Source organism: Mucilaginibacter angelicae (assembly GCF_042434235.1).
In the GTDB taxonomy this organism is placed as follows: domain Bacteria; phylum Bacteroidota; class Bacteroidia; order Sphingobacteriales; family Sphingobacteriaceae; genus Mucilaginibacter; species Mucilaginibacter angelicae.
Genome location: NZ_JBHLTS010000075.1, coordinates 115,344 through 228,290, shown reverse-complemented (window position 1 = coordinate 228,290; position 112,947 = coordinate 115,344). Strand labels below are relative to the sequence as shown.

Here is a 112,947-nt window from a genome sequence, read left to right as displayed (position 1 = left end):
GCATAAAAAACAAATAACCGCGGCTGTATTCCCTACGCCCGAAGTAGCCCGCCGTAACGTAAGACAGGATTGGACAAACTGGAACATGGACGGTATTTGCCCCATGATATATCATGGTTTTTACAAGGAAGGTGTAAGCTGGATAGGTAATGCCGTGGCCGAAGGCGTCCATTTCCTGGCCGGAAGGTTTCCGTTGTATGCAGGCTTGTATTTGTCCGATTTTAAAAGTGACGATGAGATCCGTACCGGCATTCAGGTGGCGCTTAAAAACGGTGCAATGGGTGTATCCTTTTTCGGTAATGTAAGGCCGGAAGTACTGGCGATATTGAAAGAAGAAGCAGCGGCGTTTAAGGCGTAAAACTGTCTTCTGTTTCTCCATCACGTCATTGCGAGGTACGAAGCAATCCCCGATTAGCAGAGCGGCTGTTTTGGTTACTCTGTATAGTTTGGGATTGCTTCGTACCTCGCAATGACGATTTTATATATACTCTTTTTTATAATAAACAACCATGAACTACAGAAACTTTAAAGGTACCCAAATAGCCGAAGTAGGCCTGGGTACCTGGCAGTTAGGCAGTGCCGACTGGGGAAACGTGAACGAGGAAGATGCCTTTAATATATTAACTGCCTATACCAATGCAGGCGGTAATTTTATTGATACTGCCGATGTATATGGCATGGGCGTAAGCGAAACCGTTATTGGTAAGTTTTTAAAAACTATTGATAAACAGGTTTATGTAGCCACCAAACTGGGCAGGCGGGGGGACGAGCCTAACGGCTGGCCGCAAAATTTTACTTATGATGCCATGAAGCGCCATGCTGAGGATTCATTAAAGCATTTGGACATACCAACGCTTTTCCTGGAGCAGTTGCATTGTATCCCTACCGGAGAGATGCGTTCGGGTAAGGTGTTTGATAACCTGCGCAAGTTGCAGGCAGAGGGGCTGATAACTCATTTCGGCGCCAGTGTTGAAACTTCTGAAGAGGCATTGATCTGTCTTGAGCAGGAAGGTTTGGCGTCGTTACAGATCATATTTAACCTGTTCAGGCAGCATGTGGCCGACGAGGTATTTGCCAAAGCCGAAGAAAAGGGTGTTGCCTTGATTATCCGGGTGCCCTTGGCAAGCGGTTTACTAAGCGGCAGGTTTGATGAGCAAAGCACATTTGCCCAAAGCGATCATCGTAACTACAACGCCAACGGCGAAAAATTCAACACCGGCGAAACGTTTTCGGGCATCGAGTTTAAAGAAGGAGTGAGGTTGGCTAACAAAATAAAAAATATCCTGCCAGCCGGTAATATGTCCCAACAGGCCATCCGCTGGATCCTTGATCATCCGGAGGTTACTACGGTTATTCCCGGCGCATCCAAAACAACCCAGGTTTTCAGTAATGTTGAAGCATCTGCGTTAGCACCATTATCGCCGGTTGTACATGGCGAGTTAAGGGAATTATATGATGCGGAGATATTTGATAAAATAAGGGGGAGTTTTTAGTGTTTTTACTTCCCTAAGTCACCCCTCGTCATTGCGAGGAACGAAGCAATCCCCAAGATGCAGAGCGGCTATACAAGTTTCTCTGTACAGTTCGCGATTGCTTCGTACCTCGCAATGACGTGGTTGAGACGGAAATAGCAACAATGGTAAAGTAACAAACCTTTCGCCTTTAACCTTTTTCCTTTCGCCTTAAAAAAGCTTATCCCCGCATTTTGTCCAATAGATCGCTTAGGGTTGCGGCTTCGTCTTCGGTGAGGTTATTGCTGAGTACTTCTTTAGTTTTAAACTCAGCATCCATTTTTGAAAGGGTTGCAAGTCCTTCATCGCTGATCCGAATATCTACTGCCCGCCTGTCTTTATTATTGGTGCAGCGCGAAACCAGGCCTTTTTGAACAAGGCGGTCAACAATGCGTGAGGCATCCGACATTTTATCGATCATCCGCTCTTTTAACAAATTTATAGTAGCGGGTTTGGGGTATTGGCCACGCAAAATCCTTAATATATTGAACTGCTGCTGGGTAATATTATGTTTATCAAAATGGCAACGAAAATAGTTAGCCAGCCAACCTTGCGTGTAAGCCACGTTGATGACCGCTTTGTGGTAGTTGTCCTCAAAATTGGTACTTTGTATTTCGTCTTCTATCCGCATAGTAGTAATAATGAATGGATTACAAATATGTTTAAATATTTTTAATTTAACATTGAATTATTTATCGCTATCCGTCTTACCAGAGTCATTTCCGGCCAATTTAGTCTTGCCGTAACCCCAGGGACAGTGCAAACACTTGTTTTTACAACAATAGCCCCGCTTTAAGTGATAGGCTTCGGTAAAAACAAAATTGCCATCGTCGTTGATATAATAATCAATGCCCTCCTGTAACATCAGTTCAGAATTTTTACAAAGATATCATCTTTAAAATAAGCTTTCAGATGATCGCCCTTACCGTGAAGTGTCCAAACCTGTTTGGGTTTGGTGTTGGTGATGGTTTGCAGGATATCGTTCCAGTCCACATGGTCGGATATAAAGAGGGTATCCTGGTTGTTAACCTGCAGATTTTTCCATCCCGATGCAAATAAGCGCTTTACACCTGTGGCCCTGATATAGCTATCGAAAGTAAAGGGTGGTACTATGTACACAAACTCATCCTGAACCTTCATCAGCTTACGTCCATAAATCTGGTACTTGCCGGGGTGGAAGCCCATTTTTTCATAAATGGCGTTGATGGGCATTATTTTATGATGTACCAGGATCTTTTTTTGCGGCGCATGTTCCGTGATCAGGTTAATCAGCCGCTGACTTTTGCCAAGCGCATATGCCCCAAGCAAAATATTACTTTTAATATCATTGATCTTACGGATCTCAGCAACAGGATCGGGGTGAATAATGTCCGGATTAGCAAAAGTGCTTTCGGTGATCAGTACATCGGTAGTAACCCATTCAATAGGTTCGCAGGTGGCATCGGGCTGCAGCTTATAATCGCCGGTATACAAATACCTTGAGCCTTCATACTCCATCAGCACCTGGGCCGAACCAAGCATATGCCCCGCCGGGATCAGCGTTACCATAACGCCGCCTACCTCAAAAGGCTGGTTAAAAGCGGCAATATTAAAAACTTTGGCGGCGGTACGGTCATACCTCAGTTGCATAATGCTTGCTGTGGCGCGCGTGCAGTAAACGTTGTTGTTACCGCTTATGGCATGATCGGCGTGGGCATGGGATATTACAGCCGTTGTTACAGGTAGCTGTGGGTCGATATAAAAGTTGCCGTATTTACAGTAAAGCCCTTTTTCGTCAAATAAAACAAAATCGTCAAGTATCATTAATTGCGGGCAAGCGATAAGTACAGTTCATGCAGGGCTATTACCTGGGGTATAACCAGCTGCTTACCGTCGTTAATAATTACATCATTGGCCAGCTTCAGCTTTTCATCTTCCGACAGCTGGCGGGCCTCGCGGTTTTCAACATCGGCACGACTGATATCATCGCGTTCCATAACGCGGGCAATACGGGTTTCAAGGGGGGCGGTAATCATAATGGCCCTGTCGCACATTTTGTATGAGCCGCTTTCAAATAAAATAGCCGCCTCGCGGATCACATAGGGGGCACCCTTATGCTGCTGGTCGAAACTGTCAAAAGCCCTGAACACGGCAGGGTGTACCAGTGCGTTGAGCTTTTCAAGTTCGGCCTTGTTATTAAAAACTATTCCCGAAATATATTTGCGGTTAAGGCTGCCGTCATCAAAATAAGCCTGCGTGCCAAAGGTTTGTTTAATTCCTTCAATAAGTACCTGGTCGGTAACCATTACTTTTTTGGCTTCGTCATCGGCATAAAAAACAGGGATGCCAAGTAATTCAAACACCCTGGCTATAGTTGTTTTTCCGCTGCCTATATTACCGGTTAAACCTATTTTAAGCATTATTTTTTTATGAAGAAATCAATATTGGCAGGAAACATCCTTACCACTTTACAAAAGGGCGGCATGTGGATTAGCTTTACCGGCAGGGCGGTATAGCCCTTATCGCGCCAAAGGTTAAGATCGGCAACGGCTTCAAACAAGTCTTCGTCAATATCGGCATACCTGCTTAAAGATGTGGTAAAAGTTACTTTGATTTTTTGAGGAAATACTTTTACGTTGTAATAGTTGCTGTTGTTGATGAGCTTTACAGGGATCTCAAGCGTTTTCTCGGTAAATTCATCAACGGGGATGATGGCCTGTACCGACCGGGGATAAACATTCAGGTTACCCTCATTGCTGGGTTTTAAATTTACCCTCGTATTAATGGTTTCATTAACATTATCAAATTTAAGCGAATCTGTTTTCCAGGAGGTAATTTCCTTAAGGCGTTCAATAGGGCCGCTCACAGTTACATAAGCCGGCCTTACAGTAATATTACCCGATACGGCAAACTGCTTTTGATAATTGATGCCCATAGTTAGCTGAACGGGAACTTTTTTAATAAGGCGGTTACTGAAATCAAAATAAAGTGTATCCGGATCAATGGATGAAACACGGTTGGCCGGGTCTTTCCCCATATTGATCTGTTTAAGCTGCATGCTGTCTATAACTACATAATTGCGGGTTTCGAGCGAGCGGAGATCAACAACCAGTGGTTTATTATCGCTATTGATTTTGGAGAACAACATTTGCCAGCCTGTGCCATGTATGGTAGCATCAACAGTATCAGGCTGCAGCGAATGAAATGCCCGCTTTTGCGGAGCGTTTTTAAAAGTTAAAACCTTTTTTACCTTGTATGGAAGGGGATCGGACAGGGTAGTAAAAATCCAGGCAATAACTGCCAGCGACAAACAGGTAAAAAATACCGAAAGCCGCCTGCGTTCTGTTGCCGATAATTTTACTATTGCCATTTTTTAAGCTGAAGGCTTAATGCTAAAAGCTGAAAGCCGAAAAATGTTTTACTCATTTCTTAGCCTTCAGCTTTTGCTGTTTGTTATAAATATATTTTGCTTTAAGCTTTGAGCATTCCGCTTTGGGCTTAAAGCAATGTTATAGCTTTCGGCCTTAAGCCTTATGCTTTGAGCTTATAAACTAAGCTTTCTTTTCAACCGCAGGTGTATTTAATGCTCTTGAAGACTCAAGCGATATTGCCGATTTATCAAAACGGATTTTGCCGTTTTCAACCTCAACCAAAAAAGTGGTTTCGTTTAAATCAATAATACGGCCATGAATGCCGGCTGTGGTTATAACCCTGTCGCCTTTTTTCAATTCCTCAACGTATTTCTTTTGATCTTTTTGTTTTTTAACCTGCGGGCGGATCATGAAAAAATAAAACACTACGATAATTAATACCATAGGTACTAATTGAGTGTAGCTGCCGAAACCGCCTGAGGCCTGTAATAAAATAGTAGCTATCATTTGTTTAAATTAATTATTGTTTTTTTAAAACCTCGCCAATTAAATGCACCATAGTTTCAGCAGGCAGGGTATTGGCAGTAATGGTTATTTGTTTATCCTGTAAGCCGCTTTTTCCTGCGCTGTTAAAAGTAACACCAATAACACCGCTTTCGCCGGGTTTAACAGGTGCTTTTGGCCAGGTAGGGGTGGTGCAGCCGCAGGTAGCACGGGCACTGGTTATAATTAATGGCGATTTACCAGTATTGGTGAATTTGAAATCGTATGATACCTTATCGCCTTCGGTAATTTTGCCAAAATCATGGCTTTCTTTTTCAAATTTAGCTACCGGTGCGTTAGCTGCTTTTGCGGCGCTGTCGGCACTGGTTGTTGATGCTTTATCGGCCGTATTGCCGGAACTGCTGTTGCAGGCCGATAATAACATGCCCGCTGCTACTAAGCTTAAAAATAGTTTTTTCATTTTTTAATTTATTCTATCAAGCCACGGCCTATTTTTTTGATCTTGTTTTCGGCTTTAAGCTCTATTAAAATCTTGTCCAAGATACCGTTTATAAATGAATTACTCTTAGGCGTGCTAAACTCTTTTGATATTTCAAGGTACTCGTTTATGGTAACCTTAACCGGGATCGAATTAAAGTTGATAAACTCGGTTATAGCCATTTTCATTAACAAAGTATCCATCATGGCAATACGCTCCGGCTCCCAGTTTTGGGTTTTGGCGGCTATAAGCTCATGGTAAGCGTCATTATACCTGATGCTTTGCTGAAACAAGTTTACCACAAACTCACGGTCTTCAACCCAGTTACCGGTAATTTCGGCAAGCTGGTTAAGCTTGTAATCATCATTTGAAAAGTTTTTGAACGTTTTGGCAATAAGTGCCTGAAGCACATCTTTATCAACAGGCCAAAAAATAAACCTGTCTTCAAAAACCTGCTCGGCCAGTGATGATTTAAGAATAACCTTTTTGAAAATGAATTTGATGATATCCTTGTCTGTTTGCAGGGTATCGCCTGTTTTGGCAAGATACTCAGCATACTCGGGCGAGTTTTTAAGGATAATAAAAAGTGATTTTGCAAGTTCGGGCTCAAAGGTCCAGTCAACTTTGTACTTTTTCCAGGCTGTAATGTATTCCTTATTATCATTCAGGCTCAGGATAAACCTGTTGGTGAGTATTTTAAGGTTTGCATTTAAGTCTTCGGCGGTGGGGAGGTGTTTGTTGGCGCGTTCCTGTGCGTCATTAGCAGCAAAACTTACTACTTCATTAATCAATGACAGCATCCAGATGTACATTTCGTAAACCTGGTCTATGCTGTTCAGCATATTTTTTTCAAATAGCTTAACGTCTTTCGTATCCGATTGATGATACGCGTACAGTGCCTGTAATACCTTTACCCGGAGGTGCCTTCTGTTTAACATTTTTGTAAGAACGATTTGGTTTGCTTAAGCAAACGGTTTATATAAAAATTAATTGTATTAATACGATGATTTTACTTTCCTGATATCCTCAATGCGTTTTTCGGCTATTTTATTGGCCGCGTTTATAGTTGGAATATTTTCGGCCTTTGATAGCTTTAACACGTTACGCGTGGCTTCGTAAATGTTTTCGGTAAGCTGTAAAGTCCGCTTTTTATTAAAGTTCATCAACTCCGAATAACCGGTGATAATACCGCCTGCGTTGATCACGTAGTCAGGAGCAAAAAGCACGCCTTTATCAAGCAGCATTTGCCCGTGCACGTTTTCATCAAGCAACTGGTTATTTGCCGAGCCTGCTATGATACCGCACTTTAATTTAGCGATAGTTTGCGTATTCACGGTACCACCCATAGCACATGGAGCGTAAATATCGGCATCGATATCAAAAATATTATTATTTGATACCGGCTGCGCACCATATTTTTTCGAGATCTGGCTCACCCGTTCCTCGTTAATATCGCTGGCGTAAACTTTTACGTTTTCGTCCCTTAACAGGCGTACCAGGTTTTCGCCCACATGGCCAATGCCCTGTACAATAACCGATTTCCCTGTTAAGCTGTCGCTGCCATACATTTCCCTTACACAAGCCTTAATGCCCATCAAAACACCCAGTGCAGTTATTGGCGAAGGATCGCCGCTGCCGCCAATGTTTTCCGGAGCACCGGTAACATGGTTGGTTTCCATTTTAATGTACTCCATATCGCGCGGGTTGGTACCAACATCTTCGGCTGCAATAAATTCGCCGTTAAGATTTTTGATGAACCGGCCAAACTTACGCAGTAAAGCTTCGTTCTTGTCCTGGCGCGAATCGCCTATGATCACCGAATAACCGCCGCCAAGGTTAAGGCCGGCAATAGCGGCCTTATAGGTCATGCTTTTGGCTAAACGTAATACATCATTGAGGGCGTCACCTTCAGTTTTATAAGCCCACATACGTACGCCGCCAAATGCAGGGCCCAGCGTTGTATTGTGGATAGCAATAATAGCTTTCAGATTGGTGTCAGGATCTGTGCAAAAAACAACTTTCTTATGCCCAAAAGCGTCAAGCTGGCTAAATATGGATTCCGGTGGATGTTGTTCAGGCATTAGTACTGTAAGTAAATGTCTTTAAGCGCACAAAAGTAGAGGTTTTTTTTAATACTGGCAAAGATATTAAGTTACAGTATGTATGAAATAGCTATTAAATATGTATCAGCAACCCCTGGTTCGATATTAAAAGCTTTATGATTACAATTGGATTATAAAAACAAATTTTGATTTTGAGACATTTGTCCTTATATTGGTGGACATTATGGTAGGAGTAGCTAATCATCCGAAGAAGTTAAATATAGCCGATCTGAAGATTGGGGCTCCGGATGCATGGTATGTTTTTTCTTTTCTTTTTCCTGAAGATTATGTTAAAACCCACCTGAAGTGTGATATGGATAGTAATGTAATTGATTGCATCAGGGATGGGATACCGCGGTTGGCTATCGATAGCATTTTAGAGAAAACAAATGTTTCCAGGGCGCAGCTTTCCAATATACTTCATATCAGTACCAGGCAGCTTAACCGCTATAGGCAGGATGACCGTCTGTCGCCGGAGCAATCAAACTTTCTTTATGAGTTTACACGCATTTACACCCGCGGGCTTGATATTTTAGGTGACGGTGTAACGGTTGATAAGTGGCTGACGCGTCCGAATCTGGCATTAGGCGATAAGCAACCCTTAGAACTACTTGATACAAGCGAAGGTTTAAGGATGGTTAATGATTTGCTATCGCAAATTGAATATGGTTTTTATTCATGATCCTTTACCGTATTACAAGGGAAAAATATGCACATGATTTATCGGGCAGGGGCGGCCTGCTATCTTCCGCACGCTGGCATGATCATATTCCGGTTATATATTCATCCGTCAATTCATCAACAGCTATTCTGGAGGTATTAGTACACCTGCAACCCGAAGAAATTCATAATGACCTTATGATAATGAGTATTATTATACCGGATACAACCGCCAGCGAAGAATTGGATATACCTCAATTACCTGCCGGCTGGAATGATTACCCTGCGCCGGCTATATTAAGCAGAATTGGTAATGCCTGGCTTACATCAAAAAGCGCATTGCTGCTTTATATCCCAAGTGTGATAGACCCTTTGGCAAAAAATGTACTGATAAACCCTATGCACCCTGATGCTGCCCTTTTGAAAATTGGTGATGTGCAGCCTTTTACTTTTGATAAACGATTAATTAAAAAGAGTTGATCATACTGACATGATCCTGTCAGTGTTCAGTTTTTAAAAACGGGTGTTCAGCTTTTGTTTTTATGATTTTATAACTGATTGATTATTAGTATATATGTGTTCATTCTGGGTTTTAATATTCTTTGGATTATTTATAATTCGTTGATTATCAATAGTGTTTATTTTTTGAAAAATCTGCAAGTGTTCATACTTTTAAAATTGAACACCGACAAGATTGTAACAGATGGATCAATGTAACATTCTTACATCCACCCGACTTTTCCATTCAATCACTCTCCTCAAATTTTAATACTTTTGATTATTATGTCAGGGCTTTCCGACTTTCGGACTTTCCCGACTTCCGGACTATAATAAATGAAAGACCTCGCATATCTTAATAAATTCTTTTACAAATACCGCTGGCGGCTTATTCCGGGTGTGTTGTTTGTAATTATATCCAATATTTTTGGTGTGCTGCCTGCACAGGTTATCCGCGTAGCATTTGACCTGGTTACCGAAAATATAGGTGCCTACCAGCTTTTTTCGGGTTTCAACAGGCAAAGCTTTATTTATGATATTTTTGGTACAAGCCTGTTCCTGTTTGGTACACTGGTATTGGTGCTGGCGTTACTGCGGGGCTTGTTCCTGTTTTTCATGAGGCAAACCATTATCCTCATGTCGCGCCACATTGAATATGATTTAAAGAACGAGATCTATACCCACTACCAGGAGCTTTCTCTTGCTTTTTACCGCCGCCACAATACCGGCGACCTCATGAACCGTGTTACTGAAGATGTGAGCCGTGTGCGCATGTACCTTGGGCCGGGCATTATGTACTCCATTAATACGGTGGTATTATTTGTTATGGTGATATATGCAATGCTTACGGTGAACGTGCAACTGGCCATTTTTTCAGTATTGCCGCTCCCTATTCTGGCAGGCGTTATTTACTATGTAAACAATGTGATCAATCATCGCAGCGAGCAGATCCAGGAGCGCCTTTCGGGTTTATCCAGCTTTGTGCAGGAAAACTTTTCGGGCATCAGGGTGATCAAGTCATACGTACGTGAAAGCTTTGTGCGCGAAAATTTTGCAAAGGAAAGCGAAGACTATAAAGTACACTCCATGGAGCTGGCTAAAGTGCAGGCCATGTTTTTCCCTATCATGCTATTGCTGGTGGGCCTGAGCAATGTGATAACCATGTATGTTGGCGGTGTGGAAGTTATAAAAGGTAACATTACCTCAGGCAACATTGCCGAATTTATTGTTTACCTCAATATGCTGTCGTTCCCGGTAATTTCATTGGGTTGGGTAACCTCGCTGGTGCAGCGCGCCGCCGCTTCGCAAAAGCGTATCAACGAATTTTTGCACGAAAAACCTGAGATCATTTCGCCGGTTGCGGATAAGCATCATGTTGAGGGATTGATCAGGTTTGATGATGTATCGTTCATTTATCCCGATACCGGCATCCAGGCGTTAAAAAATGTTTCTTTTACTGTTGAGCCCGGGCAGATGCTGGCTATTATAGGTCGTACAGGTTCGGGTAAATCAACCATTGCCAACCTGGTAATGCGTATGTATGATACCACCGGCGGGGAAATCACGATTGATAACCGGTCGATAAAATCGCTTAGCCTTGAAAACTATCGTTCGCAGATAGGTTTTGTACCGCAGGAGGTTTTCCTGTTTTCGGATACCATAGCCAATAACATTGCTTTTAGTGCCGATGTGCTTGATTTGCCAGTTGTTGAGCAGGCTGCTAAAGATGCTGCTGTTTATAATAATATTATTGAACTGGAAAAAGGTTTCAGCACCCTCATTGGCGAACGTGGAGTTACCTTATCGGGCGGCCAAAAACAGCGTGTATCCATTGCACGTGCCATATTTAAACACCCGCAGGTTTTAATTTTTGACGATTGCCTTTCGGCAGTTGATACCCGCACGGAAGAAGAGATCCTGAATAACCTTGGCCGGGTAATGCAGGATAAAACCAGTATCATTATAGCCCACCGGATTTCCACCATAAAAAATGCCGATAAGATCCTGGTAATGGATAACGGCGAAATAGTTGAGCAGGGTAACCATGAATACCTGATGCAGCTTAAAGGTACCTACTTTGAGCTTTACGAAAAACAACTGCTGGAAGAAGAGCAGGACGCGTGATAGCGATTGATTATAAACTTTTTTAGCGCAAGTCTTGAGCGAAGGCCAGCGGGTGGCGGACTTGTGATTTCCTGGTTCGTTTGGAGAAAACACTTTTTAGCGCAAGTCTTGTGCCTTGGGCGTAAGCGTGGCTGACTTGTGCTTTCTGTTAAGTGGAAGCACAAGTCAGCCACGCGCAGTCAATCCCACAAGACTTGCGCCAGTGCAGGGCTTTTTTCACGTTAAATAATAGTCTGTAAGGAAAGCATTCGCATAATCCCATCCTTTTTATAGTTCATTCCTTAATGGTCACGAACACAAAAAAATGACACTTTTGTTTCAAAAAACTCAATAATAACGAATAAAATACTTGCACTTTGAAAATTTATTTATATTTATGCCAACCAAAACTAATTACAGGTAAATATATATGGGAGATTTTGACAATAGAGAGCGTGAAGAGGTTTATTCAAAGAAGGTGAGAGCTGGGAAGCGTACCTATTTTTTTGATGTAAAAGCAACCCGTTCAAACGATTATTATGTTACTATTACGGAGAGCAAAAAGCGTTTGGAAGATGGGGTGTTTGTAAAACACAAGATCTTTTTATATAAGGAAGACTTCGAAAAATTTGCCGAAGGTTTAAAAGATACCATCGATTATATTAAATCAAACCAGGAAGTAGTTGAAAAACGCTACGAATACAGCGAAAACCCTGAAATTGCCAGGGCATCTGCCGACGAGGATTTTTCGTTTGAGATCTAATAAAAACAGAACAACACTAAACTAAAATAATTAAAGCCCTGCTCCTTATTAAGAGGCAGGGCTTTTTGCGTAAGTTTATTAATAGTGTTATTAATGCATTGCATTACCTATAGTTGCTGCAAATGCTACTATACAAACAAGTCCTAAAACTCCAAGCGCTATGGCAACTATGGTAACAATACCCCATAGTTTAAAAAACGAATTTAGTTTCCTTAAACCGGTAGTAACATGAGTTGGATCGCTGAAGTTAATACCTGCTTTTATTTTTATTGCAAACTGATATAGATATAAAGCAAAGAAAAAATAAAGCACATCCGTTAAAACGTAAAATACGGTTATCCCGCCCCCCATACCTATCATAGCTGCAGCTGCCGGATTATAAGGCTGCATTTCGGCTACTTTAGTCATGATAGAGCCTATTGAAAGTGCAAACAATAAATATAACCCACAAAATATAAAGCCGAGGATCCCCAAAAAGGAGGCCCACTTACCGGCTGATAATAAATAGCTTTGAGCCTCCGGAGTTAAAATGAGGTTATTATCCGGTGCAAGGGGGGATTTGTTGATTTCTTCAGTAGTTTCCATTTTTAGTGTTAAGGTTTTAATTATTTTAACACTAAGATAAATATTATAACCAACAACTCAAATCAGGCGAATACCTGATACAAAACCCTGTTTTACAAAAGGATGCCCCGCATAAACAACACTGCTATGGTAAAGTAAATAATTAAGCCTGTAACGTCAACTAAAGTAGCTACAAACGGAGCTGATGAAGTAGCAGGGTCGGCGCCAAGTTTTTTCAACAGCAATGGCAACATAGAGCCTGCCAATGATCCCCATAAAACTATCCCAATAAGTGATGAGCCTACTGTTAAGCCTACCAGTAACCAGTGCGGGCCATAAATATTACTGAACATGCTCCATGCAGCTATGCGTAAAAAGCCTATCAGTCCTAAGCAAATGCCAAGCATTAAGCCCGAAAGTATTTCACGGCGCATTACCCGCCACCAATCGGTAACAGTAACCTCGCCGAGGGCCATGGCCTGGATGATGAGGGTGGAAGCCTGCGAGCCGCTGTTGCCCCCGCTTGAAATAATCAAGGGGATAAAATAAGCCAGTACCACTACTTTTGAGATCTCATCGCCAAAATAACCCATGGCGGTGGCGGTAAGCATCTCACCTAAAAATAGAATGATTAGCCAGCCAACGCGTTTCTTTACCAGTTTAAAAAGGTTAATATCAAGATATGGTTCATCCAGGGCTTCGGTACCACCTATTTTCTGGATGTCTTCGGTGTATTCTTCATTGGCTATCCAAAGGATATCATCGATGGTAACAATTCCAAGTAATACATTGTCATCGTCAACCACAGGCAGGGCGGTGCGGTTGTTCATCCTGAAAACGTTGATGGCTTCTTCCTGTGGATCGGCGGCGCTTAGCGAGATCAGGCGGCCATCCATCAGTTCGCTCACTTTGGTTTCGGGTTTTACTAATAAGATCTCGCGAATCCGGATGTCATCCAATAGTACGCCATGTTCGTCAATTACATAAATAACATCAATGGTTTCTGAGTTTTTACCGTAACGACGGATGTGCGAGAGTACCCTGCTTACATCCCATGTACGTTTAACGGCAATGTAATCGGGGGTCATTAAACGCCCAACGCTATCTTCTTCGTTTAATAGAAGTCTCAAAGCCTCGTCGCGGTTTTCACGTGAAAGCTTCTGAAGAAGTTTTTGACGGGCATCGCCATGTAACTCGCTGAAAAGCGCTGTGCGGTCATCTGGCGGCAGTTCGTTAACAAGATCTTCGAGTTTTTGGGCCGAAAGTTTCTTGATGATCCGTTCCTGTACCGGGAAGTCAAGAATACGGAATACGTGTACAGCGCGGTTAAGCGAAATAATTTCTATGAATTTGGGGCCATGTTCGGGAAGTTCGCCAATCAGTTCTTCAACATCCGATATGTTGAGGTTGTTCAAATATTCCTGTAATTGGGTGTCGTCTTGTTTTTCCAGTAACAATTCTACCTGCTCAACCATTTCTTCCATAAAAAGCCCTCTTTTTTACATCGTTTTACAATATCGTTTGGTGTTTTTCAACGAGCGCAAAAGTCGTTTATTTTTTCAAATTATAAGGCAAAATTTTCTGTTATCTTTGCGCTTTTTAAAGTGAGTGGTTTATTAGGTTAAATGGTTGATTAGTTTATCAAAATCAAAACTTAATCAACCCAATCAACCATTCACTTAATTAACTAAATAGATAAAAATGGGTTTACAATGTGGTATAGTAGGTTTGCCGAATGTGGGTAAATCGACACTTTTTAATTGCTTATCAAACGCTAAGGCACAGGCGGCTAACTTTCCGTTCTGTACTATTGAGCCAAATGTGGGTGTAATTACAGTACCGGATGAGCGCTTAACAAAGCTTACCGAAATAGTTAACCCTAAAAGCATCGTGCCAAACACTATCGAGATAGTTGATATTGCGGGTCTTGTTAAAGGCGCCAGCAAAGGCGAAGGCTTGGGTAACCAGTTTTTGGCCAATATCCGTGCTACCAATGCTATTATACACGTGTTGCGCTGCTTTGATAATGATAACGTGATCCACGTTGATGGTTCGGTTGATCCTATTCGTGATAAAGAGATCATTGATACTGAGCTACAGCTGAAAGATCTTGAATCAATTGAGAAAAAGATCCAGAAGGTTGAAAAGATGGCCAAAACCGGTGGTGATAAAGAGGCTAAAAAAACCTTTGATGTTTTAACCATTTATAAAAACCACTTGCTTGAAGGTAAATCGGCCCGTACTGCTGCCGTTGAAGAAGAGGATAAAGAATACGTAGCCGATCTTTGGCTGCTTACCGCCAAACCGGTATTATATGTTTGTAATGTTGATGAAGCTTCGGTAAATAACGGTAACGCTTACGTTGAAAAAGTGAAAGCTGCAGTTAAGGATGAAAATGCCGAAGTACTGATCATCTCAGCACAAATTGAATCTGAAATTTCACAACTGGAAACCTATGAAGAGCGCCAGATGTTTTTGGATGACCTGGGTTTAACCGAATCAGGCGTAAATAAGCTGATCAAAGCGGCCTACAGGTTACTAAATCTGGCTACCTACTTTACTGCCGGCGTCCAGGAAGTACGTGCCTGGACTATTACCCAGGGTTTCACCGCACCACAGGCGGCAGGTGTTATCCACACCGATTTTGAAAAAGGCTTTATCCGTGCCGAAGTAATTAAATACGAAGATTTTGTAAAATTCAATGGCGTTGAAGCTACTATAAAAGAAAACGGCAAGCTTGGCGTCGAAGGCAAAACCTACATTGTGCAGGATGGTGACATTATGCACTTCAGGTTTAACGTTTAAAGGAAAGAGTCAGGACAGGAAGAGCCAAGATACAAGACGAGTAGGTTAAGACTAAAAGTTGTAGGAGCCAGGAAAAGATGGGATCAAATCCCAGATCTTTTTCCTGGCTTTTTTATGTCCTGGCTCTTGGCTCTGGCTGTCTTGCCTCTTTCCCCTCTTGTTTCCTGCTTCTTGATTTCTTGCTCCTCTTCCCCCGTTACACCGCCGACGGCGCTACCCCATAAGCTTTTTTAAAGGCGAATGAAAAATGGGAGAGATCTTTAAAGCCCACATCCATATAAACATCTGATACCCTGTGGCCTTTTTCCTTGATCAGAAAGTATGCATCCTTTAATCGCTGATGCTGGATCCAACGGTTGGGTGATGTATTAAAGATGCGTTCAAAATCGCGCTTAAAAGTAGCCAGACTGCGACCTGTGAGATAGGCGAAACGGTTAAGATCGACATTGAACTTGTAGTTTTGACTCATGAAGGCCTCCAGGTCTATTTTGCCGGGCTCGCTGAAATCAAACAGGATATTTTTTAATTGGGGATTGGTTTCAAGCAATATCATAATAGCCTCCTTTACCTTATGCAGGGTAAGGGCAGGATTAATCTCATCGCCGGTTTTATCCATATACGGGCTTAATGACCTGATGTAATTGCTGAAAAGCTCATTGGGTTTCAGGAAAAGCGCGCTCTCGCCGGTGTATGGATGATCGGCATGCAGGTCAAGTTCGGCGCTCATGCTTTGCAGCGTGGCCTGATCCATGCCAATGGTGATGGTTTTAAATTCGCCGCCAGCGGGTGGGTGCTTTACAAATTTGGCCAGTTCGTTCCTTTTCAGGAAACGGTAATCACCTTCTTTAAAATAGTAATTTTTGCCGTTAACATAAAGCTCCGAATCGCCCGAGAGGATGTAGCCGAATACATGGTCGGCAATGAATTGCTCACCCGCCCGGCTCACCTGCGAATAACAGGAGTAAAGTATGCGCGGCGATGTTTTTTGGTTTGGCATGTTGATCAAATTTAATAATAACAGCAAGACTTACGAAGTTTCAAAAACTTCGTAAGTCTGATAAATTTCCTATCCCCAGCTATTTCCGGAGGGCGTGTCCCCACGACCGGAGATATATTATTTTTTACCGCTGGTTAAAGCTTTGCCATATTCGGTATTCAAAAAATCGCCTGCCTCATCATGATCAGTTGAAGTGGTAACCGGTAACCATTTTTCATACTCAGCTTTGCGGGCTTCATCTGCCAGTTTCAGTAAGGCTGCGGCTTCACTACCTAATACAAGGTGCACAGGTGGCTCGGGGTGTTCAACCAGGTCGATCATTACCTTAGCTGCTTTTTCAGGATCGCCAACCGGAACGAATTTGCCGCTCGACATATAATCAGCACGTGCATCAACAGTTTGTTCATAGCCTTTAATCTTTGGTGCATAGCTCATCGAATCGCCTGCCCAATCGGTACGGAAGCCTCCCGGCTCAACGCTGGTAACCAATATGCCAAGTGGTTTCACTTCTTTGGCTAATGCTTCGGTAAAGCCGCTAAGGCCAAATTTGGCAGCCTGGTACATACTTAAACCAGCATTACCTATGCGGCCGCCTACCGAGCTGATCTGTAAAATACGGCCCGAACGCTGTTTGCGCATGTAAGGCAATACCGCGCGGGTGATTTCGATGGGGGCATATAAATTGGTTTCAAGCTGACTGCGTACCTGTTCGTCTGTAAATGCTTCGGTGGCACCGATAATTCCGAAACCGGCATTATTTACCAATACATCAATTTTACCAAAATGGGCTACCGTATCGGCAACGGCTTTGTGTACTGCCGGGTAATCGGTAACATCTAATTTTATAGGATAAACCTGGCCGGGATATTGATCTGCCAGATCTTTTAATTGTTCGGGGTTACGTGCTGTAGCAGCAACGTTATCACCGGCTGCTAAAACTGCTTCTGTAAGGCTGCGACCTAATCCGCGGGCGCTGCCTGTTATAAACCATACTTTTTTCATTGTCTTATTTTGTTTTTGATAAGACAAAGGTAGGGTGGATATAGCTCCAGCGTTTTGTTAAAAAGCTCAAGTTGCTTTGTTAGAAAGGTCAACCTTGATTTGTTTGATTAGAGGATTTCCTGATAATTGCAATAAAGCATCAGGAAATCCTTTAATCCTATCATCATGGTTCATTTCTATCAATCAAGGTTCAAAACATACTCGCCATTTTTTCCATGTATTCCTCAATAGGCATAGTGCTGCGCATGGTCATCAGCATGTTGCCCATATTACCTATTACCGTACGGAATTTACTGCTTTTGCCGGTTGCCAGGTCATAAATGGCGTTTACGATAACCGCAGGATTATCTTTGTGGCTGTCATCGGCCGTATTAAACAAATGCTTGAGCTTGGCGGTAAGTTCATCGTATGCGGTGATCTCCGGGTTTTCGTTCCAAACTACACTGTCAACAAAATTATTATCTGTAGAGCCACCCTGTTCAATTAACCTTAGTTCAATATTTAAAGGTTTAAGCTCATAGTAAAGGCCTTCGGTTAAACCCTCTAACGCAAACTTGGACATGTTATATAATGACCCGAGAGGAGCAGCCGTAGTTACGCCCATAAACGAGCTGATATTGATAAACAGACCACCGCCGTTATGCCTGAAATGGGGCAGGAACGCACGGATAATATTAATTGGCCCGTGGGTGTTTACCGCAAACTGCCAGTCGATATCTGCCTCTTTGGCAAGTTCCAATGCTCCGTAGGTGCCCATGCCAGCATTGTTTACCACAACATCAATTTTTCCGAAAGCAGATATCGCTTGTTCGGTAGCGGTTTTTACCTGTTGAAGGTTAGTTACATCCAGCTTAAATATTTTAATATTAGGGTATTGTGTAAGTTCGGTTTCTTTTTCGGGCGAACGCATGGTTGCTGCTACATTCCAGCCTTGTTGTGCAAAATGTTTGGCGGTTAATTTGCCCAGTCCGCTGCTGGTTCCGGTTATAAAAATTGTTTTTGACATGGTATTTTATTTTGATGATGCAAAATTATAACAGAATTGGTATAATTTTGTAACCAGTTACACAGAGTATACCAGTATGGAAGCACCCGTAATATCCGACCCACGCAATCATGCCGACGAGCGGCAGGCCCTGCAAGACACCATGTATGTTATAGGCGGCAAATGGACGTTGCCCATTATCAATTCAATTTGTAATGGCAACCGGCGTTTCAGGGAAATTGAGCGCAGCATTCCGGGCATTACCACGCGGATGCTATCGCGCGAGCTAAAAACAATGGAAATGAATAAGCTTGTAAAGCGTACAGTAACCCCAACAACACCTGTTTTAATTGAGTATGAGTCCACAGAATATTGCAGGAGTTTTGGCGGTATCATTTTAGAAATGATAAAATGGGGAAAGGAACACCGCGAGATGCTCCGCAACGCCGATAAATAGTAATTGTTGATTTTAATATAAATGCCGTTGCTTCTGATATAAGTATATTGTTGCAGACATTCAATTTTTACACCGCATGACAAATATTGCCCGGGATAAAAAGATAGCCTTACTAACAGATGTGCGTATGCCCACGCCTGTTGTCAGGGAATACTACAAAAACTGGTTGATAAAAGCGTTTACACAGCAGCGTGCAGAAACAACCGGCCACATATCGCCCAACCGGCGCGATTATTATAAGGTAATGCTGGTTACCGGCGCCAAAGGTATGTTTACCATGGGCATGAACATTTACCAGGTAGACGGCCCCACTTTACTTTTTATACCACCTGCGGATATTATTTCATGGCAGGGCTTTGCCCACGGATCAGAAGCGCACTACTGTTTATTTAAACGCAAGTTTGCCGATAGTCATCCTAACCTCAAAGCTGTTATGGATAAATATGGACTTTTTACCACAGGTAAAGGTGTGATTAAAGTTGATGATAACGCCGCTGAAAGCCTGGCAGCCCTGTTTCTTAAAATGCAGGAGGAAGATAAGCCGGGCGAGGCTTTTGCTGAAGATGCGATGCAGGCCTACCTGCAATTGATAATGATAGCCGCTGCAAAGATGATGCCCTACGCAGATCCGGGCAGGTTAGCGGACGATTACAGGCATATCCACCAGTTTTTTAATCTGCTGGAAAAAGAGGCGACAGATGTTAACTACGTACAGCCAATGCGCTTAAAAACAGCTAAAGAATTTGCCGAAAGCATAGCCATCACCCCAAACTATCTTAATACTTTACTTAAAAAGTATACAGGTCAAAATGTAAGCGCGCACATTAAAAGCCGCATCCTTGATGAGGGAAAGGCCCTGCTGCTGCAAACCGACTGGACTTTGCAGGATATAGGCTATGCCCTTGGCTTTGCCGATCAGCCTAATTTTAGCAGCTTTTTTAAAAAATATGCCGGTATTACGCCTGCTGCTTTCCGCAGGCAGCAGGATAGTTGATTTTCATATAAGTGCCGTTGATACCTGTATAAAACAGGGGCATTTGGCTGATGATCTTTGTGGTATAATAAATCATTAAAGATCATGAACAAAACAATATTGATAACCGGCACATCATCAGGACTGGGCCGCGAAACAGCAAAGTTGTTTGCTGCAAAAAATTGGAACGTTATAGCCACCATGCGTTCGCCCGAAAAGGAAACCGAACTTAACCAACTGGGAAATATATTGGTAACCCGCCTTGATGTGGAAGATGGAAGTTCCATTACCCAAGCAGTGAACACCGGTTTACAGCGTTTTGGCAGCATTGATGTGTTGGTGAATAATGCCGGGTTCGGCTTGATAGGCATGTTTGAAAACTCGGGTGCCGAACAGGTACAAAAACAATTTGATGTAAATGTTTTTGGGCTAATGAATGTTACCCGCGCTGTGTTGCGGCATTTCAGGGAACGGCTATCAGGAACCATCATTAATGTATCATCAATGGGCGGACGGGTAACAATTCCGGGCGGCACATTGTACAATGCCACCAAATTTGCAGTCGAAGGTTTTTCGGAAGCGCTTGCTTATGAAATGGCTGCCATTAATGTAAAGGTGCGCATTATTGAACCGGGCAGCATCCCTACTAATTTCGCTACCACATCGGCCGTGTTTATCCCCAACAATATCCCTGTTTACGCCGAACTGATGGGCAACGTAATCCCACGCTACCGCAAAGCCACAGAGCATCTCCCCAAATCATCGGCTGCTGATGTTGCCGAAACCATTTACCAGGCGGCCACAGACAACACCGGGCGCTTGAGGTATGTAATAGGTAAGGATGCCGAATTTTATCTTGAAGGCAGAAATGTAAGTAACGACCAGGATTATATTGACCGTATGCGCGGATTTTTTATAGATTGATCAGATGTACAGAGCCGGCTGAAAAGCCGGCTTTTTTGTTTCATGATCGCCTATTGTAAAAGTTAAGTTATCTTTAGCAGCCATCTGCTATAAAAACCTATTTTCACCGGGCAATGAAACATCTAACCAAACAGATCTTTAAAAGCTTTTTCCTGTTAGCTTTTATATTTATATGCAATCAGTCATCGGCACAAAAAAAGCAATTGCCTAATATCATTTTTGTACTGGCCGATGATATGGGATATTCCGACCTGAGCTGTTATGGCAACCCGGTGATCCGTACGCCGTTTTTGGATAAGATGGCGCAAAGAGGGGTAAGGGCTACCAATTATGTGGTAAGCAGTCCAACCTGTACGCCGTCAAGGGCTTCCTTGCTTACCGGGCGTTATGCTTCAAGAATGAACCTGCCTTATCCAATCGGGCCGGGATCATCACTTGGTATCCCCGACCAGGAGGTTACCATTGCAGAAATGCTGAAACAAATTGGCTATAAAACCGCCATGATTGGTAAATGGCATCTTGGAGATCATGCGCCTTATAACCACCCGATGGCACAGGGCTTTGATTCATATTATGGTTTGCTATACAGCCATGATTATCGGTCGCCCTATGTAAAAACGGATACTACCATCAAGGTATTCCGCAACCATAAACCGGAGATTTTAAAACCGGCAGATTCCTCGTTGATTGAATTATATCAACGTGAAGCCATCCGTTATATCAAAGAACAAAAAAAGAGCGATAAACCCTTCTTCCTGTATCTCGCCCATAATATGCCGCATTTGCCGGTAGCTTTTGCATCATCAGTAAAAAATAAAAACCGCAGCGATGGCGGCCATTTGGGTGATGTGGTTGAACAATTGGATGAAAGCCTTGGCGAAGTTTGGAAAGAACTTGAAAAACAAGGCCTGGCCGATAATACGATCTTCATGTTTTCGAGCGATAACGGCCCCTGGATAGATTTTCCAGACCGGATGCTGGGCGATAATGCAACCAAACACTGGGATGCCGGTACGGCCGGAGTTTTCCGTGGCAGCAAAGGGCTATCGTACGAGGGCGGTGTTCGTGAGCCGTTCATTGTTTACTGGAAGGGCCATACCCCGGTTGGCGCAAGCATTACCAGTATGATGAGCAACCTTGATGTGTTGCCTACCCTTGCAAAATGGACAGGAGCCCCACTGCCTAAAGATCGCACACTGGATGGGCAGTCGATAGCTGATGTGTTGACAGGTCAGGCACCTAAACATCCTGAACACCGGCCTATCTATTATTACAATAACAGCGTTTGCGAAGCCGTTCGCCTTGGCGATTGGAAATACCGCGAGGTAAAAGCTAATAACAATGTTGGGGGAGTTTCAGGTTCGCCATTGCCTGCTCAAACGGAACTGTTTAACCTGGCCTATGACCCCAGCGAGCGCACCAATGTGATCAAAGAATATCCTGAAATGGCCCAAAAACTAAAAGCTCTTTTTGACCAGTATCCGGGAATGAAGGAGAATTAGGAAAAATTGAATACTCAATAAAATTATGTCATTGTGAGGAGCGAAACGGGCATGAGCTTCGGCGCGACGTGGCAATCGCATGCTATACAGAGCGGCCCTGCTTCCCTGCGATTGCCGCGCTGCGCTCGCAATGACATGGTTAATATTCTTCCCGAAAAAATATTAACTTTCCCTTATCGTCGTATTATCCTCCAAAGCCATCTTAGCAATCTCATCCTTGCGTTTAAAGCTTGCGCCTTTGTGTTGCTGTATGTATTTGATCAGGTCATTGGCGGCTTTAACCATGCAGCATCTCCGGTTTAGCTTCAGCTATCGTAATTGATTAAGTTTTCTTTTGATGCCGCTGCTCCATGTTAAGAGCTGGAGAAGATTGTAGCTTAACGGATGCTTCTTTTTGCAAAATATTTGATTTCGGCTGCCGGTAGTTTGACACTTTTTTTGTTGTACATTTATTTACACTGCCTATCAACCATGCTGACCAATAAACAATTATTCTTTGCACCTCATCCGGCACTTAGCCATGTGGTCAATAATATTATGATTGGCCGTGTAATTATCGACAATCCGAAAATTAACTTATCCTTTTCATTCCCGCCATTGCCGGAGCATGCTATTTTATTTTATCCGTACGACAAACCAACGGTACAGGATGTTAGTACAAAACAAGTTAAGACACTTTATGCCTGTACCATTACCGGCCCCCAAACAGAACGCAGCGTTCTTACACTTGGACGCGACAGTCTCATGATAAAGATCGGGTTCCAGCCTGGGGCGTTATATAGATTGATCGGCCAGCCTATGCAGGAAATGATCCAGACAGACTATGACGGTGAGGCCGTGTTCGGAAGTTGGGTGAGAAATATTGTGGATGCTTTTGCAAATAGCGCAGACTTTAACGCGATGAAAAATATCGCTGACGAATTTATGTTCAGCCATCTTTCAAAAATTAAAAGGCCAATTTCTATTGATCATGTTATACCCGAATTAATAAAATACGGCGGTACCATTAAGATTGATGAGCTTGTAAAAAAAGCAAACATGAGCAACCGCCAGTTTGAAAGAGCTTTTAAAGACCGGATGGGTGTATCACCAAAATTTTACAGCAGGCTGGTTCGATTTGGCAAGGCATGGCTGTTAAAGGAGTATAACCCCCACATTACATGGACACAGGTAGCATATGAATGCAATTATTTTGACCAGATGCACCTGATCAGGGATTTTAAAATGTTTGCAAATGCCAATCCAAAAGAGATCTCAGATGCCTTTAAAGACCACCCTTTCCCCATCATAAAAGGAATATTTCATTAAAGTAAAACGTCGTATTTGTACTATTATCCCGGTGCCGCGCCAGACTAATTTCGTAATAAAATCAATTATTATGAAACAGTCAATCTTAACTTCTTTATTTATTTTTCTGGCAACTGCGTTGTTTGCACAAAACAACACAAAGGACGAGATCGCTATTAAAAACATTATTCAGCAGCAGGAACAGGCATGGAACAGGCATGATTGGAAGGCCTTAAGCAGTTATTTTACGGACGATGCAACATTGATAAATTTTGTAGGCCAGTTTTGGCAGGGCAGGGATGATATCCTTGCGCATTTCAACCTCCTCAATGACTGTTGCCTGGCGCCTACCTCGTTAAAATTTGAATTTAAGCAGGCAAGGTTCTTAACACCTGATTTAGCAATAGTGTATACCGAAGAAACATTGTTTGCTGACAAAGACTATGAGGTACCGTTTCGCCAGTACAAAAAAGGCGATGTAGATTATAAATGGAAAATTGAAATTTTTGTAAGGAAAAACGGTGAATGGAAGGTAACTGCGACGCAGATGACACTTATCAATCAAATGTTGTTGCCTCATAACTCGCCCGGTAAAAATTGACAGTTGGGAGCACAAGCCACAATATTTATTTGCTCTTATACTGGCCGGACGTTGAAGTGATTTTGTTTTATTGCTTCCGGTTTTGAGGTTCGAACTCCGTGAAAGAACGAAGCGATAGATGTTATTTTTGCTGATTAACAGCCAATTAATTGGGTGCGAAAAAAAATGGACAAGTGATGCTCTTTTTCACTTGTCCAATAGAGTGCTCCCGACGAGATTCGAACTCATATCGATGGTACCGGAAACCATAATTCTATCCATTGAACTACGGAAGCAATATTGAGGCAAAGATATAAAATTGATTTAAACCCAAAGCATTGTTTAATACATTAACATTTGCCATAATACAGCAATCCGGTAACGGCTAAATAAACAAAAAGCCTCAAATCTTCCGACTTGAGGCTTTTATCGTTTTTAATCGTGCTGTTTAAGATTAAGCAATGTCAAACCTGTCAAGGTTCATCACTTTAACCCAGGTTGCTACAAAGTCTTTAACAAACTTATCCTTAGCGTCGGTGCTTGCGTATACTTCGGCAACGGCCCTCAGTTCTGAATTGGAACCCAGCACCAGGTCGGCACGGGTTGCTGTCCATTTTACAGCGCCGGTGGCACGGTCACTGCCTTCATAAAGTTCTTTATCAGCGCCTGTTGCTTTCCAGGCAGTGCCCATATCAAGCAGGTTCACAAAGAAATCGTTACTAAGCACTCCCTCGCGTGAGGTAAACACGCCATGTTTCGAACCGTCAAAATTGATGTTTAATACACGCAGGCCGCCTAATAATACGGTTAGTTCGGGTGCTGTTAGCGTAAGCAAATGCGCTTTATCAATCAGCAATTCTTCGGTTGATACAGCAAATTTTGTCCTGCGGTAGTTGCGGAAACCATCGGCTGCCGGCTCCAGGTAACCGAATGACTCAACATCGGTTTGTTCCTGCGAAGCATCTGTACGGCCTGCTGTAAACGGAACGGTGATGTCATGTCCGGCATCCTTAGCTGCTTTTTCAACACCTGCCGATCCGGCCAGTACGATCAGGTCGGCCAGTGAAACTTTTTTACCATCGGTCTGTGCACCGTTAAACTCCTGCTGGATCCCTTCAAGTACGTTCAGCACCTTTTGTAATTGCGCAGGGTTGTTAACCTGCCAGTACCTTTGTGGGGCCAGGCGGATGCGTGCGCCATTAGCGCCGCCACGTTTATCAGTACCGCGGAAGGTAGAAGCAGAAGCCCAGGCGGTTGAAACCAACTCAGATATACTTAAGCCTGAAGCTAAAACTTTAGCTTTTAAGACAGCAATATCGTTTTCTGCTATCGGTGCGTGGTCGGCTGCCGGAATTGGGTCCTGCCAAAGCAGTATTTCTTCGGGTACATCGGCACCAAGGTAGCGTACCCTCGGACCCATATCGCGGTGGGTTAATTTAAACCAGGCCCGTGCAAAAGCATCTGCAAATTGATCGGGGTTTTCCAGGAAGCGTCTTGAAATTTTTTCATAAGCGGGATCAAACCTTAAGGCAAGATCGGTAGTAAGCATGGTTGGTAAATGCTTTTTAGAGCCGTCGTACGCATCGGGGATGATGGCTTCTGCATTTTTAGCTACCCATTGGTGGGCGCCGGCCGGGCTTTTGGTTAATTCCCATTCAAAGCCAAACAGGTTTTCGAAAAAGTTATTGCTCCATTTGGTCGGGGTGGTGGTCCAGGTTACTTCAAGGCCGCTGGTAATGGCATCAGCACCTTTACCCGAGCCGTAACCATTGTGCCAGCCAAAGCCCTGCAGTTCAATATCTGAAGCTTCAGGCTCTTTGCCTACATTGTCTGCAGATGCAGCGCCATGGGTTTTACCAAAGGTGTGGCCGCCTGCTATCAAAGCAACGGTTTCCTCATCATCCATGGCCATGCGGCCAAATGTATCGCGGATATCTTTAGCAGACATGATCGGGTCGGGGTTACCATCAGGCCCTTCGGGATTTACATAGATCAATCCCATTTGCACGGCAGCAAGCGGTTTCTCAAGATTGCGGGAGTGAATATCACCGTTGGCACCATCGTCAGATACCAGCACGCCATGACCTTCCTGTACGCCCGGCGAACCATGTGCATAGCGCACATCGCCGCCCAGCCAGGTAGTTTCCGAACCCCAGTATACAGACTCATCTGCTTCCCAGGCATCTTCACGACCACCGGCAAAGCCGAAGGTTTTAAAGCCCATTGATTCAAGCGCGATGTTACCGGTAAGGATCATCAGATCGGCCCATGAAATTTTGCGGCCATATTTTTGCTTAATTGGCCAAAGCAGCCTGCGGGCCTTATCAAGGCTCACGTTATCGGGCCAGCTGTTAAGCGGCGCAAAACGTTGCAGCCCCGCACCGGCCCCGCCGCGGCCATCACCTACACGGTAGGTTCCGGCACTGTGCCAGGCCATGCGGATAAACAAACCGCCATAGTGGCCAAAATCTGCCGGCCACCAATCCTGCGAGTCGGTCATAAGCGCATGAAGATCTTGCTTTACCGCTTCAAGGTCGAGGCTTTTAAAAGCTTCAGCATAATTAAAACCGTCATCCATCGGGTTTGATAAGGAAGAGTGCTGACGCAGGATATTCAGCTTTAACTGGTTAGGCCACCAATTGTGGTTTCGCGTACCACCGCCGCCAACATTGTTTTTCATAGTGCCGTTGTGAAACGGGCATTTACTGATGTCATTTGATCCGTTTTCCATAATTGTGTTTATATATTGAATCTGTAGCTTAAACCCTTGGTTAGGTATTAAGTGTTATAAAATTATGATGTTAAAAGCAACAATCACAATCAATTAATTCTATGTGCTGATAGCTAAAAACTATAACACGGTTAAATGACAATCAAGCGGTAAAAAGCAACAAAAAATGCCATTTATCTTAATCGGATTGCCTTTACAGCCCGCTTATTACCCGTTGTAACTCGAATTTTACCTTAATTAATAGGTAAAAAACACTTTTTTAGATTATATCTGACCAATTTGTTGTCGATTTTTTTAGTTTTGTGCCAACCTTAATCTTATCAGCATGAAAAAAAATGTCCGATCCTGCGCAACTATAGCCCAATCAACAGCGTCTTGTTAAAACGTAAGAGCGATTACCGGATAATCCGATGTGATTGAATTGTATAAATATTTTAGTAAGCGTTAATGTTGACAACATAAAAATATAAGGCAGTTTCAGTAGCCTATAAAATATTCCCGATAGTTCTTTAATGAGTATTTTCATTGTAAAATACAGTTTTAGTTAAATAAACAATGTGTTAGCCAGGGATAGCGCATTGTTTAATTCCCTTTTCTAATTGGTTGGTTCATCTAAATTTATCTTTCTGGTCATTTTCCGGTGCTGCCTGAACAAATTTGTGATACATTTTTTAAATATTAAGTAAAGCTGTTTTTTGAACAGCTTTTTTTATTTGTAAATGTGTATTATTGTATTTCGTGTGCGTACACGTTAAGCGATATCCCAGCTAAACAGAGCCATCTGGAATTGATAATAACATAGACATAGAATTGCCATGAAGATCCATTTGCAGCGTAGCTTAATTTTAATCCTTTTAATTGCAGGCACAAGTTTTTCGGCATTGGCCATCAACGTAAAACCGGCCGATTCGGTTCAGGTAAAAGGTTTTCATTTGGATATGCGGATCCAGGTAATGAAATTGCCTGCTTTAAAGCAGTTTGTATTAAACCTGAGTAAAAACGGTATTAATACTGTAATAATGGAGTGGGAGGGCAGTTATCCATTTGTCAAAGAACCACTTATTGCCAACAGGTACGCCTATTCAAGGGCAGAGGTACGCGAATTTGTCAGTTATTGTAATTCGCTTCATATCCAGGTAATTCCGCTGCAGCAAAGTTTTGGGCATGTGGAGTACATTCTGCGTAATTATAAATATGCCGCCCTGCGTGAAGACCAGAAGGATTTTAGCCAGGTTTGCCCCAGTGAGCCCGAACTAAACAAAAAGCTGTTTACTACATTGTATACCGACCTGGTTTCTACTCATAACTCGCCATACATCCATATCGGCGGCGATGAAACTTATCTATTGGGGCATTGCGAAAAGTGCAAAAAACGGGCTGCGGAAATAGGCCTGTCGCGATTGTATTTTGATCACATTAAAATGCTGTGTGATATTGTGGTTGGGTTGGGCAAAAGACCGGTTGTATGGGCCGATATCGCCCTGAAATATCCTGATTATATTAACCTGCTGCCTAAAGAAACCATTTTTGTTGACTGGAATTATGGCTGGGACGTAAACCACTTTGGCGATCATGCCAAATTATTAAAATCGGGCTATGAGATCTGGGGATCGCCTGCTATCAGGAGTTATCCTGATAACTATTTCCTTACCGACTGGCAAAAGCATTTTAATAACATCCGGGATTTTATCCCGCTATCGCGAAAGCTGGGTTATAAAGGTATCGTTATGACATCATGGTCAACATCGGGTGTTTATTCTTCCCTGTTTGAATCGGAGGATGAGCTGATCGACTTGTATGCTATCCGGCATGTGTATCCCTTAAGTGGTTTCAATATCCTGGTAAGCTATTATTTAAACACACTGAATGCCGGACAAAAGTTAACTAATGATCAGTTTATCACAAATTATTGCAGCGTTCATTATGGTTTAAGCTCCGGGCAGGCTATGCAGTTTAAAAATGCTTTGTTTTCAACGCCCTATAATGTAGTTCATGGCAAGGTAGTGTCGCCAAAAGAGATAACCGTAAGCCAGCTGCTGGATAGCGCCACCAATGCCCTGAACGCGTTGAAATCACTACAGCCTGTAAAAGGGGCACAGGAATTTAAGCATTATGTTTTAATGGCCGGCATCAGGGTATATTACCTCACCTACATGAAAATTGAAGCTGAAGTAAACTCCCCCGGTTTTTCTGCTGATCAGGCCCCGGCGTACTTGACAAAACTCGATAAACTATTAGCTGATGAGCAAAAGCTGAACGCTGAGTTTACGACGCTTAACGGGGATTTTCTTTATAAACCGGCATTGGATGAGGAAAACCTGTTAAGGAGCCAAAAGATCCATGTAATGTATAATCGGTTGGCTAAGATAAGATGAGGGGTTGATGCTCTGTTTGAAGGATTATCTTGTGAATCTAATTGCTTAAATAAAAGAAAATGTCATTTCGAACCCTTGAAGGGAAGGAAATAGCCGGGCAAGGGTGAGAAATCGTATACGCCATATGTGCCGGTCATGCTTGATGCATAAGATTTCTCTTTCGCTCCGGCGCTTCTACCCTCGCTTGCTCTATCGTATGACAATAGGTTTTAATTTATGTGTATGATAAAAAGATACAGATCGGTATTTGGGCCTAACCATTATAAAACATATAGTTTTCCTTCGTGATAATATCGATAGGCATATAAGTTGATTTTTCAACTTCGCTTATTTTAAAGAGGTGCTTGTAAAGTGCCATAACCCCGAGATAGCCCTGCTCTTTAGGGCGCTGACAAATGAGGAAGGTGATTTGACCGGTTATAAGGTAATCGATGTTCTTTTTCAAAAAATCGTAGCCAACAAGCAAAATATCTGTTCGTTTGTGTTTCGCTAAAATTTCGGCTATAACGTTCACTCTTGAGTTAGTTACAAAAATGGCTTTAATAGCTGGTTCGGCGGTTAAAGCAGGGAGCAATGCTTTTTCCGTCGGGTCAAGTTTAGTATCGTTGATGTTGAGGGTGATAACCTCATTGGCTAAGCCGCTGTCTTCAAAAAACCTTTTAAATCCCTGTTCTTTCCGCAGCAGGTGATGATTGTTTTCCAGGCCGGTTGCTATATTTATTGTTAAAATTTTATCCGGCTTTTGAAGAGCAAAGCTTGTAAGCTGCGCCGCAAGTTTACCGCTTTGATAAAGTTCGGGCCCGATATAACTAAGGCCAGGCTGATCGGGTAAATCCGAATTAATAAATACCAGCGGCAGTTCAAGTTCCCGGATCTTTTGGGTAAACCCAATTGATTCTTCTACAAACGATGGTGCCATCAGTATGGCATCCGGTTCGTTTTGCAGCATCTCTTCGGCTGCTGTATGGAAGCTGCTTTTTGAGTCGAGGTTGTAAAAGTAGTATTGAACAATGACACCAAACTGCCTGATCTCTTCCGCCGCCTGCTTTATACCATTTAAGGGATAGCTCCAATAATCTGTTTCATCTGAAACGGCGGGGATCAGGACAGCGAAATTCAAGATCTTACGGGAGGCTAAAAGGCTGGCCATTTTATTGGGGCGAAAATCCATCTCCTCAATTATGGCATTGATCTTATTTTTGGTTTCCTCAGATACCCCCTTTCTGTTATGGATCACCCTGTCGACAGTGCCGATGGATACGTTTGCTCTCCGGGCAATTTCTTTAACGCCTGTTAATTCGGTTCCTGTTTTTTTCATGTATATACAAGCCAAATGTACTATAATTTGATAATCATTTTTTAAATCAGGGAGGGGGCGGAGATGCGTGATTTTAATTAATGCTTATATATAATTATTATTTTGGCGAAATGAAATTAGCTGTATTCAGGATTATCCTGCTTTTTATATTTATGCCTTTTGCCGGTAACGCGAGTGCTTACTGGATGGAGATTAAAGGCTCAGGGAAATTGAACGAAACCGCATATATCCAGGTTTGTTACGGCAATATCGATGAATTCAGCATTCGTCACCGGGATACAGGTACTGAGCTTACCCGCGCCGGGGATTTTGAAGTATTTGTTTTGGACGAAAGTGGTAACAAAATAGCATTGCCTATGATAAAAAAGGCAGATTGCTGGGAAGCGGCCTTTACACCCCCGCATACGGGTATTTACCGGATCCTGGGCATCAATGATACGCACCCGGTTGTTGACCGGTCTAAAACCGGAGGCAAAAACATCAGGCCTATTGATTATTTGTGTGCTGCTTACCAGGTAGGCAACGGAAATATAATTTCGACCCCGGCCCAACTATTGGATATCATCACTACAAGCAAAAACGGATTGATAACAGTTAAAGCATTTAAAGATGACCGCATTGCAGAACCTAAAACGTCCCTAAGGGTTTTTAACCCCGAAAACTGGGAGAAGGAACTGCTAACCAACGAGCAGGGCGAGGCATTTTTTAAACCCACTATGCCTGGGCTTTATGTTATCAGGGAGGATTGGGAAGACCCATCACCCGGTAATTATAATGGAGTAGCTTATTCAGCGATTCGCCATCGCTGTAATTATTGCCTGCAGATCTCTGCTTCGGAGATCACAGGTAAATAATGATCTATCCTGATAGAAAGTGAAAAGGGATGCATTCATAGCCGGAATAAACTCAGGCTATGAATACTTCCCCTTTTTGTTGAAGGAATATTGCTGCTGTTTTATTTCAACCCGTAGTTAAGATAACCACCGTCAACCACTATGTCTGTTCCATTAATATAACTTGCTGCATCAGATGCAAGGAACAATACGGTACTGGCAATCTCTTCCGCATCGCCTATACGCTGCAGCGCGGTAGCGGCAGCCAAATGTGGTTTGGCTTCTGCAGGCAGGGCATATTCTAATCCGGGTGTTTGAATGGGGCCCGGGCTTACAATATTTACGCGGATCTTTCTTTCAGCTAATTCATTCGCTGCAATTTGGGCAATTTTATTTAATGCACCTTTGGTGGCCGAATACAAGCTGGTTCCTATGTTTGAAGCTGTTGCAACTACCGAAGAAGTGAATATAACTGCCGAGCCATCTGCCAAATGGGGAATTAACTTTTGGAGTGTAAAGAAATGACCTTTAACATTGGTATTGAATTGCGCATCAAACTCAGCTTCGGTGGCTTGTTCAATTGGTGCAAATGCAGCTATACCTGCATTAAGGAAAAGTGCATCCAGTTTGTTTCCGCTTTCTGCAATCGCTTTTTCTAAAATTGAGATGCCTTCCAGATTTGAAGTGTCCGAAACCACGGTTTTTAATTGGGGACTGTTAATTTTTTCGGCCGCTTTTTGCAGGTTGCCGGCACTTCTGCTGGTGATCCATACGTTTGCGCCTGCGTTAATGAATGCCTGTGCGGTTGCAAAGCCAATTCCTGTGCTGCCACCTGTTATTACTACATTTTTGTCTTTGAAGTTCATTTTAAATTTTCATTTGTTGATGATGCAAACTTAGTGCAGATTGATTTATTTTCGTTACTTTGTAACCAAAAGTAACAGTAACTTTTGGGTAACAAGGTAACTTATGACTGACATCAACGCCTGTATTGCAGGGCACAAAAAAGAAATCATGGCCATCCATGACGCAATGGATGTATTGAGCGGTAAATGGAAAATTTCCATCATATCATCCATTTGCTATTATAACCAGAGAAGGTTTTTAGATATTCTGAATGATGTGGATGGCATATCAAACAAAATGTTAAGCAAAGAACTAAAGGAGCTGGAACAGAATAAGCTGGTGAAGCGAACTGTTTTGGATACTCAGCCTGTTACCGTTCAGTACAATTTAACTGAATATGGCTGTACATTACAAGGCATCATTCACGACCTTGCAGCCTGGGGTAAGAAACATCGTGAGGTAATTATTGGCGACAGGTAAAAATAAAAAGTAATGGCCGGAAAATTTAAATCTTCCGGCCATTATTGGGAGCTCAACGCCCCCATTATATTAAAACTTAAGACTCATGCTGCCGATAAACCTGGCAGGCGCCTGTGGCGTTAACCTTACCGACCATGCTTTTTCGCTGGTTAAGTTATCAACCTTGAAGCTGATGCGGTATTTAGGCTGATCATAAAACAGCGTTGCATCAAGCAGGGTATAAGATGGAATGATGATCTTTGTGGTTTTGGTATTGGTTTGGAACGATGCATTACCGTAATTACCGCCAAAACCGGCGCCCAAGCCTCTTAGGTTACCTGTCGGGATGCGATAGCTAACCCAAAAGTTTACAGTATGAGGCGAGCCGGATAAGCCTGGGCGCAAGCCAACTGTTGTTGAATCGCCTTTTGTTACTTTGCTGTCGTTGTAAGCGTAACCGGCCACAATGTTAAGGCCCGCGAATGGGTTGGCAGTAAGGTCAACCTCAACACCGCGGCTTCGCTGGTTACCGTCCTGTACAGAATAGTTTACCGGATCGGCCGGATCAGGCCTGATGATATCTTTCACCTCAATGTCGTAGTAACTGATAGTACCGGTAAGCCTGTGGTCAAACACATCCCCTTTTACACCAAATTCGAGCTGGTTAGCATGTTCTGGTTTAAAGCTGCTGCCATCTTTAAACACACCGCTTTTGTTAAAAAAGCCGTTCATGTAGTTACCGAATAACGATAACTTGTCTTTAAACAATTCATAAACTACACCTAATTTAGGCGAGAAAGCAGTTTGCCCGTACGGCCCTGTTTGTACGCCGTTAGCGCCAAGGCCACCAGCAGTTACACCTGTTGCAATATTATATACACCGCCATATTGATAACGATCGGCCCGTAAGCTGGCCATTACCAATAATTGATCGGTAACATTAAATACATCTGATATATACGCGGCGTAAGTATTATCGCCATTGTTTTCTTTTCTCAATGTTCCTTTGCTGGTCAGCGAGTCGATCTTAAAGCGGCTAACGCGGTAGGTTGACGGAACATTAATAAAATCAATTGCCGGAAGGTTAACAGTTACCCTGTCAAAACTATTGGAGTTGTTGTAATAATCCAACCCTGCTACCACACGGTTACGGTGATTACCGATCTTAAAATCACCAATGAAGTTTTGTTGCAGGTCGGTAGCTATAAACGATGTGTTACCTGCAATAACCTGGGGGCTCATCGTAGTTGCCGATTTACCGTTAAGCGCGGTGATGTAACCGTTAATGGTGGAGCGGGAACGGGAAATAATGGTTTGCGAGGTCCATTTTTCTGAAATCTTGTAGTTTAACTGTGCAAAGATGTTCAGCATTTGAGTTGAGTAAGCCAGATCATTACTCAGGAAGGTTTTATTGTACGGAAAACCTATATCAGCTATTGACTGTGTTGTTGGTGTTTTGTATCCAACAAAAGGGTTAAAGCGTACTACCGAAGTTCCTTTAGCCTGGCCAAATTCAACATCAAGCAATAAAGAAAGCCTGTCGGTTATCTGGTATGAGAAACTTGGGGCAAGGCTTATGGTATTGGTAAAACCCAGGTCCTGGAAACTTTTTTGAAAAGAGGTAGCTCCATTTAAACGGAACAATGCTGTTTTATCGGCATTAACCGGGGTGTTTACATCCCAGGCAATGCGGTTAAAGTTCCAGCTGCCGCCGTAGTAAGCTACTTCGCCGCCAAAACCGTTGTAAGGTTTTTTGGTAACGCGATTATATAAACCGCCGTAGCTGCTGGATATACTGGTGCCAAATAATGTTGCCGATGGCCCCTTGATGGCTTCAATACGTTCAAGATTTACCGGGTCGATAAAAGAAAATGCTGCACCTGCTACACCGTTACGGGCATTAGGCTCAGTTTCAAAGCCGCGTGAACGGAAAGTAACCCTGCCCTGGTTGGCAATCATAGGGATCCCTGCTCCTGGTACATTTTTGGAAATGCTGCCCAGATCAACTGCCACTTGCTCCTGGATCAGTTCTTTAGAAACTGAGTTGTAAACCTGCGGGTTTTCAAGATTTTTTAAAGGGAGGCGCGCAATGTAAACGCTCTCTTTTTTTGAAAATTTGTTGGTATTGGTGGTTATGGTTACCTCCTGCAAAGCCTGTACGTTCTCTTTCGGGAGTTGGTAATTAACCGTAACGGTTTGCCCTGCAGTTACTTTTACCGGGATATCCTTTTGGGCTGCTCCCAATACCTGCACCTTAATGGTATAATTACCTTCGGCAATATTATTAAAAGCATAATCGCCATGTTCGTCGGTGAGTGTGGTTTTGGCAAGTTCAATGATGGATACTGAGCCGGATGCAAGCGGCTGGCCGTCGACCAAAGTTACTTTACCGGTAATATTGCCTGTTGTTTGCGCGTATAAAGTAAATGGCGTGATAAACAAAAATGCGAGGATGATGGAAAATAAGGGTTTCATCAATAGTAAAATGAGTTAATGTGACTTAAACACGGGCAAATATATGTCTTTATTTATATTAAGTCTAAATAAAGTAAAGATTGTTATTAAATACTGATTTCGTCAACCTTAAAGAAATAATTGTATGATAAATGTTGCTAAAACGTTTTTTAATTTGTCAGCTACAGCACTTAACTTAGGGCAGTCAAACATCAGTAAAACCTATGTTCGTAAAACAAAATATAATGAATCTAAAAAAGTATCTGCCTGTGTTAATTGGTGGTTTATTGTTAAATACCGGCGTTTTTGCCAAAGTGGTAATGCCCGGTGTTTTTAGCGATAATATGGTTTTACAGCAAAAAACTATGGCCCGGGTTTGGGGCACAGCCGATGCAGGTAAAACGGTAAGCATTACTTCTTCATGGAATAATAAAACCTACACTACCGTTGCCGATGCAGACGGTAACTGGAAAACTAAAATCAAAACCCCATCGTACGGTGGCCCTTATAAGGTTACCATAACCGATGGCAGCGACCCTGTAGTTTTAAATAATGTACTGATAGGCGAGGTGTGGGTTTGCTCCGGCCAGTCGAACATGGAAATGCCCGTAGCTGGCTGGGGGCAGGTAAATAATTATAAAGAAGAGATTGCCAGTGCCGATTACCCGGAGATCCGTTTATTGCAGGTATCGCAGGCTAATAACCTTGTGCCACAAACCGGTGTCAAGGTGGCTAACAATGGCTGGATGGTATGCTCGCCCCAAACTATCGGCGAATTTTCGGCAGTGGCCTATTTTTTTGCCAGGGAGATCAGCAAACAGGCAAAAATCCCTGTCGGTTTAATCAGCTCAAACTGGGGCGGTACCATAATTGAGGCCTGGAGCGACGGGAATACCTTAAGTAATAATCCGGTTTTCAGCACCCGGATCAGGGAGCAACAGGAAGCCGCTAAAACAGAAACAGCAACAACCTTTGCGCAAAAACTGGAAAACTGGAATAAAACAGCCTCTGCAGCTGATTGGGGTTACATCAATAATAACGCGTTTAATCCGGATACCACTGGCTGGCGCAATATGTTATTGCCCCAGTTTTTTGAAAAAGGCGGTTTGAACGATTTTGATGGTGTGGTATGGTTCCGTAAAAAGATCACTATCCCTGCTGCTTGGGCAGGGAAGGATGTTAAGCTGAGCCTGGGTAAAATAGATGATAATGAAATTACCTGGCTTAACGGCGAAAAAATAGGCGCGACAGATGGTTTTCTGCAATCACGCAATTATACCATCCCCGGCGCAAAAGTAAAGGCTGGCGAAGCGGTTATTACGGTTAGGGTATTTGACAGCGGCGGGAACGGCGGTTTGTATGGAGGCGATGATATGCAGCTGGTGTCGGCATCGGGCGAGAAGATCTCTTTGGCCGGTAATTGGGATTATAAGGTAGGGGTTAATATGCGAAGCCTGCCACCAATGCCCGTAGCCAACGATCCTAATAAAATGACCGTGTTATATAATGCTATGATCAATCCGCTCACACCCATGACTATCCGTGGTGTGATCTGGTACCAGGGCGAGAGCAATGCAGTTAGGGCACGCCAGTATAACGAATTGTTTGAGGGGATGATAAACGGCTGGCGTGGCATCTGGAACGAAGGTAAATTTCCGTTTTACTTTGTACAGCTGGCCAACTGGCAAAAACGCGCTGCTGATCCAATTCCATCCGACTGGGCCGAGTTGCGGGAGGCGCAGGCAAAAGCGCTTGAACTCCCTAATACAGGAATGGCTGTGGCTGCTGACTTAGGAGAAACGGATAATATCCACCCCAAAAATAAACAGGAAGTTGGCCGCCGTTTGGCGCTGGTAGCTTTAGACAAAACGTACCATATATCGCAGCCTTATTCGGGCCCGATGTATAAATCGCAAAAGATAGCTGGTGATCAGATAGAGTTAAGCTTCAACTTTACAGATGGTGGCTTAAAGGCACAGGGCGGCGAAACTATGCAGGGCTTTGCCATAGCCGGCGATGATATGAAGTTTCATTGGGCAACTGCCGTGATAAAAGGGGACAAGGTTATCGTGAGCAGCCCAGATGTTAAAAGCCCGGTGGCGGTAAGGTATGCCTGGGCAAATAACCCGGTGATTACATTATATAATGGTGCCGGTTTGCCTGCTTCCCCGTTCCGCACGGATAATTGGGTGGATAAATAGTTATAAAAATCGCAGAGCTAAAAAAGCGTCATTGCGAGGCACGAAGCAATCCCCGATTGGCAGGTCCGCCCTGTAAGTTTGGGATTATTAATAATTATAATTTGATTTTTATAGGTATTAATGAGCTCTCTAAGGTCGGTTGGCTTCGTGCCTTGCAATGACGATTTTGTTTTGCATTATTTTTTGGCCTCAAGAATGGGCCGCGGATCAAATATCACCCTGATAGAATTTACCTTTCCATCCACCACATGGTACCATCCGCAGCTGAATATGGTTGTGCCACCCATATCTATATCGTAAAAGATGCACACATCATCGCCATCACTAAACACCCGTTTGATGTCGTATTTCAGCTTCATGCGCCGCATATCGGTAAAATAGGCTTCGGCGCCATCGCGTTCACCAAGTACGCCAATAAATTTCAGGTCATCGGCAGCATGGCCGCGCGCTGCTGCAAAATCTTCTTCATTTAAGGCTTTTATAAATTGCAGTACTACATCGTTAGCACTGCCCGGGGCTGCATTTGCTTCTGTTGCCATAGGTATTGTTTTTGGTTTACAATGTTGCCGTATACTATCAATAATTATTCCGTAATGAAAAGCTGATCATCAATTACCCAAACGGGAATTATTTTCGCGAAAAGGCGCTAAGCCGCAAAGTTTTTTGAAAATTTCAGGACGTTACATAAGTATAAAACAATAAAGCCGCCCGGTATTACACAGGCGGCTTCCTATTAAAACAATGGAAATTAAAGGCTTAATTAAGCGGTGGCTGAAGCTCGGTAGCTATACCAATGCGGTTCCATGCGTTGATGGTGATAATGGCCATAATCACCTGTGCCAGGTAGAGTTCGTCAAGTACTTCGGCTGCTTTTTTATAAGTTTCGTCGGATACGCGGCCGGTGATCAGGGTTACTTCTTCTGTAAGAGCCAGTATGGCACGCTCCTGTTCATCAAAGAAAGGGGTATCGCGCCAAACGCTGATGTTATAGATGCGGCGTTCGGTTTCGCCGGCTTTGCGGGCATCGGTGGTATGCATATCCACACAAAAGGCACAGCCATTAATTTGTGAAGCACGGATCTTGATCAGATCTTTATGACGGGTGGTTAAACCTGTACTTTCAATATATTTTTCAAGGGCTATCAAGGCCCTGTAACCGGCCGGTTCGGCGGTGTTCATTTTTAAACGGTTCATGTTGTTTTCTTTTTGTTAATACAAAGTTGGGGATAAACATGCCTTCAAAAAATGAACTGAGTTTAAGAAAATCAGATTTTTTTGGCCCTGAGCCTGCTTAAAAACTGCGGGGTGAAGCCCAGGTAAGATGCCAGCATATATTGAGGTACCCGCTGCACAAAACCCGGAAACAGACCTGTGAAATGGCGGTAGCGCTCTTCATCGTTTTGATTAAAAATATACCCAATACGCCGTTGCGATGCAATAAAAGCCTTTTGCATCATAACGCGGAAATAACTTTCCATTTGGGGCACAGTTTCAAATAATGCTATGCGGTTCTTTTCGCTAAGCAGCAGTAATTCTGAAGCTTCAATAGTTTGGATATAAGTGGTAGCCGGCTGATGGTTAAGCAGGCTGTCCTGGTCGGCTATCCACCAGTTTTCCAGTCCGAACTGGATGATCTGCTCATTAAGCTTGTTATTAACAAAATATTGCCTAACCAGTCCTTTGGTTACAAAATAATTGCCCGCGCAAAGTTTGCCCGGTTCTAAGATGAGCTCTTTCTTTTTAAATTTCTTCAGTTCAAAATACCGGCAAATAATATCCTCATCAGCCGCAGATAGCTGAATGTATCGTTTAATATGGTTGATGAGCTCGGGATACATATATCAGACATAAATATTCGGCACAAATTTCTCGAATTGGATCAAATTATACGAATTAGTATTTATAAGTATCCTTACAAATATTAATTGTTATTCACATTAAAGCTCAAATAGTTCGTTTTGAAAGGTGTTTCCATAGGGTCCAGCGTTCATTTCCTAAGTTTTGAATTTGATGCTGAGCCATTAATGTTTTTAATTCCTGATAGTTTTGGTGATAATAGGTTGATAGTTTCGCTACCTTTTCATCACCTGCAATCAGGTATAAATATTCGTTCGCATTTTTTTTGCCAGATATAGAATAGGTTAAAAATCCTGTGAGCTCATTGATTTTATAAACTTCTTTTAAGCCAAACCCAAATCTGCGGACCCTGGTTATCGTATCACCAGTAATGTTGATTTTATGTGCTTTATAATTTAATTGATGGCCTATCAAACTAAAGATGATACAGTTGAAAATTATATAAGGAAATGATAGGAAATGAAGCGGTTTGCCATAGGCAAAAAAACGATCAAAATAAATGAGAACATATGTGACTATCAGAACACCCAAAAACAGGCACATCAGCAAAAAAAACTTTGGCCAAAATTTGAATTTAGATTTCATATGTTTAAGAAATCATGATTAATAAACTTTATTAACCCCGTCAAGTTCTGCCTTTTCTTCGTAATCTAAATTCAGATCGTCTTCAATTTTTTGCCTGCTGGGGCGCAGGTAAATAAAATAGGCGACAAGGGCTCCAGATATGGCCAGGAAAATCAGTTTGCCGGTTAATAAAAAGCCTATAATATTAAACAATGAAGGCCCCTCAAGCAATGCGAGCCTGATAATAGTAGCCGATTGATAAGCAATGAGTTTGGCTTTCAGCGAGGTGTCTCTTCTGATGTTGCTTAAAAGCTTTAAAAACAGGATATGTCCGGCAATAAAACAGGTAATAGCTAAAACAGGTGCAATATAGATTAGCATATCATTGCCTGGGCCTTTTACCGGGTTTTTAGGAATTATAAAAGTGACTGCTGCAAACAGGATCTGACCTGCTGCAAGGGCCATGTGTATAATATTAAGTGTTTTTACAATTGCCGCCGGGCTTTGGTTTTGTGGTTGTTTATTGATCATGTGATATGGCTGGTATTAGCTGTACCAAGTTAAATAATAAACATGAAATCCAAAACGCGATTTTATTCTTGTTTGCCTGATCTGAATATAACAGCAATTAGTCGTAAAGCACCCTGATAATGTCATTTTTGCCCCCTTCACCCTCCTGATATAAGGGCTAACTTTATCCTAAACAAAATCAAAACTATCATGACAACTAAAGAAATTGTGTTACAGGTTATCGACGCTTTTGATAATAACGACGTTGATAAAATATTAAGCTTTTTTGCAGACGATATACAATGGACTATGAAAGGTTCAACCATCACTGTTATGAATGGCAAAGATGAAGTAGGTAAGTTTTTTGGCGGAATGAAAGAGATAAAAATGGTATCATCAACCAAGGATCATATTGTTGTTGAGGGTAATACTGCTGCTATTGACGGCCTTGTTCAATGCAAAGGAAAAAACGGAGAAGATATGGCGATGTACTACGCCGATTTTTATGAACTGGAAAACGATAAGGTAAAAACACTTAAATCATATATAGTTGATAAAAAGGAATAGTTAATTCCAATTGTATAAATGATCACGGGTTCCGGGTGAAAACCGGAGTGTTTTTAATGCTGCCTGGTTATATCATTTGTATATCATTCTTTAATTTAAATACAGGATGCTGTGATAATTGACATAGTATTACCGTTAATTAATATCACAAAACAAAATTTAAAAGAATGAATACCATACCAGAAATTGCCACTCGCCTGGCTTCATTATGTAATGAGTTTAAATTTGTTGAAGCTTATATCGAATTATATGCTGATAATGCAGTAAGCATTGATCCGAATAATAAAAATGAACCCATAACAGGGCTTCACAACTTGATTGAGTACGAAAAAAGGTTTCTTTCAAACGTAGAAATTCATGACATTAAAGTGTCTGAAGCAATTTTTGCTGGGAGTTACTTTAGTTTGGTTTTTTCCATGAACTTCACAGTTATAGGGCAAGGAAGCAAAATGGTTGAAGAGATTTGTGTTTATAAAGTTGAAAATGGGAAAATTGTTAGTCAGCAGTTTTTTATAGGTTAACTGGCCGGAGAAAAACTTAATTATACGAACGATTACGAATTTAACTAATCTGTTTTTATAAATAGAATCAGAGCTGATTTGTAATCATTCGTATAGGTATCATATAGTTGATGGTGCTACCCCAAAAGCTTTCTTGAACGAGTAAGAAAAATGCGACAGGTTCTCGAAACCAACATCAAGGTAAACATCCGATGGTTTGCGTCCTTTTTCGCTGATGAGGAAATAAGCTTCATTTAAGCGCTTTTGCTGTAACCACTGGCCCGGAGGCAGATTAAAAATCTTCTCAAAATCACGTTTAAAACCGGCAAGGCTGCGGCCGGTGAGGCGGGCAAACTGGGAGGTTGGCACATTGTACATATAGTGCCGGTTCATATAGGCTTCCAGGTCTATCTTGTGTGGCTCGCTGAAATCAAACAAAAGGTTTTTCAGTTCGGGCTTTGCTCTCAGTAATAGTTCAACTGCTTCGAGGGTTTTTAGTTCGGCCAGTTGTGCATTCAATTGCGACGCATGGTTAAAGTAAGGCAGCAACGAATCAAAATAGCCTTTTATGAACGGATCATTTGTTAGCTCAATCAATGGCTCGCCGGTGTAACGCGCAACCGGCGGGAGCTTATTTTCGGCAGCATAGCGGCGTAAAAAATTCTGCTCTAAAAATATATTGATCGATTTAAAATCGCCGCCTGATGCCGGTACTTTTATCGATTTTACTAATTGGTTGCGGCGTACCAGGCCAATCATTCCTTGTTTAAATACCTGCTTTTGGTTGTTGCTTAGTGAGTGTACCTCGCCCGATACAATGTATCCAAAGGCATGTTCATGCACAAACTGTTCATTGCCCCGTTGTTTTTGCTCGGTGCATGAGTAAAGCAGGTTATGAAACTGGATATGGCTTTTATCTTCCATGGGTTTGATTAGGCTAATATAAATCAAACTTATTTCATCTGGCTGCTAATCAAACCGTCAAAAGCGCGATCGGATAACAGCTTGCGTAAAAAAAGCAGCAGCGAAGCCATATAGCCGCCATGGTAACGGATCTTGGGTTTTTTACTGGCGATGGCTTTACGTACCAGGTTCACAATTACCATTGGGCCGGGGATTTTAGCCTCAACGGTTTGTGTTAGCATGATTGCAAATTTCTTCGCCAATGAAGCATATGCCCCGCTGCCCGAAACTTTAAGCAGGTTATCGGCCGCTATACCGCCCCATTCCGTTTTAATGCCTCCGGGCTCAATCACCACTACATTAATACCAAACTGCTTTACCTCGTTACGCAAACTATCGCTCATTGCCTCCAGCGCAAACTTGCTTGAATGGTACCAGCCACCCAGCGGTGAAGCAAACTTGCCACCGATGCTTGATACGTTGATAATAGTTCCCGAATGCTGCTTGCGCATATAGGGCAACACCAGTTGGATGAGCCTTGCCGCACCAAAAACGTTTACCTCAAGCTGGTAACGGGCATCGCTTAGCGGCACATCTTCAATTGCTCCGTATGAGCCAAAACCGGCATTGTTGATCAACACATCTATCCGGCCTTCGGCTTTAATGATGGCATCAATGCCCTGAACCATCTCGGCTTCGTTGGTTACGTCCATTGCCAGTACTTTTATGCCAAGCCTGCGGATCCCTTCCATTTTTTCAACCCTGCGGGCGGCGCCGTAAACCGTGTGTCCGTCTTTCAATAATTCTTCGGCAAATGCTTTACCCATGCCGGCAGATGCGCCGGTTACCAATATTACTTTCTTTTGCATTGTTTCAATTTTGATGTTTTGTTAAGTGTAGGCCTCATTGGCCTTACAACAAAACAAAGATCGGGTTAAAGCAAGGGCGCAGGTTTGGTGTGTGGCTCAAAGTTGCTTTGGTGTGGAGCTCAACTTTTTGAGGTGAAAGGATAAAGGTAAAAGGCGAAAGGTCTTTTTTGGGAGGAATGATTAAACTTCTTCCAGTGTAAGCAGGTTGTCCATCCCGGCCCTGTCGGTTAATGATTTGAGGTGTTTTTTGCCGCCGTTTTCGGGTTTTACTACGGTAAGGTAGGTTTTACCCCTTTCGGTACTTACATAAAAGGCCTGGCTGTTAGCTTCTATCCGGGCTATGGCTTCGGCAACGGAGATTACTACCCTTGGCTTGTCTAATGATTCATAATAACCTATATGGGTGATTTGCTCGTGTGTGCTTGATGCCTTGGGTTTATCAATACAGTTTACCTGATAGCTTGCCATAAAATATAAATGTGGTATTTGTAAAGATAGGGTTTATTGGATATGAAAGTTAAAAAAGCATGGTGGGTTAGGCCGCTGCACTTATCCATCATTGCTTGCTCGCAAAGGCGCTAAGACGCAAAGGTTTTTTCTTAGCGCCTCTGCGCCTTTGCGTGCTTATTCAATGGGACAGGCTGATCCGCTTCATGCGAGTAACAAACTATAATTTAAAAACTCTTATTTTTACCCCTCATCAATTCCCATCAATTTGTACTCAAAAGAACAGGCATCTCAATTAAAACAAGCTTTTTGGACGGCGTTTGGGCAATATCTGAAACCCCAGCTTTCGGCGGATGGTTTGCGCACCAACTGGGTTAATTATAAAACAGGCGTCAAACATCTGTACTTTAAAATGGAGGCCGATAAAAGATCGGCTTTTATAGCTATTGAAATGAGCCACCCCGATGCAGATATCCAGCAATTGATGTTTGATCAGTTCATAGAGTTAAAAAATATCCTGAACGGCCAGCTTGATGAGGAATGGGAATGGCAGCTGCATACTACCGATGAATATAACAAAACGGTAAGCCGCATCATTAAAACCCTGCCTGGCGTAAGTGTATTTAACCAGGCAGACTGGCCTGCACTCATCTCCTTTTTTAAACCGAGAATTATCGCTTTGGATGAGTTTTGGAGTATGGCGCAGTATAGTTTTGATTTGTTCAGGTAGAATAGATTTAGCTTTAAAAACCACCGTCATTGCGAGGTACGAAGCAATCGCGAACTTTACAGGTCGACCCGAAAAGGGCCTCGGTATATTGGGGATTATTAATAATTATAATTTGATTTTTATAGGTATTAATGAGCTCCCTATGGTCGGTTGTCTTCGTGCCTCGCAATGACGAGGTGGAGATGTTACAAACTCGCAATAATGATTTTACTTTACGCCATATGCGCTACATCATCACCGGTTGTTAAAAAGCAATGATTAACCGTGTCAATAACATCGCTCAGGTTAAAGGGCTTGGCAATAAACGCATCAGAACCATAGTTGCCTAATGATTCCAGCACACGCGGGTAGGCTGATACCATCACCACCGGGATGTGCGCCGTCGCCGGGGTTGTTTTCAGCATGTGGCAAAGTTCGCCACCGTTTATACCGAACAAAATGTAATCCAAAATTACAAGGTCGGCATTAGCTGATAGAGCCGCCTTGCATATGTCATCAGTATAGTTCAGTACCTCAACTTCATAGTGCTCCATTTCAAGAGCTTCTTTCATCACTTCCAAAATATCCTCGCTATCATCAAGGATCAAAATTTTTTTTGACATAATTAATAATTGGTAAAGAAGATAACGCTGGGAACGTTTCTTTTGTTTTCAAAGTTAAATCCAATTATTGTAACAATCAAGTAACAACCTGTAGCTCTTAAATATATACTATTTACAGCTTCAGGCCATCCACCATATGATGAACAGATGCCAGAACGATATCAAGATTTGCGGGTGAATCGGTCACTTTCGAGATCATAATGCCACCTTCGATCATTGCAATCATGCTCAAAGCTGTTTCGGTAGCATTAATATCCGGTTTTAGTTCACCCGCCTCAATGCCTGCTTTGATAAGGTTTTCGATGCCGGTTTTCCAGCGGGTTACTGCCCTGGCAGCTTTATCTTTTAGCAAGGGGTTGGTATCATCGGCATCAACGGCAGTATTCAGTATCGGGCAGCCGCCGGGAATAAAATCACCACGGGTAAAGCTGTGATATACCTGGGCATAAACCAATAATTTGTCATGATAACTTGTGGCCCTTTGAATCCGGTCCTGGATCTGTTTGCGTACTTTGCCCGAGTTATATTCAAATACTTCGGCAGCTACTTCTTCCTTATTTTTGAAGTTGCCGTAAATACTGCCCTTGGTAAGACCTGTGGCCTCGGTAAGGTCAGAAAGAGAAGTGCCTGCATATCCTTTTTTATTGAATATGGATGAGGTGCGCTCAATAATGAACTGGCGGGTACGCTCGGCTTTTGACAATTCGTTTTCCATAATACAAATATACCAATTGGTATTTAGTTTTTAGTGATCACTTATTATTACAATTGGTCCGGCTTGTTTTTTACGGTTAATAACCAGCAATAAAAGTGGCATCGCCAGTAAAAATACCAGGCCGGAAAACAAGTAGGCGTCCAGGTAACTCAGCAAAAATGATTGCCTGTTGATGGTATTGTCAATAACTGCCATCGCTTTATTATGTGAATCAAATGATGAAAATCCACGACTGCTGAAATAATTGGTAAGCTTGGCTATCCGTGCTGTAGTTTGATCGTTGAAGATATTGATGTTCGACAACAGGTCGCTGCGGTGCAACCCGAAACGCTTGGCTACATAGGTATTAATAACCGCAATGCCGAACGAGCCACCCAACTGCCGCATCATATTATTTAACGCGGTGCCCTGGGGGATATCTTTGGGCTCGAGACCCGATACAGCCAAAGCGGTAAGCGGAACGGTTAATAATGCAATACCCATAGCCCTGTAAATTAGGGGACCAACCAAATCGCCGGGAGCTGCTTCCAGATTCATGTGTGACATTTGCCAGGTAAAGGTGATAAAGATGATGAAACCGGCCGTGATAATAATTAATGGAGACACTCCTTTTTTTAATAGCGTGGCCGAAAACAGCAAGCCTACAATTGCCAGCGCCGCACCAGGCAATAAAATAAGCCCGGTTATGGTAGGGGGGAACAATAATACCCGCTGCGCCAGCACCGGTGTAAGGAATACCGAGGTAAACAGCCCGAAGCCCGTTACAAATGTCAATATAGCCGCTACGGCAAGTGATTTGCTTTTCAGTACCCTAAGATCAATAACCGGGGTAGGGGTTGTGAGCTCCCACCAGATGAAAGTACTAAGGCTGATAACAGCCACTATCGTAAGCACAATGATGTAACCTGCAGAAAACCAGTCGTCAGTTTCACCTCTTTCGAGCACGGTTTGTAGCGAGCCTATGCCTATAATGAGCAGGAGAATACCCCACCAGTCCACGCTTTTTGCTTTAACCTTGAGCTCTGGTTCGGTAACCAGCAACAAACTTGATACGGTTACGGCTATGCCGATAGGAATATTGATGAAGAAAATCCATGGCCAGGTATAGTGTTCGGTGATGAAACCGCCCAGGGTAGGGCCAATTGTTGGGCCTAAAAATACGCCCACGCCAAACAGAGCGCTGGCTATGCCTACACGTTCTTTTCCATAAACTTCAAATACAATAGCTTGCGATACTGATAAAAGCGCACCACCGCCAATGCCCTGTAAAAAGCGGAAGGCAACCAGTGTCCAGATATTTGAGGCAAATCCACACATGGCCGAAAAGAAGGTAAAAGCGATAATTGACCCGATATAGTAATTACGGCGACCAAGCTTGGTAGTTAAAAAGCTGGTCATGGGTATTACGATGATGTTGGCTATGGCGTACGCTGTGATCACCCAGGAAGTATCTTCGAGCGTGGCGCCCAAATTACCGCTCATGTGCGAGAGGGCTACGTTTACTATGGAGGTATCTATCAGTTCCATAATAGCGGCGGCTATAACGGTAATGATGAGGATGCTTTTTTTCATTGAAGTGTTAATTATTGTAATAATAATTACCCTAAAAAATACCGATTGGTATTTTTTAGGGTAAAAAAATTAAACCAGAGAATTATCTCTGGTGCAGGGCTTTCAATGCTTCGGCCGGGTTTGACAGAAACAGGCGGTAAAATCCTTCTGTACCACCAACGCGGATCTCGTAGTTGTCGGTTTCAAAACCGGCTACAAACTCATCAGCAACCTGTGATGCCGGGATACCATTATGACCACCAATTTCTGCCGAAAATTCGGTATCAACTAATGGAGGCATCAGCTCAAATACTTTAATGTTGGTATCTTCCAAAGCTACTCTTAATGAAATGGTGTAAGAGTGCAGGGCAGCTTTGGTTGCTGAGTAGGTAGCAGTTTGTTTGCCTGGTAAAAAGGCAACTATTGATGATACGTTTACGATAGCTGCTTCGCTTTGCTGTTGTAAAACAGGCAGCAATTTTTCGTTAAGACGCACAACAGAAATGTAGTTTGTAAACATTTCTGTTTGTGCGTTTTCAAAAACGTTAGGTGTGGTTAGCAGATCATTGATTGAGGCTGCACCGGCGTTATTGATCACCACATTCAGTTGTGGAAAGTCTTTTTTCACTTGCGCTGTTAAGGCTTCCACATCTTCGGCATTCGATATATCAGCTTTAATAGCGGTTACATTTTGCAATTGAGCAGCTGCTTTATCCAAACGCTCCTGGTTACGGCCAATGATAATTACATGGTTATTTTTAGCTGATAGTTGTTTGGCTATTTCAAAACCTATCCCGGCACTGCCGCCGGTAATAAGTACGGTATTTTGTGAAGTTTTCATGTTGTTTGTTTTTATAGTGAGTTGATGATTATTTAATTGAGTTGATAGCTTTTAAAGCTTCGTCGGGGTTTGAGAGGTATAAACGGTAAAATTGTTCGGTACCGGCCACCCTGATCTCGTAGTTGTCGGTTTCTAACGATGCAATCAGTTCGTCAGCAACCTGTGAAGCGGGGATGCCTCTTTCTGCACCACCAATTTCGGCAGAAAATTCGGTATTAACCAGCGGTGGCATCAGTTCAAACACTTTTACGCTGCTATCTTTTAATGCTAAACGCAGTGCACGGGTATAAGAGTGTAAAGCGGCTTTGGAGGCTGCATAAGTGGCCAGCCCGATGCTTGGTGCAAAGGCTACTATTGATGATACGTTCACGATGGCTGCTTCGGGTTGTTTTACCAATGATGATAAAAGTTTTTCGTTAAGCTTCACTATTGAAAGGTAATTGGTGAACATTTCGGCCTGGGCTTTATCGAAAATATTTTCATCGTTAATAAGGGTGTTATATTGGGCAGCACCGGCATTATTAATCACAACATTTAATTGAGGAAAATCGCTTTTAAGTTTGTTAACCAAAGCGTCAACGTCTGCAGCGTTTGATACATCTGCTTTAATGGCAGTTACATTTTGTAATTGAGCAGCGGCAGCATCCAAACGTTCCTGGTTACGGCCAACTATAATTACATGATTGTTTTTTGCTGATAATTGTTTGGCTATTTCAAAGCCTATACCGGCACTGCCGCCGGTAATTAATATAGTGTTTTCTGAAGTTTTCATTTTCTGTATTGCCGATCATTAATTTCGACACCACAAAAATATACCAATCGGTATATTTTTTTATCATCTTTTTGTCATTGTTGTAAAATGTTGATTTTAAGGCAGGAGGAGGATTTGGCAGACTAAAAAATATGTCATTTGCGAGGTGCGAAGCAATCGCACCATCTTGCGCTCGTTTGCAACGAGTGCTTAATATGGTTTGGCGATTGTATCGCCCGTTGCGTTGCAAACGCAAACCCACTTTACGCACTCGTTGCAAACGAGCGCGAGATTAGGTAAGAGGAGGATTTGGCAGACTAAAAAACATGTCATTGGGAGGTACGAAGCAATCGCACGGAAGCATAGCCGCCCTGTATAGCATGCGATTGCCACGTCGCGCCCCAGGGCCCGTTCTCGCCCCTCGCAATGACATAACTTTTACGGCTCTTTATTTTTAAAGTATAAACACCGACAAACTCCTTGGCCCATGCGCCCCGATAACCAGTGATTGCTCAATATCTGCCGTTTTTGAGGGGCCGGAGATAAACGAGCCGTAGCCATAATCAGTATCGCCAATAGCTATATAGGCCTGGGCCATGGTAGGTACAAAATCATCTTTACCAATTACTACCGCCAAATGCTGGGCAATAAAAGGCAGTACCCGGCTGCCCATTTGCTTTGCGGTAAGCCAAAGCGCGCCGTTTTCGGCAACTCCGAGGCTGGTGCGGAGCACGGTTAACTCTACATCGGCAAAAGTATGACCGTCTTCAAACTTTACAGTATCGGTGTAAATGTAATCGCTCAACTCATCAAGCGCAGATATGATCTTTACACCATGCTTAAATTCATTTTTAAGGATAGCTTTTATCTCATCGAAACCACTAACCTCGTAAACAAAGCTGCCGCCTGCAGTGGCTATGGTTTTATATTTCGATACCAGATCGGTTCTGACATCGGTTAATGTATTCAGCACTTCCATATCAGGCAGCTGATTAGCTGCCGGCTGATTAAATTTTACAGCGGCTAAGATCTTTTCGCGGCTCATGAATTTTTTGCTCCTTTCCTTTTGGCATACCATTCACCAAATGATTCATCGGGTGCTTTGGGCATTTCGCGCTGATTGTACCAGGGGTTAAATTTATTGTTTACTGCAAAGGGGGCATATTTAAATACCAGTCTGCCGGTTTTACCACCCATGCGGTACAGGGTTGGCGAGGCCAGCGTTATGGACATGGCCTTCATGGCAATGCTTTTTGTGGTTGGAGTATATCCTTCTTTAACAATCACCTGCCGCCATTTATATAGCTGATCATGAATATCTATCTTAACCGGGCACACATTGCTGCAGGAGCCGCAAAGGGTGGATGCAAAGGGCAGGTCGGCATATTTTTTCATGTCGAGGTTAGGGGCGAGGATAGAGCCTATCGGCCCGGCAATGGCGGTATGATAGCTGTGGCCACCGCTTTTGCGGTAAACCGGGCAGGTGTTCATACAAGCCCCGCAACGGATGCACTTTAAAGAGTTGCGGAATTCCTCGCGCCCCAGCTGAATGCTGCGGCCATTATCAACAATAACAATATGAATTTCGGTGCCATCCTGCGGTTTGCTGAAATGGCTCGAATAAGTGGTGATCGGCTGACCGGTAGCACTGCGGGTAAGCAGGCGCAAAAACACACCCAGGTGTTTCCTTTCGGGGATGATCTTTTCTATCCCCATCGAGGCAATATGGATCTCGGCCAGGTGGGCACCCATATCGGCATTACCCTCGTTGGTGCAGATCACAAATTCGCCGGTTTCGGCTACGGCAAAGTTAACCCCTGTAAGGGCTGCGCGACGGGTTAAAAACACCTCGCGCAAATGCTGGCGTGCGGTTTCGGTCAAGATCTTCGGGTCTGATTCGCCTTTGGCCGAGCCTAAATGCTCGTGGAAAATATCGCCTATCTCTTCCTTTTTTTTGTGAATACAGGGCAGTACAATATGGCTTGGCGGTTCATTGGCCAGTTGTACAATACGTTCGCCAAGGTCGGAGTCAATCACATCAACGCCCTGTTCTTTCAGGTACTCGTTCAAATGGCATTCCTCGGTAAGCATCGATTTGCTTTTAACCATTTTGTTGATGCCGCGTTGCTCAAGCAGGTTATATATGATCTGGTTATGCTCGGCGGCGTCCTGCGCCCAATGTACTATAATGCCATTTTTGATGGCGTTGGCTTCAAACTGCTCCAAATACTGGCCCAGGTTTGATAGCACGTTCAGTTTTATTTGTGATGCCGTTTCGCGCAGCAGCTCCCATTCGGGGAGTTTATGCGCGGCAATGTCCCTTTTGGCGCGTACCCACCACAGGGTTTCGTCGTGCCAGTTTACACGGGGCTCATCGCGGTTAAAGTCGGCAGCTAAATGTGGGTGGTCTTTAGTGGTAGCGGTACTCATTGCATGCTGTGGTTTAAAATTTCGGCCACGTGAATTACTTTAACATCGCTGTTTTGCCGGCGCAGGATACCTTCGAGGTGCATCAGGCATGAAAGATCGGCCGAGGTGATGTATTGCGCGCCGTGTGCTACATGATCGGCCACACGGTCTTTACCCATTTTGGCCGATACCGCTTCCTCAACCACGCAAAACGTACCGCCGAAACCACAGCAATCATCCTGACGGCTCAGGGGCACCAGCTCCAGTCCGCTTACCATATCAAGCAGTTGTGCCGGCTTGCTGAAAGGTTCGGCAACCAGTTCGCTCATTTGGGCTATGTGCAAACCACGCAAACCGTGGCAGCTTTGGTGCAGGCCAACCCGGTAGGGGAAGCTGGCTGTTAATTGTTTCACCTTCAGTATATCAACCAGAAACTCGGTAAGCTCATAAACCTTTTTGCGGATATCCTTTGCCTGTTCTTCCCGGCCATCGGCATGTAAATGCTCTTTGATATGCAGGGTACAACTCCCCGAGGGGCAAACGATATAATCATAGCCCGAAAAATTATCGACAAATAAATTATTGCAGCCGCCGGTTAAATGCTCATAGCCAGAGTTGGCCATAGGCTGCCCGCAGCAGGTTTGATTTTTAGGGTAGTGGACTTCACAGCCAAGTTTCTCCAGCAACTCCAGCGTGGCAATAGCCGCCTTGGGGTAAAACTGATCAACATAGCAAGGTACAAACAGGGCAACTCTCATCGTTTACACGTTTACTTTAAATTGGTTAAAGCAATATTAGCGTTTATAATTTGCACAACCATCCTTTGGTATCCTGCAAGGGAGACATGGCTATGCAATAAACATCGAAAGTACAGCTAAGCGCGCTAACTGTTTTCAATTTTATTTGCAAAATGTTGACGTTTATTTGCAGGAATGAAGATAAATTGTGATAATGATGTTGTACAATCAGATAACTTTGTTTTAGTAAGGATTAACGGAATGGCGATAACAAATGAGTCCAGTATCAAATTGAATCCAATACAAGTTAGCTTGTTAAGGTTGTTTAATCGTCCGATGTCTGAAAAAGAGACATTGGAGTTGAAAAAGCTATTGACCGATTATTATGCTGACAAATTAGAGGATGAAGTGAATAAGGTGGTATCAGAAAAAGGATATACCCAGCGGGATTTTGATAATATGCTTAACGCTGACAGTTAGTTAGGTTGCACCATAAGTTGAGATACTCTGGCATTATTGTTTATAATTTCAACATTTAATCAACTTATCTTATTCTAATCAAACCTATTTACCTTTATTTCAAAAAATGTCATTAATAGTCGATCAAGCGAAGAACAGTAAGATCAATGTTAAATGTGTATGTCTATTATTTTCATGTGTCTTACTGTTGATGCTCAATAGTTGTCATTCTGAGAAAAAGCGAATGATAAATGGGCTTTCGGGGAACTACGTGGTAGATTCAATAGGTGGAAATTATGATATAAAAGATAAATATCTTTATAGGGACGTAAAATTGCAACTTCTCGAAAATGGAACTTATCATTTTATGCCCGGTTTAAAAATTTTAAAAGGATATGAAGGCCAGTGGGATCTTTCTGACGACGGAGAATTTTCATATTTTATTTTTAAATGTAATAATGGAAAATATCAAATGAGAAGAGACTTAACGTTAGACGTTGAAAGTAACGGCAGTGATTATACAATTTATTTCGGTAAACAGAAGTAGTATACATGAGTAAGAGCAGGGGCCAAAATGGAAAAGCTGCTTTCCCCAAAAAAATCAACGCAATCTCCCTTTTTCTTAATCAACGGTCAATTATGAGCGTTGCCTGCGGCCCAGGCTTTCCGCTCATACGCCTGTAGAGTTTACCTCGATGCTCGTCGGGCCATTACGCACAGACCGGTATCCCAATGTCATTAAGTTAAGGGAAATCCCCCAGAGGGGGAACAGGTTTGTAGTAACATAGATTCCCCAAATAACCGTGCCAGAGGTACGGAACACCGGGGTTGTGTACCTCTGGCACACTAAAACGTTCATCCATTTTATTTCTACAAACCTTTTGCACCTCTGGTGCAACCTGTCAATTCCTTAACTTAATGACATTGGCCGGTATCCGCTGCAATCCTTAACGCAAAAGGGTTCAATTATAATTTGGAGTTTCTTATTATAAGGGTTAACCATCCCCTTTAGGGGGTCGGGGGGCTAATCCTGCACATAAGCCAGCTTCACATCCTTATAAGCCGGTTTCTGAAGCTGCTTTTTTAAACCTTTAAAACTTTCCATTGGCCCCTGGGCGGCAAACATATTGATAAGCCAGGCTGGTACAGAACCACCGGGATCAAGATGGAGGGTATAAACAATGCTTACATGGCTGCTGTCAACAGGCGTAATCACCCAGCGGCCGGTTGAGTTCTCAACCCTCACAATGCCATCCTTTGCAGGTACCATATTTGATATAACCGGCGCATCGATAGTAACAACTTTGGTTTTAGGATCTTGCGTAACTTTTAAATGCGCTACAAAATCGCGGTTATGAACCGGCCATGGTATGTTAACTTCTGAGTAATAATAAATATCTGAAGGGGAAACCTGTTTAATAATACTGGCCGATTTGGTATGGTAGACCCATTCGCCGCAGGTTTTTATATCCATCAATACGGCTACCAGCTGGGCAGGTGTAGCGTTCAGGGTGCACTCTACTTTAATGGCTTTGATCTTTGAATCGGCAACGTGGCGGGTGTAAACTTTAATGCCTTCCTTATCGCTGCTTAACGACCAGGGTTGTTCCGGGCCGGCTATGGCAAATTTTGCAGCGAATAATAAAAATGCTATAGTAAGGATCCTGTACATAATAATTGCTCGTGTAAATAAGGTGTGACAAATCTATATACAAAAACAGGCCGGGGTTGCCCCGGCCTGTCAGCATATGGTCATTTGATATGAGCAAATATTAAAATATGAAAATGCTATGGCATTTGCGGCTTTATTATTTCACCTCGAATACATAGCTGCCCGCTGCTGCTTTGTAAAAGCTGTTAACAGCAAGTGGTTTGCCACTAAGGTAAACTTTACCAGCGGGGAAGGTAATAGTTGCTGTTGAATTGGCCGGTATGGTAACTTTATAAGTTACACCAGTACCGGTACGCTGCCATGATGAAACGATATTGCCATACGGCCCTTTGTGGGTAGCCGTAAACTCATTTAAGCCCGGTACAAAATGTGGCTGCAGCAATACATTTTTAAAGCCAGGATGCTCAGGATCGGGGTGAATGCCGGCAATGCCCTTGTACAGCCATGCGCCGATTTCGCCAAACATGATGTGGTTAAGGGAGATATCTGATTTAGCGTCGATCTGCCAGTTTTCATACAAAGTGGTAGCTCCGTTCACCATCCACCAGCCCCATGATGGGAAGGTTTCCTGCGATGCTATTTTGTAAGCTACGTCTGAATAGCCATTATCGCTCAACGCGCTCAAAATGGCTTTGGCGCCGAGAATTCCAACATCTAAATGGAAATTATCGGCAGCAACACGTTTGGCAAGATTGGCGGCTACTTTGCTTTTCATATTTTCGGGTACTACACCCCAGTAAAGCGGCACACTTAATTCGGTTTGTAGGCCTTTGCCATAGATGCCGGTTGTGGTATCTAAATATTTCGCATTGATGGCATTTTTGATCTTATTGGCCAGTGCGGTGTATTTTACATAATCGGCCTGTTTGCCTAATATTTTGGCTGCTTTGGCCAGTATGCTGGCATCGGTATAATAATAAACCGAGGAGGTAAGCTCAACCGGCGAAACTGATTTTACAGGCACCCAGTCGCCCAGGCCCCAGGTGGTAAGCCCGCTTGGGTAAAGCTCATCAATGTGGTTTACGTATTTTTCAATGGCAGTGTAGCTGTCGGCCAATAATTTGCTATCGCCATAAAATAAATAAATATTGTAAGGGATAATGGCGATGGTGCTGGTCCAGTCGGGCCCGTTACCCCATTCGTAACCCCAGCCGCCGGTCGGGATAATGGATGGTAATACACCGTTAGGCTGCTGTTCGTCACGGTGATCGGCCAGCCATTTTTCGTAAACAGTAATGCCGTCAAAGTTATATAAACCTGTTTCGCTGGCAATGTGCGCGTCACCTGTCCAGCCGTTCTTTTCGCGCTGCGGGCAATCTGTAGGGTAGCCGAACAGGTTGCTGAGGTAGCTGTTGTTAGTGGCCGTCCAGATCTGGTTAATAGTTTGGTTTGATGCATTAACTGTGCCTATAGGTTCCACATCGCTGTGCATAAAAAAGGCCTTGATGTTTTCCTTGCCTATCTGAATAGGTTTGCTGCTGCTCACCTCAATGTATTGAAAACCCTTGTAATTAAAGCGCGGCGAAAATGTTTCTTCGCCTTTGCCTCCTAAAATAAAGATATCGGTTTGAAAAGGGTCTTTATCATCGGTAGGGCGGTAATGCAGATCGATGTTGGATTGATCGACATGGCCGTTCTTGTTCAATCTTTCGGCATGTTTCAGGCGGATCACCGTTCCCGAATCACCTTTAACCGTGATCTCGCTTACGCCCGAAATATTCCTGCCCATATCAAACACCCAAACATCATTATCAATTTTAGTAATGCTTTTGGTGCTGATAGTATCAACCGCACGGATAGGCTGCATGCTTTGCGATACGATGTTCATAGAAGGCGCCGAGCGGTTAATAACCGGTTTCCATTTGCTGTCATCAAAATTGGCGGTGTTCCAGCCTGCCTGTTCCAGGCGACCGTCGTAATGCTCGGCAGTGTAAATACTGTTGAAAACGATAGGGCTGAGCGATGTTTTCCAATCTGTGCCTGATTTTACAGTTTCAACTGAGCCATCGGTATAAGTAATACGCAGATCCATGCAAAACGCCGGGCGACCGCGCCATGGCGCCTGGTGAAAAAACCAAACTGCTGTACTTTGGTGGTTATACCAGCCATTGCCTAACAATACACCAACCGCGTTTTTGCCGCTTTGCAACTGCGCGGTAACATCGTAAGAAACATAAAGCGTGCGCCTGTCGAACCGGGTATACATCGGGTCAAGCCTGTGGTTGCCGATCTTTTTACCGTTTAAATAAAGCTCATATAAACCTGCTACTGCGATATAAGCCCTTGCCGAACGGATAGTTTTTTTTACGTTAAACGTGTTGCGGAAATAAGGCGCCGGGTTTACGGCGATACCTTTATTGTCGCTGATCCATGAACCTTGCCAGTTTTGCATGCCCATCATACCGGTTTCAAAGCTATTTATGGTAGACGGAGCAAGTTTTTTACCCGCCTGATCCCAAAGCTGAACCTTCCAGTAATATTTAGTAAAAGGTTTTAGTTGTTGGCCATTATAAATGGCAAGGTTGTTTGATGAAGCAATTTTAGCTGTAGTCCAGTTGCCGCCTTTACCAGTAGCGACGGCAGCAGAATCGGTGCCGACAAATAGTTGATATGCGCTTTGGGCTGCTCCCTGCGCTTTATCATCCATCATCCAGGTTAAGCGGGGATGAGCGTTGTCGATACCTATGGGGTTTACAAGGTACTCACATTTAAGGTTTGCTGCCCTGGGTGTTTGGGCATGTGTTACCGAAAAAAAGCAGCATAATAAGACAATGCAAAGCAATGGCTTACAAAAAAGGTGTTTCATGTGGTCAAGATAGCGGTTTATACGTTATTGGCAAATGCCTATGAAATGTTATCACGATACAACAATGTTAAAGGGATGGTTTGGAATTTGCATCCTGTACTGTCCTGTTTTTGTCTGAACCATGATTCTTGGGATTTAAGGATTGTTAGGATAATTATAGCACGCCGCCGCTCGGCTCTTGCCGAGTGGCAACTATCCCACGGCCTCCGGCCGACGTGGAGAATAGGCCAGAGGCCTGGAAATAATGGCCACTCGGCAGGAGCCGAGCGGCGGCGATATTAAATAATACTCAATAATGCACATAAAATACACAATTTTATACATTTGCACCATGAGCAAGCTATGGCAAAAAACTACCAACGTTAACGAACTGGTTGAAAACTTTACTGTTGGACGCGACCGCGAATTTGATGAGCAAATGGCGGCGTTTGATGTTTTAGGATCACTGGCCCATACCCGCATGCTGCAAAGCGTAGGGCTGATGGACGATGCCGATCTGGAGCTTGTTCAGCGTGAGCTGAAAGCTATTTATGCCGACATAGCCAAAGGGGGTTTCACTATTGAGGAGCACGTGGAAGATGTGCACTCGCAGGTTGAATTGCTGCTTACCCAGCGCGTTGGCGATGCCGGTAAAAAGATCCATAGTGGCCGGTCCCGTAACGACCAGGTTTTGGTCGACCTTAAACTGTTCTTCCGCCATCAGTTGCAGGAAATTGTTGAAAGCACCGAAACCCTGTTTCGCCAGTTAATTGAACTGAGCGAAAAACATAAGGATGTTTTACTGCCGGGTTATACCCATTTGCAGGTAGCCATGCCATCGTCATTTGGCCTGTGGTTTGGCGCTTATGCCGAAAGCTTGGCCGATGACCTGGAACTGGTTTTAGCTGCTTACCGAATCACTAATAAAAACCCATTGGGTTCGGCAGCTGGTTACGGCTCATCTTTTCCGCTTAACCGTACTTTAACTACACAACTTTTAGGCTTTGACGCCCTTAATTATAACGTGGTTTACGCGCAGATGGGCCGTGGCAAAACCGAGCGCATTATTGCGCAGGCCATTTCATCAATTGCTGCCACATTAGCCAAAATGGCTATGGATCAGGCATTATACCTGAGCCAGAACTTTGCTTTCGTAAGTTATCCCGACGCATTGACCACCGGCAGCAGCATTATGCCGCATAAAAAGAACCCCGATGTTTGGGAAATTATGCGCGGCAAATGTAACCGCCTGCAGGCCCTGCCTACGGATGTGGCCATGATGACTACCAACCTGCCATCGGGCTATCACCGTGAGCTTCAATTATTAAAAGAATTGCTGTTCCCCGCTTTTGCTGATCTGAAGCACTGCCTGCAAATGGCAACCTTCATGCTGCAAAACATCACCGTAAAAACCGATATTTTGGATGATGCCAAATATGCTTACCTGTTTAGCGTGGAAGAGGTTAACCGTTTAACACTGAGTGGTACCCCGTTCCGCGATGCTTATAAACAGGTTGGTTTAGCCATTGAAGCAGGTGATTTTAACCCCGATAAAACGGTGAACCATACCCACGAGGGCAGCATTGGTAATTTGGGTAATGAGCAAATTACAGCAGCGTTCGATAAGCTGATCAGTAATTTTGATTTCGGAAAGGTGGAGCAGGCAATAAAAGGATTGGTGGAATAGTTATCTTAGTATCAGGAAACCTTTAAGTTTCTGGTACTAAACCAATGAAAAAACCTTATTACCTCGTGTTGCTGATGCTTATCAGCTTATTTTCCTGCAAACGCGATAATCGTGTAATCATCAAGGGCGATATAAAAGGCCTGAAAAGCAAATGGGTTTATTATAAACCCGTTTATCCGCAGATGGGTAAGTCCACCGATTCGGCAAAAGTTACAGATGGCAAATTTGAATTTAGTTTTCAGCCCGATACTGCTTTTTTTGCCAATCTTGTTTCTATAAGTTATGTGGATGAAAAAGGGATAAGGCAACCGATAGCAGTTGCTAATCCATATGAACCCGCAAAGAACCATTCCCGCTACGCTGATTTTGTTGCAGGGCCGGGATTAACCACTATAACTGGTGATCTTACCACAAATACAGGTGCTACATTGAAAGGGGGCCCACAGACGGAGTTTTATCTCAGGAATATCACTTTGCCTTTTATCCGCATAAGTAAGGACAGTATCAGGAGAAATGAGCAGGCTGCACGCATCAAAAAAATAATTGAGCAATCACCTGATGCCTATTGGGTAGTATATGCTTTTAGTAATTTTAAATATTACTTTAACCATGAACAACTAAAAGACTTTTATACAGGCTTTAGCGATGAATCAAAATCATCCTACTATGGCAGACGGCTTAAGCAATTTATTGATGATCAGCCTGCAACAAAAAATCAATTTGCTAACAGCGTTTTCGTTGATAAAGACACAAAACCAGTTAAACTGGTTGATAGTACTAAAAAGCTGAACATGGTAATATTCTGGGCAAGCTGGTGCGGCCCGTGCCGGAGCGAAATCCCTTCATTAAAGAGAATAACAGCGCAATTCAATAAAGATGATGTAAGGTTTGTAAGTGTATCGGTAGATGCAAAAAAGGAAGATTGGCTGCTGGCAATGAAACAGGAAGATATGGCATGGCAGCAATTGATCATATCTCAACAGCAATTTGCAAAAGCCCAGGCACAATACAATTTAGGTGCTATACCAAAAGTATACCTGGTGAATAACAAAAGCATAGTTGTAAAAAAAATTGATGGCTTTGACGATGGCAATGAGGAACGTGTTAAAACTTTTATAACTGATTATCTATCGAAAAATTGATATTTGCTTTCGCTTTTGCAGCAAAGGATATATTTATCAATAACTAACAAATTTAATGGTCATCCTGCTCGATATCGACGGCGTTTTAGTAACTGAACCGTCATGGAGAAAAGTTGAATCAGAAGCAGATGGATTTATGCGGTTTAATAAACAATCCGCAACAAATCTCGCCGGGATCTTAGCGCAAACAAACGCAGCTGTAGTTTTAACTACTACACATCGGATCAGCTTTACCAATGAGCAATGGATACAAGTTTTTCGATTGAGAGGAATAATTATAAGCAGCATTTCGAAGTTAAACGATAAACAATCACTTGCCGAAATGGAAGACCGGGGAACGGAGATAGGAGATTGGGCGAATGATCAGCAGGATACAAATTTTGTTATTATAGATGATGATTTGTCAATAAACCAACTACCCGATTGGATAAAACAGCGATGGGTTGCAACAAAGCCATTTACCGGAATTGATGAAGAAGCAAAACAAAACGTACTCTCAATTCTGTTAAATAATCAATCACCAAAATCCCAAAAGGAAAATCAGCGAAATCAACGTAATCAAAAAAATCAACGGTCATGAACGGACAAAACAGAAGCGATATATACCCCGGCCTTGAGGTTGACATCATATTAAAAAAAGATCAGCGTACCGGCACCCTTACCCGCGGTATAGTAAAACGGCTGCTTACCAGTGCAGCTTATCATTCACGGGGTATCAAGGTGCAACTGGACGACGGGCAGGTAGGCCGTGTGGCCTGGATTGTTGAGGAAGAGGATTAAGTTTAGTATCTTCATCTATTCTACACTAATCATCAGCATATTTACAGTGTAGCTTAAATGATATGTCTCAAAAAAAACAAACAAAAATCAAAGTCCTTTTTAGTCTTGATGCCCATCACCGCCTCCTGATCTCGTTAGGGGCGGCAGCGATAACCTTATTTTTTTCGTGGGGACATTTTTCGGCATCGGTAGTGGCGCTGGTAACCTGGATAGCATTTGGTTTGTGCATTATTATTATGGACTGGATCATTATCCTTACCGCTCACCCGGCCGAGATCCGCAGGATAGCGAGTATAGAAGACTCCAGTCGTACACTGATATTTTTGTTTGTGTTGGTATCATCGCTGATGAGTTTGCTGGCTATTGTGTTCCTGCTGATATCTACAAAAAATCAATCGGATGCGATAGTCACAGCACGTGTTTTACTGGCCATGGCTTCGGTTATTGTTTCGTGGTGGCTGGTGCATACCATATTTACGCTGCGTTATGCCCACATGTATTACGCTACCGATCCTGATGATGATAAAAAATTAAAACACCTCGGCGGCCTCGAATTTCCGGGCGATGAAAAAGAACCCGATTATCTCGATTTTGTATACTTTTCGTTTGTTTTGGGTATGACCTTCCAGGTGTCTGATGTGGAGATCTCCTCCCGTTCCATCCGCAGGCTGGCCTGGTTGCATGGGTTAATTTCTTTCGCCTTTAACACGGCTATTGTTGCCTTAAGCATTAATGTGATATCGGGTATGATATCGAAATAAGGTCTGAAGCAGAAGAATTGCTCGCAAAGGCGCTAAGACGCAAAGCTATTACAACTTGAGCCCTTTGCGTCTTAGCGCCTTTGCGTGATATATATTCTGTTCGTGCATTGTAACATTTAACTATCTATGCCTCCACAACTTTCAAAGTAGTTAAATATTTTGTTACTTGTAATGCCTTTTATTTTAAACATTTATGCACAGACGAAATTTCCTCAAAACAGGTTCATTGGCCGGCTTAACGATCTCTACATTAGTGGCCGCTTCCTGCAACCAGCCATCTGCTGAAAATAAAGCGGGTGAAACCGCTGCTGCCGATAACAGTAAGGACGATATCTTTGAACTGAGCGAGATAACCATTACCGATCTGCAGCAAAAAATGCAGTCTAAACAGTTTACCTCGAGGCTGATCACCGAACTGTACTTAAAGCGCATTGATCAGATAGATAAAAAGGGCCTTATGCTCAATTCAGTTATCGAGCTTAATAAAGATGCGTTGAACATGGCCGATGCGATGGACAGGGAACGTGAAAAGGGTAAAGTGCGCGGCCCGCTGCATGGGATACCCGTACTGATCAAAGATAATATTAACACCGGCGATAACATGCACACCACGGCCGGTTCACTGGCATTAGCCGATAATTTTGCTAAGCAGGACGCTTTTATTGTGCATAAGCTTCGCGAAGCGGGGGCAGTAATATTGGGCAAAACCAATTTGAGCGAATGGGCAAACTTCCGCTCTACGCATTCAACAAGTGCATGGAGCAGCAGGGGAGGGCAAACCAAATGCCCTTATATTTTAGACAGGAACCCCAGCGGCTCAAGTGCAGGTACGGGAACTGCCGTGGCAGCTAATCTTTGCGTTATAGGCATCGGTACCGAAACCAATGGCTCTATAGTTTCACCGGCGTCGGTTAACGGCCTGGTAGGCATTAAACCAACAGTAGGGTTGTGGAGCCGGTCGGGTATAATCCCTATTTCTAAAACACAGGATACTGCCGGGCCTATGGCGCGTACGGTTAAGGATGCCGCTATATTGCTTGGCACCCTTACCGGCATAGATACGCTTGACCTGGCAACACTTGGCAGTAAAGGCAAAGTTGAGGCCGATTATACCAAATTTTTAGATGTTAATGGATTGCAGGGTAAGCGCCTTGGTATTGAAAAAACAGCGCTTAATGATAATCCGGCTGTTGTGGCATTATTGCAGGAGGCCATCAAAACCCTGAAAAGTAAGGGTGCTGAGGTAGTGGAAATAGAGTTGTATAAGGAACTGAAAACGATTAACAGCAATGAATTTAATGTGCTGCTTTATGAGTTTAAAGACGGCCTTAATCAATACCTGGGCAATGCCAACAGTAAAATAAAAGCGCTGACTGATGTTATTGCTTTTAACAAACAGAATGAGGCCAAAGCCATGCCTTTTTTTAAGCAGGAGATCCTGGAGCAGGCCCAGGCCAAAGGCGATTTAAACAGTAAGGAATATCTTGACGCGGTTAAGCAAACAAGCACAGGTACCCGTAAAGTTATTGATGATATGCTGGCCAAATATAAACTTGATGCCATTATAGGCACTACCAACGGCCCTGCAGTATGTATTGACCTGGTGAACGGCGACTATGATAATGGCTTCGGTTTTTCGGGCCCGGCGGCTATGGCGGGGTACCCACATATTACTGTGCCTATGGGGCTGGCGCATGGATTGCCTATTGGCTTATCGTTTTTTAGTACAGCATATAAAGAGGGTGAGATTATTAAACTGGGATATGCTTACGAGCAGGCATCTAAAAAGCGCGTAACACCACTGTTTAAGCCCGATCTGTTTGCTTAATTTTGTAATTATGGAAGCAACGCTCACTGTTCCGAAGAAGATCCTGGCCCGCCAGCATGAAATCACTGCGGACTATCTGAAGGCTATTGATAAGCACCTTGATGACTTGCTGCAACACCGCGTATTGGATATGTATGAGATCCGCGACTTTGCCGGTGAAATGCATATCCACCCAACACATTTAAGCAACACCATTAAACTTACCACAGGGCAGCACCCTTGTTTCTTTTTTGAACAAAAGATCATGGAAATTGCCAAAGCCATGCTCCAGGAAAACAATACCAGTGTAGCCGAAATAGCAGGCAGGCTTACCTTCGATCCATCCAACTTTACCAAGTTTTTTAAACGTTTTGAAGGGGTAACGCCTAAGCAATACCGGGAGCAATGGCTGATTAAAAACCTTGATTCTTAGGATTGAAAGATGCACCTGATTATTTAAACCAAGCAAGTTAAAGTCTCCCCTTCAGGGGAGATTTAGAGGGGCTGTATGATAAGGTTCTTTATCACAGGCCAAACATGATCAGCTATAACCTGATATCCCCCGGCATTGGGATGAAGCCTGTCGGGCAGGTTGAGCTGGGCTATGCCGGCAACACCCTGTAAGTAAAAAGGTACAAAGGCGATATTATTTACTTCGGCAAGTTTGCGAAAAATGGCTTTAAACTGTTCCGCAAATGTGCCGGGAATAAAAGCGGGGATCTCCATGCCCATCAGGGCAATTTTAACACCGGGATGTTTTTGTTTAACCCTGTCAATTATAGTTTGTAAATTATTGGCAGTAGTTTGGGGAGGGATACCCCTGATAATGTCATTAATACCCAATTCCAGCACAAATACAGCTATAGGGCGGTTGATCCAGTAATCGAGCCGGTAAAGTCCGCCGGAAGTGGTATCGCCGCTAAGGCCACCATTAATCACGTGGTAAGCCAAACCTGCCGTATCAATCCTTTGCTGGATCAGCGCAGGTAATGATTCGGTTTTGGCATCTTTAAGGCCATAGCCAGCCGTAAGGCTATCGCCAAAAAATAATATGTTATGCATAAAGTATCAGGCAGGTGTATTAACGCCTGCTGTTATCCCTGAAATTTTGGGTGCGAACGGCAATTTGTTCTAAAGTAAGTTCGCCGTATTTCTTAGCGCGATCGGCCCAATCAGGGGCGTTGTCAACCAGGTTATCGATAATTGATTTACCGTCGGGTCCTTTTTTGGTTACGTAATTTATGCCGTAAGCAACTGCAGCACCTATAGCAAGAGTTTTGATAAAGCCCATAATTTATTTTCTTTTCTGATTTATGACAATGATAATGCCAGTTTGTTACGCTGCTTACTAAAAGCTTCTATATTTGAGGTACTTAAACACTATAAACACAATATGTTTTTTATATTTTCAAAAGTGCTTTCGTTTTTAATGAACCTGCTTATATGGGTGCTCGCGTTTTTATTAATCGCCCTTTTTTCAAAGAACGTAAAACGTAAACGAAAATTTTTGATTACAGGTATTATTGTTCTTTATATTTTCTCTAATTCGTTGTTAATTAACTTGTTTAGCCGATGCTGGGATGTCAGGGAGACTGATGTACCTGCCGGTAAAAAGTATACTTGTGCCATAGTGCTGGGTGGTTTTAGCTCGGAGGATGGTGAGGGCGGCGGCTTTTTTAATTCAGCTGCCGACAGGTTTATCCAGGGTGTGCGGTTACAAAAAACAGGGCAAGTTAGCCATCTTTTGATAACAGGAGGCAATGGGCTTTTGATGCCGTCGGCGTTTAGGGAGGCCGATTGGGTAAGGGAACAGCTCAGGGAAATGCAGGTTCCGGATAGTTGCGTATTAAGCGAATCCAAATCGCGCAATACTATTGAAAATGCCGCTTTTTCAAAGGATTTATTACAGCAGCATAAGCTTAAAGGGCCTTATTTACTGGTTACCTCGGCGTTTCATATGCGCCGCTCCATGATGATATTTAAAAAACAGGGGGTTGACGTAGTTGCTTATCCCTGCAATTTTTCCAGCCGGAGGTTTTCAGTATCTTTCGATGACTTCCTTCCCAATGCAGGTGCTTTGGCAGGCTGGGGAACATATATAAAAGAAGTTATCGGTTATGTAGTAACCCGGTATTTTAAGTAATCAGCCCTGCTTAAGCTGTCGGGTAGTAGGACTGATGTCAGGATCCCGGTGATTATGCTTGTTCCAGTTAGCTATGTCAACCATTCCCGGAGGTGTTTGATAATGATCGGGGTTTGCACCGCACCTTACTATAAATTTGCCTTTTGCCTGCGCAATAACAGGTCTGCTGCCACAGATGATGCAGGGCTCGCAAAAAATAGACACCTGAATTTTAATTGGTTTGTTCATAATTTAAAACTAAGGTGGCATCAATTGGGTGAAAATTCAATACCAACTACTTGGTATTTTTAGTGGTCATTACCGTTTCATTTTTTTTACCGGCTGATGCATCATCAGTTGTTCAATATCTTTTGCAATAGCTTCCGGCTCCATAGCAAATTGGAGGTATAAAAACCGCTCGCCCGGTATCACTACATCGGTACCATCATCCTTTATTTCCATATTGAGTTTGCGATAGGTGAAATATGGTTTGGGCCCCCTGATGGCTGTTAGCACGGCCGTTTCATCCCAGCTGTTGCGGCCAACGGTGTTTTTATCTTTTTCGAGTGCAATCTGAAAAGCATCTTTTATCGGGCTGTTTTGTATCGAATAATTTTTGATCAGCCGGATACCGGTCAGGATTTTTTCGCCTATTTCAAAACCGCTGAGGGTAATAGGGGTAGGCCAGTTTTTAAACACTTCCTGCGCCGAGGCTGCATCCACATTTACATTGTATTCGCTAAAGGTTTTGCCATCAGTACCTATTCCGGTTGCCATGGATACCAGGTTTTTTACCTTCTTCTTTACCAGTTGCACCCCGGTTAACGCGCTGTATTTATCGGGCCCTGAACGGAGCAGATCGGCCAGGTTGGTGAAAAAGCCAACCGAAATAATAGTTACACTGCCATCGGCCTGGCTTGCCAGCACTTTGCGATAAAGTGACACCGCCTCAAATGCCTGGCTGTTTGATTTGATATTGTGCGGAAACCCGGCAATAATAGCCTGGGCCCACTTTTGCGCGCAGTCTTTATTGGGCTTATCCTTTTTTACAATACCTATCGGGATGCCGGGCCTGCCAAAATAGGTATTGATCACGCTGATGGTTGGTGCGGTAGTTTCAAAGGCATTGCATGATATGGTTGCCAGTATTTTAGCTTCGCCCTTATCTGCAAAGGTATGGAGCAGGGCCATCGCGCCTACGTCGTCATAGTCGCCGGCAATATCTGTATCAAAAATAACGGGGACCGGATTGTGTTTTTGCGCCCTGGCAAAATTTACAGTAAACAATAATAGCAGGATGGGCAGTGCTGTTTTAAAATTCATTTTATGCAATAATTAGAAGGTGGTTGGGCTTCAAATGGTGTTATTGGCAAATAAATGGTTTATGATTGATCTGGTACTAAATCTCGCATTATTTAATTACTTTGGCAAGTACAAAATTTATAACGCATTACGCTAATCAAATGACTTATTGCCTGGGAATTAAAGTTAAAGAGGGATTATTGGCTATTGCTGATACCCGTATAACTTCGGGGACGGATACCACTGTAAAAAAGAAGATCACCATAGAACAAAAAGATCATTTTTCGCTGTTTATCATGACCAGCGGCTTGCGTTCGGTGCGTGATAAGGCGGTGATCTATTTTAATGAATTATTGGAAACGGCCGAGTTTAATAAAATGTATAAAGCTGTGAATGCCTTTGGCGAACAGGTAAAACGGGCTGCCCAGGAAGATAAAGTATCGCTTGATGCAGCTGGTTTAAGGTTCGACCTGAACACTATCATTGGCGGCCAACTGCGCGATGATGATGAGCATAAGCTTTTTTTGCTATACCCCGAAGGGAACTGGGTGGAGCTGGGGCAGGGGGCGCCATATGTGGTTATCGGTAATTCGGGCCATGGTAAGGCCATCCTTAACCGCATCCTTAATGAAGATTCGAGCCTGAAGCTGGCTTTGAAAACAGGTTTTCTTTCGTTTGATTCAACAAGGGTAAGCTCAAACAATGTGGATTTTCCGATAGACGTGGCTGTTTATAAAAAGGATAGCTTTACTATTGTTGAACAGCGTTATAACAAGCAGGACCTGGAGCATATCTCAACCCAATGGGCCGAGGAGCTGAAACTTGCCCTTGAGCATATTTCAGAAGATTGGATAGATGCCACATTTAACAAATTAGAAGAAATAAAATCAGAAAGCTGATCAAAGATGAAGTTCAATGTGTTTACCCAGGTAGAGTATAGTGTACGCTCGGAAGGCACATTGATACTAAATATCCATGCTTTAGGTACTGCTAAGCAAAGTATCATTACCGAAGAGCTGCTGCTTGATCCCTATATCCGGGCTGATGAGCTCCACGCGCAACAGGGCGAAAACAGGCTGGTGAAGTTTGGCGTAAATACCGATACCCCCAATATTAAGGTAACGTACAGGGCCACAGTTAACAACAGTTATGAGATAAATGATTTTAGCAATACGCAGGAGATCCAGGTGTCAGAGCTTCCTGCTTCGGTGCTGCCATACCTTAACCCCAGCAGGTACTGCGAATCGGATAAACTGTACCGCATGGCTGATAATATGTTTGGGTATATCTCAAACCCGTTTGAGAAAGTGCTTACGCTAACCAACTGGATCAATAGAAAAGTGCAATACCTTTCCGGCTCCACCAATGCACAAACATCGGCGTTTGATACCGTTACCGAGCAGGCAGGTGTTTGCCGCGATTTTGCACATCTGGGCATAGCTTTTTGCCGTGCCTTAACCATACCAGCACGGTATTTTACAGGTTATGCCTATTTGCTTAAGCCTGCCGATTTTCATGCCTGCTTTGAAGCTTATTTAGATGGCAAATGGGTGTTGTTTGATGCAACCGGATTAGTGCCGCTTAACGGCCTGGTGAAAATAGCCACCGGTCAGGATGCTTCCGATTCGGCCGTAGCCAATATTTTTGGCGATGTAATGTTTAACAATATGCAGGTAAGCTGCGAACTTGCCGAAGATGGCTTTGAGCCATTTTACTACAGCGAAGGTGAATTTAAGGGGTTATCGTATTTGTAGTTGGCCTCACCCTAAATTCCTCTCCGAGAGAGCTACAGTGTGTACACAAATCTTATAAAAAAAGAAAATGTCATTTCGATAGAGCTGGGGGCGGGTTGAGAGGTGGAGCGAAAGAGAAACTATCTCTTGAGCGATAGCGAAAAATCTTCTACATAAGGCTTTACAATTTATACCTGTAAAAGCAGGGTGTAGAAGATTTCTCCTCACCTCCGATGCACAAACCCCACCCTTGGTTCGTCGAAATGACATTTTTTTTCTATTAATGATAAATTAAAAAGATGTGTACACACAGTAGCCTGGAGAGAGGGACTTTAAAAGTCTCCCCTATCGGGGGAGATTTAGAGGGGGCTCATCGTTTCCCTTTTTTAACCGGCACCTTCTTACTCTCCCTTACGCCATAAACCCAGTTAGCCGCCAGTACCGCTATACAAATCAGCAAACCGAAAAATTCACGTACTTCTTCAACCCAGGGCTTTTCGGCTTTCATCGTTTGTACAAGGCTTTCGGCATGGTGATATTCAAACCAGTCGATAAGGCCATTGTTGTCAAATACTTTGTAAAGGGCATAACCTGTGAAAATGATAATGCCGGCAGCATAACCAATTGGGTAAAACTCTTTTTTAGATGCCAGGTAGCAAAACCAGGCGCAATACAGGTAAATGGGCATCCAAAGGTAAGGGTCGGGATCGTTATATTGTAAACCCGCAAAAATGATAAAAAGTACAACCCATACAATGTTGAAGATCTTCATAAGTAAAAAAGCAATTGCAATAATTTATACTGGTCCTGGTGCTTAATATGCAGGTTAAGCAATGCTAAATATAAATATTTAGTTTACACTTTTTAAAGGTAAAAAATTGTTTTTGTGCGTTTTGCAGGTTAAACGGGAGGGTATATAAATGAAATTATATGGAATATAGATGTATGTTAAAAATCCATTCTTGAAATTATTTTTTTATATTTTGTAATAAAAGTTGATAAATATATTGATTTTATTAACTGTGATTTAATAAATTAATGTACCTTTGTTAAGGTTTAGTCGTAAGGCTAAATTAGTTCTTTGAGATAATGTGTATTAATCTGTAACTAAACTGCAAACACAATTCAGAGTAATGTATTTACTCACCCGTTTGGGTTTTATTCCGGTGACGCGCTTTGCCTTACGCTATATGCTAACGCGAACCTACTCACCACACCGTATTCCGTTTCGTTCTCGTACTCCGTGTTCGTACTCGTTTTCGCGCCCGTATCCATTTTTCGTATGCGTGTCCGTATTTCGTTTTCGTCCCCGTGGCCGTTTTCGTATTGTGGAGCAAGAAATAATGTTGGGATGTTGCGAACTGCGACGAAGCATTTAGTTACTCTTAGTATTTAGAATGGAGCAAGCTTATATCGAGCTAACTAAATTTAAAAAATATGTTTAATACACAAACGATTATCCGGTTGATTGATGGTATTCAGTCAATCGTTTCAGAGAGCCGCAGTTCGCTTTCTGTCAAAGATGTAGATCTCTTGAAAGATTGCATCGCTTTTCTCGAAACCGTCCGAGATGCCGATAACCCACGAAGTCCTGCCTCAAATAGGATTGTAGCAAGTGTTATTGAGATTCTTTTACGGGTTCTGTTTAGCGATGATTTTGACAAGCTAAAGGGTTTATTTTTTTGATGGACATTCCAACATTTATTTTAATATTATGGATTTAGGTAGCACAATCAAAGATATTAGAAAACAGAAAGGTATTCGACAAAATGCTCTTGCTGAACTCTGTAATATATCTCAAACTTATTTGTCGCAAATAGAAAATAATCAGAAAGAACCGAATATTTCCACATTAAAGGAAATTTCAGCCCAACTTCACATTGCATTACCCATACTATTTTTCCTTTCTTTAAATGAAGCAGACATTCCTCAATCCAAGAGAGAGGTGTTTCAAATCATAAGTCCTACAGTTAAAACTCTGATAAAAGATTTGATTGCCGATGAATGAAATAAAAACATTGGCAATCAAAAATACTAAACATCTTATGGCTGTTTTGATTTCAAATGAAGCTGAAATCAATGAGCTCATTCAAAATAAGGAGAAGTATTACTATACCATGTATAAGCCTAAAAAAGAAAAGGGGCGTGTGAAAAAGGATGTGGATGGTAAGCCTATTATGAGAGAGTTAAACCCGAGTTGTGGAAGGTTGTATGAAATTCAGGAAATTATTAAAAGTAGAATATTGTCAAAAATACCGTTGCCAGAAAATATAAAAGGTGGAGTCAAAGGTTATAGCAACATAGCAAATGCACAAGCGCACAAAGGCCGGAAACATAAATTTAAAACCGATATGAAGAAATACTTTCCATCCATCGGCTACGAGAGAGTATATAAGATGTTTTTAGATTATGGTTTTTCAAGCAAATGCTGCTCTATTTTAACACATTTAACCACACACAAACACGTATTGCCACAGGGCACACCTACAAGCACACATATCGCTAATTTAATCTTCTTGCCCAATGACAAAAGCCTAATTGCTTATTGTAAAAAGCATAATATACGATATACCAGGTTCGTGGATGATCTTGTGTTTTCATCTCCTTTCGATTTTAGAGATAAATGCCTGGACTTAATAAATGTGATACTTAATGATGGCTTTAAAATAAGTATTAAAAAGACATTGTACAGAGCCGGTAATTTGGAGATAACGGGTGTTGATACCAAAAACAATGTTTTAGATGTTCCCGATTTCTTTAAAGAATTAATAAATGATGCATCGTTTAATGCAGACAGTACAAAAGGGAGAATTAGTTATTATAAAAACGTACGTAAAAAGCAAGCCTAAATGCAGGACAATTATCTTTTAATATTAAAAGATAAGCTAAAATAAGCAAGCTCATGAAAATACTGGAAAGAGAATGAACAGGAAAAATTTGATGTCGCGGGCAGATTCGAACTGCCGTTTAGGGTATTGCGGACCCCCACCTATCCTCTCGGTCACGCGACTTGAAAACTATAAAAAATCACTTAATCAGATCGGTTGTGGGGTGTAGATATAATTATCTCTCTCCCGTTTTGCACAGGAGCAGGAATTAGCACCTTTTACATTATGCGGATGTACAGGTTGCTAAGACGTCTTTGGGCCTTTCCCTCAGTCTTTCTTGATAAGTTAAAATAAAAGAACGTATTGTCGTTGTTGACACTGCAAATATAAAAACAAAATATATAATTCCTATAGTTTAAGTAGAATATTTTTATTTTTTTTCAGATCACCGTTTTCTACGCGCAGATCACCCTCGAAAAAACTGAAACGATCACCATTTAATCTGAAGTAGTCACCATAATTTTAGCGCCGAACTATTGCACCTTTGTATTGTTAAAACATTAAAAACAAACACAATGGGAACAAATAAAATAGCACTGATAACCGGCGGCAGCCGTGGGTTAGGCAAAAATGCCGCCCAGCACCTGGCTAAAAAGGGGATTGACGTTATTGTTACTTATCGCAGTAAAAAAGAAGAAGCCGAGGCTGTAGTTGCAGAAATTGAATCGATAGGGCAAAAGGCTGCTGCTTTGCAACTGGATACCGGTATTGTATCCACCTTTGATGCTTTTATCACAAAGCTAAAAGCAACGCTTAACGAAAAATGGGGCCGCGAAACCTTTGATTTTTTGATCAATAACGCAGGGATTGATGCTGCCTCGCCATTTGCACAAACCACCGAAGAGGATTTTGATAACTTGTTTAATGTGCACTTTAAAGGCGTTTACTTTTTAACTCAGAAAAGTTTACCGGTAATAGCCGATGGTGGCCGCATCATTAATTTTTCAACCGGGCTGGCCCGTTTCTCAACTCCGGGATACGCGGCCTATGCCTCCATGAAAGGCGCTATTGAAGTATTCACCAAATATTTGGCAAAAGAATTGGGTAGTCGCGGTATAGCTGCAAACATAGTGGCCCCGGGTATTATCCAAACAGATTTTACTAAAGCAGCATTCGATTCGCATCCCGGTTTGGAAGAAATGATGTCGAAATCCACCGCTCTGGGCAGGGTAGGCCAGCCTGATGATATAGGCGGCATAGTAGCTTTTCTTTGCACTGAAGATGCCCGCTGGATCAACGCTCAGCGTATTGAAGCTTCGGGAGGGATGTTTTTGTAGGTTAGTGAGTGGTTGATTGGGTTGATTCGGTGAGTGGTTGTTTTTTTGGGTGAGTCTCGGATAGCCTCATCAACCACTCACCGAATCAACCACTTTCCAACCATTCTCCCAATCAACTACTCACCTAATCAACCAATTCACTATCTTTCGCACAAAAAAAGCAAAAATGGAATTTGGTAGAGTAACGGACGAAGAATTAGCCGGGGTTGATTTTACCTTGCCGGCCGATCCGCAAATAACTGTTGATATGCTTGCCGCTGCAAAAAATGATGTGCCTTTGCAGGTACATGTTGGCTGCGCTAAATGGGGCCGTAAGGAATGGGTTGGTAAAATCTATCCGCCAAAAACCAAAGACGCTAATTTTTTAGATGAATACGTTAAGCACTTTGATTGCATTGAGCTTAATGCCACTTTTTATAACGTTTACGGCCCCGATACCATTGCCAAATGGAAAGCCAAAGCAGATAGTAACCCCGGTTTTAAATTTTGCCCTAAATTTTCTCAAAGCATCAGCCACATTCGCCGCTTAAAAAATGCTGAGGATATCACTACTACTTATTACGAAGGGGTATTAGCTTTTGGCGATAAGCTTGGTCCGCTGTTTTTGCAGCTGAGCGATAATTACACGCCCAAGAGCTTCCCGGAGCTTAAGGCCTATCTTGAACAATTGCCAAAGGATCTCCCGGTATTTGTAGAGCTGCGCCATAAAGACTGGTTTGCTGTTGCCGAAAACCGCGACCAGGTATTTAACCTTTTCCGCGATTTAAATATTGGCTCCATCATAACCGATGCCAGCGGCCGACGTGATGTTGTGCATATGGCTTTACCTACGCCGCATGCTTTTATCCGCTTTGTGGGCAATAGTCTGCATCCTACAGATTATGCCCGCGTTGACGAATGGGTTGAGCGGATCAAAAACTGGAAAGAACAAGGGCTTAAATCGGTATGGTTTTTTATGCACCAGCATGATGAACGCTACTCGCCCGAACTGGCCGATTATGTAGTTGAAAAGCTAAACACCGCATTGGGCACACAATTAATGCGCCCTAAGTTTATCCAAAGGGATGATAAGCCAGCTGGCCAAACTTCGCTTTTATTGTAAGGGCTCAGTTGTAGCTGGTGGGATCTTTAAATCCGGGTTAAAGTTGGGAATCAATTGCTTTACCTTATCGGCAGTTGAATTGTTCATATCCAGGAACGACCAGCTTTTGCCGCCATCGCCGCTAACTGCCAGCAGGTTGCTGTGCATAGCCATACGGCCTTTAGGGCTTGCCATAACTATAGTTTCGGGCAGCAGGCAGTGAATTTCTTTTCCTGCTTTATAAAATTTGCCAGGAGTACCTACTGTAACACTTTCAAAGCTGATACCTGCAGCTTTCATTTGCTGCATGGCAGTACCAATCATAGCAGTCATTTTTTCTTTGCCCCCGGCCATTTGCACCGCTTTGGGGTAAGTATAGTTAACAATGTTCTTGTAATCGCCTTTGGTCATGCTTTGGGCCATTAGCGTAGCTTGTTTTTTTACTGCTGCCGGATTTTGAGCATGCAATGCCAATGGCGATAATATGATGAGCAGGAGCCTGAATACTTTTTTCATAGGAGCTTTTCTATTTTTTTGTAAGAATGTCATCGGCAAGCTGATCAGTACCATCAACCTTGCCTTTGTATTTAAGCCCCAATATGCGATTTACTAAGTTAAAAACATCAACATTTTTAAAAGAAGGTATTTGTTTACCGGTTTTAAAGGCCGGTCCCCAAGCCAGGAAGGTGGCGTGCATGTCTTTTACAGCGTAAGGATCGTAACCATGCCAGCCTATATTTATCTTTTTGCTGTTCCATAAATTAAAAATCAAAGGGTAATGTGGGATCAGCAAAATATCACCTATGCGGTTATGCCAATCGTCGGTTTGGCTGTAGTGCAGGTTGGCGGGTACATTGGTTTTCAGGTACACGTCATAGTCCTTAGCTTCGGTTTTAAGCTTATCATAAGTCGATTGGATAGCTGTGTTATCTTTGGCATAAAGCTCAACCAATAAACCATCGCCTGAGATTTTGAATTTAGCGGTATCAATAGCTGCAGGAATGCCTATTGGATGATCACGGTTAACTTTGGTCATGCCGTGGTCTGATACAAAAATGAAATTAACATCAAGCCCGGTGGTTTTTACAGCTTTGTTAAGCTCATTAACTGCCGAATCAACAAAGTGCACCTCCCGTTCTGTTTCGGGTGCATCAGGGCCAAATGTATGCCCGGCATGGTCAACCTGCGGAAAGTAAAAAGTGATAAGGTGCGGGCGTTTATCTTCAGGGAGTTTCAGCCAGTTTACCACAGCACCAATGCGGTTATGAATATCTATTTTTTCGTTATAAACATAATAGTAAGTTGGGTTAATGCCTTGTATGGCTGCTTCCGATGCTACCCAGTAAAAGCTTGCCGAAAGCATTTTTTGCTGCTCGGCCAATACCCAAAGCGGCGAGCCAAAGTACCAGCTGCTATCGCTCACTTTCAGTTTATTGCTCATGGAATAGCTATCGTGACGCTCGCGGTCATAAAAGGAGTTATTTACCAGGCCGGAATGTGAGGGGTACAGCCCGCTTACCAAGGCGTAATGGTTAGGGAAAGTTACCGAAGGGTATGAGGGGATCATGGATTCGGCCTGTACACCTTTCGCGCTTAAACCCAATAAATTTTGTGCATTATATTTTTTAGCATAATCATACCTAAAACCATCGGCAGAAATTAATATAACATATGGCTTTTTTTGCTGGGCTATGCTGTTAGTACGATTAGGGATTATTTTTTGCGTAGTGTCCTGTGCAAAGGAAGAGGCTGCCAGTAAAAGGCAGATTAAAAAAAGACTGTACTTTTTCATGATGAAACAATGATGCGCGAATGTAGATAAACCGCGTTACCTGAATGATAACAGCCGGTAAACTTTGGCCGTTTTTACCATTATCTAATCAAATTTTTACATGTTGATATAAAAGCAGCAGCGTAGCTATAAATTACTTTCCTTTTAATTTAAATGCGGATGAAAATCTTTATAGCGCTTTTATTATCAGTGGCTTTTAGCGGTCCCTTATCAGCTCAAACACCTGTTGCTCAAAATGGTAAGTTAAGGGTTGAGGATGGTAAATTGTTGAATGAGCATGGTGTTGCCCCGCAGTTGAGGGGGATCAGCCTATCATGGTCGCTTTGGCAGGGGCGTAAGTATTATAATCCCGGGGTAGTGAGCTGGCTGGCTGATGATTTTAAAGCATCAATCATCCGGGCTTCTATGGGGGTACAGCCCGATGGCGGTTATCTGCAACAGCCCGAAGAACAAAAAGACCTGATTGTTGCTGTGGTTGACCAGGCTATAAGGAGCGGAATTTATGTACTGATTGACTGGCATGACCATAACTCAAATCAGCACGTTAGCCAATCGAAAGATTTTTTCAGGCAGATGGCTAAGAAGTATGCAGGTGTGCCTAACGTGATCTACGAGATCTGGAACGAACCAGAAAAAACCGATTGGAAAACAGTTAAAGATTATGCTTTGCAGATCATCCCTGTGATCCGCAAATATGATAAGGATAATATCATTGTAGTCGGCAGTCCTCATTGGGACCAGGATGTTGACATAGCCGCTGCCGACCCGATAAAGGATTACAGCAACATTGTCTATTCCTTCCATTTTTACGCCAGCGACCCATATCACCAGGAGGCACTACGTGCAAAAGCTGATAGGGCCATCGCACTAAAATTACCGCTCATCATTACCGAATGGGGGGTAGGTGAAGCCAGTGGCGATGGTGAATTTAACCTGCAAAAGACCCAAACCTGGCTCAAATGGATGGAAGACAACAAACTCAGCTGGACTAACTGGAACGTAACCGATAAACACGAAACCACTGCCCTGCTGCAAAGCAACGCCCCCACATACGGCGGCTGGACAGAAGCTAACCTAACCCCCGCAGGCATTTTTATCAGGAATGTGTTGAGAGGGGTGGGTAAGTAAGGCCATTTAAAAAAAACGTCATTGCGAGGTACGAAGCAATCCCAAACTGTACAGAGGGATTTGCATAGCCGCTTTGCAAGTCGGGGATTGCTTCGTACCTCGCAATGACGGTAGTTTTTTACGCCGTTGTTGGTGTTGTTACCAACAACCACCGGATAGGCCACCAATTGGATGGTGTAAAGTTGTTGGTGACAACACCAACAACGGCCAGTTTGAATATCCAATAGCCCATGTCATTGCGAGGAGCGGTATGGGCAAAAGCATCTGGGCGACGTGGCAATCTCGTAGCTAATGCATGTCCGACCTGTATAGTTACGAGATTGCCACGCTTCGCTCGCAATGACATATTTTTTATTTTACTTCCTTTTCAAAGCCTCCGCAATCCCCTTTTCAACCAAAGGCTCCATTACCCTGTAGCCCTCAATAGTGGGATGCACTCCATCCGCGGCAAGGTTTTTCGGCAGGCCTTTGCGCTCATCGGCCATGGCGGTGTGGTAATCTACATAAACCATTTTGTTGGCATCGGCAAAGGTTTTGATCATGGCATTAAGCTGGATCACCTTTTGGGCAGGCTCCATGCCGGGGCGCCAGGGGAAAGCATAAGCAGGCAGTACCGAACACAATACCACTTTAATATTGGCCGCTTTAGCCAGCAACGCCATTGATTGGATATTGCCAAAGATATCTTCTATAGCTATCGGGCCATTGTTTTGGGCAATGTCATTAACGCCGGCCAGGATCACTACAGCGCCGGGTTTCAGATTGATCACATCTTCACGAAAGCGTACCAGCATTTGGGTTGTGGTTTGGCCGCTGATGCCACGATCATAATATGGCTTACCATTCCAGAAAGATGAGTCTTTATTGAGCCAGAAATCGGTAATGGAGTCGCCCATGTAAACCACGCTTTTAGGGTTTGGGGCCAATGCCTTTATTTTTTCATTATCGGCCTGGAAGCGGGTCATATTTGCCCAGTCTTTATGGAACGCATCTTCCCAACGCTTCTGATAAGCTTCCCATTGTTGTGCCCTTTCTTTAACTGATTTTACTTTGGGGTCTGCAGGTTTCAGAAAGCCTTTTAGTTCCAGCCAGTCGTTAAAACGATCTATCCAGGTATCGGTAGGCAGGTCTTGTTTGCGCATGCCAAAACCATGGCCGCCTTTAGCGTACATATGTAGTTCGGCGCTGTGTTTTGATGCCAGCCATTTATTGTAAAGTTCAACACTGTGCGGCGCAAGGCCAAGCTGATCATCAGTTGCAGCGGCTATGAACATTGGCGGCGCATCATCAGGAATTTTTGAAAGCAGTTCGGGCGGTACATAAGCATAGATAGGCACGTCAAAATCGGGTTTGTTAGCGGCGGTGTAATTAAAAGCTGCTGCGGCGGTCAGCGTACCACCAGCCGAAAAGCCCATGATGCCGATACGCTGCGGCGAAACACGATATTCGGCAGCATGTTCACGCACATAGGCAATGGCCGTACGCGCATCGGCAACAGCCAGCGGAATGATCGGCGCTACCTGTTTAGGGAAATCTTTCTGCGCCATTTTGGCCATCAGTTCTTTTACCGGATCGTTAGTTAAGCTGTGGGCCAGCCTGTATTTCAATACAAAGCAGGCCACGCCTTGTTTATTAAGCCATTTGGCTACGTCATAACCCTCGCTGTTAATTGACAGGGTATGGAAGCCTCCGCCGGGGCAGATAACCACAGCCGTGCCTGTGGCAATTGTTGAGTCGGGAAGGAAAACGCTTAATGATGGATGTGTAACGTTGTAAACTACTTTAGTGTTAAAGGCATTGCTTTCGCTTTCACCTTCGTTCCAGGTCCAGTTTTCGGACCCGGGAACAGCGCCCGGGTAAAGCGGGATAACTTTTTGCTGGGCCTGCACGCCAAGGGCCGACAATAGGAGTAAGGTGCCTATCAGTTTTAATTTCATGGGAGGTTAATTCAGGTTAAATGTTGATGTACAAAAATAACAGCATTACACTAAAAAACAAGCTGCCTAAACGTTTTAGCAATGTAAAATGAGGTTTGCAATTTTAATTTTACAATTAATCATGCTTTCTGCAATCGCGCTGTAAAATATCTGTTATCCGGTTTATTGACGAATATTTTCAGTATCTTAATCACTCCATATATGACTGCGGTATTTATCCATATTAAAAGCCTGCTCCGGATTTTACCGCTGTTAGTTTTGCTTGGGGCATGCGCCAAACAAAAAAAGATTTTTCAAAGCGATTGCAATATCTCTAAAGACTATCAAAAGGTTTCATTTACCGAGCTCATCAATCATATTGAAAAATATGATAAGCAATATGTGGAGGTGAGCGGCAAGTACAAGGAAGGGAATGAGCAATCGGCGCTTTTCAATGACAGCCTGTTCTCAAGCCATGCATTGCATGATGCTATATGGGTTGATTTTAGCCAGGATTGCCCGCTTTACCTGCCGGGTACCCATATTGGTTTGTTTACTTATAACGACGGGCAGTTTACCCTGATGAATAAACGGAAAGTAACCATCAGGGGGGTGGTTGATGCAAGCGATAAGGGGCATTTAAAACAATATAAAGGCACTATTGACAGGGTGAGCTTTATTGAGTTGTAGAAAGATCCTGACGAATGGATAACAGGTGATGATTTATGACGATATTAAAAAGTCAATTTTAGCCCATCATATGCCAGTTCAATGCCGGCCGGCAACTCTTTGGATACATCGGCATGTTTGCCCAGCCTGTGGCTGATGTGCGTAAAGTAGGTGGTTTCGGCACCTATGTCATTGGCAAAAGCTATGGCTTCGGCAAGTGTGAAATGGGAAATATGGGTTTCCTTTTGCAGGGCATTGATCACCAGCGTTTTGCTGCCTTTAATCTTTTCCTTTTCGGCATCCGGAATTGTTTTGGCATCGGTGATGTAGGTAAAATCCTTAACCCTGAAGCCTTTTATGGGCAGCCTGTAATGAAATACCTCGATAGGGATGAGCTTAACATTACCGATCATAAAGGGATCATCCGCAATGGTATGCATATTTACCTGCGGAACGCCCGGATAGCCTGTGCCATCAAAAATATATGGAAATTCGCGTGCCAGGGCTTTTTGTACCCGTTCATCCGCATAAATATCCATAGGCACGTTTTGCTTGTAGTTAAACGCGCGGATATCATCCATACCTGCAACATGGTCTTTATGCTCATGCGTAAACACTATGGCATCAAGGTGTTGTACATTGGCACGAAGCATCTGGTACCTGAAATCCGGCCCGGAATCAATGGCGATGACCTTATCTTCGGCCTCAATTAAAATAGAGCTGCGCAGGCGCTTATCATGCTTATCTGTTGAGAGGCATACCTCACAGTTACACGCAATAACAGGTACCCCCTGCGACGTTCCGGTTCCTAAAAATGTTATGGTCACAGCTGCAGTTTTGTTTGTTTAATTTCCTGCAAAAATGCAACCTGTTTATCATCAAGCAGCTTATAATCTACCTCAAGTTCGCGCAATAGCTCTACCAAAGCAAGGATCTTGCTTTCCAGGTTGGAGAAACGGTTCACTACAATCATTTTACTGCTAAGCAGCAGGCAGGCACCGGTTTTAAAGTTGCCCTTTTCATAACGCACCTTGTAACCGGCCGTTTTTAGCAGCATTTCCAGTTTCTCGAGTGTATGGTTAGTTGCGGGAAGCATTAATTTCAAAAGTAGTAAAAACGCGTGTATTTGCAGGGCTTAAATTGGCATTTGCATGTCACATTTGGTAATTAAATTTCTATTTTTAACTGCCTTTTATATCCTGAAATTATCCAGATGAAGAACTTACTACTTACTGCTGCCGGTATTGTTTTCAGCATTGCCGTTTGTGCCCAGCAAACCAAAACCTACGCCGAAAAACTTGGCTGGCCAAAAGGTGCACGCGTGATTATTATGCATGTTGATGATGCAGGTATGTCGCATGAATCAAACGAAGGGGTAGAGAAAGCCATTGGTGAGGGAGTAGCAACTTCAACCAGTGTCATGATGCCCTGCTCCTGGGTGCCCGATTTTAAACATTATATGGATAAGCACCCGGGCATTGATGCAGGCTTGCATTTAACCCTAACTTCCGAATGGCAAAATTACCGTTGGGGGCCGCTTGCAGGTAAAGTCGCAGTACCGGGATTGGTGGATAAGGAGGGCGCTTTGTGGCCTAATGTAATAGCCGTGTACTTTAAAGCATCGGCCGATGAAGTGGATAAAGAGATCCGTGCCCAGCTTGACCGCGCTTTAAGCATGGGCTTTGTTCCGACACACCTGGATTCGCACATGGGAACGCTGTTTGCCAAACCGGCTTTTTTGGAGAAATATATTAACCTGGGGATCGAAAAAAAGATCCCGGTAATGCTGCCCGGCGGCGAAGACCTTTTTTACCGGGCCGAAGCAAAAAACGCCACAATAGCCCAGCTTAAAAAAGACGGTAAATACACCGAGGGTATGACCATTCCCGAACCTGCAGAATTGGATAAAGCAAGAGCAATGGGTGAAACAGCTTGGAAAGGCGGCCTGCCTGTATTGGATGATCTTGATAATTCAAGTTACGACTGGGTAATGCCCGATATTGACAAAGCAACCGACAAGGCGTTGCAAAAATGGTACACCGATCACTATATCGAAAACTTTGAGCGTTTTTCGCCGGGGTTAACTATGGTGCTGATGCATTGCACACAGCCATCGCCGCAGTTTAAAAATATCTGTAACGAAGGCCAGAAGCGAAAAGGCGACCTGCTGGCCATGACCGATCCGCGGCTGAAAGCTTATCTCAAACAAAAAGGATTTATTTTAACCACCTGGAAAGAGGTGATGGAACGGCGGCTAAAGGCGGGAAATGAGTAATAAAAAATGTTACTTTGATTTACTCAATACATTGAGTAATTTTACTCAATGTATTGAGTAAAATTACTTTTATGTATGAAAGGTCTTATCTCCAGTTATTTATAAAAAGGATTAAGGAGCCCCGTCGCTTTATCCAGGTAATAATGGGGCCGCGGCAGGTAGGAAAAACCACACTTGTTGGTCAGTTATTAAAAAAAACGGATATGCCTTATGTTTTTGAGTCTGCAGATGCTATCTCGGCCTCTAATTCGGTTTGGGTTGATCAACTGTGGGAAAGTGTGCGGGTAAAAATGGATCAGCAAAATGCAAAGGAATTTTTGTTGATTATAGATGAAATTCAAAAAATAAGTAACTGGAGCGAAATTGTTAAGCGTTTATGGGATAAGGATACGCGCGACGATAGAAACCTTAAAGTCATATTGTTAGGCTCATCACGATTGTTATTACAGCAGGGGCTTACCGAATCGCTTGCCGGACGTTTTGAAAGTACCTATATCAGCCATTGGTCGTTTACCGAAATGCATGATGCCTTTGGGTGGAACGCCGACCAGTTTGCCTGGTTTGGCGGCTATCCGGGATCAGCCTCATTAATTGAGGATGAAGAGCGCTGGAAGAATTATGTAAATAACTCATTAATTGAAACCAGTATCTCTAAAGATATTTTGATGCTTACCAGGGTTGATAAACCTGCATTAATGAAAAGGCTGTTTGAATTAGGCTGTCTTTATTCCGGGCAGATACTTTCATACACAAAACTTCAGGGACAATTATTAGACGCGGGAAATACCACAACCTTATCTCATTATTTAACGCTGCTGGATACGGCAGGTTTGTTGGGTGGGATTGAAAAATATGCTGCCGATATTATCCGTAAGCGCTCATCAAGCCCTAAATTCCAGGTGCATAATACTGCTTTAATCAGTGCTCAAAGCAACGGGATGTTTAATGAAATTGTTGCTAATCCCGCTGAGTGGGGACGTATTGTTGAATCAGCGGTTGGAGCTCATTTAACTAACTTTGCCCTAACCGAAGGGTTTAAGGTATATTATTGGCGAAACGGAAATGACGAGGTTGACTTTGTGCTGGAACGCCGCGGTAAAGTTATTGCGCTTGAGGTGAAAAGCAATAACGATAAGGAAACAACGGGGATGAAAGAATTTCAAAAACAGTTTAACCCTAATAAAATATTGCTGATCGGAAAACAAGGTTTGAGCTGGCAGGAATTCCTGTCAATCAATCCTGTAGAACTATTTTAATAATTTTATGCACATCAACATCTTCGGTGCTTCAGGCTCGGGCGTAACCACGCTTGGCAAAGCTTTAAGTGAAAAGCTTAACTACCCGTATTTCGACAGTGATCATTATTTCTGGTTTCCTTCCGATCCTCCTTTTACTAACCGGCGGTTGCCTGATGAAAGAAATGCTTTGATCAACAATGAGATGGCCGGTGTGGAAAACTGGATCTTAGGTGGTTCCGTCATCAATTGGAATAATAACTGGCAGTTTAACCTGTCGGTGTTTTTATATATTCCGCAGGAGATAAGGTTGCAACGATTGAGAGATAGAGAATTTGAACGTTATGGCGATATCATCCATACAGACAGGGAGCGCAACCGACTTTACCACGAGTTTATAGATTGGGCACGTGGATATGATGAATTGATCACCAACAGCCGCAGCTTACATTCGCACAAAAATTGGATGAATAACCTTAAAACGCCTTTGCTTGTTATTGAGGGAGATACAAGTGTTGAGGACAGGGTAGAAGCTGTTTTAGGGAAGATTGCTGAGTTGAATGCGTAAAACCACGGGAACTGGTCGGAATTTAGCTATGGCGTAACTTCAACCAGTAAAGGAAAAACTATGTCATTGCGAGCGATAGCACGGCAATCTCGTCGCTATACAGGGTGGATGTGCTGTGGTAATGCAAAGCTACGAGATTGCCACGTCGCCCTACCACGCAGGGCCGTTTCGCTCCTCGCAATGACATGGTTTTATTAAGTGCCCAAGTTTATCAATTATAATGTTTTCATCTTTTTACCTATAACAACTGTAGCAAATAGTAGAGCGGTGGCAAAAGAAAAAGCGGATGATAAAATCACCCGCTTTAAATATCTCAAATCTCACATCTAAAATAGCCTACCTCAAATCCACAACCTCAACGCCAGGATGGCCTTTGGCATCCCAGGCAAAAGTAGCATCAGGAGCGGGTATGTTAGGGTTAAAGGTGCGCACGGTATAAGTATACCTGTTGCCGTTTTTATCAAATAGCAAAGCGCTGTAAATCTGTTTTTTTACTTTATCGATAGTTAGCTTCACTTTAAAAATGGCTTTTTTATCATCTTCGGGTGTAAGCTCAATGGTTTGGTAAGTTTTGCCTGCTATCTTTTGTTCGCCGGTGTACAGGTATTTAAAACCTTTTTCATACATGGTAAAAATCTGGGCCGGGTTGCTTAACCCGTCACCACTTTTGTCGGCATCGCTCACCTGTACTTCCTTATCTTTTTTAAGGTATGTCCACTGGCTTTTGCCATCGCTCAGGATCTCTTTGTCAACTTCGGGTTTTGTGGCCGAGCTGTATAATGTTACCCTGTATTTGCCGGTTTTTGCCTTTGAGATCAGCGTGCCGGTTTGTGTTTCTTTGATGTTGGCCTGCGGATTATTCAGGCTAAAGGTAAAATCAGTTTTAATAACATCGTATGAACGGTATTTTTGGCTTACCTCGCTTAAAATTGCTTTTGCCTGCGTGTCTTTCTGTGCAAAAGCAGTGCTGTATGTACTTATTGCTAAAATGGTATATGCTATGATCTTTTTCATTCAGTTTTATTCAACAACAACTATTATCATTAATAGTTATTGGTTTAGAGTAATTAAATTGGGCTTGGTTTAATCTTTAATAGGTTTTTGAAGTGTTTCGAGGTAGCGCTCAAGACTGTACTCGTCCGGGTAAAGCACATCACGGGCCTTGCTGCCCTCAAATGGGCCTACAATTCCGGCAGCTTCCAGTTGGTCAATGATTCGGCCGGCGCGGTTATAGCCCAGCTTCATTTTGCGCTGTATAAGCGATGTTGAGCCCTGCTGGTGGAGCACGATCAAACGGGCAGCATCTTCAAACATCGGGTCGCGATCGTCAGGATCATATTCTTTGGCACCGCCGCTGGCTTCACCTTCACCAACATACTCAGGCAGGTACATGGCCGATGGATAGCCTTTCTGGTTACCGATAAAGTCGGAGATAGCTTCAACTTCAGGCGTATCCACAAAGGCACACTGCAAACGGATGAGGTCGCTGCCTGTTGAGAACAGCATATCCCCGCGACCGATCAGCTGATCTGCACCGCCGGCATCAAGAATGGTACGTGAATCGATTTTAGAAAGCACCCTGAATGCCAGCCTTGAAGGGAAGTTGGCCTTAATGGTACCTGTAATAATATTAACAGAAGGGCGCTGTGTGGCAATAACCAAATGGATGCCCACCGCGCGGGCCAGCTGCGCAATACGGGCAATAGGCATTTCCACTTCTTTACCCGCGGTCATCATCAAATCGGCAAACTCGTCAATCACCAGTACTATAAAGGGCAGGTAACGGTGTTTTTCCGGATCGCTGATTTTGCGGTTTACAAATTTGGCATTGTACTCTTTCAGGTTACGTACCTGCGCGTCTTTAAGCAAGTCATAACGCTGATCCATCTCAATACAAAGCGAATTGAGCGTATTCACCACTTTTTTGGTATCGGTGATGATGGCGTCGCCGTCATCAGGCAGTTTAGCCAAAAAGTGCCTTTCTATCTTGCGGAACAGCGTAAGCTCTACCTTTTTAGGGTCAACCAGTACAAACTTGAGTTCGGCAGGGTGTTTTTTATACAGTAGCGATACCAGGATGGCGTTAATACCAACTGATTTACCCTGGCCGGTAGCACCTGCAACCAGCAAGTGGGGCATTTTGGCCAAATCGGCAATAAATACCTCGTTCGATATGGTTTTACCTAATGCGATAGGCAGATCCATCGTGGTGTTCTGAAATTTTTCGGTTGACAGGATAGAGCGCATCGAAACCATTTCGGGGTTTTGATTAGGCACCTCAATACCGATAGTTCCCTTACCCGGCATCGGGGCAATGATGCGGATGCCCAAAGCGGCTAAGCTTAACGCGATATCGTCCTCCAGGTTTTTGATCTTGCTGATCCGCACACCCGGCGCAGGGATAATTTCATACAGGGTGACTGTTGGGCCGATAGTAGCTTTGATCTTATCAATCTCAATGTTATAGTGGTTCAGCGTTTCAACAATTTTGTTCTTGTTGGCTTCCAGCTCTTCGGCATTAACCGAGATCTTGTTTGAACCGTGGTTCTCTAATAAATCCAGGTGCGGGAACTTATATGTAGCAAGGTCAAGCTTGTGGTCATAAATCCCGAACTGGCTTACCAGGTCGTTTGCTTTTTCGTTATCGGTTTTTTCAACGCTTAACTCGGGCAGTGGCCTGTTGGTATCAATGGTAAGTGGGATTTCTTCTTCCTCTTCGGGCTCGTGTTTAATGGTATTTGTCGGCCTCAATACTACCGGCTCATGAAATTCGGGTACCTGCTCCATAGGTGTTTGCCTTAGCGGTGGCATAAGCGGTTCCTGCACCATTGGTTCGGGCATGATGCTGCTTACATGGGTCTCGCGGATCTTATTATTTCCCCGTGGCCATTCAAGCGGTGTTGAAGGCTCTTCATCAATCAGTTCAACAGGTTCGGGTGCTACTTCATCAACCATCATTGCTGCAACCGGGCGGTTTTTGCGCTGTGGTATTTTAAAGTCGATGTTATAGGCTATCACCAGTACGGTAAGCGCTAAAAACACCAGCAAGCCGCCGGTACCGGCTTCGCCTATCTGCGCTGCAAGCAGGCGGTTGCTCCAAAAACCAAAACCACCTTCAAAGTAGTGCGGATAATCAATTATAAATGAGTGGAAATAAGCTATCGCCACAGAAATAAAAACAATGCTGAACAGCGAATAAGCCAGTGTTTTACGGATAGAGAATAACCTGGCTTTAAAAAGCAGGCGGTATCCCACAACAAAAAATATAAAAATGAACAGGAACGAAGCCACGCCAAACCACTCATAAATAAACTGGTTTGATAATAGTGCGCCAAACTTGCCCAGCCAGTTTTGCGCCCTCATGCCCGGATCATTCAGATCGGCGATTTCATGAATAGTGGTACCGGTTGAAAGGTTATGCCAGCCACCGTTTGTTTTGGAAATATAGCTTTGATCTTCCTGCCAGGTAAACAGGTACGATGTAAAAGCAATGAGGAAAAAAATGGATAATAGCAGTGAAAACAAACCTGCTATTTTAACAGCTTTGCTATTTTCATAATCAAAGTCAAAGCTGGGCAGTTTAGGTAATTTCCTGCCTGTCACTTGCTCCTTTTCGGCCTTGCCGCTTTGGCGTGGCTGATTTTCTCCCTTGAAATTATTTGATCTAAACTGGTTTCCTTTTGCCGGCATCCTGATGTAACAATCGTTTATGTGCAAACTTACGTAAAATTTCACCCATGTAAACTTTGCAGCTGCACCGGTTAAATATTTTATATAAGATTCATTAGCCTGCCAAAAATTACAGGCCGAATGAATATAAAGTTAACAGATTATATAACTTATTGGTAATATTTTTAATTTTTTAGTATAATTGAAAAACAACATTTACCCGCAATAAAAAACGTAAGTTTAACAAAATACTTACAATAGCCGCGTAATCGTAAACGCTTTACTTAACCAGGTAATGAGCATAGAAAGACTGGAAGAATACATTGCATCTGCCGATTTAGATAGTATCAACACCCTGCTTGGCCGCGACCGGGTGCTGGCTTTAAAGAAAACAAGCCTTAACGTATCGCCGCTTATGCTTTCGTGCTATTATAAAAAGCCCGAGGTTACCAATTTACTGTTAAGTTATGTAAGCGATATCAGTTTATTTGAAGCTGCAGCTGCCGGTAAGTTTGATACGGTTGCCCACCTGGTGGCTACTAACCCAAACACACTTGATGATTATGCCGATGATGGCTTTACGGCTCTTGGACTGGCCTGTTATTTTGGGCAGTTTGCTGTGGCCCGGTACCTGGTGCTGAAAGGTGCAAGTGTTAACCTGCAATCAAACAATGGTTTCAATGTGTTCCCCATTCATTCGGCAACAGCCGGTAATTACACTGATATAGCCCGGATGCTGATTGAAAACGGCGCTAAAGTGAATGTGGTACAGCAGGCAGGTGCCACACCGCTGCATTCGGCTGCGCAAAATGGTAACCTGGAGCTGATCATCCTGCTGCTGGAAAGCGGTGCAGAGGTTTTTACCCGGATGGAAGGCGGCAAACTCCCTGCCGATCTGGCCCGCGAAAAAGGCTTTGAAGAGATAGCTGAAATCCTGAGTTAATGTTTAAACGCCTAATTTTAAATTAGTTAAATAATAGGTATTTATCACCTATTGGCATTTTTTGGACTTGTTGTGTCGGGTGCTTTTATATATTTGTAATAACCTGAATTATAACAAATGAAAGAAATAGCGCTGCTTATTCACGAAGACATTAATCTTTCAACCATATCGGGTGTGTTGGATATGGTGAGGCATACTAACCGTTTTTTGGTAGAGAGCGGTAAAACCGAAGCCTTTAGCGTAATGCTTGTAGGCGAAAAAATAAATAATAACCTGCTTTATTTCCCTGCCCAGTTCACCGGTTTTAAAACCATTGATGAGATCAAAGATATCGACCTCGTAATTGCCCCGGCTTTTTACGGCCCGCCCGACCTGGTAATGCGTAAAAACAAAAATCTGATAGACTTTATAAGGAACATGTATGATAAAGGTGCCGAAGTAGCCAGTCTGTGTTTTGGCAGCTATTTTTTGGCCGAAGCAGGGGTGCTTGACGGTAAGCCCTGTACCACGCACTGGGTTGCTGTTGATGATATGAAGCGCCGCTACCCGAAGGTTGATATTTTACCCGATATGGTAACCACCGATAAAGACGGCACCTATACCAGCGGCGGGGCTTTTTCAAGCATGAACCTGATCCTGTACCTGATTGAAAAATATTGCGGCAGGGATACGGGAATTTGGGCCAGCAAAATGTTTTCGCTGGATATTGACCGTACCAGCCAGGCACATTTTAAAGTATTTGAAGGACAGCACCAGCATGAAGACCAGGAAATTATGCGCTCGCAATTGTTTATCGAAAACAATTACCACCTGGCTATTTCGGTAGAGGAGATTGCGGGGCAAACCAATATGAGCAAGCGGAATTTTATTCGCCGGTTTAAAAGCGCTACGCAAAATACCCCGATGGAATACCTGCAAAAGGTAAAGATAGAATCGGTAAAAAAGGGACTGGAGAAAACCAATTCCAATATCAGCGAGCTGATGTATAAGGTTGGTTATAATGACCTGAAGACCTTCAGAAAGATCTTTAAACGGATAACCGGGTTAACCCCGCAGGATTATAGGAGCAAATATTGCAGGAGGGCTGTGCTGGAGAATTAAACTCTACACCACGTCATTGCGAGGTACGAAGCAATCGCGAACTATAAAGGGTGACTTGCATAGCCTCTCTGCTTCTTGGGGATTGCTTCGTACCTCGCAATGACGGGTTAGGAAAAGTATCAGTTTTAAACCACCTCTTCCTTTTCACCCTGTTTCACATTCTTCTTTTCCTGTTGAACCCGCTCTTCTCCAAGCGATTCAAAATAGGCCTTTTTAACTACTGTTGTCATTTTATGATCACCGGTATGGCTCCAGCCGGGCGGCATTACCATATATAGGAACTTGTTTTTAATGCCTGGCGCTTTGTATACATCTTTGGCCAGCGCTATGATCTCGCCAAAATAAGCATCTAAAAAGCTGTTTTTAACCATAGGCCTGCTGATGCCATATTCAATGGGGATCTTACGGTCTTCATTTTGGTAAGTACCGAAAACTTTATCCCATATTGGCAGGAGGTTGCAAAAATTGGTATCCATATATAATGGGTTACGCGCGTGATGCACCCGGTGATGTGAGGGTGTAAGTACAATTTTGTTCAGGAAGCCAAGGCGCCCGTCTTCTACAAGGTTTTCACCAATATGGATCATCGATCCCCAAAAGCCATCAATAAACATGATCACAAACAGCATTGGCGGGTTAACACCTAATAAAATACAAATGCTGGTACGGATCAGGTCGGCATAGGGCCCTTCGAGGAAGAAATGGGCAAAAGTAACCGAAAGGTTCATGCTTTCGGGCGCATGGTGGGTTGAGTGCAGGCACCACAGGATCCTCACCTTGTGTGCAAGGTAATGATACCAAAAGTGCGCAAACTCCCATACAATATAGCCGTAAATAAACCAGTACCAGGTAAAGCTTGTTTTAAAAATGGCAAAGCGCGAAAAGAAGCCGATGCAAAATGCCACCATAGCTATGGAAAGCACACTGCCTATGTAAGCATTTAGCACATATGTCCAAAAGGAGATCTTATAATGGATCACCTTAAATCTTTTATAAAAGGCACCCCTGATAATCTCAAACACGAGCAGTACAGGGAGCATAGGGCCTAATAAAGCTGTGATACCATCGTAAGTAAGCAGTTTGCCATAGTCGCCCGATTTAATGATGTCATATAGTCCGCCGAGGCCGAAAAATCCTGTAATATGATCGTATATCGTTTTTAAAAAATCCATATAGAAAAATTGGGTTAACCGTTAAAAGGTTTGTTCAAATTTATGAATTTTTTTGTTTGTATGTATGTAGGTACATGACGTTTTTTTAAAAGTTTAACATAATGCACAATCGACTTAGCCGGTTTGCGCTTTTCAGGAGTTCTGCTTTAAAAAAATAAAATAAAAAATATAGTACTATGTATTGTATAGTACCTTGTTTAATGTTAACTTTGTTTTAATTGAAAGAAAAACAATTTATACATTATTAAAAATGGATACTAAACCACTCCTGTATACCGGCATCATCATTCCCATTATATTCTGGCTTTCAACTATTGTTTGTGGCTTTGTGCACGGCAATTACAATCACTTCAGCAACACTATAAGTGAGCTGGGCGCTATCGGCACAAAATCCGAAACCTTGATGGAAACATTTACTCTGCTCAATACGGTGCTCAGTGTGTTTTTTATGGCAGGCCTGTTTATTGCATGCAGCCAGCTGCAGCTCAATATCCTGCCTGTGTTTGGGGTGATAGGCTTTCCCATCATGTTTGGCTGGGCGGCTATATTTCATTCGGGCAATCCTTTGCATCCGGCATCAGGGCCGGTGTTTCTGCTGCTTTATGTAGGTGCACTGCTGTCCGTTATTTTATGGCGGGGGGATGATTTTAAGCAGATCAGAAAACTATCATTGTTAAGCCTGGGTATTATGCTGCTCATCTTCCTGCGTTTCATTCCTTCGGCCACTATTCAAAACAATTATACCGGGCTTATTCAAAGGTTTGCTCATTTGGGCTGGTCGGTTTGGTTTGTGTCGCTGGGCAGCTGTTTTATAAAACTCCTTGATAATAAAGAACAACATCAATTAAAATAAATCATCATTAAAATAACAACATGAAAAAATTAGGTTACGTATTGGTTGTCATTGGTTTGATAGCCCTGTTAGATGCCTGCCACATAGGCGGAAGGCATACCGTTATTGTTGAGAACGGCAATGGCAAAGAAAGAAGGATTGAATACTGGGGCCATGTGTATTTTACTGCCGATAGCTCAGGCATCAGCAGGATCTCGCCCAATGGTAAAGTGAAATACAAAAACAACGACTTTGAAATGAATGCCGAAAGCGATTACAATGGCCGCATTACCTACCAGTTTAACGACGGCGAAAAGAAAAAGGAATTGGATAGTGATGAGAAGATCTCATTAGCGCGGGCGGTACGGGATATGATGAAGGTGGGGCATAGTGCTAATTAAATGTAAAAGGTATGTCGTGCTCTAACATTGACATGCTTTAATTAGTATAAAGATATGAGCATGACGTGTTAAAAAAACTTTTGTCATGCTGAGTAGGTATGACCCAGGGACTTTGAAGGAGAAAAATGATATTTGCCCCCTTTGTCATGCTGAGGAACGAAGCATCTTCTTCGCCCTGTATAGCGAATATGCATATTGAAGAAGATCCTTCATTTCACTCAGGATGACAAAAAGCCTCCTTTTACAACACATGGTGAAAGGAGACGGAGTGGCAACGTCTATGCCGGGGTGAGTAACGGCTGTTTATTTCATCCGCACATACACTTCGTTATACCCATCGGCAATATAAATGTCGTTGAGGTATAAGGAATCGTGCCGTATGAGGTATGATACAGGGCGGGTATCCAGGGCGGGCCCGGATATCGATAATATATCTACTGTTTGGGTCGGACTGTATTTATAATCTTTGATAGTACGGAAATTGCCGCTGATTAACAGTGTATCGTTTTGGAACCTTTTGAAACTGCTATCGGCATTAAATTCATTGCGAAAGGTACGGCCGCTGCTTTGGGGGGTAACGGTAAAGCCGCCAATGCCTCCAACTGATTTTACCCAGCGCCATTTGCCAATTATACTGTTGCTGCCCGGGCCAGGCAGGTTGCCTTTATTGCAGGCGGTGATACTACATAATAAAATTGCTGAAGCTACTAACAGGAAATTTTTCATAATTGTTGGGTTATAAAATACCTTACGGTGCAGCACGTGGCTTTGCTACAATAAATTACAAATAATTTAAAGGGAATGCCTGTTGTATATTCAGTAAAATTCTTTGTATCATTAAAGCATGATAATTGTAATACAGTGTAAAGACAAAGTGGGCCTTGTGGCGGCCATATCTGCAACATTAGCCAAACACCTGCTTAACATAGTTTCCATGCGTGAGCATGTTGATCATAACGAAAACGTTTTTTTTACACGCCTGGAGGTTGAAGACGGGGATGATGCAGGTATTGAAGATTCCTTACGTAAAATATTGCCCGATGGCTCCTATATTTCAGTAAACCCTGAGCCTGTAAAGAAAGTAGTTGTGCTGGTTACCAAAGAGTATCATTGCCTGAGCGATATCCTGGTGCGGAACCATTTTAATACCCTTGGGGCAAGTGTGCAATGCGTTATTGGCAACCATGCCAAACTGCAAAATATATGCGAGCGCTTTGATATCCCCTTTTATCATATCAGCCACGAACAGGCAAGTAAGGCCGAATTTGAACAGCAGGTTATTGATACCATTAAGCAGTACACTCCCGATTATGTAGTACTGGCTAAATTTATGCGGATCCTGTCGCCACAGTTTGTAGCCGAATTTCCGATGAAGATCATTAATATCCATCACTCGTTTTTACCGGCGTTCATAGGTGCCAACCCTTATAAGCAGGCATTTGAACGGGGAGTAAAATTGATAGGGGCTACAGCGCATTACGTATCAAATGAACTGGACGAAGGCCCGATCATTGCCCAGCAGATTGTCCCGGTAAACCACTCCTACAACTGGACAGACATGGTAAAAGCCGGTCAGGAAGTTGAAACCGCCGTACTGGCCAAAGCCCTGAAACTGGTTTTTGAAGACAGGGTGTTTGTGTATAAGAACAAAACGGTGGTGTTTGGGTAGGAAAGTGCGACTCCTTCCCCTGGGCTACTGTGTGTACACATTTCTTTAAGTAAAAGAAAATGTCATTTCGATAGAGCAGGGCAGGCTGAGCGGCGGGAGCGAAAGAGAAATCTTATACGCCCTGTAAAGCTTTTTGCAAGTTTTAGAGCAGGAGGTATAAGATTTCTCCTCACCTCCAACCCACAATTCTCCAACAGGTTCGTCGAAATGACAATTTGTTTTATTGATTGTTAAGATCCCAAAAGATGTCTACACACAGTAGCCCAGGGGAGGGAATAGAAATCCTTCTCTGAATGAAGTCCTGCTGAATAAGAAAACTATCCTTCCAAGGGCAAAGCATAATAAAAGGTAGTGCCTTTCTTTTCTGTACTCTCGGCCCAAAGCCGGCCGTTTATTTTAGTGATGAACTCCCTGCAAATGGTTAAGGCTATACCGGCCCCTTTATCAAGCGATTCGGTTTTTTGATTATTGTTGAAGGAGAACAATTGCTTCAGCATATTTTCACTGATACCTTTTCCTTCATCTTTTACTGATATGACAAGCTCATTGGCCCTAACCTGTGCGCTTACTGTAATAGCACCCTCCGCAGGCGAAAACTTGATAGCATTGTGGATAAGGTTGCGGTTAATGAACTGGATGATCTCCTTATCCGAAAAATAATTGAGGTTATCGGGCACTTCATTCCTGAAAACGATTTTCTTTGCATCGATGCTGAGCTTGAACATGGATGCTGCATCATCAATCAGTTCATTTACCGATAGTGTTTGCGCATTAAACACATAGCCCGAAAGTTGTTTTTTTATCCACTGTAAAATATTATCAAAGGTGAGCAGGATATTCTGAATGTCGGTTTCTATCAGGTCATACAGGTCAAGGAGTTGTTTTTTCTCAAAGTCGCCCTCATCTTCACGCAGCAGGCGGATCATGGAGATAGTTGAGGCCAGCGGCGCCCGAAAATCATGGGCCAGCATAGAGATCAGCCTTCCTTTAAACTCGTCGGTAAGTTTTAGTTCCTCATTTTGCCCGGCTATTTTTTCATTAAGTATGGATAACATCCGCGAATGCCTGCGTACTTTGCCATACATGCGCCATAGTAAAGCTATAAAAACAAAGCCCAGTACGCTAAGCGTAACCAGCAGCCAAATTTTAACCTTGTTATCTTTATTGAGCAACTCAAGACTTTTGACTTGTTGCTGGGCATTGTTGTAAGCAATATAATCGCCCAAAAAAGCATTGCTGTTGACATTGCTTTGCTCAAGCGAGCTTACCAGCAGTTTATTAATACGGGCCTGTTCTGTTAAGTTGTGTTTAAGCTCGTAGCAGTGGAGCATTAGTTTTAATACTTCGGTTTGCCAGTATACAAAGCCGTTGGCCAGCGCTGTTTTGTAGATAATGTTATATTGTGCTAAAGCGCTGTCAACCTGTTTTTTGGCGAGGTAATAATCTGCGTAAGCGTTATAGGCTTCCAGTTCATGGTATTCCCAGTTTTTGCTCCGGGCAATTTGCAGGGAATGTTTTATAAAAGGCAAAGCCTGCTCATGTTTGCTTTGCTGCATGAGCCTGTCGGCGTAAAGCTGATCGATAACAAGGAGCGTGCGGTCATCTTTAAAATGATTGGCTACTTTTGTGGCTTTTTTAAGGTAGAACTCTCCGGAATCGGGAGTGAGTATGGGGTTCATATCCGCATAGTTAGCATACAGCATGCTGGCCATACTATCAGCAGGGGCTTTCAGTATTTCATTAAGTGCCTTTTTAGTGAACTGTAATGATTTAATACTATCGCCAGTAAAGCTATACGTAATAGCCGAATTCATGAGCATGGAGGCCACCTCGCCATGGTTGCCATTCTTTTTATAAATTGCCAGGGCCTGGCTGTAATAGGTTAACCCCTGGCTGTACAAACCTTTAAGGGATAAAGCTGCACCAATATTAGCCAGGGCATCGGCCTTGCCGGGTTCATAATGAAGGCGGGTTGCCATGGCATTGCCTTTTATGCCATAGTAAAAGCAGCTGTCGGCGCTTTTCATGTGCAGCATAAAACCCAGCTTGTTAAACAGATTAAGATAGGTGATACTATCTTTTGTTTGGGCCATTTGCTGCCGCAGCTTGCTGATATCGGCCGTTTGTGCAAATACATCGATACATAAAAACAGCACCAAAGCAAGGCACACCAATGGTTTAAGTGTTTTTGCAAATGGCTGTTTATACATATGGCAAACAATGTTTAAAATGCAGGTTAATCCGCACCCCAATTAAGAATATTTTTAATTAATTATTAACTTTTTCTGGAAATAATCTTAAGATTAAAAAATTATAACTCAATATTCACTTATGAAAAAACTGGTTTCTTTAATGTTTATGGCTATGCTTTCTGTTTCAATTAGTTATGGACAGCATCAGCTTACTATAGCTACATATAATTTGCGCAATGATAATGCCACAAACGATTATTCGCTGCGTGGCAACGGCTGGAAACAGCGCCTGCCGGTTATAACACAGCTTATCCGGTTTCATGACTGGGATATTTTTGGTACCCAGGAGGGATTGGTACACCAGCTTAACGGTTTAAAACAGGCCATGCCCCAGTACACCTATACCGGTATTGGCCGGGATGATGGCAAAACTGCCGGTGAGTTTTCGGCCATATTTTATAAAAAGGACAAGTTTAAACTGCTGAAGCATGGCGATTTTTGGATGGCGCCAATTACCGACCGGCCAAACAAAGGCTGGGATGCTGCCCTGCCGAGGATTTGCTCATGGGGGTATTTCCAGGAGATAGAAACAGGTTACAAGTTTTACTACTTTAACCTGCATATGGATCATATAGGTGTTGTTGCCCGCCGCGAAAGCGCTAAGCTGGTATTGAAAAAGGTGAAAGAATTTGGCGGCAATTCGCCCACTATATTATCGGGCGATTTTAATGTCGATCAAACATCTGATAGTTACGCGGTGATCAATAACTCGGGTACGCTGAAGGACAGCTATGTGTTATCACCCATAAAATATGCTGCCAACGGTACTTTTAACGATTTTGATGCTAATAATAAAACCACCGGCCGTATCGATCATATTTTTGTAACGAAGGATTTTACGGTGAAGCGGTACGGGATTTTAACAGATACCTACAGGGCGAAGGCTAAAGGTTCGGACAAATACGAAGCTAAGGAACCAAGCGACCATTTCCCGGTAATGATAATGGTGGATCATAAATGACCCACCATACCAGAGATTTAGTTGATTGATTAACTAAAGATTTTTATAATGATTACTTCACAATAAGTGTAGCAATTGAATGCGGCAGGGCAGTAGTGCCGGCCGCTTTTCCTTTTATCCAAAGGCTGTAATCTATTTTTTCGTCGGTTTTGTTCATGACCACCACGGCAATTGAGCCATCGGGGTTTTGGTAAGCAGTTGTTAATAGCTTATCCCTGCTGGCTACTGCGCTGATGCGTTTTGCACCCGGATGGATGTATTTTGAGAAATGACCGATGTAATAGTATGAGCTGGTGTAGATGAGGCTGCCATTGCGCAGGTCGGCATGTACCGGTGCAAAGCAAAAGTTGCCTACGTGGTTTGGCCCGCCTTTTTCATCAAGCAATACGTTCCAGTCTGTCCATGCTACGGTACCGGCATTAAAATCATTGATCATTGATAAGCCGTACCTTTCGCCAAGCGACCAGTCATTGATCTTATTAAAATCAAATTTTTCGATACAACCTTCGGTAAATACCAGATTTTTGCCCGGGAATGATTCATGTGTGCGACGGGTAGCCTCAAAGTTTTGACCGGCACCTGTCCATGTTTCATACCAGTGGAAACCGATGCCCCAGATGTATTTGGCAGCTGCAGGGTCTTCCAAAATGGTGCTGGCGCGTTGGTAAAGTAAATCGCGGTTGTGGTCCCAAACTATCAGTTTTTTACTTGCAAGGCCTTGTTTTTGCAGGGTTGGGCCCAAAAAGTTCTTTACAAAATCACGCTCTTCTTCGGCAGTGTACATACATGATTCCCATGATTGTTTTGCCATTGGCTCGTTCTGTACAGAAAGGCCCCATACAGGGATGCCTTCTTTTTCATAAGCGCGAACAAATTTTACGTAGAAGTTGGCCCAGCTTTGGTCAAACTCTTTTTTAAGCTTGCCGCCGTGCAGTACATCATTATTATCTTTCATGAAGGCGGGAGGGCTCCATGGTGATGCAAACAGGGTTAATTTACCGCCTGCAGCTGCTGTTGCCGCTTTAATAAAAGGAATGCGGTAAGTTTTATCATGGCTTATGTCAAAGCTTTTCAATTCCTTATCTCCATCTTTTACATAGCTGTAGCTCGCGCTCGAAAAATCGCAGCTTTGGATATTAGTACGACCGAATGAGTAACCGATACCTTTGATTTTATCATAATAAGCAGTCAGAAACTCTTTCTGCTTATCTTTTGGCAGCTTGGCAAATGTTTCGGCCGAGGCGTCGGTTAAAGCACCCCCGATACCGAGCATGGTTTGGAATGTTTTGGCCGGATCAATAAATACTGCCACTTCTGTTTCGGCAGGTTGCGGTTTGTCGGCAAACTTCAGGGTTTCGGTTTCTTTGAACCTGTACCCGGCATTTTGCTCAGATACGATCACTTTTACAGATTTACCTGCTGCCGAATACGGCGCTTTTACCTGGGCGCTGACAAAGCCAGCCTTTAATAATCCGCCGGCTATGAAACAGGCAATTAAATACTTTTTTTGCATGGTTTAATTAAATAGGCTTACCGGTTTGGTTACCAGCCTGGACTATGGCTAACCGGAGTTTTCAAATTTATTAAACTTAATTAAAAAAAAGCAAAATGCCTAATATAAATTATCGCAACTATGACTGCTGTTAAGCAAAATGATACGCGTTAATACCAATGGTTTTTTGTTTTTAATTTATTGATAGTGAGGCGTTTGAATTGAATTTGATTGTTGGGTGACAATTGAATTTGATGCGCTAAAATGCATTGAAAATTGTAGTGTATTTTTTACACCTGTTATTGCTTTTGAGCTTTAATTTCTTCCTCAATGCGCAGGCTCTCTTTATGGATGGCATTCATGAGTTCGGTAATGAATGTGGCAGAGAGGCCCTCCTGTTTTCCGGCCTCAATTGTTTTCTCTAAAACCTGTTTAAAGCGGTCGGCCTGGAGGGCAGGGATATTGTTTTTTGCCTTATAGATGCCTATTTCTTTTACCACCCGTTCCCGTTCGCCCAGTAAGGCTATTAGTTTTTTATCAATCGAATCAATTTTGATCCGGCTGTTTTGCAATGGGTTACTGGCAGAAGTTTGTGTCATAGGTGTCGATTGCGCGTTAACTAAACTATAATGGAACAAACACACTAAAAATAACATAAAAACGCGGTTTAACAATTTCATAAGTTGATTTTTTGAGGTGGATTTAGGGAAATAACCCGGTTGATAATGGATTGTTTTGGATTGAAGCAAAGTTTACTCACCCCACAGGATACACCTTATTCCCTCCCAAATTCCTTTCTATCATTTTCCATTTTACGGGTGTGTAGCTTAGGTTTGCCTGTTGTGGAGAGGGCTTTTTCACTTTAGTTATTTTCCCTTCGGTAATTAATTTTTGATAAACGGTTTCCCAATCGGGTATTTCGGGCTCTTCCTGGCACCAGTGAACGTACGCGGCTTCATCGCACCAAAGGGGTAGCTTTTGCATAGCTTTCCGATGCGCATCACAATTACGGAATTTCTTCATTGCTTCTATGTCTTTCCATAAGGTGACTGTCCAAAAGGTAAGCCGTTTATCAATCAACTCCTTCCCCTGTAAAAAACCTTCGGTGCTAAGCAACGCTTTTACCGAGGCCTCGTTTTTACTGAAAAATGAAAGCAGGTTCAGCAAAGAATGAACCCTTAAGCGTGTAACCGAAATAAAAATCATAAGCCAATTGAAAGTTTTTTATCACATAAAGTTAGTTTGTTTTTTTTATCTCAGGGTAAAACAGATCATCATCTCCAGTACAATCGTTTTCAACTATGCTGATCACGCCCTGCTTTATCCACCATTACAAAAATGTGCTAACTTCGCGGCATGTATCAGCTCATAAAACCCATCCTGTTTAAGTTCGATCCCGAAAATGTGCATTATTTTGTAACCCGCAATCTGAAGCGGATTAATCGTTTTCCGGGCGGTGCATCATTAAGTAAGGCGATGTGGGATGTAAAAGATCCAAAGCTTGAACGTGAAGTTTTCGGTCTTAAATTCAGGAACCCGGTTGGGCTTGCCGCCGGCTTTGATAAAAATGCCGAAATGATGGGCGAAATGGCCAATCTGGGTTTTGGTTTTGTTGAAATTGGTACGGTTACACCACTGCCGCAACCGGGTAATGAAAAGCCGCGTATGTTTCGCCTGCCGGCAGATAGCGCACTAATTAACCGCATGGGCTTTAATAATTTTGGTGTGGATATAGCTGCCGAGCGGATCGCCGCTTTCAGGCGCGATCCTAAAAATGTCAATAAGCAATTGATTATTGGTGGTAACATCGGGAAAAACAAAGTCACCCCTAACGAAGATGCTGTAAACGATTATATCAAATGCTTTGACCGCCTGTTTGATGTGGTTGATTATTTTGTGGTGAATGTAAGCTCACCCAATACCCCGGGCTTGCGTGCCCTGCAGGAAAAAGGTCCGCTCATGGAAATCCTGAACACGCTGCAACAACGCAATAATAAAAATGGCATCAGCAGGCCTATCCTGCTTAAAATAGCCCCCGATTTAACCGATTCGCAGCTGGACGATATTGTTGATATAGTACAGCAAACAGGTATAGCCGGGGTAATTGCTACCAATACCACTATCAGCAGGGAAAATTTGTCATCGCCATCAAAACTAAAGGATGAAATGGGCGGATTGAGCGGTAAACCGCTTACCCGACGCTCAACCGAAGTGATAGCCTATCTGCATAAAAAATCAAACGCTTCATTTCCGATCATTGGCGTAGGAGGGATCCACTCTGCCGAAGACGCCATTGAGAAACTGAACGCCGGCGCTTCATTGGTACAGCTTTATACTGGTTTTATTTATGAAGGGCCGGGGCTGATAGGGAGAATCAATAAGGAGATTCTGAACCGTGATTTTTAGGATTTAAGGATTGTTGGGATTTTTCTTTTCGTTCCTCCGTTTCCGTGTCCCCACGGAAACGCCAATGTTTTTTTATTTCGTACGTTCATATATTTCAAATACCATCCACGTGTGCCCGTGAGGACACGGGCACGGGGGAGAACTATCCTGTCAATCCTCAAATCCTAAGAATCAGGGTTCAAAATGTAGCCACAAAAAAAAGTCCCGCCGGAAACCGGCAGGACTTTAAGTTTTTTCTTCCGAAGAAGGAGGAAATTATTTGCCTAATGCGATATCTAAAGCTGCATTGTTTTTAGCTATCTGGCTGTGTTTTGCTTCAGCAGAACGGCTTCCATATTCAAGGTTAGTAGCCAGTTTCAAGAACTGAACTTCTAAGCGTGAAAAAGTTTTATTTCTCCTGTCTTTTCTTTTTAAACGAGTAACGCCCATTGTCTTTTATTTTAAATTTTTTTAACCCTGAGGTCGGAAGCGGATTCGAACCGCTGTAAAAGGTTTTGCAGACCTCTGCCTAGCCACTCGGCCATCCGACCCTTTTTAAAGGATTGCAAAGATAGTAATTATTTTTAGTGAGCAAATTTATTTGAACGAATTTCTTTTTATTTCTGAACACAATATGGCTGTAGCTATGGCTACATTCAGTGATTCGGCGTGGCCTATGCGAGGGATAGTTACTTTTTTATTTATTAAGGCCTGTATTTCAGGTCGTAAGCCATTACCCTCGTTGCCCATGGCCAATAGTCCCTCATTGCCGAAATTGGTGCTGTATATATTATCGCCGTCGAGCATTGCACCAAATAAAGGCATTTTTATTTCAGGAAGAATGGTTGTTAAATCGCCATAATGTACGTTTACCCGTGCCAGTGAGCCCATGGTAGCCTGTACCACTTTTGGGTTGTAAACATCAACGGTATCGTCCGAGCAAATAATGTCGGCAATGCCAAACCAGTCGGCCGTGCGGATAATGGTGCCCATATTACCTGGATCCTGCACGCCGTCAAGCACCAGCGAAAACTTGTTTTTCAGTAAGTTGTAATTTAAAAGCGGCCATTTTGGTATTTTAACCAAACCAATTACCTCCTGCGGGGTTTTCAAACTGCTGATCTTTTCCAGGTCGGTCAATGAAATTTCCTGAAAATTTATTTTTCGGGATAAATTCATCATTTTTGGAGCAATTTCGGGGGTATGGTATATGGTATCAACCTGGTATGCAGTGTTTACAAACTCAATAACTGATTTGTAGCCTTCAACCAAAAATAAGCCATGCTCTTTACGGAATTTTTTATGTTGTAAGGACTTTAATAAACTGATCTGTGATTTTGAAAGCATATACTAAACCTGCTGTTTACCGCCTTACAATATTAAGTATTTTGCTGATTATTATCGGTTCGGGCTGCAGTATTACCCGTGGCATCCGTAAAGACCAGGCGCTGGTGCGCAAAATTACCATAAAAGGCATTGATGAAGAGTTTGCCGAAACAGCTATAAATTATGTAGATAAGGAGCAGCAGCCCAATAACTGGCTCAATTTGCAGCTTTATTATACCTTTAGCAATAAAGGGAAAAAAAATATAGGTGAGGCTCCTGTGATTATAGATAGCAACCTGATTGAATACTCGCGCCTGCAAATGGAAAAATACATCCGCAGCCGTGGTTATCTCAAAGCAAGAGTTACTGACAGCGTGGTAGTAAAAAAGCAAAGGGCTGAACTGATTTTCACTGCCAATGAAGGGCCCATGTTCCGCATCCGCAAATTTACTGATAGCATTGCCGACAATAATATTAAGGGATTGTATAATGGTAACCGCAACAGGATCTCGCATATTCAACCGGGCGGCAGGTTTGATACTGATAGCTTAGCCTACGACCGCGATCAGCTTTATTTGTTGATGAAGCATAACGGCTATTACGATTTTTACCGGCAGTATATCAACTTTACTTACGATTCGACTTTTAACAGCAGTGTGGTTGATGTGAAAATGATCATCGATAACCCGGCGGGTAAAACGCAGCATCCGGTTTATACCATCAATAATACATTAATTACCATATCAAACAGCCAGGGACGTACACCGGGCAAAGCAGATACCATACAGGTTGACTCACAGTTCAGGTTTGTTGATTATTCGAAAAGGTTTCGGCCAAGGGTAGTAACCGATTATGTGTTTCAGAAAAAGGGCGAGATCTATGATATCGACAAGCAAACACGTACCACCACGCGCTTATCAGAGTTAAACGTGTTCAGAAACGTGCCCAACCCTGTTTACGAAAAACTAAAAGATAGCTCCAACAGGCTCAATACCCGGATAGATATAGTGCCCCTGAAACGTATGAGCGACCGTGTGGAGGGCGAGGTGCTTTTTAGCGGCGGCCGCTTTGGCTATAACGTGGGTAATACTTTTACCGATAGAAATTTATTTAAACAGGCCGCCATATTGCAGTTAAAAGTTAACTGGAGTATCCTTTTTGACAACGGCAATACTGTGGGTAATGACCACAGCAGCATTCAGAACCAGGAATTTAGGGTAGGCGCACAGCTTACTTATCCGCGACTTTTGCTGCCGTTTAAATTCCCTTTCCTGGGTAAATTTGCGGTTCCGCATACTACGCTTTCGTCAAACTATTCATTATTTTTCCAGAAAGACCTGGTTAAACGCGAAAGCTTTATCAATTCTATCTCATACGACTTTTTTGATACACCTTATAAAAGCCATACCATTACACCCATTAGTATCGAGTTTTCGAGAGGTGTTATTGATCCGGCGGCGAAAGATACTTTACTTAAGCAAAACAGGTATTCGTACGTTTATCTTATCGGGCGTACCGTTTTTACGGCAGGCAGCCAGTACACTTACCAGGTTAATGCAATAAAGCTTAACAGCTATGAAAATTTTACCTATTTCCGGGGTAGTTTGGACCTTGGCGGCAACTTTCTTAACCTGATCAGTAACATTGCCAATGCCCCTAAAGACACCCTGGGCCAGCATAAACTTTTTGGCTATACGTTTGCACAATACACCAAGGTTGAGCTCGATACCCGTTTTTATCGCAGTTTAGGCGGCGAAAGGCAGTTTGTATTCCGGATTAACCCCGGCATAGGAATCCCTTATGGTAACAGCAACCAGCTTATTTTTGAAAAGAATTTTTATACGGGTGGTGCTAATGATATCAGGGCCTGGTTGCCGCGTACTTTAGGGCCGGGGCAATTTAACCGTGGAACTTATTATGGTACTGATAATACAACAAGGGCCCGTTTAAAATATCTTGATCAGTTTGGCGAAATTAAATTTGTAGCCAATGCCGAATATCGTTACAAGCTTGCCGATAATTTTTTTGGTGCGAAGCTAAAAGGGGCTGTTTTTGTTGATGCCGGCAACGTATGGCGGTTACATGATGAGCCCGATAATCCAAAGGGACAGTTCAAATTCAGTAACTTTTTAAGCTCGACAGCTATGGGCATAGGTACCGGTCTGCGGTTCGATTTAAGCTTCTTCGTTTTCAGGCTGGATGCAGCCTTTAAATTTAAAGACCCTCAATTTAACGGCAGCGACCAATGGGTATTTGTTAACCACGCAGGCGAATTATTCAGTAAAGGCTCGTTCAAAAAAGCCTACGAAGCAGCCAATGGCGGCGAAAGCTACAACTTTATGCAGCTTAATTTTGGCATAGGATTGCCGTTTTAAAAGAGATAATAGAGGGTTGTTTTTTTGAAGAGGTTTCTTTAAATTTATATTTTAAGAGATTGAATAACCTAAACCATCAAAACTTATCGCAATGGCCGATGATATCTCAGATAAAATCAAGAAGGCTGAACATGACAAATATTTAGCCGAAATAAAAAAGGTAGAAGCAGAAACCTATCTTATCGAAATTAATACGAAGGAACAACTCAAAACCTTAGCTAAGCCATGGTATAAAAAGGAATCATTTTATAGGATATTCACATCTCTTTTATTGGGGGGAGGTGTTTTGGCTTTTTATATCACTTACATTATTAGGCCTGCCTGGGAAAAGGATACCATAGCAGCCGAACTGAAAAATGAAAGATTTGCAAAAGCACTTGCAAAAGATTCAACTGAACTTCAGATAAAAGGAAAACGGATTGCAAATGACTCCGTTGAACTTCAGAGAATGAAAAAGCTGATCTCCTCAAGTTTAAACGAATTACAATCAAGGACCATCGAATATCAAAATAAATATAAAATTGCTGCCGATCAGTTTGCCTCTCGTCTTGACTCGGTAACAAAGCTCTCCAATACCTCACAAAAAAACAATACTAAGGTAGATGCAATTATAAAAAGAACTAAAACATCCATCAGTAATTTGGGAGATATTTCAAACCGGCTTTTTAAATATAATCTTAATAAATTTGTTACCCAATATGGTGACTCATTTTTCCCGGTCAACGGAGACCTCAGAAATAGATTTGGCCAGATACTTGGTTTTGTTGAAAAATATAGCCCCACTGCCAGTAACCAGCAAATTGCCTATGTATTAGCTACTATAAAATACGAAACGGCAAATACTTTTTTACCAATGGCTGAAATAGGTAAAGGCGCGGGCCGCCCTTATGGACAGAAATTGAAGATGTCACAAGAGTCGGGACAACATATACCCTATAACACACCTGATAAATTATATTACGGCCGGGGTTATGTACAATTAGTTTGGTATGAAAACTATGAACTGATGGGGAAAGTATTAGGGATAGATCTGCTCAAGTATCCCGATTTGGCTTTAGATCCTGAAATAGCTTACAGAATAGTTACAACAGCTATGTTTGGCGGATTATTTACAGGCAAACAGCTGAATAAATACATAAACGATACTCAAACGGATTATGTTAATGCCCGAAGTACAATAAACGCTCATGACCATGATCAGCAAATAGCCGAAGATGCAAAAAAGTTTGAGACAATATTAACCAATAGCCTCACCAACGCAAGGTAAATAAAGGTTCTTCCTAAAACATATTCTTCAACCCATCAATAATGCTCTCAAAAAATGTTGGGATACTTAAGCCGTTGTGGTAGTTGAAATACAGGAAGATACAGAAGATAACCACTGCAATAATGATGAACCGCTTAAACATGTAAGCCAGCAATACCAGTAACAGGGGGATGGCTACTAACAGGATCCAGCTGATATGGAAAGGGCTCAGCTTACTGTCGTGCTTATAAATGTAGTACAGTATGGCATGCGTGCCGCTATCGTTCATGTGTTTGGCGTACAGGAAGCTTGAACGATCGAGCTTGTGGCGGTAAAATGCTGTGCCTTTATCAAACTTCAGTTCTTCGGTAAATCCGTTCATTACAAAAGTGAAAACGCCGTTCACGTTTTCCTGTATCACGCCGGCCGTGTCGGTAGCAACTACGGCAACCTCATCAACCGCAAAGGGGTTTTCTTTAATTACAAAATGGTTGATGGCAATTTTATCGGCAAATGCAAAGCTGTGTGCAGCAGTAACAAGGCAAAAAATGAGTAAAAGTTTTTTCATGGTTTGATAGAAAGCTCTTTATCGATGCTGTAATTATCTGCAATAAAAATAGTGTTTTTTATGGGCTATCGGTTAAGTAAATAAATACTCACGTTAAGTACGCAGGCAAAGCTCACCCATATTAAATACGGAACCAGCAGCCATGCGGCAGTCCGGTTAAATTTGTTAAACCAGTTAATGGTTACCATAATGCTGAGCCACAGTAAAATGATCACCATCATGGCGGCTGCTATTTGATGCATGCCAAAAAATATGATCGACCATGAAAAATTTAAAATAAGCTGAATAAAATATACCGAACGGGCAATGATATAAGCAGGTTTACGGCTGCGGTGTTTCCAGATCAGGTAAGCCGAGGTTGCTATCATGATATAAATTAACGTCCATACCGGCGCAAACAACCAGGGCGGCGGATTAAATGGTGGTTTTTTTAATGTACTGTACCAACCGGCAATTTCTGGCCGGGTTACCAGCGATGCTGCAAAGCCTATAGCCAGTACAATGAACAGGCTGATGAGGTAGGGTAAAAACTGAAAACGTTTGGTAGATACAGCTACAGGCATAATGATTTATTAAACCATTAAAAGCGCTGTAAGTTTTGCGGTGGATTGATGAATTTTAAAACTAAACAAAATGAACATTTTCCCGGTTAAGGCAACCGTTTTGCAATAATTACACAGCAATTAGGTTGTATTAACGCTTAAATGTTAGTTTTAGCCCATATGATAAAAGCATACAGGTTATACACCGGCGAAGACGGTAATTCGCATATAGAAAAAGGTATGGTTGAGTTAGGCCCGGTTAATGAAGCGCTGGCCATAAGGTTCCAGGAATCGGAAGCGCATGCGTTTTATGATTACCATAATGCCCCCGCCAACCAATACGTGATCACCCTTACCGGCACCCTTGAATTTGAAACCTATCCCGGTGAAAAATTTATCCTTAATCCAGGCGAGATCCTGATAGCTCAGGATACCACAGGTACTGCCCATAAATGGCGCCTTATTAATGATGAACCCTGGAAACGGGTTTATGTTACTTATGATCCGGAAAAGCCGATAAATTTTGTGGCAGATAAATAAAAACTGCAATCTGCCGCAGGTTTAGCGACATCGTAACCTGTGGTTGGGGATGGTTGAAGCTTTCAGCTTCAGTATTATTTAAGCTGAAAGCTTCAATAAGTAGGACACCACGGGTTGAAAACCCGCGGCAGTTCGTGGGGGTTGATATTCCTTTCACAAATCCTGATACAAAAATCAACAAAGTTTAAATAGTTGAGGCAAATCAGTATTTTCGGCAAATACCTTTTGCAATCCACAAATGAAAAATACTGAACAAAACTATCGTCGTCATTTTTTAAAAACTGCCGCTGTTGGTACCATTGCCGCTATGGGCATCCCGTCAATTGTTTCATCGGCCTTAGCTGCTGAAAAGCCGGGAAAAAAAGTAACTTTTAACCAGGGCGATGTTGTCCTTTTCCAGGGCGACTCCATTACCGACTGGGGCCGCGACCACAGCAAAACCGAACCCAATACCACCAGCGCATTAGGCTCGGGCTATGCATTGCTTACCGCTTCGCAGCTGCTGCTTAAGCATGCCGATAAAGGCCTTAAGATCTATAACAAAGGCATCAGTGGTAATAAAGTATACCAACTGGCCGAGCGCTGGGATACCGATTGCCTTGCCCTTAAACCCAACGTGCTGAGCATCCACATAGGTGTAAACGACTTTTGGCATACGCTAACCAATGGTTATAAAGGTACTATTGATACTTACATTACCGACTATAAAAAGCTGCTTACCCGCACCAAAGAAGCCCTGCCTGATATTAAACTGGTGATCTGCGAACCCTTCGCCGAGAAAAATGTAAGGGCTGTTGATGATAAATGGTACCCTGCATTTGATGCCTACCGCCAGGCCGCCAAAGATGTAGCAGCCGAGTTCGGTGCGGTGTTTGTTCCCTACCAATCGGCATTTGATAAAGCCGAGCAAACCGCCCCGGCCACTTACTGGAACCTTGACGGTGTACACCCCAGCGTAGCCGGTGAAGCCCTGATGGCACAAACCTGGTTAAAAGCAGTGGGAGCGTAACTATGAAAGCTATAATAATGTTATTGCTGTTAACCGGTTTATGGAACAGCACACCGCCAAAAGATGTTACCGGAAAATGGCAGGTTGATCATGTTGATATTTCAGGGAGCACCATGAAAATGAGCGAACAGGAAAAAGCCATGATGATTAAAACGCTTAAAACGGTTTTTTTAAATGCCGTGTTTGATTTCAATGCCAACCACCATTTTTATATAACACCGGCAGTGAAGAGCATGCCAAAAGGCGATTGGGAATACAATCCGGAAAAAGGTATTATACGTATTAAAGAAGTAAATAATACAGGAACTATTATGCTGATCAATGTTGTGGAAAAAGATGGTAGTACGGTATTTGAAATGGTAGAAACTCAGTTAGTTTTAAAAGTTCACAGGAAATCCTGATAAGGGAATAGCTTCATTTTATCATCCTGGCTTCATTATTCATATTACTCGTTGGGCCTTAAGCTTTCTGCTTTCGGCTTTAAGCCTAAAAAGCGTATCTTTGCGCGTAAATGATTGCTATAAATAACCTTACGTTCGAGATTGGTGCGCGGGCCCTATATGATGAAGCCAACTGGCATATTAAACCCGGTGAAAAAATTGGTTTAATTGGTGCCAACGGTACTGGTAAAACTACTCTTTTAAAAATTATCGTAGGCGACTATAAACCTACCTCCGGAACTATATCAATGGCTAAGGACCTTACCATGGGTTACCTTAACCAGGATCTGCTTTCATACTCATCCGATAAAAACATCGTACATGTGGCTATGGAAGCCTTTGAGCGCCAGAACCAACTGCACGACGAGATCGAGAGCCTGCTAAAAAAGCTGGAAACGGATTATAGCGAAGAACTGTTAAACAAACTGAGCGATAAGCAGCACGAGTTTGAACTGCTTGACGGTTATAATATTGAATACAAAGCACACGAAATTTTAGCAGGTTTGGGCTTTAGCGATGACGATTGCAAGCGTAAGCTAAGCACCTTTTCGGGTGGATGGCGGATGCGTGTAATGCTGGCCAAGATCCTGTTACAGGCACCTGATATCCTGCTGCTGGATGAGCCTACCAACCACCTTGACTTGCCATCTATCCAGTGGCTGGAAGATTATTTGAAGGCATTTAGCGGTGCTATCATCATTGTATCGCACGATAGGTGGTTCCTGGATAAAGTGATCAACCGCACGGTTGAATCGCGCAAGGGCAAGCTGACCGTTTACGCGGGCAACTACACTTTCTATCTCGAAGAAAAAGCATTACGCGAAGAGATTCAGCGTGGCGAGTTCAAAAACCAGCAATCAAAAATAAAACAGGAAGAGCGTTTGATCGAGCGTTTCCGTGCCAAAGCTTCTAAAGCAAAAATGGCACAGTCGCGTATCAAAATGCTTGATAAAATGGAACGTATTGATGATGTGGATGATGATAACCCTTCGGTTAACTTCGCTTTCCGTTTCTCTAAACAATCGGGCAGGCACGTAGTAACCTTAGAGGATATCGTTAAAAAATATCCTGCAATTGATATTTTGAATGGTGGCGAGGCCGTAATTGAAAAAGGCGATAAAATTGCCCTCATCGGTGCCAATGGTAAAGGTAAATCAACCCTGTTGCGCATTATTGCTTCGGCTGATAACGACTATACCGGTACGATGACCACAGGCCATAACGTAACTACTACGTTTTTTGCCCAGCACCAGCTGGAATCCCTGCACCTTGAAAACCAGATCCTCCAGGAACTGCAAGCATTTGCCCCAAAACATACCGATACCGAGCTGCGTACAATTTTAGGTTCGTTTTTGTTTACCGGCGATGATGTTTTCAAGAAGATCAAGGTACTATCGGGTGGTGAAAAATCGCGCGTGGCTTTGGCTAAGGCGCTTACTGCCGATGCTAACTTCCTGGTACTGGATGAGCCCACCAACCACCTGGATATGCAATCGGTAAATATCCTGATCCAGGCACTGGAGCAGTACGAAGGGACTTTCATCGTGGTATCGCACGACAGGTATTTCCTGGATAACGTTGCCAACAAGATCTGGTTCATTGAAGATCAAAAGATAAAAATTTACCCTGGCACCTACGCCGAGTTCGACGTGTGGTACGCCAATCGCAAAATAGAGCCAAAAGCTGCCGCGCCTGCACCTCAGCCTAAAAAGGAAGAGAAAAAGCCGGAGCCTGTTAAACAGCCACAAGGCGAAAACAAGCACCAACAGCTTAAAAAACTAAACCAGGACCTGGCCAAAATGGAACAACAAATTGCCGATCTTGAAAAAGAAGTAAAGCAACTGGAAACCCAGCTGGCCGATGAAAAGATATACAGCGACGGCGCCAAACTAAAGCAAACCAATGCCGCTTATAATGCTAAACAAGCCGAATTGAAGCAGATTCAGGATAAATGGGAAACATTGGCCGAGCAGATTTTGGAATTGGAATCGTAAGTTTAATCACCATGTCATTGCGAGGTACGAAGCAATCCCCGATTAGTGGAGCGGCTATGCAAGCCTCTCTGTACAGTTAGGGATTGCTTCGTTCCTCGCAATGACGTTTTTATAGTTTAACCGGAATTAGCAGGTTTATATGAAAAAGCTTTACATCATCCTTTTCACCCTCCTGTCGTTAAATACCTTTGCCCAATCCCCTTACAATAACAACGTTTACTCATCGGCCATAAAAAGTGTTGAGTTTTACAATACCGCCAAGCAGGGCTCTTTCCCTGTGATCAATTTAGGATCGGATGAAAAAGTGTTACTTACGTTTGATGATTTACGTGGAGGTAGCCGCAACTATTATTATACCATTGAGCATTGCGATGCTAACTGGAACTCATCAAACCTTTCACCTGCCGAATACCTGCAAAGCTTTACCGACGACAGGCTGTACAACTACAGCTACTCAACCGGTACCATGCAAAAATACACCCATTACGAAATTTCGTTGCCCAACAATAACATCGTTCCCAAAATATCGGGTAATTATGTGCTTAAGGTGTATGAAGATGGTGATCAAAATAAAATGGTACTTACCCGCAAGCTATATGTGCTGGGCAAGCGGGTTTCAATAGCAGCCGATTTGGTAGCTTCGGCCAATAATGCTACCCGGCAAACTAACCAGAAGGTTAATTTTACGGTTGATTATTCTGGACTGATTGTGCAGAACCCGGCTTATGCTTTACGCACCTTTATTATGCAAAACGCCCGCACCGAAACCGCGGTGCTTAATGGGCAGCCAACTTATATCCGTGGCTCGCAGTTAATTTATAACGATGTTTCTATCAATGATTTTCCCGGTCGCAATGAGTTCAGGCTGTTTGATACCCGTACGTTGAAACTCAATTCGCAAAGGGTTGCTAAAATTTATAAAGACTCGACAAATGTGGTTGTGCTGTTGGGCGATCCGGTGCGTGACCAGCCCAATTACATTTTTCAATACGATAATGACGGGAAATTCTATATCCTGAATAACGATGGCACAACCCCGGCAACCGATGCCGATTACGCCCACGTGTACTTCACACTATCAACCAACAAAGATTCCAAAGATGGCAGCCCCTACGTCGTAGGCCAGTTCAATAACTACCGTCTTGACGAAAGTAATAAGTTGCACCCGCTTGATAATGGCAGGTACACGGTAAATATGCTGTTAAAGCAAGGCGTATATGATTACGAATATATTTGGGTAGATGCCAAAACCGGCAAAGCCGATGATATCCCTTTTGAAGGCAGCCACTTTGAAACCGAAAACGAATACCAGATGCTCACTTACTACCGCCCACCCGCCGCCCGCTGGGATGAACTGGTAGGTTTCAGGGAGTTGGTGACGAAGAGGTAGCCCCACCCAAACCCTAACTGATGATTTTTGTCATTTCGATAGAGCAGGGGAGGCAAGAGCGCCGGGGCGAAAGAGAAATCTTGTACGCCCTGCAATATCAAAAAGCATGGCCGCTATGCATAGCGTACAAGATTTCTCACTCGTTCCTCGTTTCGAAATGACATTCTTTTATTAATCTTCTTATCTTTACCCCAAAACAACCCCATATGACCGGAAAATCGCCGCAGGAATCATACACCATCATGAACGAACTGGTATTACCCAATGATACCAACACTTTAAACAACCTGATGGGGGGCCGCCTGCTGCATTGGATGGATATCGCCGCCGCTATTTCGGCACAAAAGCATTGCAACAGGATTGTGGTTACCGCGTCGGTGGATAACGTATCTTTTAAGGCACCCATAAAATTGGGTGATGTGATCAGCATAGAAGCAAAAGTTACCCGCGCATTTACTACTTCGGTTGAAGTAAGGATGGATGTTTGGGCACAAAATATCCCATCGGGCACCAAGGTGAAAAGCAATGAAGCTTATTACACCTTTGTAGCTTTGGATAAAGATGGACAAAAAACAACCGTACCTGAACTGATCCCCGAAACGGAAAAAGAACAGGCCTTGTATGAAGGAGCGCTTCGCCGCCGCCAATTGAGATTGATATTAGGTGGAAAAATGAACCCGAACGATGCTACCGAACTGAAAGCGCTATTCTTTGGCGATCAGCTGCCACCCAATCTCGGCGAAGAAATTAAACAGTAACAAAATAAGTTGCAGATGGTCTAACAAATAGCTTAACAATAAAACTATTTGTACTATGAGATACTTTTTGTGCTTTTTACTGCCACCTGTCGCCATCCTTACCACCGGCAGGATAGGTGCATTTATACTGAATATATTTTTAACCCTGTTTTTCTGGATCCCGGGCGTAATTCATGCCATCCTGGTAACCAGCGATTATTATGATGCCAAACGCCACAGGCAATTAATGAGGGCGACAAGGCGGGCGAGGTGGTAATTATCGGTGAGTGGTTAATTGGTTTATTAGGTGAGTGGTTAGTTATCCAGCATAAAAAACTTAATCAACCTAATCTAACCTAATCAACTAATCAACCTAATTTGCCATATTTGCCACGATGCAAAAAGGTAAGCTACTAATTATTGATGATGAGGAACGCCTCCGCAACCTGCTTGCGCGTATTTTACAACTGGAAGGCCACGAAGTAATTACCGCAGGTACAGGCAAAGAAGGACTTAAAAAGCTACAGCAGGATACTATACACGTGGTGCTGAGCGATGTCAAGCTGCCCGATATTGATGGTATTACCCTTTCCGAAACCATCAAGAAAAACTACCCTAATACCGAAATCATTGTTTTAACCGCTTACGGCACTATTAATGATGGTGTAAAAGCTATTAAAGCCGGCGCATTTGATTATATCACCAAGGGCGATGATAATGAAAAGATCATCCCGCTGGTGAGCAAGGCCATGGATAAGGCTCTGCTGCAACAAAAAGTTACCGAGCTGGAAAGTAAGCTGAATGATAAGTTTGGTTTCGACAGGCTCATCGGTAAATCAACCGCTATCAGCGATGTGATCAAGCTGGCGCAGAAGGTAGCCCTTACCGATACTACTGTATTATTATTAGGCGAAACCGGCACTGGCAAGGAAATTTTTGCCGAAGCTATTCACCAGGCCAGTAACCGCAGGTCCAAATCATTTGTGGCGGTAAACTGCAGTGCCTTTAC

Annotated in this window: 119 protein-coding genes, 2 tRNA genes and 1 riboswitch (2 of these 122 running past the window's edge); of the genes, 60 read left to right on the top strand and 61 right to left on the bottom strand. The window is 43.0% G+C overall.

What is annotated here, in order from left to right; genetic code table 11:
• Both ACFFGT_RS26245 and ACFFGT_RS26240 read left to right on the top strand, forming a co-directional pair.
• A protein-coding gene (locus ACFFGT_RS26245; protein WP_377025480.1) for a family 10 glycosylhydrolase crosses the window boundary here: on the top strand, positions 1–358 show its 3' end. Its footprint begins 728 nt before the window's first position; only the last 358 of its 1,086 coding nucleotides appear in the window; its start codon lies beyond the left edge, outside the window; the stop codon is at positions 356–358.
• A gap of 151 nt (positions 359–509) precedes the next feature.
• A complete protein-coding gene (locus ACFFGT_RS26240) occupies positions 510–1,493 on the top strand; it encodes an aldo/keto reductase (protein WP_377025479.1) in 984 nt (327 codons plus the stop codon).
• A gap of 199 nt (positions 1,494–1,692) precedes the next feature.
• Here ACFFGT_RS26240 and ACFFGT_RS26235 read toward each other — a convergent pair whose 3' ends face one another.
• From ACFFGT_RS26235 to ACFFGT_RS26195, 9 genes are all read right to left on the bottom strand, one after another.
• Positions 1,693–2,142, bottom strand: a complete 450-nt coding sequence (locus ACFFGT_RS26235) for a MarR family winged helix-turn-helix transcriptional regulator (RefSeq protein WP_377025478.1) — start codon at positions 2,140–2,142, stop codon at positions 1,693–1,695.
• 57 nt (positions 2,143–2,199) lie between these two features.
• Positions 2,200–2,376 (bottom strand): C1orf53 family protein, encoded by a 177-nt coding sequence (locus ACFFGT_RS26230; protein ID WP_377025477.1) that lies wholly within the window; start codon positions 2,374–2,376, stop codon positions 2,200–2,202.
• A complete protein-coding gene (locus ACFFGT_RS26225; protein ID WP_377025476.1) occupies positions 2,376–3,314 on the bottom strand; it encodes an MBL fold metallo-hydrolase in 939 nt (312 codons plus the stop codon). Before ACFFGT_RS26225 ends, ACFFGT_RS26230 begins: the two co-directional genes overlap by 1 nt.
• The gene (coaE, locus tag ACFFGT_RS26220; RefSeq protein WP_377025475.1) at positions 3,314–3,910 is read right to left on the bottom strand and encodes a dephospho-CoA kinase; all 597 of its coding nucleotides are present in this window, start codon (positions 3,908–3,910) and stop codon (positions 3,314–3,316) included. Before coaE ends, ACFFGT_RS26225 begins: the two co-directional genes overlap by 1 nt.
• Positions 3,910–4,860 carry a CdaR family protein gene (locus ACFFGT_RS26215; protein ID WP_377025474.1) on the bottom strand — a complete coding sequence of 317 codons (951 nt, stop codon included), beginning with the start codon at positions 4,858–4,860 and terminating at the stop codon, positions 3,910–3,912. The genes coaE and ACFFGT_RS26215 overlap by 1 nt, the downstream gene beginning before the upstream one ends.
• Positions 4,861–5,041: 181 nt before the next feature.
• A complete protein-coding gene (yajC, locus tag ACFFGT_RS26210) occupies positions 5,042–5,368 on the bottom strand; it encodes a preprotein translocase subunit YajC (RefSeq protein WP_377025473.1) in 327 nt (108 codons plus the stop codon).
• A gap of 13 nt (positions 5,369–5,381) precedes the next feature.
• Entirely contained in the window at positions 5,382–5,825 is a 444-nt protein-coding gene (locus ACFFGT_RS26205) for a DUF1573 domain-containing protein (RefSeq protein ID WP_377025472.1), read from the bottom strand.
• A gap of 8 nt (positions 5,826–5,833) precedes the next feature.
• Positions 5,834–6,781, bottom strand: coding sequence for a transcription antitermination factor NusB (gene nusB / locus ACFFGT_RS26200; protein ID WP_377025471.1), 948 nt, complete (start codon positions 6,779–6,781; stop codon positions 5,834–5,836).
• A 57-nt stretch (positions 6,782–6,838) separates the two neighbouring features.
• On the bottom strand, positions 6,839–7,924 hold the full coding sequence (locus tag ACFFGT_RS26195; protein ID WP_377025470.1) for a Glu/Leu/Phe/Val family dehydrogenase: 1,086 nt from the start codon (positions 7,922–7,924) through the stop codon (positions 6,839–6,841).
• Positions 7,925–8,129: 205 nt separating this feature from the next.
• Here ACFFGT_RS26195 and ACFFGT_RS26190 point away from each other — a divergent pair, with 205 nt between their 5' ends.
• The 4 genes from ACFFGT_RS26190 to ACFFGT_RS26175 all read left to right on the top strand — a co-directional run bounded on the left by ACFFGT_RS26190 (position 8,130) and on the right by ACFFGT_RS26175 (position 11,969).
• Positions 8,130–8,627, top strand: a complete 498-nt coding sequence (locus ACFFGT_RS26190; protein ID WP_377025469.1) for an Xre family toxin-antitoxin system antitoxin — start codon at positions 8,130–8,132, stop codon at positions 8,625–8,627.
• Positions 8,624–9,085 (top strand): RES family NAD+ phosphorylase, encoded by a 462-nt coding sequence (locus tag ACFFGT_RS26185; RefSeq protein ID WP_377025468.1) that lies wholly within the window; start codon positions 8,624–8,626, stop codon positions 9,083–9,085. Before ACFFGT_RS26190 ends, ACFFGT_RS26185 begins: the two co-directional genes overlap by 4 nt.
• Positions 9,086–9,439: 354 nt before the next feature.
• Positions 9,440–11,227 carry an ABC transporter ATP-binding protein gene (locus tag ACFFGT_RS26180; RefSeq protein WP_377025467.1) on the top strand — a complete coding sequence of 596 codons (1,788 nt, stop codon included), beginning with the start codon at positions 9,440–9,442 and terminating at the stop codon, positions 11,225–11,227.
• Between the two features lie 409 nt (positions 11,228–11,636).
• Entirely contained in the window at positions 11,637–11,969 is a 333-nt protein-coding gene (locus ACFFGT_RS26175; protein WP_090528014.1) for a DUF3276 family protein, read from the top strand.
• 90 nt (positions 11,970–12,059) lie between these two features.
• Here the strand turns inward: ACFFGT_RS26175 and ACFFGT_RS26170 are convergent, their stop codons facing one another.
• A complete protein-coding gene (locus tag ACFFGT_RS26170; protein WP_377025466.1) occupies positions 12,060–12,554 on the bottom strand; it encodes a DUF5362 family protein in 495 nt (164 codons plus the stop codon).
• Between the two features lie 92 nt (positions 12,555–12,646).
• Complete coding sequence (gene mgtE / locus ACFFGT_RS26165) at positions 12,647–14,017, bottom strand: magnesium transporter (RefSeq protein ID WP_377025465.1); 1,371 nt, start codon at positions 14,015–14,017, stop codon at positions 12,647–12,649.
• A 217-nt stretch (positions 14,018–14,234) separates the two neighbouring features.
• Between mgtE and ychF the strand changes: the two genes are divergently transcribed.
• On the top strand, positions 14,235–15,338 hold the full coding sequence (gene ychF, locus ACFFGT_RS26160; RefSeq protein ID WP_377025464.1) for a redox-regulated ATPase YchF: 1,104 nt from the start codon (positions 14,235–14,237) through the stop codon (positions 15,336–15,338).
• A 196-nt stretch (positions 15,339–15,534) separates the two neighbouring features.
• Here the strand turns inward: ychF and ACFFGT_RS26155 are convergent, their stop codons facing one another.
• From ACFFGT_RS26155 to ACFFGT_RS26145, 3 genes are all read right to left on the bottom strand, one after another.
• On the bottom strand, positions 15,535–16,335 hold the full coding sequence (locus tag ACFFGT_RS26155) for a helix-turn-helix domain-containing protein (RefSeq protein ID WP_377025463.1): 801 nt from the start codon (positions 16,333–16,335) through the stop codon (positions 15,535–15,537).
• A 117-nt stretch (positions 16,336–16,452) separates the two neighbouring features.
• Positions 16,453–17,337: an oxidoreductase gene (locus tag ACFFGT_RS26150; RefSeq protein ID WP_377025462.1), complete on the bottom strand. Its 885-nt coding sequence runs from the start codon at positions 17,335–17,337 to the stop codon at positions 16,453–16,455.
• A 190-nt stretch (positions 17,338–17,527) separates the two neighbouring features.
• Positions 17,528–18,343 (bottom strand): SDR family oxidoreductase, encoded by an 816-nt coding sequence (locus ACFFGT_RS26145; protein WP_377025461.1) that lies wholly within the window; start codon positions 18,341–18,343, stop codon positions 17,528–17,530.
• Between the two features lie 76 nt (positions 18,344–18,419).
• On the opposite strand from ACFFGT_RS26145, the gene ACFFGT_RS26140 reads away from it, so the two are divergent.
• The 4 genes from ACFFGT_RS26140 (at position 18,420) to ACFFGT_RS26125 (ending at position 22,178) form a co-directional block, all read left to right on the top strand.
• Entirely contained in the window at positions 18,420–18,779 is a 360-nt protein-coding gene (locus ACFFGT_RS26140) for a winged helix-turn-helix transcriptional regulator (protein WP_377025460.1), read from the top strand.
• Positions 18,780–18,855: 76 nt separating this feature from the next.
• Complete coding sequence (locus ACFFGT_RS26135) at positions 18,856–19,773, top strand: AraC family transcriptional regulator (RefSeq protein WP_377025459.1); 918 nt, start codon at positions 18,856–18,858, stop codon at positions 19,771–19,773.
• A gap of 84 nt (positions 19,774–19,857) precedes the next feature.
• Positions 19,858–20,676, top strand: a complete 819-nt coding sequence (locus ACFFGT_RS26130; protein ID WP_377025458.1) for an SDR family oxidoreductase — start codon at positions 19,858–19,860, stop codon at positions 20,674–20,676.
• Positions 20,677–20,789: 113 nt separating this feature from the next.
• Positions 20,790–22,178, top strand: coding sequence for a sulfatase family protein (locus tag ACFFGT_RS26125; protein ID WP_377025457.1), 1,389 nt, complete (start codon positions 20,790–20,792; stop codon positions 22,176–22,178).
• 162 nt (positions 22,179–22,340) lie between these two features.
• Here the strand turns inward: ACFFGT_RS26125 and ACFFGT_RS26120 are convergent, their stop codons facing one another.
• Positions 22,341–22,463, bottom strand: coding sequence for a hypothetical protein (locus tag ACFFGT_RS26120; protein ID WP_377025456.1), 123 nt, complete (start codon positions 22,461–22,463; stop codon positions 22,341–22,343).
• A 186-nt stretch (positions 22,464–22,649) separates the two neighbouring features.
• Between ACFFGT_RS26120 and ACFFGT_RS26115 the strand changes: the two genes are divergently transcribed.
• Together ACFFGT_RS26115 and ACFFGT_RS26110 are read left to right on the top strand one after the other, a co-directional pair.
• The gene (locus ACFFGT_RS26115; RefSeq protein WP_377025455.1) at positions 22,650–23,486 is read left to right on the top strand and encodes an AraC family transcriptional regulator; all 837 of its coding nucleotides are present in this window, start codon (positions 22,650–22,652) and stop codon (positions 23,484–23,486) included.
• A gap of 70 nt (positions 23,487–23,556) precedes the next feature.
• Entirely contained in the window at positions 23,557–24,066 is a 510-nt protein-coding gene (locus tag ACFFGT_RS26110; RefSeq protein ID WP_377025454.1) for an SgcJ/EcaC family oxidoreductase, read from the top strand.
• 203 nt (positions 24,067–24,269) lie between these two features.
• Here the strand turns inward: ACFFGT_RS26110 and ACFFGT_RS26105 are convergent.
• Together ACFFGT_RS26105 and katG are read right to left on the bottom strand one after the other, a co-directional pair.
• Positions 24,270–24,341, bottom strand: a tRNA-Arg gene (locus ACFFGT_RS26105).
• A gap of 158 nt (positions 24,342–24,499) precedes the next feature.
• Entirely contained in the window at positions 24,500–26,776 is a 2,277-nt protein-coding gene (gene katG / locus ACFFGT_RS26100) for a catalase/peroxidase HPI (protein WP_377025453.1), read from the bottom strand.
• Between the two features lie 815 nt (positions 26,777–27,591).
• Here katG and ACFFGT_RS26095 point away from each other — a divergent pair.
• Entirely contained in the window at positions 27,592–29,151 is a 1,560-nt protein-coding gene (locus tag ACFFGT_RS26095; RefSeq protein WP_377025452.1) for a beta-N-acetylhexosaminidase, read from the top strand.
• Between the two features lie 253 nt (positions 29,152–29,404).
• On the opposite strand, the gene ACFFGT_RS26090 is transcribed toward ACFFGT_RS26095, so the two are convergent.
• Entirely contained in the window at positions 29,405–30,469 is a 1,065-nt protein-coding gene (locus ACFFGT_RS26090) for a LacI family DNA-binding transcriptional regulator (RefSeq protein ID WP_377025451.1), read from the bottom strand.
• A 110-nt stretch (positions 30,470–30,579) separates the two neighbouring features.
• On the opposite strand from ACFFGT_RS26090, the gene ACFFGT_RS26085 reads away from it, so the two are divergent.
• On the top strand, positions 30,580–31,323 hold the full coding sequence (locus ACFFGT_RS26085; RefSeq protein ID WP_377025450.1) for a hypothetical protein: 744 nt from the start codon (positions 30,580–30,582) through the stop codon (positions 31,321–31,323).
• 101 nt (positions 31,324–31,424) lie between these two features.
• On the opposite strand, the gene ACFFGT_RS26080 is transcribed toward ACFFGT_RS26085, so the two are convergent.
• Entirely contained in the window at positions 31,425–32,168 is a 744-nt protein-coding gene (locus ACFFGT_RS26080; protein WP_377025449.1) for an SDR family NAD(P)-dependent oxidoreductase, read from the bottom strand.
• Positions 32,169–32,271: 103 nt separating this feature from the next.
• Between ACFFGT_RS26080 and ACFFGT_RS26075 the strand changes: the two genes are divergently transcribed.
• Positions 32,272–32,628, top strand: coding sequence for a winged helix-turn-helix transcriptional regulator (locus ACFFGT_RS26075; protein WP_377025448.1), 357 nt, complete (start codon positions 32,272–32,274; stop codon positions 32,626–32,628).
• A 69-nt stretch (positions 32,629–32,697) separates the two neighbouring features.
• Here the strand turns inward: ACFFGT_RS26075 and ACFFGT_RS26070 are convergent, their stop codons facing one another.
• Positions 32,698–35,082 (bottom strand): TonB-dependent receptor domain-containing protein, encoded by a 2,385-nt coding sequence (locus tag ACFFGT_RS26070; protein WP_377025447.1) that lies wholly within the window; start codon positions 35,080–35,082, stop codon positions 32,698–32,700.
• Positions 35,083–35,306: 224 nt separating this feature from the next.
• On the opposite strand from ACFFGT_RS26070, the gene ACFFGT_RS26065 reads away from it, so the two are divergent.
• Positions 35,307–37,262: a sialate O-acetylesterase gene (locus ACFFGT_RS26065; RefSeq protein WP_377025446.1), complete on the top strand. Its 1,956-nt coding sequence runs from the start codon at positions 35,307–35,309 to the stop codon at positions 37,260–37,262.
• A 176-nt stretch (positions 37,263–37,438) separates the two neighbouring features.
• On the opposite strand, the gene ACFFGT_RS26060 is transcribed toward ACFFGT_RS26065, so the two are convergent.
• The 5 genes from ACFFGT_RS26060 to ACFFGT_RS26040 all read right to left on the bottom strand — a co-directional run bounded on the left by ACFFGT_RS26060 (position 37,439) and on the right by ACFFGT_RS26040 (position 40,214).
• On the bottom strand, positions 37,439–37,801 hold the full coding sequence (locus tag ACFFGT_RS26060) for a nuclear transport factor 2 family protein (protein ID WP_377025445.1): 363 nt from the start codon (positions 37,799–37,801) through the stop codon (positions 37,439–37,441).
• A 217-nt stretch (positions 37,802–38,018) separates the two neighbouring features.
• Positions 38,019–38,456, bottom strand: coding sequence for a carboxymuconolactone decarboxylase family protein (locus tag ACFFGT_RS26055; protein ID WP_121231236.1), 438 nt, complete (start codon positions 38,454–38,456; stop codon positions 38,019–38,021).
• A gap of 71 nt (positions 38,457–38,527) precedes the next feature.
• On the bottom strand, positions 38,528–39,100 hold the full coding sequence (locus ACFFGT_RS26050; RefSeq protein ID WP_377025444.1) for a Crp/Fnr family transcriptional regulator: 573 nt from the start codon (positions 39,098–39,100) through the stop codon (positions 38,528–38,530).
• A 106-nt stretch (positions 39,101–39,206) separates the two neighbouring features.
• Positions 39,207–39,704 carry a hypothetical protein gene (locus tag ACFFGT_RS26045; protein ID WP_377025443.1) on the bottom strand — a complete coding sequence of 166 codons (498 nt, stop codon included), beginning with the start codon at positions 39,702–39,704 and terminating at the stop codon, positions 39,207–39,209.
• Positions 39,705–39,722: 18 nt separating this feature from the next.
• Complete coding sequence (locus ACFFGT_RS26040) at positions 39,723–40,214, bottom strand: hypothetical protein (RefSeq protein ID WP_377025442.1); 492 nt, start codon at positions 40,212–40,214, stop codon at positions 39,723–39,725.
• A gap of 189 nt (positions 40,215–40,403) precedes the next feature.
• Here ACFFGT_RS26040 and ACFFGT_RS26035 point away from each other — a divergent pair, with 189 nt between their 5' ends.
• Complete coding sequence (locus tag ACFFGT_RS26035) at positions 40,404–40,760, top strand: nuclear transport factor 2 family protein (RefSeq protein WP_377025441.1); 357 nt, start codon at positions 40,404–40,406, stop codon at positions 40,758–40,760.
• 167 nt (positions 40,761–40,927) lie between these two features.
• Positions 40,928–41,281: a SnoaL-like domain-containing protein gene (locus tag ACFFGT_RS26030; RefSeq protein WP_377025440.1), complete on the top strand. Its 354-nt coding sequence runs from the start codon at positions 40,928–40,930 to the stop codon at positions 41,279–41,281.
• Positions 41,282–41,380: 99 nt separating this feature from the next.
• Here ACFFGT_RS26030 and ACFFGT_RS26025 read toward each other — a convergent pair whose 3' ends face one another.
• The 3 genes from ACFFGT_RS26025 to ACFFGT_RS26015 form a co-directional block, all read right to left on the bottom strand.
• Positions 41,381–42,184, bottom strand: a complete 804-nt coding sequence (locus tag ACFFGT_RS26025; protein ID WP_377025439.1) for a helix-turn-helix domain-containing protein — start codon at positions 42,182–42,184, stop codon at positions 41,381–41,383.
• A gap of 29 nt (positions 42,185–42,213) precedes the next feature.
• Entirely contained in the window at positions 42,214–43,032 is an 819-nt protein-coding gene (locus tag ACFFGT_RS26020) for an oxidoreductase (RefSeq protein ID WP_377025438.1), read from the bottom strand.
• Positions 43,033–43,212: 180 nt separating this feature from the next.
• Positions 43,213–43,500 (bottom strand): DUF3892 domain-containing protein, encoded by a 288-nt coding sequence (locus tag ACFFGT_RS26015; protein ID WP_377025437.1) that lies wholly within the window; start codon positions 43,498–43,500, stop codon positions 43,213–43,215.
• Positions 43,501–43,747: 247 nt separating this feature from the next.
• On the opposite strand from ACFFGT_RS26015, the gene ACFFGT_RS26010 reads away from it, so the two are divergent.
• Complete coding sequence (locus ACFFGT_RS26010) at positions 43,748–44,209, top strand: DUF4268 domain-containing protein (protein ID WP_377025436.1); 462 nt, start codon at positions 43,748–43,750, stop codon at positions 44,207–44,209.
• 212 nt (positions 44,210–44,421) lie between these two features.
• On the opposite strand, the gene ACFFGT_RS26005 is transcribed toward ACFFGT_RS26010, so the two are convergent.
• From ACFFGT_RS26005 to ACFFGT_RS25970, 8 genes are all read right to left on the bottom strand, one after another.
• On the bottom strand, positions 44,422–44,811 hold the full coding sequence (locus ACFFGT_RS26005) for a response regulator (RefSeq protein ID WP_377025435.1): 390 nt from the start codon (positions 44,809–44,811) through the stop codon (positions 44,422–44,424).
• A 112-nt stretch (positions 44,812–44,923) separates the two neighbouring features.
• Positions 44,924–45,526, bottom strand: coding sequence for a TetR/AcrR family transcriptional regulator (locus ACFFGT_RS26000; protein WP_377025434.1), 603 nt, complete (start codon positions 45,524–45,526; stop codon positions 44,924–44,926).
• 30 nt (positions 45,527–45,556) lie between these two features.
• Positions 45,557–47,098, bottom strand: a complete 1,542-nt coding sequence (locus ACFFGT_RS25995) for a DHA2 family efflux MFS transporter permease subunit (RefSeq protein WP_377025433.1) — start codon at positions 47,096–47,098, stop codon at positions 45,557–45,559.
• Between the two features lie 82 nt (positions 47,099–47,180).
• Positions 47,181–47,918, bottom strand: a complete 738-nt coding sequence (locus ACFFGT_RS25990) for an SDR family oxidoreductase (protein ID WP_377025432.1) — start codon at positions 47,916–47,918, stop codon at positions 47,181–47,183.
• Positions 47,919–47,946: 28 nt separating this feature from the next.
• Positions 47,947–48,690: an SDR family oxidoreductase gene (locus ACFFGT_RS25985; protein WP_377025431.1), complete on the bottom strand. Its 744-nt coding sequence runs from the start codon at positions 48,688–48,690 to the stop codon at positions 47,947–47,949.
• 433 nt (positions 48,691–49,123) lie between these two features.
• Positions 49,124–49,714, bottom strand: a complete 591-nt coding sequence (locus tag ACFFGT_RS25980; RefSeq protein ID WP_377025430.1) for a LutC/YkgG family protein — start codon at positions 49,712–49,714, stop codon at positions 49,124–49,126.
• On the bottom strand, positions 49,711–51,099 hold the full coding sequence (locus ACFFGT_RS25975) for a lactate utilization protein B (RefSeq protein ID WP_377025429.1): 1,389 nt from the start codon (positions 51,097–51,099) through the stop codon (positions 49,711–49,713). The genes ACFFGT_RS25980 and ACFFGT_RS25975 overlap by 4 nt, the downstream gene beginning before the upstream one ends.
• Positions 51,096–51,836 carry a (Fe-S)-binding protein gene (locus ACFFGT_RS25970; RefSeq protein ID WP_377025428.1) on the bottom strand — a complete coding sequence of 247 codons (741 nt, stop codon included), beginning with the start codon at positions 51,834–51,836 and terminating at the stop codon, positions 51,096–51,098. Before ACFFGT_RS25970 ends, ACFFGT_RS25975 begins: the two co-directional genes overlap by 4 nt.
• 174 nt (positions 51,837–52,010) lie before the next feature.
• Here ACFFGT_RS25970 and ACFFGT_RS32915 point away from each other — a divergent pair, with 174 nt between their 5' ends.
• Positions 52,011–52,295, top strand: coding sequence for a DUF8507 family protein (locus ACFFGT_RS32915; RefSeq protein ID WP_512700659.1), 285 nt, complete (start codon positions 52,011–52,013; stop codon positions 52,293–52,295).
• Positions 52,296–52,518: 223 nt separating this feature from the next.
• Entirely contained in the window at positions 52,519–52,821 is a 303-nt protein-coding gene (locus ACFFGT_RS25960; protein WP_377025426.1) for a hypothetical protein, read from the top strand.
• A 477-nt stretch (positions 52,822–53,298) separates the two neighbouring features.
• Here the strand turns inward: ACFFGT_RS25960 and ACFFGT_RS25955 are convergent, their stop codons facing one another.
• On the bottom strand, positions 53,299–53,946 hold the full coding sequence (locus ACFFGT_RS25955) for an START domain-containing protein (RefSeq protein ID WP_377025425.1): 648 nt from the start codon (positions 53,944–53,946) through the stop codon (positions 53,299–53,301).
• Between the two features lie 136 nt (positions 53,947–54,082).
• Complete coding sequence (locus ACFFGT_RS25950) at positions 54,083–56,752, bottom strand: alpha-L-rhamnosidase (protein WP_377025424.1); 2,670 nt, start codon at positions 56,750–56,752, stop codon at positions 54,083–54,085.
• A gap of 331 nt (positions 56,753–57,083) precedes the next feature.
• Here ACFFGT_RS25950 and argH point away from each other — a divergent pair, with 331 nt between their 5' ends.
• The 7 genes from argH to ACFFGT_RS25915 all read left to right on the top strand — a co-directional run bounded on the left by argH (position 57,084) and on the right by ACFFGT_RS25915 (position 63,341).
• Positions 57,084–58,418: an argininosuccinate lyase gene (argH, locus tag ACFFGT_RS25945; protein ID WP_377025423.1), complete on the top strand. Its 1,335-nt coding sequence runs from the start codon at positions 57,084–57,086 to the stop codon at positions 58,416–58,418.
• A gap of 44 nt (positions 58,419–58,462) precedes the next feature.
• Positions 58,463–59,560: a thioredoxin-like domain-containing protein gene (locus ACFFGT_RS25940; RefSeq protein WP_377025422.1), complete on the top strand. Its 1,098-nt coding sequence runs from the start codon at positions 58,463–58,465 to the stop codon at positions 59,558–59,560.
• Between the two features lie 55 nt (positions 59,561–59,615).
• Positions 59,616–60,140, top strand: coding sequence for an HAD domain-containing protein (locus tag ACFFGT_RS25935; RefSeq protein WP_377025421.1), 525 nt, complete (start codon positions 59,616–59,618; stop codon positions 60,138–60,140).
• A complete protein-coding gene (locus tag ACFFGT_RS25930; protein ID WP_343112026.1) occupies positions 60,137–60,340 on the top strand; it encodes a YwbE family protein in 204 nt (67 codons plus the stop codon). The genes ACFFGT_RS25935 and ACFFGT_RS25930 overlap by 4 nt, the downstream gene beginning before the upstream one ends.
• A gap of 62 nt (positions 60,341–60,402) precedes the next feature.
• Positions 60,403–61,101, top strand: a complete 699-nt coding sequence (locus tag ACFFGT_RS25925) for a DUF1345 domain-containing protein (protein WP_377025420.1) — start codon at positions 60,403–60,405, stop codon at positions 61,099–61,101.
• Between the two features lie 193 nt (positions 61,102–61,294).
• Positions 61,295–62,929, top strand: a complete 1,635-nt coding sequence (locus ACFFGT_RS25920; RefSeq protein WP_377025419.1) for an amidase — start codon at positions 61,295–61,297, stop codon at positions 62,927–62,929.
• A gap of 10 nt (positions 62,930–62,939) precedes the next feature.
• Entirely contained in the window at positions 62,940–63,341 is a 402-nt protein-coding gene (locus tag ACFFGT_RS25915; protein ID WP_377025418.1) for a helix-turn-helix domain-containing protein, read from the top strand.
• Positions 63,342–63,403: 62 nt separating this feature from the next.
• Here the strand turns inward: ACFFGT_RS25915 and ACFFGT_RS25910 are convergent, their stop codons facing one another.
• Both ACFFGT_RS25910 and ACFFGT_RS25905 read right to left on the bottom strand, forming a co-directional pair.
• Positions 63,404–63,970 carry an arylesterase gene (locus ACFFGT_RS25910; RefSeq protein ID WP_377025417.1) on the bottom strand — a complete coding sequence of 189 codons (567 nt, stop codon included), beginning with the start codon at positions 63,968–63,970 and terminating at the stop codon, positions 63,404–63,406.
• 19 nt (positions 63,971–63,989) lie between these two features.
• On the bottom strand, positions 63,990–64,199 hold the full coding sequence (locus ACFFGT_RS25905; protein WP_121231199.1) for a YtxH domain-containing protein: 210 nt from the start codon (positions 64,197–64,199) through the stop codon (positions 63,990–63,992).
• Between the two features lie 102 nt (positions 64,200–64,301).
• Here ACFFGT_RS25905 and ACFFGT_RS25900 point away from each other — a divergent pair, with 102 nt between their 5' ends.
• Positions 64,302–65,051, top strand: a complete 750-nt coding sequence (locus ACFFGT_RS25900) for a YdcF family protein (protein WP_377025416.1) — start codon at positions 64,302–64,304, stop codon at positions 65,049–65,051.
• On the opposite strand, the gene ACFFGT_RS25895 is transcribed toward ACFFGT_RS25900, so the two are convergent.
• Entirely contained in the window at positions 65,052–65,279 is a 228-nt protein-coding gene (locus ACFFGT_RS25895; protein ID WP_377025415.1) for a hypothetical protein, read from the bottom strand.
• A gap of 69 nt (positions 65,280–65,348) precedes the next feature.
• Positions 65,349–66,353 carry a nucleoside hydrolase gene (locus tag ACFFGT_RS25890; protein ID WP_377025414.1) on the bottom strand — a complete coding sequence of 335 codons (1,005 nt, stop codon included), beginning with the start codon at positions 66,351–66,353 and terminating at the stop codon, positions 65,349–65,351.
• Between the two features lie 140 nt (positions 66,354–66,493).
• Here ACFFGT_RS25890 and ACFFGT_RS25885 point away from each other — a divergent pair, with 140 nt between their 5' ends.
• Complete coding sequence (locus ACFFGT_RS25885; protein ID WP_377025413.1) at positions 66,494–67,231, top strand: proteasome-type protease; 738 nt, start codon at positions 66,494–66,496, stop codon at positions 67,229–67,231.
• Positions 67,232–67,237: 6 nt separating this feature from the next.
• Entirely contained in the window at positions 67,238–68,086 is an 849-nt protein-coding gene (locus tag ACFFGT_RS25880; RefSeq protein ID WP_377025412.1) for a transglutaminase-like domain-containing protein, read from the top strand.
• 349 nt (positions 68,087–68,435) lie between these two features.
• Here the strand turns inward: ACFFGT_RS25880 and ACFFGT_RS25875 are convergent, their stop codons facing one another.
• Positions 68,436–68,837, bottom strand: coding sequence for a transmembrane 220 family protein (locus ACFFGT_RS25875; RefSeq protein ID WP_377025411.1), 402 nt, complete (start codon positions 68,835–68,837; stop codon positions 68,436–68,438).
• A 665-nt stretch (positions 68,838–69,502) separates the two neighbouring features.
• Between ACFFGT_RS25875 and ACFFGT_RS25870 the strand changes: the two genes are divergently transcribed.
• The 5 genes from ACFFGT_RS25870 (at position 69,503) to ACFFGT_RS25850 (ending at position 73,332) form a co-directional block, all read left to right on the top strand.
• Positions 69,503–69,751 (top strand): hypothetical protein, encoded by a 249-nt coding sequence (locus ACFFGT_RS25870; protein WP_377025410.1) that lies wholly within the window; start codon positions 69,503–69,505, stop codon positions 69,749–69,751.
• A 28-nt stretch (positions 69,752–69,779) separates the two neighbouring features.
• Positions 69,780–70,073 carry a helix-turn-helix domain-containing protein gene (locus tag ACFFGT_RS25865; RefSeq protein ID WP_377025409.1) on the top strand — a complete coding sequence of 98 codons (294 nt, stop codon included), beginning with the start codon at positions 69,780–69,782 and terminating at the stop codon, positions 70,071–70,073.
• A complete protein-coding gene (locus ACFFGT_RS25860) occupies positions 70,066–70,914 on the top strand; it encodes a reverse transcriptase family protein (RefSeq protein ID WP_377025408.1) in 849 nt (282 codons plus the stop codon). The genes ACFFGT_RS25865 and ACFFGT_RS25860 overlap by 8 nt, the downstream gene beginning before the upstream one ends.
• Before the next feature lie 211 nt (positions 70,915–71,125).
• Positions 71,126–71,240: riboswitch (SAM riboswitch) on the bottom strand.
• A gap of 228 nt (positions 71,241–71,468) precedes the next feature.
• Positions 71,469–72,230 carry an SDR family oxidoreductase gene (locus ACFFGT_RS25855; RefSeq protein WP_377025407.1) on the top strand — a complete coding sequence of 254 codons (762 nt, stop codon included), beginning with the start codon at positions 71,469–71,471 and terminating at the stop codon, positions 72,228–72,230.
• 166 nt (positions 72,231–72,396) lie between these two features.
• On the top strand, positions 72,397–73,332 hold the full coding sequence (locus tag ACFFGT_RS25850) for a DUF72 domain-containing protein (protein ID WP_377025406.1): 936 nt from the start codon (positions 72,397–72,399) through the stop codon (positions 73,330–73,332).
• Here the strand turns inward: ACFFGT_RS25850 and ACFFGT_RS25845 are convergent.
• Together ACFFGT_RS25845 and ACFFGT_RS25840 are read right to left on the bottom strand one after the other, a co-directional pair.
• The gene (locus tag ACFFGT_RS25845) at positions 73,324–73,827 is read right to left on the bottom strand and encodes a hypothetical protein (RefSeq protein ID WP_377025405.1); all 504 of its coding nucleotides are present in this window, start codon (positions 73,825–73,827) and stop codon (positions 73,324–73,326) included. The two genes, ACFFGT_RS25850 and ACFFGT_RS25845, sit on opposite strands and share 9 nt — an antisense overlap.
• Before the next feature lie 10 nt (positions 73,828–73,837).
• Positions 73,838–75,103 (bottom strand): alkaline phosphatase family protein, encoded by a 1,266-nt coding sequence (locus tag ACFFGT_RS25840; RefSeq protein ID WP_377025404.1) that lies wholly within the window; start codon positions 75,101–75,103, stop codon positions 73,838–73,840.
• A 159-nt stretch (positions 75,104–75,262) separates the two neighbouring features.
• Here ACFFGT_RS25840 and ACFFGT_RS25835 point away from each other — a divergent pair, with 159 nt between their 5' ends.
• The gene (locus tag ACFFGT_RS25835) at positions 75,263–76,231 is read left to right on the top strand and encodes a glycoside hydrolase family 5 protein (RefSeq protein ID WP_377025403.1); all 969 of its coding nucleotides are present in this window, start codon (positions 75,263–75,265) and stop codon (positions 76,229–76,231) included.
• 104 nt (positions 76,232–76,335) lie between these two features.
• Positions 76,336–76,458, top strand: a complete 123-nt coding sequence (locus ACFFGT_RS25830; RefSeq protein ID WP_377025402.1) for a hypothetical protein — start codon at positions 76,336–76,338, stop codon at positions 76,456–76,458.
• 129 nt (positions 76,459–76,587) lie between these two features.
• On the opposite strand, the gene ACFFGT_RS25825 is transcribed toward ACFFGT_RS25830, so the two are convergent.
• Positions 76,588–78,168 (bottom strand): GDSL-type esterase/lipase family protein, encoded by a 1,581-nt coding sequence (locus tag ACFFGT_RS25825; RefSeq protein WP_377025401.1) that lies wholly within the window; start codon positions 78,166–78,168, stop codon positions 76,588–76,590.
• Positions 78,169–78,369: 201 nt separating this feature from the next.
• On the opposite strand from ACFFGT_RS25825, the gene ACFFGT_RS25820 reads away from it, so the two are divergent.
• Positions 78,370–78,837, top strand: a complete 468-nt coding sequence (locus tag ACFFGT_RS25820; protein WP_377025400.1) for a hypothetical protein — start codon at positions 78,370–78,372, stop codon at positions 78,835–78,837.
• A gap of 44 nt (positions 78,838–78,881) precedes the next feature.
• Here the strand turns inward: ACFFGT_RS25820 and ACFFGT_RS25815 are convergent, their stop codons facing one another.
• Together ACFFGT_RS25815 and ACFFGT_RS25810 are read right to left on the bottom strand one after the other, a co-directional pair.
• Entirely contained in the window at positions 78,882–79,643 is a 762-nt protein-coding gene (locus tag ACFFGT_RS25815) for an MBL fold metallo-hydrolase (RefSeq protein WP_377025399.1), read from the bottom strand.
• Complete coding sequence (locus ACFFGT_RS25810) at positions 79,640–79,912, bottom strand: hypothetical protein (RefSeq protein ID WP_377025398.1); 273 nt, start codon at positions 79,910–79,912, stop codon at positions 79,640–79,642. Before ACFFGT_RS25810 ends, ACFFGT_RS25815 begins: the two co-directional genes overlap by 4 nt.
• A gap of 117 nt (positions 79,913–80,029) precedes the next feature.
• Between ACFFGT_RS25810 and ACFFGT_RS25805 the strand changes: the two genes are divergently transcribed.
• The 3 genes from ACFFGT_RS25805 (at position 80,030) to ACFFGT_RS25795 (ending at position 82,894) form a co-directional block, all read left to right on the top strand.
• On the top strand, positions 80,030–81,091 hold the full coding sequence (locus tag ACFFGT_RS25805; RefSeq protein ID WP_377025397.1) for a polysaccharide deacetylase family protein: 1,062 nt from the start codon (positions 80,030–80,032) through the stop codon (positions 81,089–81,091).
• A 71-nt stretch (positions 81,092–81,162) separates the two neighbouring features.
• Positions 81,163–82,347: an ATP-binding protein gene (locus ACFFGT_RS25800; RefSeq protein ID WP_377025396.1), complete on the top strand. Its 1,185-nt coding sequence runs from the start codon at positions 81,163–81,165 to the stop codon at positions 82,345–82,347.
• A 7-nt stretch (positions 82,348–82,354) separates the two neighbouring features.
• Positions 82,355–82,894: an AAA family ATPase gene (locus ACFFGT_RS25795; protein ID WP_377025395.1), complete on the top strand. Its 540-nt coding sequence runs from the start codon at positions 82,355–82,357 to the stop codon at positions 82,892–82,894.
• Between the two features lie 336 nt (positions 82,895–83,230).
• On the opposite strand, the gene lolA1 is transcribed toward ACFFGT_RS25795, so the two are convergent.
• Both lolA1 and ACFFGT_RS25785 read right to left on the bottom strand, forming a co-directional pair.
• On the bottom strand, positions 83,231–83,908 hold the full coding sequence (gene lolA1 / locus ACFFGT_RS25790) for an outer membrane lipoprotein periplasmic chaperone LolA1 (RefSeq protein ID WP_377025394.1): 678 nt from the start codon (positions 83,906–83,908) through the stop codon (positions 83,231–83,233).
• A 69-nt stretch (positions 83,909–83,977) separates the two neighbouring features.
• Entirely contained in the window at positions 83,978–86,584 is a 2,607-nt protein-coding gene (locus tag ACFFGT_RS25785; protein ID WP_377025393.1) for an FtsK/SpoIIIE family DNA translocase, read from the bottom strand.
• Between the two features lie 274 nt (positions 86,585–86,858).
• Between ACFFGT_RS25785 and ACFFGT_RS25780 the strand changes: the two genes are divergently transcribed.
• Together ACFFGT_RS25780 and ACFFGT_RS25775 are read left to right on the top strand one after the other, a co-directional pair.
• Entirely contained in the window at positions 86,859–87,506 is a 648-nt protein-coding gene (locus ACFFGT_RS25780) for an ankyrin repeat domain-containing protein (protein ID WP_377025392.1), read from the top strand.
• Between the two features lie 117 nt (positions 87,507–87,623).
• Positions 87,624–88,607 carry a GlxA family transcriptional regulator gene (locus ACFFGT_RS25775; RefSeq protein ID WP_377025391.1) on the top strand — a complete coding sequence of 328 codons (984 nt, stop codon included), beginning with the start codon at positions 87,624–87,626 and terminating at the stop codon, positions 88,605–88,607.
• Between the two features lie 125 nt (positions 88,608–88,732).
• Here ACFFGT_RS25775 and ACFFGT_RS25770 read toward each other — a convergent pair whose 3' ends face one another.
• Positions 88,733–89,779, bottom strand: coding sequence for a sterol desaturase family protein (locus ACFFGT_RS25770; RefSeq protein ID WP_377025390.1), 1,047 nt, complete (start codon positions 89,777–89,779; stop codon positions 88,733–88,735).
• 250 nt (positions 89,780–90,029) lie between these two features.
• On the opposite strand from ACFFGT_RS25770, the gene ACFFGT_RS25765 reads away from it, so the two are divergent.
• Both ACFFGT_RS25765 and ACFFGT_RS25760 read left to right on the top strand, forming a co-directional pair.
• Positions 90,030–90,632: a DUF998 domain-containing protein gene (locus ACFFGT_RS25765; protein WP_377025389.1), complete on the top strand. Its 603-nt coding sequence runs from the start codon at positions 90,030–90,032 to the stop codon at positions 90,630–90,632.
• A 20-nt stretch (positions 90,633–90,652) separates the two neighbouring features.
• Complete coding sequence (locus ACFFGT_RS25760; RefSeq protein WP_377025388.1) at positions 90,653–91,012, top strand: hypothetical protein; 360 nt, start codon at positions 90,653–90,655, stop codon at positions 91,010–91,012.
• A gap of 303 nt (positions 91,013–91,315) precedes the next feature.
• Here ACFFGT_RS25760 and ACFFGT_RS25755 read toward each other — a convergent pair whose 3' ends face one another.
• The gene (locus ACFFGT_RS25755) at positions 91,316–91,738 is read right to left on the bottom strand and encodes a hypothetical protein (RefSeq protein WP_377025387.1); all 423 of its coding nucleotides are present in this window, start codon (positions 91,736–91,738) and stop codon (positions 91,316–91,318) included.
• Between the two features lie 118 nt (positions 91,739–91,856).
• On the opposite strand from ACFFGT_RS25755, the gene purU reads away from it, so the two are divergent.
• Positions 91,857–92,681 (top strand): formyltetrahydrofolate deformylase, encoded by an 825-nt coding sequence (gene purU, locus ACFFGT_RS25750; RefSeq protein ID WP_377025386.1) that lies wholly within the window; start codon positions 91,857–91,859, stop codon positions 92,679–92,681.
• 317 nt (positions 92,682–92,998) lie between these two features.
• Here the strand turns inward: purU and ACFFGT_RS25745 are convergent, their stop codons facing one another.
• Positions 92,999–94,891, bottom strand: a complete 1,893-nt coding sequence (locus ACFFGT_RS25745) for an ATP-binding protein (protein ID WP_377025385.1) — start codon at positions 94,889–94,891, stop codon at positions 92,999–93,001.
• A 121-nt stretch (positions 94,892–95,012) separates the two neighbouring features.
• On the opposite strand from ACFFGT_RS25745, the gene ACFFGT_RS25740 reads away from it, so the two are divergent.
• Positions 95,013–95,894 (top strand): endonuclease/exonuclease/phosphatase family protein, encoded by an 882-nt coding sequence (locus tag ACFFGT_RS25740; RefSeq protein WP_377025384.1) that lies wholly within the window; start codon positions 95,013–95,015, stop codon positions 95,892–95,894.
• Positions 95,895–95,946: 52 nt separating this feature from the next.
• On the opposite strand, the gene ACFFGT_RS25735 is transcribed toward ACFFGT_RS25740, so the two are convergent.
• From ACFFGT_RS25735 to ACFFGT_RS25725, 3 genes are all read right to left on the bottom strand, one after another.
• On the bottom strand, positions 95,947–97,407 hold the full coding sequence (locus ACFFGT_RS25735) for a glycoside hydrolase family 30 protein (RefSeq protein ID WP_377025383.1): 1,461 nt from the start codon (positions 97,405–97,407) through the stop codon (positions 95,947–95,949).
• A 278-nt stretch (positions 97,408–97,685) separates the two neighbouring features.
• Positions 97,686–97,985 (bottom strand): chorismate mutase, encoded by a 300-nt coding sequence (locus ACFFGT_RS25730; RefSeq protein WP_377025382.1) that lies wholly within the window; start codon positions 97,983–97,985, stop codon positions 97,686–97,688.
• Between the two features lie 157 nt (positions 97,986–98,142).
• Positions 98,143–98,592: a hypothetical protein gene (locus ACFFGT_RS25725; protein ID WP_377025381.1), complete on the bottom strand. Its 450-nt coding sequence runs from the start codon at positions 98,590–98,592 to the stop codon at positions 98,143–98,145.
• A 150-nt stretch (positions 98,593–98,742) separates the two neighbouring features.
• Between ACFFGT_RS25725 and ACFFGT_RS25720 the strand changes: the two genes are divergently transcribed.
• A complete protein-coding gene (locus tag ACFFGT_RS25720; protein ID WP_377025380.1) occupies positions 98,743–99,792 on the top strand; it encodes a quinone-dependent dihydroorotate dehydrogenase in 1,050 nt (349 codons plus the stop codon).
• A gap of 255 nt (positions 99,793–100,047) precedes the next feature.
• Here the strand turns inward: ACFFGT_RS25720 and ACFFGT_RS25715 are convergent, their stop codons facing one another.
• The 3 genes from ACFFGT_RS25715 to ACFFGT_RS25705 form a co-directional block, all read right to left on the bottom strand.
• Positions 100,048–100,221, bottom strand: coding sequence for a spore protein (locus ACFFGT_RS25715; protein WP_377025379.1), 174 nt, complete (start codon positions 100,219–100,221; stop codon positions 100,048–100,050).
• Positions 100,222–100,251: 30 nt separating this feature from the next.
• Positions 100,252–100,322, bottom strand: a tRNA-Cys gene (locus ACFFGT_RS25710).
• A gap of 46 nt (positions 100,323–100,368) precedes the next feature.
• Entirely contained in the window at positions 100,369–101,118 is a 750-nt protein-coding gene (locus ACFFGT_RS25705; RefSeq protein ID WP_377025378.1) for a TrmH family RNA methyltransferase, read from the bottom strand.
• Here ACFFGT_RS25705 and tamL point away from each other — a divergent pair.
• Together tamL and ACFFGT_RS25695 are read left to right on the top strand one after the other, a co-directional pair.
• A complete protein-coding gene (gene tamL, locus ACFFGT_RS25700) occupies positions 101,109–103,472 on the top strand; it encodes a translocation and assembly module lipoprotein TamL (RefSeq protein ID WP_377025377.1) in 2,364 nt (787 codons plus the stop codon). The two genes, ACFFGT_RS25705 and tamL, sit on opposite strands and share 10 nt — an antisense overlap.
• Before the next feature lie 91 nt (positions 103,473–103,563).
• Positions 103,564–104,739: a glycoside hydrolase family 19 protein gene (locus ACFFGT_RS25695; RefSeq protein WP_377025376.1), complete on the top strand. Its 1,176-nt coding sequence runs from the start codon at positions 103,564–103,566 to the stop codon at positions 104,737–104,739.
• A gap of 13 nt (positions 104,740–104,752) precedes the next feature.
• Here ACFFGT_RS25695 and ACFFGT_RS25690 read toward each other — a convergent pair whose 3' ends face one another.
• Entirely contained in the window at positions 104,753–105,286 is a 534-nt protein-coding gene (locus ACFFGT_RS25690) for a hypothetical protein (RefSeq protein ID WP_377025375.1), read from the bottom strand.
• Positions 105,287–105,351: 65 nt separating this feature from the next.
• Positions 105,352–105,849 carry a TspO/MBR family protein gene (locus ACFFGT_RS25685; protein WP_377025374.1) on the bottom strand — a complete coding sequence of 166 codons (498 nt, stop codon included), beginning with the start codon at positions 105,847–105,849 and terminating at the stop codon, positions 105,352–105,354.
• 159 nt (positions 105,850–106,008) lie between these two features.
• Between ACFFGT_RS25685 and ACFFGT_RS25680 the strand changes: the two genes are divergently transcribed.
• The 8 genes from ACFFGT_RS25680 to ACFFGT_RS25645 form a co-directional block, all read left to right on the top strand.
• Complete coding sequence (locus ACFFGT_RS25680; protein WP_377025373.1) at positions 106,009–106,368, top strand: cupin domain-containing protein; 360 nt, start codon at positions 106,009–106,011, stop codon at positions 106,366–106,368.
• 238 nt (positions 106,369–106,606) lie between these two features.
• The gene (locus ACFFGT_RS25675) at positions 106,607–107,377 is read left to right on the top strand and encodes an SGNH/GDSL hydrolase family protein (RefSeq protein ID WP_377025372.1); all 771 of its coding nucleotides are present in this window, start codon (positions 106,607–106,609) and stop codon (positions 107,375–107,377) included.
• A gap of 2 nt (positions 107,378–107,379) precedes the next feature.
• Positions 107,380–107,778 (top strand): hypothetical protein, encoded by a 399-nt coding sequence (locus ACFFGT_RS25670; RefSeq protein ID WP_377025371.1) that lies wholly within the window; start codon positions 107,380–107,382, stop codon positions 107,776–107,778.
• Between the two features lie 110 nt (positions 107,779–107,888).
• Positions 107,889–109,811: a ribosomal protection-like ABC-F family protein gene (gene abc-f / locus ACFFGT_RS25665; protein ID WP_377025370.1), complete on the top strand. Its 1,923-nt coding sequence runs from the start codon at positions 107,889–107,891 to the stop codon at positions 109,809–109,811.
• 139 nt (positions 109,812–109,950) lie between these two features.
• On the top strand, positions 109,951–111,201 hold the full coding sequence (locus ACFFGT_RS25660) for a type IX secretion system plug protein (RefSeq protein ID WP_377025369.1): 1,251 nt from the start codon (positions 109,951–109,953) through the stop codon (positions 111,199–111,201).
• Positions 111,202–111,407: 206 nt separating this feature from the next.
• On the top strand, positions 111,408–111,959 hold the full coding sequence (locus tag ACFFGT_RS25655; RefSeq protein WP_377025368.1) for an acyl-CoA thioesterase: 552 nt from the start codon (positions 111,408–111,410) through the stop codon (positions 111,957–111,959).
• A gap of 55 nt (positions 111,960–112,014) precedes the next feature.
• The gene (locus tag ACFFGT_RS25650; RefSeq protein WP_110586577.1) at positions 112,015–112,215 is read left to right on the top strand and encodes a YqaE/Pmp3 family membrane protein; all 201 of its coding nucleotides are present in this window, start codon (positions 112,015–112,017) and stop codon (positions 112,213–112,215) included.
• A 118-nt stretch (positions 112,216–112,333) separates the two neighbouring features.
• On the top strand, positions 112,334–112,947 hold the 5' portion of the coding sequence (locus tag ACFFGT_RS25645; protein WP_377025367.1) for a sigma-54-dependent transcriptional regulator. 733 nt of this gene lie beyond the right edge of the window; the window shows 614 of its 1,347 coding nt (coding positions 1–614); the start codon lies at positions 112,334–112,336; its stop codon lies beyond the right edge, outside the window.

Coding starts and splice junctions, on each gene's coding strand:
- ACFFGT_RS26240 (WP_377025479.1), top strand. CDS start 510: ATGAACTACAGAAACTTTAAAGGTACCCAAATAGCCGAAGTAGGCCTG.
- ACFFGT_RS26235 (WP_377025478.1), bottom strand. CDS start 2,142: ATGCGGATAGAAGACGAAATACAAAGTACCAATTTTGAGGACAACTAC.
- ACFFGT_RS26230 (WP_377025477.1), bottom strand. CDS start 2,376: ATGTTACAGGAGGGCATTGATTATTATATCAACGACGATGGCAATTTT.
- ACFFGT_RS26225 (WP_377025476.1), bottom strand. CDS start 3,314: ATGATACTTGACGATTTTGTTTTATTTGACGAAAAAGGGCTTTACTGT.
- coaE (WP_377025475.1), bottom strand. CDS start 3,910: ATGCTTAAAATAGGTTTAACCGGTAATATAGGCAGCGGAAAAACAACT.
- ACFFGT_RS26215 (WP_377025474.1), bottom strand. CDS start 4,860: ATGGCAATAGTAAAATTATCGGCAACAGAACGCAGGCGGCTTTCGGTA.
- yajC (WP_377025473.1), bottom strand. CDS start 5,368: ATGATAGCTACTATTTTATTACAGGCCTCAGGCGGTTTCGGCAGCTAC.
- ACFFGT_RS26205 (WP_377025472.1), bottom strand. CDS start 5,825: ATGAAAAAACTATTTTTAAGCTTAGTAGCAGCGGGCATGTTATTATCG.
- nusB (WP_377025471.1), bottom strand. CDS start 6,781: ATGTTAAACAGAAGGCACCTCCGGGTAAAGGTATTACAGGCACTGTAC.
- ACFFGT_RS26195 (WP_377025470.1), bottom strand. CDS start 7,924: ATGCCTGAACAACATCCACCGGAATCCATATTTAGCCAGCTTGACGCT.
- ACFFGT_RS26190 (WP_377025469.1), top strand. CDS start 8,130: ATGGTAGGAGTAGCTAATCATCCGAAGAAGTTAAATATAGCCGATCTG.
- ACFFGT_RS26185 (WP_377025468.1), top strand. CDS start 8,624: ATGATCCTTTACCGTATTACAAGGGAAAAATATGCACATGATTTATCG.
- ACFFGT_RS26180 (WP_377025467.1), top strand. CDS start 9,440: ATGAAAGACCTCGCATATCTTAATAAATTCTTTTACAAATACCGCTGG.
- ACFFGT_RS26175 (WP_090528014.1), top strand. CDS start 11,637: ATGGGAGATTTTGACAATAGAGAGCGTGAAGAGGTTTATTCAAAGAAG.
- ACFFGT_RS26170 (WP_377025466.1), bottom strand. CDS start 12,554: ATGGAAACTACTGAAGAAATCAACAAATCCCCCCTTGCACCGGATAAT.
- mgtE (WP_377025465.1), bottom strand. CDS start 14,017: ATGGAAGAAATGGTTGAGCAGGTAGAATTGTTACTGGAAAAACAAGAC.
- ychF (WP_377025464.1), top strand. CDS start 14,235: ATGGGTTTACAATGTGGTATAGTAGGTTTGCCGAATGTGGGTAAATCG.
- ACFFGT_RS26155 (WP_377025463.1), bottom strand. CDS start 16,335: ATGCCAAACCAAAAAACATCGCCGCGCATACTTTACTCCTGTTATTCG.
- ACFFGT_RS26150 (WP_377025462.1), bottom strand. CDS start 17,337: ATGAAAAAAGTATGGTTTATAACAGGCAGCGCCCGCGGATTAGGTCGC.
- ACFFGT_RS26145 (WP_377025461.1), bottom strand. CDS start 18,343: ATGTCAAAAACAATTTTTATAACCGGAACCAGCAGCGGACTGGGCAAA.
- ACFFGT_RS26140 (WP_377025460.1), top strand. CDS start 18,420: ATGGAAGCACCCGTAATATCCGACCCACGCAATCATGCCGACGAGCGG.
- ACFFGT_RS26135 (WP_377025459.1), top strand. CDS start 18,856: ATGACAAATATTGCCCGGGATAAAAAGATAGCCTTACTAACAGATGTG.
- ACFFGT_RS26130 (WP_377025458.1), top strand. CDS start 19,858: ATGAACAAAACAATATTGATAACCGGCACATCATCAGGACTGGGCCGC.
- ACFFGT_RS26125 (WP_377025457.1), top strand. CDS start 20,790: ATGAAACATCTAACCAAACAGATCTTTAAAAGCTTTTTCCTGTTAGCT.
- ACFFGT_RS26120 (WP_377025456.1), bottom strand. CDS start 22,463: ATGGTTAAAGCCGCCAATGACCTGATCAAATACATACAGCAACACAAA.
- ACFFGT_RS26115 (WP_377025455.1), top strand. CDS start 22,650: ATGCTGACCAATAAACAATTATTCTTTGCACCTCATCCGGCACTTAGC.
- ACFFGT_RS26110 (WP_377025454.1), top strand. CDS start 23,557: ATGAAACAGTCAATCTTAACTTCTTTATTTATTTTTCTGGCAACTGCG.
- katG (WP_377025453.1), bottom strand. CDS start 26,776: ATGGAAAACGGATCAAATGACATCAGTAAATGCCCGTTTCACAACGGC.
- ACFFGT_RS26095 (WP_377025452.1), top strand. CDS start 27,592: ATGAAGATCCATTTGCAGCGTAGCTTAATTTTAATCCTTTTAATTGCA.
- ACFFGT_RS26090 (WP_377025451.1), bottom strand. CDS start 30,469: ATGAAAAAAACAGGAACCGAATTAACAGGCGTTAAAGAAATTGCCCGG.
- ACFFGT_RS26085 (WP_377025450.1), top strand. CDS start 30,580: ATGAAATTAGCTGTATTCAGGATTATCCTGCTTTTTATATTTATGCCT.
- ACFFGT_RS26080 (WP_377025449.1), bottom strand. CDS start 32,168: ATGAACTTCAAAGACAAAAATGTAGTAATAACAGGTGGCAGCACAGGA.
- ACFFGT_RS26075 (WP_377025448.1), top strand. CDS start 32,272: ATGACTGACATCAACGCCTGTATTGCAGGGCACAAAAAAGAAATCATG.
- ACFFGT_RS26070 (WP_377025447.1), bottom strand. CDS start 35,082: ATGAAACCCTTATTTTCCATCATCCTCGCATTTTTGTTTATCACGCCA.
- ACFFGT_RS26065 (WP_377025446.1), top strand. CDS start 35,307: ATGAATCTAAAAAAGTATCTGCCTGTGTTAATTGGTGGTTTATTGTTA.
- ACFFGT_RS26060 (WP_377025445.1), bottom strand. CDS start 37,801: ATGGCAACAGAAGCAAATGCAGCCCCGGGCAGTGCTAACGATGTAGTA.
- ACFFGT_RS26055 (WP_121231236.1), bottom strand. CDS start 38,456: ATGAACCGTTTAAAAATGAACACCGCCGAACCGGCCGGTTACAGGGCC.
- ACFFGT_RS26050 (WP_377025444.1), bottom strand. CDS start 39,100: ATGTATCCCGAGCTCATCAACCATATTAAACGATACATTCAGCTATCT.
- ACFFGT_RS26045 (WP_377025443.1), bottom strand. CDS start 39,704: ATGAAATCTAAATTCAAATTTTGGCCAAAGTTTTTTTTGCTGATGTGC.
- ACFFGT_RS26040 (WP_377025442.1), bottom strand. CDS start 40,214: ATGATCAATAAACAACCACAAAACCAAAGCCCGGCGGCAATTGTAAAA.
- ACFFGT_RS26035 (WP_377025441.1), top strand. CDS start 40,404: ATGACAACTAAAGAAATTGTGTTACAGGTTATCGACGCTTTTGATAAT.
- ACFFGT_RS26030 (WP_377025440.1), top strand. CDS start 40,928: ATGAATACCATACCAGAAATTGCCACTCGCCTGGCTTCATTATGTAAT.
- ACFFGT_RS26025 (WP_377025439.1), bottom strand. CDS start 42,184: ATGGAAGATAAAAGCCATATCCAGTTTCATAACCTGCTTTACTCATGC.
- ACFFGT_RS26020 (WP_377025438.1), bottom strand. CDS start 43,032: ATGCAAAAGAAAGTAATATTGGTAACCGGCGCATCTGCCGGCATGGGT.
- ACFFGT_RS26015 (WP_377025437.1), bottom strand. CDS start 43,500: ATGGCAAGCTATCAGGTAAACTGTATTGATAAACCCAAGGCATCAAGC.
- ACFFGT_RS26005 (WP_377025435.1), bottom strand. CDS start 44,811: ATGTCAAAAAAAATTTTGATCCTTGATGATAGCGAGGATATTTTGGAA.
- ACFFGT_RS26000 (WP_377025434.1), bottom strand. CDS start 45,526: ATGGAAAACGAATTGTCAAAAGCCGAGCGTACCCGCCAGTTCATTATT.
- ACFFGT_RS25995 (WP_377025433.1), bottom strand. CDS start 47,098: ATGAAAAAAAGCATCCTCATCATTACCGTTATAGCCGCCGCTATTATG.
- ACFFGT_RS25990 (WP_377025432.1), bottom strand. CDS start 47,918: ATGAAAACTTCACAAAATACCGTACTTATTACCGGCGGCAGTGCCGGG.
- ACFFGT_RS25985 (WP_377025431.1), bottom strand. CDS start 48,690: ATGAAAACTTCAGAAAACACTATATTAATTACCGGCGGCAGTGCCGGT.
- ACFFGT_RS25980 (WP_377025430.1), bottom strand. CDS start 49,714: ATGAGCCGCGAAAAGATCTTAGCCGCTGTAAAATTTAATCAGCCGGCA.
- ACFFGT_RS25975 (WP_377025429.1), bottom strand. CDS start 51,099: ATGAGTACCGCTACCACTAAAGACCACCCACATTTAGCTGCCGACTTT.
- ACFFGT_RS25970 (WP_377025428.1), bottom strand. CDS start 51,836: ATGAGAGTTGCCCTGTTTGTACCTTGCTATGTTGATCAGTTTTACCCC.
- ACFFGT_RS32915 (WP_512700659.1), top strand. CDS start 52,011: ATGAAGATAAATTGTGATAATGATGTTGTACAATCAGATAACTTTGTT.
- ACFFGT_RS25960 (WP_377025426.1), top strand. CDS start 52,519: ATGATAAATGGGCTTTCGGGGAACTACGTGGTAGATTCAATAGGTGGA.
- ACFFGT_RS25955 (WP_377025425.1), bottom strand. CDS start 53,946: ATGTACAGGATCCTTACTATAGCATTTTTATTATTCGCTGCAAAATTT.
- ACFFGT_RS25950 (WP_377025424.1), bottom strand. CDS start 56,752: ATGAAACACCTTTTTTGTAAGCCATTGCTTTGCATTGTCTTATTATGC.
- argH (WP_377025423.1), top strand. CDS start 57,084: ATGAGCAAGCTATGGCAAAAAACTACCAACGTTAACGAACTGGTTGAA.
- ACFFGT_RS25940 (WP_377025422.1), top strand. CDS start 58,463: ATGAAAAAACCTTATTACCTCGTGTTGCTGATGCTTATCAGCTTATTT.
- ACFFGT_RS25935 (WP_377025421.1), top strand. CDS start 59,616: ATGGTCATCCTGCTCGATATCGACGGCGTTTTAGTAACTGAACCGTCA.
- ACFFGT_RS25930 (WP_343112026.1), top strand. CDS start 60,137: ATGAACGGACAAAACAGAAGCGATATATACCCCGGCCTTGAGGTTGAC.
- ACFFGT_RS25925 (WP_377025420.1), top strand. CDS start 60,403: ATGTCTCAAAAAAAACAAACAAAAATCAAAGTCCTTTTTAGTCTTGAT.
- ACFFGT_RS25920 (WP_377025419.1), top strand. CDS start 61,295: ATGCACAGACGAAATTTCCTCAAAACAGGTTCATTGGCCGGCTTAACG.
- ACFFGT_RS25915 (WP_377025418.1), top strand. CDS start 62,940: ATGGAAGCAACGCTCACTGTTCCGAAGAAGATCCTGGCCCGCCAGCAT.
- ACFFGT_RS25910 (WP_377025417.1), bottom strand. CDS start 63,970: ATGCATAACATATTATTTTTTGGCGATAGCCTTACGGCTGGCTATGGC.
- ACFFGT_RS25905 (WP_121231199.1), bottom strand. CDS start 64,199: ATGGGCTTTATCAAAACTCTTGCTATAGGTGCTGCAGTTGCTTACGGC.
- ACFFGT_RS25900 (WP_377025416.1), top strand. CDS start 64,302: ATGTTTTTTATATTTTCAAAAGTGCTTTCGTTTTTAATGAACCTGCTT.
- ACFFGT_RS25895 (WP_377025415.1), bottom strand. CDS start 65,279: ATGAACAAACCAATTAAAATTCAGGTGTCTATTTTTTGCGAGCCCTGC.
- ACFFGT_RS25890 (WP_377025414.1), bottom strand. CDS start 66,353: ATGAATTTTAAAACAGCACTGCCCATCCTGCTATTATTGTTTACTGTA.
- ACFFGT_RS25885 (WP_377025413.1), top strand. CDS start 66,494: ATGACTTATTGCCTGGGAATTAAAGTTAAAGAGGGATTATTGGCTATT.
- ACFFGT_RS25880 (WP_377025412.1), top strand. CDS start 67,238: ATGAAGTTCAATGTGTTTACCCAGGTAGAGTATAGTGTACGCTCGGAA.
- ACFFGT_RS25875 (WP_377025411.1), bottom strand. CDS start 68,837: ATGAAGATCTTCAACATTGTATGGGTTGTACTTTTTATCATTTTTGCG.
- ACFFGT_RS25870 (WP_377025410.1), top strand. CDS start 69,503: ATGTTTAATACACAAACGATTATCCGGTTGATTGATGGTATTCAGTCA.
- ACFFGT_RS25865 (WP_377025409.1), top strand. CDS start 69,780: ATGGATTTAGGTAGCACAATCAAAGATATTAGAAAACAGAAAGGTATT.
- ACFFGT_RS25860 (WP_377025408.1), top strand. CDS start 70,066: ATGAATGAAATAAAAACATTGGCAATCAAAAATACTAAACATCTTATG.
- ACFFGT_RS25855 (WP_377025407.1), top strand. CDS start 71,469: ATGGGAACAAATAAAATAGCACTGATAACCGGCGGCAGCCGTGGGTTA.
- ACFFGT_RS25850 (WP_377025406.1), top strand. CDS start 72,397: ATGGAATTTGGTAGAGTAACGGACGAAGAATTAGCCGGGGTTGATTTT.
- ACFFGT_RS25845 (WP_377025405.1), bottom strand. CDS start 73,827: ATGAAAAAAGTATTCAGGCTCCTGCTCATCATATTATCGCCATTGGCA.
- ACFFGT_RS25840 (WP_377025404.1), bottom strand. CDS start 75,103: ATGAAAAAGTACAGTCTTTTTTTAATCTGCCTTTTACTGGCAGCCTCT.
- ACFFGT_RS25835 (WP_377025403.1), top strand. CDS start 75,263: ATGAAAATCTTTATAGCGCTTTTATTATCAGTGGCTTTTAGCGGTCCC.
- ACFFGT_RS25830 (WP_377025402.1), top strand. CDS start 76,336: ATGACGGTAGTTTTTTACGCCGTTGTTGGTGTTGTTACCAACAACCAC.
- ACFFGT_RS25825 (WP_377025401.1), bottom strand. CDS start 78,168: ATGAAATTAAAACTGATAGGCACCTTACTCCTATTGTCGGCCCTTGGC.
- ACFFGT_RS25820 (WP_377025400.1), top strand. CDS start 78,370: ATGACTGCGGTATTTATCCATATTAAAAGCCTGCTCCGGATTTTACCG.
- ACFFGT_RS25810 (WP_377025398.1), bottom strand. CDS start 79,912: ATGCTTCCCGCAACTAACCATACACTCGAGAAACTGGAAATGCTGCTA.
- ACFFGT_RS25805 (WP_377025397.1), top strand. CDS start 80,030: ATGAAGAACTTACTACTTACTGCTGCCGGTATTGTTTTCAGCATTGCC.
- ACFFGT_RS25800 (WP_377025396.1), top strand. CDS start 81,163: ATGTATGAAAGGTCTTATCTCCAGTTATTTATAAAAAGGATTAAGGAG.
- ACFFGT_RS25795 (WP_377025395.1), top strand. CDS start 82,355: ATGCACATCAACATCTTCGGTGCTTCAGGCTCGGGCGTAACCACGCTT.
- lolA1 (WP_377025394.1), bottom strand. CDS start 83,908: ATGAAAAAGATCATAGCATATACCATTTTAGCAATAAGTACATACAGC.
- ACFFGT_RS25785 (WP_377025393.1), bottom strand. CDS start 86,584: ATGCCGGCAAAAGGAAACCAGTTTAGATCAAATAATTTCAAGGGAGAA.
- ACFFGT_RS25780 (WP_377025392.1), top strand. CDS start 86,859: ATGAGCATAGAAAGACTGGAAGAATACATTGCATCTGCCGATTTAGAT.
- ACFFGT_RS25775 (WP_377025391.1), top strand. CDS start 87,624: ATGAAAGAAATAGCGCTGCTTATTCACGAAGACATTAATCTTTCAACC.
- ACFFGT_RS25770 (WP_377025390.1), bottom strand. CDS start 89,779: ATGGATTTTTTAAAAACGATATACGATCATATTACAGGATTTTTCGGC.
- ACFFGT_RS25765 (WP_377025389.1), top strand. CDS start 90,030: ATGGATACTAAACCACTCCTGTATACCGGCATCATCATTCCCATTATA.
- ACFFGT_RS25760 (WP_377025388.1), top strand. CDS start 90,653: ATGAAAAAATTAGGTTACGTATTGGTTGTCATTGGTTTGATAGCCCTG.
- ACFFGT_RS25755 (WP_377025387.1), bottom strand. CDS start 91,738: ATGAAAAATTTCCTGTTAGTAGCTTCAGCAATTTTATTATGTAGTATC.
- purU (WP_377025386.1), top strand. CDS start 91,857: ATGATAATTGTAATACAGTGTAAAGACAAAGTGGGCCTTGTGGCGGCC.
- ACFFGT_RS25745 (WP_377025385.1), bottom strand. CDS start 94,891: ATGTATAAACAGCCATTTGCAAAAACACTTAAACCATTGGTGTGCCTT.
- ACFFGT_RS25740 (WP_377025384.1), top strand. CDS start 95,013: ATGAAAAAACTGGTTTCTTTAATGTTTATGGCTATGCTTTCTGTTTCA.
- ACFFGT_RS25735 (WP_377025383.1), bottom strand. CDS start 97,407: ATGCAAAAAAAGTATTTAATTGCCTGTTTCATAGCCGGCGGATTATTA.
- ACFFGT_RS25730 (WP_377025382.1), bottom strand. CDS start 97,985: ATGACACAAACTTCTGCCAGTAACCCATTGCAAAACAGCCGGATCAAA.
- ACFFGT_RS25725 (WP_377025381.1), bottom strand. CDS start 98,592: ATGATTTTTATTTCGGTTACACGCTTAAGGGTTCATTCTTTGCTGAAC.
- ACFFGT_RS25720 (WP_377025380.1), top strand. CDS start 98,743: ATGTATCAGCTCATAAAACCCATCCTGTTTAAGTTCGATCCCGAAAAT.
- ACFFGT_RS25715 (WP_377025379.1), bottom strand. CDS start 100,221: ATGGGCGTTACTCGTTTAAAAAGAAAAGACAGGAGAAATAAAACTTTT.
- ACFFGT_RS25705 (WP_377025378.1), bottom strand. CDS start 101,118: ATGCTTTCAAAATCACAGATCAGTTTATTAAAGTCCTTACAACATAAA.
- ACFFGT_RS25695 (WP_377025376.1), top strand. CDS start 103,564: ATGGCCGATGATATCTCAGATAAAATCAAGAAGGCTGAACATGACAAA.
- ACFFGT_RS25690 (WP_377025375.1), bottom strand. CDS start 105,286: ATGAAAAAACTTTTACTCATTTTTTGCCTTGTTACTGCTGCACACAGC.
- ACFFGT_RS25685 (WP_377025374.1), bottom strand. CDS start 105,849: ATGCCTGTAGCTGTATCTACCAAACGTTTTCAGTTTTTACCCTACCTC.
- ACFFGT_RS25680 (WP_377025373.1), top strand. CDS start 106,009: ATGATAAAAGCATACAGGTTATACACCGGCGAAGACGGTAATTCGCAT.
- ACFFGT_RS25675 (WP_377025372.1), top strand. CDS start 106,607: ATGAAAAATACTGAACAAAACTATCGTCGTCATTTTTTAAAAACTGCC.
- ACFFGT_RS25670 (WP_377025371.1), top strand. CDS start 107,380: ATGAAAGCTATAATAATGTTATTGCTGTTAACCGGTTTATGGAACAGC.
- abc-f (WP_377025370.1), top strand. CDS start 107,889: ATGATTGCTATAAATAACCTTACGTTCGAGATTGGTGCGCGGGCCCTA.
- ACFFGT_RS25660 (WP_377025369.1), top strand. CDS start 109,951: ATGAAAAAGCTTTACATCATCCTTTTCACCCTCCTGTCGTTAAATACC.
- ACFFGT_RS25655 (WP_377025368.1), top strand. CDS start 111,408: ATGACCGGAAAATCGCCGCAGGAATCATACACCATCATGAACGAACTG.
- ACFFGT_RS25650 (WP_110586577.1), top strand. CDS start 112,015: ATGAGATACTTTTTGTGCTTTTTACTGCCACCTGTCGCCATCCTTACC.